At 63.8% G+C, this 112,063-nt stretch carries 100 protein-coding genes (1 of these 100 only partly in view); 66 read left to right on the forward strand and 34 right to left on the reverse strand.

The genetic code is table 11. The features are described 5' to 3' along the window. Window position 1: 1 nt before the first annotated feature. The 4 genes from ACGYLC_RS04500 to ACGYLC_RS04515 form a co-directional block, all read right to left on the reverse strand. On the reverse strand, window positions 2-5,743 hold the full coding sequence (locus tag ACGYLC_RS04500; RefSeq protein ID WP_394421889.1) for a hypothetical protein: 5,742 nt from the start codon (window positions 5,741-5,743) through the stop codon (window positions 2-4). Window positions 5,744-5,862: 119 nt separating this feature from the next. Further along, complete coding sequence (locus ACGYLC_RS04505) at window positions 5,863-8,496, reverse strand: beta strand repeat-containing protein (protein WP_394421891.1); 2,634 nt, start codon at window positions 8,494-8,496, stop codon at window positions 5,863-5,865. 58 nt (window positions 8,497-8,554) lie between these two features. Further along, window positions 8,555-9,067 carry a hypothetical protein gene (locus ACGYLC_RS04510; RefSeq protein WP_394403183.1) on the reverse strand — a complete coding sequence of 171 codons (513 nt, stop codon included), beginning with the start codon at window positions 9,065-9,067 and terminating at the stop codon, window positions 8,555-8,557. Between the two features lie 419 nt (window positions 9,068-9,486). Continuing rightward, entirely contained in the window at window positions 9,487-10,107 is a 621-nt protein-coding gene (locus ACGYLC_RS04515; RefSeq protein WP_394421892.1) for a response regulator transcription factor, read from the reverse strand. A 251-nt stretch (window positions 10,108-10,358) separates the two neighbouring features. On the opposite strand from ACGYLC_RS04515, the gene ACGYLC_RS04520 reads away from it, so the two are divergent. The 9 genes from ACGYLC_RS04520 (at window position 10,359) to ACGYLC_RS04560 (ending at window position 26,356) form a co-directional block, all read left to right on the forward strand. Beyond that, entirely contained in the window at window positions 10,359-10,841 is a 483-nt protein-coding gene (locus ACGYLC_RS04520; protein ID WP_394421893.1) for a molybdopterin-dependent oxidoreductase, read from the forward strand. Window positions 10,842-10,865: 24 nt separating this feature from the next. Next, window positions 10,866-13,454 (forward strand): ATP-binding protein, encoded by a 2,589-nt coding sequence (locus ACGYLC_RS04525; protein WP_394421894.1) that lies wholly within the window; start codon window positions 10,866-10,868, stop codon window positions 13,452-13,454. Window positions 13,455-13,984: 530 nt separating this feature from the next. Then, window positions 13,985-19,099: a GEVED domain-containing protein gene (locus ACGYLC_RS04530; protein ID WP_394421896.1), complete on the forward strand. Its 5,115-nt coding sequence runs from the start codon at window positions 13,985-13,987 to the stop codon at window positions 19,097-19,099. 189 nt (window positions 19,100-19,288) lie between these two features. Further along, entirely contained in the window at window positions 19,289-20,206 is a 918-nt protein-coding gene (locus ACGYLC_RS04535) for an iron-siderophore ABC transporter substrate-binding protein (RefSeq protein WP_394422244.1), read from the forward strand. Window positions 20,207-20,211: 5 nt separating this feature from the next. Next, the gene (locus ACGYLC_RS04540) at window positions 20,212-21,207 is read left to right on the forward strand and encodes a FecCD family ABC transporter permease (RefSeq protein ID WP_394421897.1); all 996 of its coding nucleotides are present in this window, start codon (window positions 20,212-20,214) and stop codon (window positions 21,205-21,207) included. Next, window positions 21,204-22,235 carry a FecCD family ABC transporter permease gene (locus tag ACGYLC_RS04545; RefSeq protein ID WP_394421899.1) on the forward strand — a complete coding sequence of 344 codons (1,032 nt, stop codon included), beginning with the start codon at window positions 21,204-21,206 and terminating at the stop codon, window positions 22,233-22,235. The genes ACGYLC_RS04540 and ACGYLC_RS04545 overlap by 4 nt, the downstream gene beginning before the upstream one ends. Next, complete coding sequence (locus ACGYLC_RS04550) at window positions 22,232-23,056, forward strand: ABC transporter ATP-binding protein (protein ID WP_394421901.1); 825 nt, start codon at window positions 22,232-22,234, stop codon at window positions 23,054-23,056. Before ACGYLC_RS04545 ends, ACGYLC_RS04550 begins: the two co-directional genes overlap by 4 nt. Before the next feature lie 98 nt (window positions 23,057-23,154). After that, the gene (locus ACGYLC_RS04555) at window positions 23,155-25,251 is read left to right on the forward strand and encodes a TonB-dependent siderophore receptor (RefSeq protein ID WP_394421902.1); all 2,097 of its coding nucleotides are present in this window, start codon (window positions 23,155-23,157) and stop codon (window positions 25,249-25,251) included. 61 nt (window positions 25,252-25,312) lie between these two features. Then, window positions 25,313-26,356: a siderophore-interacting protein gene (locus ACGYLC_RS04560; protein WP_394421903.1), complete on the forward strand. Its 1,044-nt coding sequence runs from the start codon at window positions 25,313-25,315 to the stop codon at window positions 26,354-26,356. 7 nt (window positions 26,357-26,363) lie between these two features. Here ACGYLC_RS04560 and htpX read toward each other — a convergent pair whose 3' ends face one another. Together htpX and ACGYLC_RS04570 are read right to left on the reverse strand one after the other, a co-directional pair. Then, the gene (htpX, locus tag ACGYLC_RS04565) at window positions 26,364-27,287 is read right to left on the reverse strand and encodes a zinc metalloprotease HtpX (protein ID WP_394421904.1); all 924 of its coding nucleotides are present in this window, start codon (window positions 27,285-27,287) and stop codon (window positions 26,364-26,366) included. Window positions 27,288-27,383: 96 nt separating this feature from the next. Beyond that, complete coding sequence (locus ACGYLC_RS04570; protein WP_394421905.1) at window positions 27,384-28,040, reverse strand: GntR family transcriptional regulator; 657 nt, start codon at window positions 28,038-28,040, stop codon at window positions 27,384-27,386. Window positions 28,041-28,213: 173 nt separating this feature from the next. Between ACGYLC_RS04570 and ACGYLC_RS04575 the strand changes: the two genes are divergently transcribed. From ACGYLC_RS04575 to ACGYLC_RS04585, 3 genes are all read left to right on the forward strand, one after another. Next, window positions 28,214-29,023 (forward strand): ABC transporter substrate-binding protein, encoded by an 810-nt coding sequence (locus ACGYLC_RS04575; RefSeq protein ID WP_394421907.1) that lies wholly within the window; start codon window positions 28,214-28,216, stop codon window positions 29,021-29,023. Window positions 29,024-29,102: 79 nt separating this feature from the next. Further along, the gene (locus ACGYLC_RS04580; RefSeq protein ID WP_394421909.1) at window positions 29,103-29,774 is read left to right on the forward strand and encodes an amino acid ABC transporter permease; all 672 of its coding nucleotides are present in this window, start codon (window positions 29,103-29,105) and stop codon (window positions 29,772-29,774) included. 73 nt (window positions 29,775-29,847) lie between these two features. Then, window positions 29,848-30,987: an aminotransferase class V-fold PLP-dependent enzyme gene (locus ACGYLC_RS04585; protein ID WP_394421911.1), complete on the forward strand. Its 1,140-nt coding sequence runs from the start codon at window positions 29,848-29,850 to the stop codon at window positions 30,985-30,987. A 25-nt stretch (window positions 30,988-31,012) separates the two neighbouring features. Here the strand turns inward: ACGYLC_RS04585 and ACGYLC_RS04590 are convergent, their stop codons facing one another. Beyond that, window positions 31,013-32,602 (reverse strand): ATP-binding protein, encoded by a 1,590-nt coding sequence (locus ACGYLC_RS04590; protein ID WP_394421913.1) that lies wholly within the window; start codon window positions 32,600-32,602, stop codon window positions 31,013-31,015. 249 nt (window positions 32,603-32,851) lie between these two features. Between ACGYLC_RS04590 and ACGYLC_RS04595 the strand changes: the two genes are divergently transcribed. After that, window positions 32,852-33,706 (forward strand): fumarylacetoacetate hydrolase family protein, encoded by an 855-nt coding sequence (locus ACGYLC_RS04595; RefSeq protein ID WP_394421914.1) that lies wholly within the window; start codon window positions 32,852-32,854, stop codon window positions 33,704-33,706. A 31-nt stretch (window positions 33,707-33,737) separates the two neighbouring features. Here the strand turns inward: ACGYLC_RS04595 and ACGYLC_RS04600 are convergent, their stop codons facing one another. Continuing rightward, on the reverse strand, window positions 33,738-35,810 hold the full coding sequence (locus tag ACGYLC_RS04600; protein ID WP_394421916.1) for an ATP-binding protein: 2,073 nt from the start codon (window positions 35,808-35,810) through the stop codon (window positions 33,738-33,740). 162 nt (window positions 35,811-35,972) lie between these two features. Next, complete coding sequence (locus ACGYLC_RS04605; RefSeq protein WP_394421918.1) at window positions 35,973-36,836, reverse strand: alpha/beta fold hydrolase; 864 nt, start codon at window positions 36,834-36,836, stop codon at window positions 35,973-35,975. Between the two features lie 218 nt (window positions 36,837-37,054). Here ACGYLC_RS04605 and ACGYLC_RS04610 point away from each other — a divergent pair, with 218 nt between their 5' ends. Further along, window positions 37,055-37,660 (forward strand): LuxR C-terminal-related transcriptional regulator, encoded by a 606-nt coding sequence (locus ACGYLC_RS04610; RefSeq protein WP_394403408.1) that lies wholly within the window; start codon window positions 37,055-37,057, stop codon window positions 37,658-37,660. A gap of 13 nt (window positions 37,661-37,673) precedes the next feature. Here the strand turns inward: ACGYLC_RS04610 and ACGYLC_RS04615 are convergent, their stop codons facing one another. Beyond that, window positions 37,674-37,928, reverse strand: coding sequence for a hypothetical protein (locus ACGYLC_RS04615; RefSeq protein WP_394421919.1), 255 nt, complete (start codon window positions 37,926-37,928; stop codon window positions 37,674-37,676). A 285-nt stretch (window positions 37,929-38,213) separates the two neighbouring features. Between ACGYLC_RS04615 and ACGYLC_RS04620 the strand changes: the two genes are divergently transcribed. Both ACGYLC_RS04620 and ACGYLC_RS04625 read left to right on the forward strand, forming a co-directional pair. Further along, window positions 38,214-40,730 (forward strand): PAS domain-containing protein, encoded by a 2,517-nt coding sequence (locus ACGYLC_RS04620; RefSeq protein WP_394421921.1) that lies wholly within the window; start codon window positions 38,214-38,216, stop codon window positions 40,728-40,730. 1 nt (window position 40,731) lies between these two features. Beyond that, a complete protein-coding gene (locus tag ACGYLC_RS04625) occupies window positions 40,732-41,373 on the forward strand; it encodes a response regulator transcription factor (protein WP_394421922.1) in 642 nt (213 codons plus the stop codon). 105 nt (window positions 41,374-41,478) lie between these two features. Here ACGYLC_RS04625 and ACGYLC_RS04630 read toward each other — a convergent pair whose 3' ends face one another. Further along, window positions 41,479-42,600, reverse strand: coding sequence for a Do family serine endopeptidase (locus ACGYLC_RS04630; RefSeq protein ID WP_394421924.1), 1,122 nt, complete (start codon window positions 42,598-42,600; stop codon window positions 41,479-41,481). A gap of 162 nt (window positions 42,601-42,762) precedes the next feature. Here ACGYLC_RS04630 and ACGYLC_RS04635 point away from each other — a divergent pair, with 162 nt between their 5' ends. The 6 genes from ACGYLC_RS04635 (at window position 42,763) to ACGYLC_RS04660 (ending at window position 48,486) form a co-directional block, all read left to right on the forward strand. After that, complete coding sequence (locus tag ACGYLC_RS04635; protein WP_394421926.1) at window positions 42,763-43,434, forward strand: response regulator; 672 nt, start codon at window positions 42,763-42,765, stop codon at window positions 43,432-43,434. Continuing rightward, a complete protein-coding gene (locus ACGYLC_RS04640) occupies window positions 43,431-44,780 on the forward strand; it encodes an ATP-binding protein (RefSeq protein ID WP_394421928.1) in 1,350 nt (449 codons plus the stop codon). Before ACGYLC_RS04635 ends, ACGYLC_RS04640 begins: the two co-directional genes overlap by 4 nt. A gap of 90 nt (window positions 44,781-44,870) precedes the next feature. Then, window positions 44,871-46,319, forward strand: coding sequence for a cytochrome ubiquinol oxidase subunit I (locus tag ACGYLC_RS04645; protein WP_394403401.1), 1,449 nt, complete (start codon window positions 44,871-44,873; stop codon window positions 46,317-46,319). 1 nt (window position 46,320) lies between these two features. Beyond that, a complete protein-coding gene (gene cydB / locus ACGYLC_RS04650; protein ID WP_394403400.1) occupies window positions 46,321-47,328 on the forward strand; it encodes a cytochrome d ubiquinol oxidase subunit II in 1,008 nt (335 codons plus the stop codon). Then, entirely contained in the window at window positions 47,328-47,438 is a 111-nt protein-coding gene (locus ACGYLC_RS04655) for a DUF2474 family protein (RefSeq protein WP_136720396.1), read from the forward strand. The genes cydB and ACGYLC_RS04655 overlap by 1 nt, the downstream gene beginning before the upstream one ends. Window positions 47,439-47,520: 82 nt before the next feature. Continuing rightward, complete coding sequence (locus ACGYLC_RS04660) at window positions 47,521-48,486, forward strand: NADPH:quinone oxidoreductase family protein (protein WP_394421930.1); 966 nt, start codon at window positions 47,521-47,523, stop codon at window positions 48,484-48,486. On the opposite strand, the gene ACGYLC_RS04665 is transcribed toward ACGYLC_RS04660, so the two are convergent. Continuing rightward, window positions 48,483-49,463 carry a DMT family transporter gene (locus ACGYLC_RS04665; RefSeq protein WP_394421932.1) on the reverse strand — a complete coding sequence of 327 codons (981 nt, stop codon included), beginning with the start codon at window positions 49,461-49,463 and terminating at the stop codon, window positions 48,483-48,485. The two genes, ACGYLC_RS04660 and ACGYLC_RS04665, sit on opposite strands and share 4 nt — an antisense overlap. A 103-nt stretch (window positions 49,464-49,566) precedes the next feature. On the opposite strand from ACGYLC_RS04665, the gene ACGYLC_RS04670 reads away from it, so the two are divergent. The 10 genes from ACGYLC_RS04670 to ACGYLC_RS04715 all read left to right on the forward strand — a co-directional run bounded on the left by ACGYLC_RS04670 (window position 49,567) and on the right by ACGYLC_RS04715 (window position 58,215). Next, a complete protein-coding gene (locus ACGYLC_RS04670) occupies window positions 49,567-50,091 on the forward strand; it encodes a CoxG family protein (RefSeq protein ID WP_394421933.1) in 525 nt (174 codons plus the stop codon). 63 nt (window positions 50,092-50,154) lie between these two features. Next, the gene (locus ACGYLC_RS04675) at window positions 50,155-51,084 is read left to right on the forward strand and encodes an ABC transporter ATP-binding protein (protein WP_394401934.1); all 930 of its coding nucleotides are present in this window, start codon (window positions 50,155-50,157) and stop codon (window positions 51,082-51,084) included. Continuing rightward, window positions 51,081-51,842: an ABC transporter permease gene (locus tag ACGYLC_RS04680; RefSeq protein ID WP_067265544.1), complete on the forward strand. Its 762-nt coding sequence runs from the start codon at window positions 51,081-51,083 to the stop codon at window positions 51,840-51,842. Before ACGYLC_RS04675 ends, ACGYLC_RS04680 begins: the two co-directional genes overlap by 4 nt. Window positions 51,843-51,901: 59 nt before the next feature. Continuing rightward, window positions 51,902-52,699, forward strand: coding sequence for a S49 family peptidase (locus ACGYLC_RS04685; protein WP_394422245.1), 798 nt, complete (start codon window positions 51,902-51,904; stop codon window positions 52,697-52,699). 167 nt (window positions 52,700-52,866) lie between these two features. After that, complete coding sequence (locus ACGYLC_RS04690; protein WP_394421934.1) at window positions 52,867-53,826, forward strand: calcium/sodium antiporter; 960 nt, start codon at window positions 52,867-52,869, stop codon at window positions 53,824-53,826. Window positions 53,827-53,838: 12 nt separating this feature from the next. After that, complete coding sequence (locus ACGYLC_RS04695; RefSeq protein WP_394421935.1) at window positions 53,839-54,618, forward strand: SDR family oxidoreductase; 780 nt, start codon at window positions 53,839-53,841, stop codon at window positions 54,616-54,618. A 285-nt stretch (window positions 54,619-54,903) separates the two neighbouring features. Next, entirely contained in the window at window positions 54,904-56,772 is a 1,869-nt protein-coding gene (uvrC, locus tag ACGYLC_RS04700; RefSeq protein WP_067265551.1) for an excinuclease ABC subunit UvrC, read from the forward strand. Between the two features lie 85 nt (window positions 56,773-56,857). After that, window positions 56,858-57,523: a CDP-diacylglycerol--glycerol-3-phosphate 3-phosphatidyltransferase gene (gene pgsA, locus ACGYLC_RS04705; protein WP_394401923.1), complete on the forward strand. Its 666-nt coding sequence runs from the start codon at window positions 56,858-56,860 to the stop codon at window positions 57,521-57,523. After that, window positions 57,523-57,768, forward strand: a complete 246-nt coding sequence (gene moaD, locus ACGYLC_RS04710) for a molybdopterin converting factor subunit 1 (protein WP_394401920.1) — start codon at window positions 57,523-57,525, stop codon at window positions 57,766-57,768. The genes pgsA and moaD overlap by 1 nt, the downstream gene beginning before the upstream one ends. 3 nt (window positions 57,769-57,771) lie before the next feature. Further along, window positions 57,772-58,215, forward strand: a complete 444-nt coding sequence (locus ACGYLC_RS04715; RefSeq protein ID WP_394421937.1) for a molybdenum cofactor biosynthesis protein MoaE — start codon at window positions 57,772-57,774, stop codon at window positions 58,213-58,215. A 9-nt stretch (window positions 58,216-58,224) separates the two neighbouring features. Here ACGYLC_RS04715 and ACGYLC_RS04720 read toward each other — a convergent pair whose 3' ends face one another. From ACGYLC_RS04720 to ubiA, 4 genes are read right to left on the reverse strand one after another with little or no spacing between them, the layout of a single operon-like run. Beyond that, a complete protein-coding gene (locus tag ACGYLC_RS04720; RefSeq protein ID WP_394421939.1) occupies window positions 58,225-58,620 on the reverse strand; it encodes a VOC family protein in 396 nt (131 codons plus the stop codon). Window positions 58,621-58,643: 23 nt separating this feature from the next. Continuing rightward, window positions 58,644-58,967, reverse strand: a complete 324-nt coding sequence (locus ACGYLC_RS04725) for a hypothetical protein (RefSeq protein WP_007118939.1) — start codon at window positions 58,965-58,967, stop codon at window positions 58,644-58,646. After that, window positions 58,954-60,879 (reverse strand): OmpA family protein, encoded by a 1,926-nt coding sequence (locus ACGYLC_RS04730; protein WP_394421941.1) that lies wholly within the window; start codon window positions 60,877-60,879, stop codon window positions 58,954-58,956. The genes ACGYLC_RS04725 and ACGYLC_RS04730 overlap by 14 nt, the downstream gene beginning before the upstream one ends. 59 nt (window positions 60,880-60,938) lie before the next feature. Further along, window positions 60,939-61,913 (reverse strand): 4-hydroxybenzoate octaprenyltransferase, encoded by a 975-nt coding sequence (gene ubiA / locus ACGYLC_RS04735; protein ID WP_394421942.1) that lies wholly within the window; start codon window positions 61,911-61,913, stop codon window positions 60,939-60,941. Window positions 61,914-61,925: 12 nt separating this feature from the next. Here ubiA and ACGYLC_RS04740 point away from each other — a divergent pair, with 12 nt between their 5' ends. The 3 genes from ACGYLC_RS04740 (at window position 61,926) to ACGYLC_RS04750 (ending at window position 64,659) form a co-directional block, all read left to right on the forward strand. Continuing rightward, window positions 61,926-62,645: a 16S rRNA (uracil(1498)-N(3))-methyltransferase gene (locus ACGYLC_RS04740; RefSeq protein ID WP_394421944.1), complete on the forward strand. Its 720-nt coding sequence runs from the start codon at window positions 61,926-61,928 to the stop codon at window positions 62,643-62,645. 16 nt (window positions 62,646-62,661) lie between these two features. Continuing rightward, on the forward strand, window positions 62,662-63,192 hold the full coding sequence (locus tag ACGYLC_RS04745; RefSeq protein ID WP_067265571.1) for a hypothetical protein: 531 nt from the start codon (window positions 62,662-62,664) through the stop codon (window positions 63,190-63,192). 96 nt (window positions 63,193-63,288) lie between these two features. After that, window positions 63,289-64,659, forward strand: a complete 1,371-nt coding sequence (locus ACGYLC_RS04750; protein WP_394421945.1) for a glutamate--cysteine ligase — start codon at window positions 63,289-63,291, stop codon at window positions 64,657-64,659. Window positions 64,660-64,693: 34 nt separating this feature from the next. Here ACGYLC_RS04750 and plsY read toward each other — a convergent pair whose 3' ends face one another. The 4 genes from plsY to ACGYLC_RS04770 all read right to left on the reverse strand — a co-directional run bounded on the left by plsY (window position 64,694) and on the right by ACGYLC_RS04770 (window position 68,371). Beyond that, window positions 64,694-65,302 carry a glycerol-3-phosphate 1-O-acyltransferase PlsY gene (gene plsY / locus ACGYLC_RS04755; protein WP_394421947.1) on the reverse strand — a complete coding sequence of 203 codons (609 nt, stop codon included), beginning with the start codon at window positions 65,300-65,302 and terminating at the stop codon, window positions 64,694-64,696. Next, on the reverse strand, window positions 65,302-66,582 hold the full coding sequence (gene pyrC / locus ACGYLC_RS04760) for a dihydroorotase (protein WP_394421948.1): 1,281 nt from the start codon (window positions 66,580-66,582) through the stop codon (window positions 65,302-65,304). The genes plsY and pyrC overlap by 1 nt, the downstream gene beginning before the upstream one ends. Before the next feature lie 251 nt (window positions 66,583-66,833). After that, window positions 66,834-67,367 (reverse strand): hypothetical protein, encoded by a 534-nt coding sequence (locus ACGYLC_RS04765; protein WP_394421950.1) that lies wholly within the window; start codon window positions 67,365-67,367, stop codon window positions 66,834-66,836. 56 nt (window positions 67,368-67,423) lie between these two features. Then, window positions 67,424-68,371 carry an aspartate carbamoyltransferase catalytic subunit gene (locus ACGYLC_RS04770; RefSeq protein WP_322328326.1) on the reverse strand — a complete coding sequence of 316 codons (948 nt, stop codon included), beginning with the start codon at window positions 68,369-68,371 and terminating at the stop codon, window positions 67,424-67,426. A gap of 109 nt (window positions 68,372-68,480) precedes the next feature. Between ACGYLC_RS04770 and ACGYLC_RS04775 the strand changes: the two genes are divergently transcribed. The 3 genes from ACGYLC_RS04775 to moaB are packed head-to-tail and all read left to right on the forward strand — an operon-like array spanning window position 68,481 to window position 70,391. Next, on the forward strand, window positions 68,481-69,245 hold the full coding sequence (locus tag ACGYLC_RS04775; protein ID WP_394421951.1) for a uracil-DNA glycosylase family protein: 765 nt from the start codon (window positions 68,481-68,483) through the stop codon (window positions 69,243-69,245). Then, the gene (locus ACGYLC_RS04780; protein ID WP_394401890.1) at window positions 69,238-69,852 is read left to right on the forward strand and encodes a LysE family translocator; all 615 of its coding nucleotides are present in this window, start codon (window positions 69,238-69,240) and stop codon (window positions 69,850-69,852) included. The genes ACGYLC_RS04775 and ACGYLC_RS04780 overlap by 8 nt, the downstream gene beginning before the upstream one ends. Beyond that, window positions 69,849-70,391, forward strand: coding sequence for a molybdenum cofactor biosynthesis protein B (gene moaB / locus ACGYLC_RS04785; RefSeq protein WP_394421953.1), 543 nt, complete (start codon window positions 69,849-69,851; stop codon window positions 70,389-70,391). Before ACGYLC_RS04780 ends, moaB begins: the two co-directional genes overlap by 4 nt. 9 nt (window positions 70,392-70,400) lie before the next feature. Here moaB and ACGYLC_RS04790 read toward each other — a convergent pair whose 3' ends face one another. Continuing rightward, entirely contained in the window at window positions 70,401-71,213 is an 813-nt protein-coding gene (locus tag ACGYLC_RS04790) for a protein-disulfide reductase DsbD domain-containing protein (protein ID WP_394421954.1), read from the reverse strand. Window positions 71,214-71,377: 164 nt separating this feature from the next. Here ACGYLC_RS04790 and ACGYLC_RS04795 point away from each other — a divergent pair, with 164 nt between their 5' ends. After that, window positions 71,378-71,932, forward strand: coding sequence for a YqgE/AlgH family protein (locus tag ACGYLC_RS04795; protein WP_394422246.1), 555 nt, complete (start codon window positions 71,378-71,380; stop codon window positions 71,930-71,932). Here ACGYLC_RS04795 and ACGYLC_RS04800 read toward each other — a convergent pair. Beyond that, window positions 71,929-72,870, reverse strand: a complete 942-nt coding sequence (locus tag ACGYLC_RS04800) for an L-threonylcarbamoyladenylate synthase (protein WP_394421956.1) — start codon at window positions 72,868-72,870, stop codon at window positions 71,929-71,931. The genes ACGYLC_RS04795 and ACGYLC_RS04800 overlap by 4 nt on opposite strands. 158 nt (window positions 72,871-73,028) lie before the next feature. On the opposite strand from ACGYLC_RS04800, the gene ACGYLC_RS04805 reads away from it, so the two are divergent. The 5 genes from ACGYLC_RS04805 (at window position 73,029) to ACGYLC_RS04825 (ending at window position 77,227) form a co-directional block, all read left to right on the forward strand. Then, window positions 73,029-74,756 carry an acyl-CoA dehydrogenase gene (locus tag ACGYLC_RS04805; RefSeq protein ID WP_394421957.1) on the forward strand — a complete coding sequence of 576 codons (1,728 nt, stop codon included), beginning with the start codon at window positions 73,029-73,031 and terminating at the stop codon, window positions 74,754-74,756. Continuing rightward, the gene (locus tag ACGYLC_RS04810; RefSeq protein ID WP_394421959.1) at window positions 74,756-75,832 is read left to right on the forward strand and encodes an MBL fold metallo-hydrolase; all 1,077 of its coding nucleotides are present in this window, start codon (window positions 74,756-74,758) and stop codon (window positions 75,830-75,832) included. Before ACGYLC_RS04805 ends, ACGYLC_RS04810 begins: the two co-directional genes overlap by 1 nt. A gap of 3 nt (window positions 75,833-75,835) precedes the next feature. Beyond that, window positions 75,836-76,300 (forward strand): DUF6173 family protein, encoded by a 465-nt coding sequence (locus ACGYLC_RS04815; protein ID WP_394401877.1) that lies wholly within the window; start codon window positions 75,836-75,838, stop codon window positions 76,298-76,300. Window positions 76,301-76,450: 150 nt separating this feature from the next. Continuing rightward, complete coding sequence (locus ACGYLC_RS04820) at window positions 76,451-76,585, forward strand: aa3-type cytochrome c oxidase subunit IV (RefSeq protein WP_394401875.1); 135 nt, start codon at window positions 76,451-76,453, stop codon at window positions 76,583-76,585. Between the two features lie 33 nt (window positions 76,586-76,618). Continuing rightward, window positions 76,619-77,227, forward strand: coding sequence for a hypothetical protein (locus ACGYLC_RS04825; RefSeq protein ID WP_394421961.1), 609 nt, complete (start codon window positions 76,619-76,621; stop codon window positions 77,225-77,227). Window positions 77,228-77,236: 9 nt separating this feature from the next. Here the strand turns inward: ACGYLC_RS04825 and ACGYLC_RS04830 are convergent, their stop codons facing one another. Next, on the reverse strand, window positions 77,237-77,563 hold the full coding sequence (locus ACGYLC_RS04830) for an AzlD domain-containing protein (protein WP_067265610.1): 327 nt from the start codon (window positions 77,561-77,563) through the stop codon (window positions 77,237-77,239). Further along, complete coding sequence (locus ACGYLC_RS04835; protein ID WP_394421963.1) at window positions 77,563-78,285, reverse strand: AzlC family ABC transporter permease; 723 nt, start codon at window positions 78,283-78,285, stop codon at window positions 77,563-77,565. The genes ACGYLC_RS04830 and ACGYLC_RS04835 overlap by 1 nt, the downstream gene beginning before the upstream one ends. Window positions 78,286-78,340: 55 nt before the next feature. Here ACGYLC_RS04835 and ACGYLC_RS04840 point away from each other — a divergent pair, with 55 nt between their 5' ends. Genes ACGYLC_RS04840 through ACGYLC_RS04850 form a run of 3 tightly spaced genes read left to right on the forward strand, consistent with a single transcriptional unit; the run spans window position 78,341 to window position 81,592 of the window. Next, window positions 78,341-79,225: a formate dehydrogenase accessory sulfurtransferase FdhD gene (locus tag ACGYLC_RS04840; RefSeq protein WP_394421965.1), complete on the forward strand. Its 885-nt coding sequence runs from the start codon at window positions 78,341-78,343 to the stop codon at window positions 79,223-79,225. A gap of 4 nt (window positions 79,226-79,229) precedes the next feature. Continuing rightward, window positions 79,230-79,832: a molybdenum cofactor guanylyltransferase MobA gene (mobA, locus tag ACGYLC_RS04845; protein WP_394401866.1), complete on the forward strand. Its 603-nt coding sequence runs from the start codon at window positions 79,230-79,232 to the stop codon at window positions 79,830-79,832. Continuing rightward, window positions 79,829-81,592 (forward strand): bifunctional molybdopterin-guanine dinucleotide biosynthesis adaptor protein MobB/molybdopterin molybdotransferase MoeA, encoded by a 1,764-nt coding sequence (locus tag ACGYLC_RS04850; RefSeq protein ID WP_394421967.1) that lies wholly within the window; start codon window positions 79,829-79,831, stop codon window positions 81,590-81,592. Before mobA ends, ACGYLC_RS04850 begins: the two co-directional genes overlap by 4 nt. Before the next feature lie 9 nt (window positions 81,593-81,601). Here ACGYLC_RS04850 and ACGYLC_RS04855 read toward each other — a convergent pair whose 3' ends face one another. Together ACGYLC_RS04855 and greA are read right to left on the reverse strand one after the other, a co-directional pair. Then, on the reverse strand, window positions 81,602-82,669 hold the full coding sequence (locus ACGYLC_RS04855; RefSeq protein WP_394421969.1) for a hypothetical protein: 1,068 nt from the start codon (window positions 82,667-82,669) through the stop codon (window positions 81,602-81,604). A gap of 14 nt (window positions 82,670-82,683) precedes the next feature. Beyond that, on the reverse strand, window positions 82,684-83,154 hold the full coding sequence (gene greA / locus ACGYLC_RS04860; protein WP_342852196.1) for a transcription elongation factor GreA: 471 nt from the start codon (window positions 83,152-83,154) through the stop codon (window positions 82,684-82,686). Between the two features lie 367 nt (window positions 83,155-83,521). Between greA and ACGYLC_RS04865 the strand changes: the two genes are divergently transcribed. The 3 genes from ACGYLC_RS04865 to ACGYLC_RS04875 all read left to right on the forward strand — a co-directional run bounded on the left by ACGYLC_RS04865 (window position 83,522) and on the right by ACGYLC_RS04875 (window position 87,917). Then, a complete protein-coding gene (locus tag ACGYLC_RS04865; RefSeq protein WP_394421971.1) occupies window positions 83,522-85,174 on the forward strand; it encodes a 4Fe-4S dicluster domain-containing protein in 1,653 nt (550 codons plus the stop codon). Window positions 85,175-85,338: 164 nt separating this feature from the next. Next, window positions 85,339-87,048, forward strand: coding sequence for a tetratricopeptide repeat protein (locus ACGYLC_RS04870; protein ID WP_394421973.1), 1,710 nt, complete (start codon window positions 85,339-85,341; stop codon window positions 87,046-87,048). 50 nt (window positions 87,049-87,098) lie between these two features. Then, window positions 87,099-87,917 (forward strand): 4-(cytidine 5'-diphospho)-2-C-methyl-D-erythritol kinase, encoded by an 819-nt coding sequence (locus tag ACGYLC_RS04875; RefSeq protein ID WP_394421974.1) that lies wholly within the window; start codon window positions 87,099-87,101, stop codon window positions 87,915-87,917. Here the strand turns inward: ACGYLC_RS04875 and ACGYLC_RS04880 are convergent. Then, a complete protein-coding gene (locus tag ACGYLC_RS04880) occupies window positions 87,914-88,912 on the reverse strand; it encodes a polyprenyl synthetase family protein (protein ID WP_394421975.1) in 999 nt (332 codons plus the stop codon). The genes ACGYLC_RS04875 and ACGYLC_RS04880 overlap by 4 nt on opposite strands. 55 nt (window positions 88,913-88,967) lie before the next feature. On the opposite strand from ACGYLC_RS04880, the gene ACGYLC_RS04885 reads away from it, so the two are divergent. From ACGYLC_RS04885 to ACGYLC_RS04895, 3 genes are all read left to right on the forward strand, one after another. Continuing rightward, complete coding sequence (locus ACGYLC_RS04885; RefSeq protein ID WP_040700850.1) at window positions 88,968-89,183, forward strand: DUF2007 domain-containing protein; 216 nt, start codon at window positions 88,968-88,970, stop codon at window positions 89,181-89,183. Beyond that, window positions 89,180-89,947 (forward strand): tRNA1(Val) (adenine(37)-N6)-methyltransferase, encoded by a 768-nt coding sequence (locus ACGYLC_RS04890; RefSeq protein ID WP_394421977.1) that lies wholly within the window; start codon window positions 89,180-89,182, stop codon window positions 89,945-89,947. The genes ACGYLC_RS04885 and ACGYLC_RS04890 overlap by 4 nt, the downstream gene beginning before the upstream one ends. Window positions 89,948-90,047: 100 nt before the next feature. After that, on the forward strand, window positions 90,048-90,212 hold the full coding sequence (locus tag ACGYLC_RS04895) for a YdcH family protein (RefSeq protein WP_082852182.1): 165 nt from the start codon (window positions 90,048-90,050) through the stop codon (window positions 90,210-90,212). Between the two features lie 162 nt (window positions 90,213-90,374). Here the strand turns inward: ACGYLC_RS04895 and phbB are convergent, their stop codons facing one another. From phbB to ACGYLC_RS04910, 3 genes are all read right to left on the reverse strand, one after another. After that, window positions 90,375-91,097, reverse strand: coding sequence for an acetoacetyl-CoA reductase (phbB, locus tag ACGYLC_RS04900; RefSeq protein WP_067942768.1), 723 nt, complete (start codon window positions 91,095-91,097; stop codon window positions 90,375-90,377). A gap of 75 nt (window positions 91,098-91,172) precedes the next feature. After that, complete coding sequence (locus ACGYLC_RS04905; RefSeq protein WP_394421979.1) at window positions 91,173-92,348, reverse strand: acetyl-CoA C-acetyltransferase; 1,176 nt, start codon at window positions 92,346-92,348, stop codon at window positions 91,173-91,175. A gap of 163 nt (window positions 92,349-92,511) precedes the next feature. Beyond that, on the reverse strand, window positions 92,512-93,354 hold the full coding sequence (locus ACGYLC_RS04910; protein WP_394421980.1) for an EAL domain-containing protein: 843 nt from the start codon (window positions 93,352-93,354) through the stop codon (window positions 92,512-92,514). A 106-nt stretch (window positions 93,355-93,460) separates the two neighbouring features. Between ACGYLC_RS04910 and ACGYLC_RS04915 the strand changes: the two genes are divergently transcribed. From ACGYLC_RS04915 to ACGYLC_RS04935, 5 genes are all read left to right on the forward strand, one after another. After that, window positions 93,461-94,030, forward strand: coding sequence for a DNA-3-methyladenine glycosylase I (locus ACGYLC_RS04915; protein ID WP_394421982.1), 570 nt, complete (start codon window positions 93,461-93,463; stop codon window positions 94,028-94,030). Between the two features lie 168 nt (window positions 94,031-94,198). Then, the gene (gene rpsD / locus ACGYLC_RS04920) at window positions 94,199-94,819 is read left to right on the forward strand and encodes a 30S ribosomal protein S4 (RefSeq protein WP_271693051.1); all 621 of its coding nucleotides are present in this window, start codon (window positions 94,199-94,201) and stop codon (window positions 94,817-94,819) included. Window positions 94,820-95,002: 183 nt separating this feature from the next. Beyond that, window positions 95,003-96,085 carry a histidinol-phosphate transaminase gene (gene hisC / locus ACGYLC_RS04925; protein WP_394421984.1) on the forward strand — a complete coding sequence of 361 codons (1,083 nt, stop codon included), beginning with the start codon at window positions 95,003-95,005 and terminating at the stop codon, window positions 96,083-96,085. Next, window positions 96,085-97,005 carry a prephenate/arogenate dehydrogenase family protein gene (locus ACGYLC_RS04930; RefSeq protein ID WP_394421986.1) on the forward strand — a complete coding sequence of 307 codons (921 nt, stop codon included), beginning with the start codon at window positions 96,085-96,087 and terminating at the stop codon, window positions 97,003-97,005. Before hisC ends, ACGYLC_RS04930 begins: the two co-directional genes overlap by 1 nt. Further along, on the forward strand, window positions 97,002-97,796 hold the full coding sequence (locus ACGYLC_RS04935) for an extensin family protein (protein ID WP_394421988.1): 795 nt from the start codon (window positions 97,002-97,004) through the stop codon (window positions 97,794-97,796). The genes ACGYLC_RS04930 and ACGYLC_RS04935 overlap by 4 nt, the downstream gene beginning before the upstream one ends. A 7-nt stretch (window positions 97,797-97,803) precedes the next feature. Here the strand turns inward: ACGYLC_RS04935 and ACGYLC_RS04940 are convergent, their stop codons facing one another. Further along, a complete protein-coding gene (locus ACGYLC_RS04940) occupies window positions 97,804-98,811 on the reverse strand; it encodes a DUF2125 domain-containing protein (protein WP_394421989.1) in 1,008 nt (335 codons plus the stop codon). Between the two features lie 66 nt (window positions 98,812-98,877). Between ACGYLC_RS04940 and ACGYLC_RS04945 the strand changes: the two genes are divergently transcribed. The 3 genes from ACGYLC_RS04945 (at window position 98,878) to ACGYLC_RS04955 (ending at window position 102,616) form a co-directional block, all read left to right on the forward strand. After that, entirely contained in the window at window positions 98,878-99,408 is a 531-nt protein-coding gene (locus ACGYLC_RS04945; protein WP_394421990.1) for a gamma-glutamylcyclotransferase, read from the forward strand. Between the two features lie 71 nt (window positions 99,409-99,479). Then, window positions 99,480-100,679, forward strand: a complete 1,200-nt coding sequence (locus ACGYLC_RS04950; RefSeq protein WP_394421992.1) for a biopolymer transporter ExbB — start codon at window positions 99,480-99,482, stop codon at window positions 100,677-100,679. Next, window positions 100,679-102,616, forward strand: a complete 1,938-nt coding sequence (locus tag ACGYLC_RS04955) for a peptidoglycan -binding protein (RefSeq protein ID WP_394421993.1) — start codon at window positions 100,679-100,681, stop codon at window positions 102,614-102,616. Before ACGYLC_RS04950 ends, ACGYLC_RS04955 begins: the two co-directional genes overlap by 1 nt. A gap of 15 nt (window positions 102,617-102,631) precedes the next feature. Here the strand turns inward: ACGYLC_RS04955 and ACGYLC_RS04960 are convergent, their stop codons facing one another. The 3 genes from ACGYLC_RS04960 to gloB all read right to left on the reverse strand — a co-directional run bounded on the left by ACGYLC_RS04960 (window position 102,632) and on the right by gloB (window position 106,846). After that, window positions 102,632-103,585, reverse strand: coding sequence for a M23 family metallopeptidase (locus tag ACGYLC_RS04960; protein WP_394421994.1), 954 nt, complete (start codon window positions 103,583-103,585; stop codon window positions 102,632-102,634). Then, the gene (gene clpA / locus ACGYLC_RS04965) at window positions 103,582-105,903 is read right to left on the reverse strand and encodes an ATP-dependent Clp protease ATP-binding subunit ClpA (RefSeq protein WP_394401813.1); all 2,322 of its coding nucleotides are present in this window, start codon (window positions 105,901-105,903) and stop codon (window positions 103,582-103,584) included. The genes ACGYLC_RS04960 and clpA overlap by 4 nt, the downstream gene beginning before the upstream one ends. 175 nt (window positions 105,904-106,078) lie before the next feature. Further along, on the reverse strand, window positions 106,079-106,846 hold the full coding sequence (gene gloB / locus ACGYLC_RS04970; protein WP_394421996.1) for a hydroxyacylglutathione hydrolase: 768 nt from the start codon (window positions 106,844-106,846) through the stop codon (window positions 106,079-106,081). 63 nt (window positions 106,847-106,909) lie between these two features. On the opposite strand from gloB, the gene ACGYLC_RS04975 reads away from it, so the two are divergent. The 5 genes from ACGYLC_RS04975 to atpD all read left to right on the forward strand — a co-directional run. Beyond that, window positions 106,910-107,656: a class I SAM-dependent methyltransferase gene (locus ACGYLC_RS04975; protein ID WP_067262215.1), complete on the forward strand. Its 747-nt coding sequence runs from the start codon at window positions 106,910-106,912 to the stop codon at window positions 107,654-107,656. Between the two features lie 295 nt (window positions 107,657-107,951). Then, entirely contained in the window at window positions 107,952-108,512 is a 561-nt protein-coding gene (locus ACGYLC_RS04980) for a F0F1 ATP synthase subunit delta (protein ID WP_394421998.1), read from the forward strand. Beyond that, on the forward strand, window positions 108,513-110,051 hold the full coding sequence (atpA, locus tag ACGYLC_RS04985; protein ID WP_394421999.1) for a F0F1 ATP synthase subunit alpha: 1,539 nt from the start codon (window positions 108,513-108,515) through the stop codon (window positions 110,049-110,051). A 15-nt stretch (window positions 110,052-110,066) separates the two neighbouring features. Next, window positions 110,067-110,948 carry a F0F1 ATP synthase subunit gamma gene (locus tag ACGYLC_RS04990; RefSeq protein WP_394401803.1) on the forward strand — a complete coding sequence of 294 codons (882 nt, stop codon included), beginning with the start codon at window positions 110,067-110,069 and terminating at the stop codon, window positions 110,946-110,948. Between the two features lie 18 nt (window positions 110,949-110,966). Beyond that, window positions 110,967-112,063: the 5' portion of a F0F1 ATP synthase subunit beta gene (gene atpD / locus ACGYLC_RS04995; RefSeq protein WP_394401800.1), read on the forward strand. The gene runs 328 nt beyond the window's last position; 1,097 of the gene's 1,425 nt are visible here — the first part of the coding sequence; it begins with the start codon at window positions 110,967-110,969; the stop codon falls past the right edge of the window.

Raw genomic sequence — 112,063 nt, forward strand, 5'->3', positions numbered from 1 at the left:
GTCAGCTTCCGAGGAACTGGTCGAACTGGGTCCAGAGTGAGTTGTCCAACAGCAGGTTGAACCGGAAATAGAACCCTTCGTCATAGAGGCTGCTTTGCCCTGCCACCCGGCCACGGGCCTTGTTGTAGCCGAGCGCCAGCAGGACACCTTCGCGCGGGGTGAAGCCAAACTCGGCGCCGATCCCGTTGGAAGAATTGCCCTCGCTGTCCCACAGATGCGTGGCGTTGAGGCCGAGTTGGAACCGGTCGTCGCCGAATTCGTAGTTCAGACCGCCTTGGATCAACTGCGTGGTGGTACTGGCCCGCGCGCCGGCAGTGGTGCCGATCTTCTGATGCTGGCCCGCATATTTGCCGTTGATCCGCAGGTCGGCGTCGATCTCGTAATTCGCGTCGATCGACCACAGATGCGTTTCCGTTCTGGCGTGTTTCTCTTCCAGACGGTGCTCGTACCACGCCAGCACATCCAAGCGGGCGTTGTCCTTGGGGCGATAGGCGGCGCCGATGCGGGTGCGCATGCGGCGGGAGTTTTCGCCCGCGCGGCGGTCGAGCGCGGCGCGGCTGCGGGCCAGAACGGTCAACTCAGGGGTGACATTGCCGGCGATGCCGAAGCTGGCGTAATGGGTCTTGCCGCTCTCCTCCCAAGTGGTTTCCAGCTCGGCATCGCCGACCCAGTCGCCATCCGCCGACTCCCAGCTTGTGCCGATGGCGAAGGAGGTGAGCTCCCCGTCATTGGTCTCAAGGTTGCGCGAATGCTCAAGATCGGCGCGCAGATTGGTGCTTTCGTTGATGTCCCAATCGACGGACAGGCCCTGCACCATGGTGGTGTCGCTGGTGCCGCTGGCCTTGGTCATTTCGGTCCGGCCAGTGACCCATTCGTTCATCGTATAGGTGAAGCCATAGGCCGCGCGGGTGACCAGAGTGTCGCTGCCGAATTGAAGCTCGATCTCGTTATAGACGCGCCAGCCGTTCTTGGGCTCGTCATAAAGGCCGAGGGTCAGTTCGGTGGGGGCGTCTCCGCTGAGCGGGGCGCGCAGCTTGGCCTCGATCACGGTGCCGGGGCGGGCTGCCGGGGTCCAATGCGCGCCGAGGATCAGGGCGGTGTCGGTCTCGCTGCCGCTGGCGGTGCGGTCACGGCTGTACTCAAGGCCGATCTCGCCGCGCAGAGTCTTGCTCAGATGCCGGGAATAGATCGCATCCACGGTTAGCCGCGTGCTGTCGTTGATCCGGTCGCGGGTGTATTCCGCGCCGAAGGCGATGTCGCTGCGCCGGTCGATTTCCTCGCCATAGCTCAGACGGACCTGGGTGGTGCCGGGGCGGGCCAACCCGCCTTGCGGGTAGAAGTCGCGGCCGGTGTGGATCGCCTCGAAAGCGAAGTGGCGGGTTTCGGTCTTGAGTTCATAGGACAGGCGCGCGGCGCTGTCCTTGTCGCCCATGGCGTTCTCCGACCGGGCCACCTCGGCTTCCCACAGTCCGCCTTGGCGGTCTTCGTGCTGCAGATAGGCCGAATGCATCCGCTGGCGGGCCGTGTTGCCCAGGGGGGCATCGGCATGGACCGCGCGGGCGCCGACGGAGGTCCGCTCGGACAGGGCATAGTTCACCTCACCGCCATAGAGCCAATAGGCTTCGGCGCCCTCGGCTTCGACCTCATAGGTCACGCGGATCGACACGGGGTTGCCGTCAAGGTCGAACTGGCGCACCGGGGTGTCGAAAGTGATGGTGTTGCGGAAGAAGTCGAGTAGGTAGTCGGTGCCGCGCAGCAGGGGCGTGGCCGACAGGATATCGCCGCCGTCTTCGTCCCGCACGAGGATCTCCACCCGCTCGGACCCCTGCACATAGCCGCTCAGGTCAAGGTCATAGGGGCCAGAGACACCGCGCCCGCGGATTTCCTGAATCTGCTGCTCTTGCGCTGTCCGGGCGGCGAAGACGGTGACCGAGACGCGGTCGTTCTCCCAATGGCCTTTGGCGCCGGTGGCGACACGTTGCAGGCCACCGAGTTTCAGCGCGCTGGCCTCGGGCGCGATGGCGATGTCGCCGTAGAGCACGTAGGAGCGGCCTTTCTCGACCTTCACAAAGAGGTTGGACGAAGATTGCGCATCGGCACCGCGTTCGGAATTGTCTCCGTAGACGGGGTAGTATTCCTCACCCCGGATGTCGCGGAACAGGCTGTCTTCGGTGTCCCGGTCCGAGCTGTAGCGCAGGGTCAGCAGGGCATCGCCACGGATCACCCCTTTGAGGTAGAGCTCACCCCGGATCCCGGTTGTGGTGTCTTCGAAGGCGCTGATGCGATCCTCTTCGATGACATTGCCCGCATCGCCGCTCAGCGAAACCGCGCCTTCGATCACACCGATCAGCACACGTTCGTTCAGGTCGGGAGTGAAGGTCACCCGCGCCTCGGCTTCGCCAAAGGAGGAGCGCACGGTGATCAGATCGGGGCCGGAAGCCTGCGGCGGGATCAGGTTGAAGGTCGCCTCGCCATTGTCGAGATAGGCCTGCACACCGGGCGCGCTGCTGCGGATGTCGGTCACGTCCCAAAGCGACCGGCGGGCGGCGAGGGTCACGGTGCCCGAGGCGGGCACCGGGCGGCCCCCGGCGTCAAGCACGCGGACCACGACCGGCACCACAGAGGCGGGATTGGCCGACGCGGTTTCCGGCATCAGGATCTCGATCCGGGCGGGTTTGCCGGGGGCGGTCAGGCGCAGCTCTTTGCGGACGCGTTCGATGCCGAAACCGTCACGACCCACCAGCGTCAGCACATTCTCGCCCGAGGCCAGTTTCACCGCCACATATTCCAGCGCCTGCACATTGTTCTTTTCCAGACTGGTGCGTTCGCCCACCCGGTCGCCGCCCAGCTCGCGCCCGTTCACCAAAAGCGACAGCGTGAGATCGGCCTTGCCCTTGATCCGGATGTTCTGCGTGGCGCGGGTGACGGACGTGTCTTCGGCAAAGTCGACAAAGCCCGGCGCGCTATCGAGGTTCTGGATCATGCTGTCGAGCGATTGACGCTGGGCCGAGGCACGGGCCGCTTGCGCGATCGAGGAGGGCGCGCGCCCGGCCTCTTCGCTTTGCGCCGCGATCATGCCGGGGGTCAGCTGAGTGGTGGTAGCGATGCCAGCCTCACTGCGCACCGAGCGGGTGCTGCTGCGCTGACCGTCGATCGGCAGATCGGCTGCATTCATGCCGGGGGTCTGGCGTTTCCCGGCGAAATGGTCGCGGCGTTTGCCGACTTCCTCAAGCGCATCGGGGGTGCATTGGGCCACAGCAAAGTTCTCGGTCCGCAACTCGCCCTTCTTCAGCGGCACGATGCGCGAGCCACCCCGGCGCAGATCGTTGGTGCGGGTCACCTGCACCGCGGTTCCGGCAGGCAGGGTTTCGGGCTGCACGAGGAAGGCATGGGTCACGGGGCGCATGCCGTTGAGCGAATAGGCGCCATTGATATCGGTCACCACGAAGAGCCCTTCCTGGGTCCCGATGCGGACGCCGGGAATGCCCGGCTCATCCTCGACGCGGTCGCGCAGACCGTTGCCGTTGCAATCCATAAAGACGGCGCCCAGCACGGTGCCTTGGCGCGCAAAGACACCGCCCGAATTGTCGAGCCGAACCATGGCGCGCGCGGTTTGCGATTGTTGCAACGCCCCGGTGCCCGCTTGGCGGCCCGACAGGATGGCGGTGTTCTCGTTGCGGCCTTCGCGGGCGGCGGCAGAGAATTGCATCACATAGGACAGCTCATGGCTCGACAGCGGTTCAAGCATGCCCACGTCAAAGCGCAGATCGCCATTGCCGATCTCTTGCGGGTCGTCCAGCGGCTCTCCGTTGAGGGTGACCGTGCCGGGCACGAAGTTCACCCCATAGGCAGGCCGGTCGAGGATTTCGCCGCCGATCAGCGCCTGGTGCATATTGTTGGTGAAGCTCAGCGTATAGGTGATGAATTCACCGTGACCCACGCGGTCGAGGTCGGCGGCTTTGTCCAGCGCCAGCGGCGTGCCGTAATGCGGGTCCACCGGGATGTCGGAGACGAACAATGCGCCGCCCGCGTGTTTGAACGCGCGGCCCCAACCGGCATCCATCACCCTGCGGCCCATGCCGGCATAATCCAGACGCGCGGAGGGGAAGATCCATGCGGGCGCATCCATCACCTGATAGCGGTAGTCGCCTGCGGGCATTTCGGAGAAGGTGAAAAAGCCGCGCTGGTCGGTCTGGGTGCGGGCCATTTCGTTGCCCGAACGGGCGTCGACAAGCGCCACGGCCACGCCGTCGATCGGGGCGTTGGTGACGGAGTTGAACAGGAAGTTGCCGGGGTTGATCATCAGATCGTCCTCAAGCACCGCGCTGTCGCAAGTCGCTGTCGCGATGAAGCTATCGCCAAAGTCGGTGGCCATGACCTGATCCCCGGCAACGGCGGGCGACATCTGCGCCATCGGCAGGGCGGGGGTGAGGAAGACACCGGTGTTGGCCCCGGTCTCGGTCGCGATGAGGGTTTCCACATCGCCGGTCAGCATGCTGCGGATGGTCACCGCCGTGCTGTCGACTTCGGTGCTGATGTTGCAGGCGCCTGAGGTGAGGCGCAGGCGGGTGTCGCTGCCCGGCGTGCCATAGGGCTGGTCCGCGCCGGTCTCGGGGTGTTCGAAGATCAAGCTGCCCGCTGTCTCATCGTCGCGGTCATAGACCACGGTGTTGGAGGCCAAGAGCAGGGTGCTTTCCTGGTTGTTGTAAAAGGCCGAGGCTGTGTTCTGCACCTCCACCTTGCCCAAGTCGGCAGGCACGCGCACCGAAAAGCTGGGATCGGTCGCATGGCCAATGGCGTAGTCGCCCTCGTGAAAGAAGGCCACCGCGTCCACGTCATGGGAAAGCCCGGCGGGGGCGACGCTGACGTAGTGATGGTCAGGCGCGCCGCGCATGTGAACCAGTGCGGTCATGGTGCCCGAATCCTGCACCGCGTGGAACACGGTGTTCAGCGGGATCGCATCGCGCAGCAAGACGCCGGTCCGGGGCGTACCTTCGATCACGATCGGCTGGCCCTCAATCTCAGGGTAGCCAAAGGCGTCCCGCTCGGAGTCGTTCCGCAGCCGCAGGGTGTAGGTGATGAGCGCGCCCGCGTCACTCTCTGCGACGACCTGCTCTTTCGAGACTTCGAGCCCGCCTTCCTCAACCCGCGAGACGCCCATGGCGTCGTCGGTCAGGCTTTGGCCATCCTCGGTCACGGCCGATGCGGTCAACATGCTGGCGAATTGGGTGCTGACGGGGGTCTCGGCGGAGATGCGGAATTCATAGATCAGCTGCAGCCGCTCGCCCACGGCAAGCATGAAGGGCGCGGACATATCGAAGGCGCGGTCTTCGGTGTCGATCAGGCCGTTGCCGTTCAGGTCAGGGAAAAGCGATTGGCGCGACATCATTCTGGCGCTGCCTTGCTCGCCGATGCTGACCGATGTGGAAAGCGGCACGTTGCCGCTGTTGATTACGTCGAAATGGTAGCGGCCAAAGGCACCGCGGGTCAGCAGAAGGTCGGAGTAGCCGGTCACTTCCAGCCCGGGAACCGCGGCGACTTCGGCCCGCACGGGGTTCGAGAAGACGCGTTCCATGATGCCAAGGGAGGTGTTGAAATAGCTGACTTCTGCCACGTTGCGGATGAAAGACCCACCGGGGGCCGGGGCGGCGGCGGCGGTCTGGGGCAGAAGGCTCAGGCCCAGTGCGGAGGCGCTGATCAGGGCCAGAGCCGGGCGGGCTTTAGACATAAGGAAACTGCGCATCAGCTTGCTCCTGTTGCGATCCCTGGGAAGGGCGTGAAAATCGGGGAGACGGAAACGGGGAGAGGAGGGGGCGCCCCCGGGGAGAGCATCGCTCAGCCCGGGGGCGCCCGAGAGGTCGCTTAGTCGTCGACCCGCACGGTGAACTCTACCCGGGCAAAGCCGCCGGGAAGGATCGTGCCATGCGTGCTCGATACGTTGGTCGAGGTGACGGTGGCCGTGCTGGTGCCCGGGAACAGGCTTTCAGGGCAGGCGCCGCCACAGTTCGTGATCGCGGTATAGGCCGGGGCCGCGTCCGTGATGATCACGTTGTCCGCCGCAGAGGCACCTGTGTTCTCGGCTTCGACCATGTAGCGGATGCACTGGCCCGGCTCGACATCAAGGCGCGTCTTGGTGAAGGTGCCCACGGTGCCATCGCAGCCCGCGTCGATGTACTGATACTTGCTCAGTGTGACATCGCCCGAGATGATGACCACGCGGTCTTCGACGGCGTTGTTGGTCTGGTCGATATCGGTCCCGACACCGTTCAACGTGTTGTTGATGGTGATGGTGCCGACTTCGGACACACCTTGGGTGGCTGTCGATGGCGTCTGCACACGGTAGATCAGCGAGATGCTGTCGCCCGGGGCAAGGCCGTTGACACCCGGCGAGACGCCGTCGGTCAGGTCATCGAAGTTGTCGATCACCGGTTCGGACGGATCGATCACGCCGTTGCCGTTCTGATCCCAGAAGATCGCACCGGAGAAGTTGGTCAGACCCGATTGCGTGATCGACGCCTCGGTGATGGCCACGTTCCCTTCGTTCGAGATGGTGTGGAGGATGTCCACGATACCACCCGGCGAAGCCTGCGCGCTTTGGTTCTCGATGATCTTCACGTCGTAGATTTCGTTGACCGTAACTTGGTTGACGATCCGGTCACCTTGACCCGAGACGGAAGAAACGACCGCGATGTCGACCAGCGTATCACCGGGCAGGGCGCCATCGGCTGGCGTGATCACGGCGCGGATGGCCTGCGATGCGCCTGCGGGGATGGTGCCGGTGTTCGACACGATCGAGCCGTCGGGCAGTTGGAACTCAACCGTCCAGCCTGCGGGCAGGGCTTGATCCAGCGACAGGTTGAAGCTGTCCGAGGTGGGGCCGTTGTTTTCGACCAGCATGTCGAAGACAACCGGCGCGCCCGGGTCTGTCGATTGGGTGACCCATGGGTTGCCACCGTTCGTCGGTGCCGCGCCATCACCTTCGGAGCCGGCCACGGCGTTTTCAAGATCGACCGAGGCCGCAAGCACCGCACCAGAGAATTCGGCGGTCGACACGTCGCTGACGCCCGAATTGTCCGAGGTCGTGGTGATGATCGCGGTGTAGTTGGTGGTCGCGGTCGGTGCGACATCGGTCGGCAGTGTCGCGATCAAGGTTACCTTCGCACTGTCACCGATCCCCAAGGGACCGACAGAGCCGACCACCGGCGTGACACCATCGGCGCCGACAAAGCGGAAGGTGGTGCCGGCGGGGAAGTCGTCATTGGCCACATCAACGGTCAGGCTGTCCGGGCTGTTGGAGAGGTTGGTCAGCACGAACTCCTGACGGATCGTGCCGCCTTGGTAGACATCGCCGGTTTCGGTGACGACATCGTTGTTGGCCGCGTCATCGTCGGTGGCCGAGGCGATGGCCGGGTTGGCGGTGCCGTTGGAGTTGATTGCCGTATCGGCAACCGCCACCGCATATTGGTTGTCCACGGTGACAGAGGCGGTGTTCGATGGCGGGAAGGCCACGCCGTCAACGTCCTGGGTCGCCACGTTGGTAATGATGCCCGCATTGGCGGTATCCGCGATCACGGCACGGAAGGTCACCTCACCCGAACGGCCGGAACCGACAGAGGAGATCAGGAAGTTGACGTTCTGCGCATCGTCATAGTCCCAAGCGATGGTCTCGCCAGAGCCGTTTGTCGCGTCGACGACGGTGGAGCCGTTGTCATCGTCCAGCGGTGTGGCAGAGTCAGACCAGCGGGCCGAGCCGGGCACATAGGTCAGGCGGCCATCGAGCACGTCCTGCACAGAGTAGCTGTTGGCCGCGGCCAGACCGGTGCTGGAGTAGGTCAGCGTGATCGTTACCGTATCGCCTGCGTCGATGATATTGGGGTTGCCGCCCGAAGCCGGGTCCGCAGTCATCGATTTGACCAACTCGACAATCGCGTCGTTGGAGATTGTCAGCGTGTCCGTGTTGGTGCTCAGCACGGTGCCGTCGAGGGTCGAGGCCGCCGTGACGGTGATCGTGTCGGAACCGGTCGCCGTGGAGGCGACGGAGGCTTCGATCACGATGCCGAACTGCTCACCGGGGGCGAGGGTCGGGGTTTCGGTCAGCGGGGTGGCGCTATCGGCCACGCCGTCCATGTTGGCGTCGGGGTAGAAGACCAGTTGCGAGGTGTCGAGCGTGCCGGTGTCGGTTTCCACTGCCGTCAGCGCAAAGGCATCCGGGCCGTTACCATCGTTGGTGATGATGTGCGGCAGGAACGCCTTACCGCCGGGGGCGATGGTTTCGGTGTTGTCGGAGGTCAGGGTGACGCCGGCAACTTGCTGAACGACTGTCTCAACGGTGTTGGAGGTTACCGTGATCGTGTCGCCCGCAGCATTGGTATAGGTCGCCACGGCTTGGTTGCCGATGACAGAGCCCGCTTCGGGCGCCGCGAAAGCGACAGTGCCGATCACGGCGGTCAGAGCAACGGCGCTGACAGAGCGCAGGAAGGTTGTTTGATGTTTCACGTTAATATTCCCTAGTTCTATAGTAGTTGGAGAGAGAGTGGAGAGAGAGGCGCCGGGATTAGTTCAGGCGCACGCGGTAGCTGTTGAAGGCGGAATCGCCTGCTTCGAGCGGTTCGGAAAAGGTCCAGCGCACGGCGGCGACGGCCTCTTCAGGGAGCGGCTCTTCGGTCATGTTGCCATCGGCATCGACGACCTTGCGGATGGCGGGAACGGTGGACCATTCCAGCCCTTCCTGTTCAGGGTCCATCTCGGCTTGAACCTCGAATACCGCGGCGACAGAGGTCACTTCGGCACCCAATGTGATAGAGACGCCCTCGGGGACCGGCGCGGCAATGACGAGCCCTTCCATGGCGCTGTCGGTCATGTTCTGGTGACGCAGCTCATAAGAGATGACCTCGCCCGGGCGGACCGTCTTACGCTCGACGAGCACTTCTTCGCCCTCGGCATTGGTTTCCACCACGCGGAAGGAGAATTCGCTTGTGAGCGCATCAGCCGCAGCCGCGAAACCCGCAAGCGACAAGGCCGTGCTTGCAATGAGGGTCTTGGACAGTTGGGAGATATGTTTACGCATCTAGTAGTTCCCTTGTTGGCCGGTGAAGAGCCGGCGATTGCAATGAACGGACACGCCCATTGCGCTGTCCTGTTCTCATCTTCGGGGAACCGGATACCGATATCATCTGAGCGAACGGTTAACTCGCTGAGCCTGTGGTCAGGCGCTTAGCCGAAAGGATAGGAGGCCCTATCGGGTCGCGCCGCGGCCTATCATTTGGCGCGGAAACGGCGCTGGGTGCGGGCCGCGCATATGGTTAATTTTGCTGGGAAAATTGCGGTTTCCGAATCTTTGGTTCGACGCGGGTCACCATAGCCAGAACGCAAAAACGCCCGCACGGGGCGGGCGATTATGGTTTACACTCGGAGGGGAAATTGGCGGCGCTCCAGGGCGCGCGCTGGGCCGATGCCGGGGGGTGGTTCAGGGGCGGAAAACGGGCCTCAAACGAAGCCCGCGTCGCGCGCGATGATCGCCGCATCGGTACGATTCTTTGCGTCGAGTTTTCGGCAAAGTGTTTTGACATGCAGTTTGATCGTCACTTCCTGCAGATCGAGGTCGCGGGCGATCTCTTTGTTGGACTGCGCGTTCATCAATCCGCGCAGCACCTGGCGCTCTCGCTCGGACAGGGATTTTTCGAAATCGGTCTCTTCGGGATTGTCCTTGCCCGACATGAAGGTGACCGGGGCATAGGTCTCTCCCGCTGCCATGAAACGCACCGCGTTGACCAGTGACTTGGCGGGCAGCGTCTTGGGCAGAAAGCCGATCGCCCCCATTTCGAGCGCCTGTTCGGCAATCAGCCGGGTGGCGGTGCCGGAGATCAGCCCGACCGGGCGACCCTCATTGATATCAAGGACGGTTTGCAGACCCTGCAAGCCCTTCATGCCGGGCATCGTATAATCCAGCAGCACCAGATCATAGGGCGCCTCTGATTTGATCTTGTCCAGCGCCCCGGCCAGATCGCTCGCCGCTTCGGTGACGGTGGCCCCATCCGCATCAAGAAACATGGCAATGGTCTCTCGGACCATGTCGTGATCATCGGCAATTAAAATACGCAAAGACATAATAGATCTCCTGAAGCCAAAATGGCCGGCGTTCTTTAATTGGTAGAGTGTGCCCGTTTCAAAAGAAAGATGAAAGCCCAAGGGGGAAGGGGGGCAAAGGCATGCGCCGCTATCCTTTGGGATGGCAAGGCGGGGCGCGCCGGGTCAGGGGCACCTATCCTTTGGTATAGAGAGGATGCGCTTCTGCACCTTCGCGCCTTCCCTTCGGGCAGGGTATGGTCAGGTTACCACGCCAGATAAGGAAATTTGTCATGACCTTTCAGTACCTCAGCAAGACCATCACCGCGGCCGCCCTCTCTTTGGGCCTTGCGTCGGCGGTTGCCGCCCAAGACGAAGAGGCCGTGCTTGAAGTAACGCTGGCCGATGAAACCCATAGCTTCACCCTTGCGGACCTCAAATCCATGCCGGTCTCAAGCTTTGAGACGGCGACGATCTGGACCGATGGCACGCAGGAGTTCGAAGGCGTATCGTTGAAAGACCTCTTCGAGACGCTGAACGTCGAAGAGGGCACGATCACCGCGACGGCGATCAATGATTATGCGGTGGAAATCCCCATGTCCGACGCGGTCGAAGACGGGCCGATCATCGCCTACCATACCAATGGCGAGGAGATGTCGCGCCGGGACAAGGGGCCACTTTGGGTGGTCTACCCCTATGACAGCGACATCGCCTATCAGACGGAACTGGTCTACAGCCGGTCGATCTGGCAGCTTGACCGAATTCGTGTCGAGTAACTTACAATGGCGCAGAGGGCTTGGATGAACGACGCAGGAGAATTCGGGCCCGCGCGCGCAAGAAGCCGACAGGTCTTGATGCTGATCCTCGTGCTGGGGATGAGCATCGCCGCCTATCTGGCCTATAACGTCTGGGACCGGATTCAAGCGCTCGACAGTGCGCAGCAAGACCATGCCGAATGGGTCTTTACGCAGATCGAGATCGAATTCCTCAAGACCGACCGCGCCTTGGCGCAGGCGAAATCCGCCACGCCCGAGGCGCTGGACGAGTTCCGCAAGCGGTTCGACATCTTCTATAGCCGTGTCCTGCTGGCCGAACGGGTGCGCAACAATGCAAAGGCCAAGCCGAAAATCCGCGAGTTGCGGGCTCTGCTGGATGGGTTCCTGCCTGCGATCGACGGGTCTGATGCCGACCTGATCGCGGCATTGGACGATATCGACGCCATGTTGCGCAGCATCGAAGACGTGCCCCGCGAGATTGCCCTCGCCTCCATCGCCATTGCCAGCGAGATGTCCCAGAACGAACGCCATGAGATCGTGCGGCTGATTGAGGTGATGGCGGCGATTGTCTTGATCGTCACCCTTGCCTTGGTCGGGGCGGTCTACCGCTTGTCGCGGCAGGCCAGCCGATTGAACCGCACTTCGCAACTGGTCGAGGAAAATCACCTGCGCCTTGCGACCACCCTTCAGGCATCGCTCGATGCCATCGTCGTCATCAACGAACAGGGGGAGATCGAAGATTTCAACGGCTCCGCCGAAGAGATCTTCGGCATCACCCATGAGGCGGCGGTGGGCAGGGACTATATCAGCCTGTTGATCCCCCCGGCCGACCGCATGGTGCACCGCGAAAGGCTTGAAAGGTTCCGTCGCACCGGCGAGACCGAGGTCGCCGACAAGGGCCGCCGCGAGTTTGAGATGATCGACCACGCCGGGCGCGTTTTCCCGGTCGAAATGTCCGTGTCACAATCGCGCATGGGGCAGGGGTCGCTCTTCATCGCCTATATTCGGGACATCACCGAAAAGCGCCTTCGCGAGGCCGAGATCATCGCCGCGCGGGACGAAGCACTTGACGCCTACCAGGAAAAGTCGCGTTTCTTCGCCATGATGAGCCACGAGATGCGCACGCCGCTCAATGGTGTGATATCGGCCCTGCAACTGCTGCAAGATGACCGTCTCGACGATGAGCAAAAGCGCTATCTCGATGCGGCGATGACCTCGGGCGAGATTTTGTTGGGCCATATTAATGACGTGCTCGCCATTGAGCGCAGCGAGGCGGGAACCTATGAACAGGTGCGTCAGACCTGTGACATGACCGTGTTGATGGCGGGAATCATCAACACGATGGACCCTCTGGCCGAGGCCGGTGGCACCCGGCTGCATCTTGATCTGACCCAGTTGGATGACAAAGCCATCGTGACGGACCCGCGGGCGATCCAGCAGATTTTGGTCAACCTGCTGAGCAATGCGATCAAGTTCAGCCCCGGCGGCGATGTGACCCTGCGCGGCTGGTTCGCCAAATCGGCGGGCGAGGGGGAAGTCTTCCACCTGCAGGTCGAGGATGACGGCCCCGGAATTCCTGCGGGGGATATCGACCGTATTTTCGAAGATTTCGTCTCGCTCGACAGCCGCTATGAACGCCGCACCGGGGGCACCGGTCTGGGGCTTGGGATCGTGCGCCGACTGGTCAAGCGGCTGGGGGGCGAGATCACCTGCGAATCGACCGTGGGCGAGGGGACATGTTTCACCCTGCGCCTGCCGGTAGAGCTTGCCGATCTGGCCGAGATCGACTGCGACGCGGCCCCCGACCCGCAAAAGCGCGCCGAACCCACCGCGGCCAAGCGGCTCAACCTTCTGCTGGTGGACGACAATGAGATCAACCGCGAGCTGATCAAGGCAATGCTTGAGAAGATCGACCATGATGTCACCCTCGCCACCGGCGGGCGCGAGGCGATTGACCTGGCCGAAGACGCGCCCTTCGATGCGATCCTCATGGATATCTCCATGCCCGAGGTGAACGGCATTCAGGCGACAAAGGCGATCCTCTCCGGCGACGGCCCCAACCGCGACACGCCGATCATCGCCGTGACCGCCCATGCCATGCCGAAAGAACGGGCGGAGTTCAGCGCGGTCGGAATGTCGGGGTTCTTGCAAAAGCCGCTGGATATGAAGGTGCTGCGCGCCAAGCTGCGCGAGCTTTCGGGGCGCGCGGTGATGCCGGAACAGGCTCTGCCCGAACGTTTGGCCAGCGCCCCGACATCGGTGCAGGCGAAATCCGCGAAACGGCCCCTGTTGAACGAACAACAAATCGCAGACCTGCTTGACCTGCTGGGGGCGGAGAAACTGCGCGAGCGGGTGGAAAAGCTCGATCAACAGGTCGCGACCGATCTGCCCGACTTGATGGCCGCTGATGCGCTGCCTGACCTACAGGCACGCGCCCATGCCATGGCCGGGATGTGCGGTATGCTGGGTGCCGACCGGCTGCACGGCCTACTCAAAGAGATCGAGACCGCCTGCAAGACCGGCAAGGACGAAGAGGCGCGCGCGCTGGCCGAGGCGCTGCCCGCCACCTGCGACGCGACGCTGGCGGCGATGAAGGCGCAGCTCGATCTCTGACAAGCCTGCTTGCGCAGGGCGGCGGAAACCTATCCTTAAGTCTAGCGCGTTTATACCCCCGCTCAGATGCAACACGACAAAACGCGATCTATATTTAAGTATGCCCGCCGAAAGACGGGTCTGCACGAAGGCGTCATTGACCAGAACAATGACCGCGTCCCAAGCTGGCAACCGGTTCATTTCAACCGCTTCGCCTGAAAATATGCTTCACGACGCGGGCCTTCTCGGGAGCTGCTGCCCGTTCCCCTACCCCAGGGAGCGGCTCCCTGATAGCCTTGCAGCGATGCGCCCCACCGGTTTTCCCCGTCCCTCCCCTCGGGGGGAAAACCGGGGGCGCATTTGGCGATCTGGCCAGCGCTGTTTCACCTATCCGTAAGTATATCGCGCTATCCGCAGTGGCATCCGCATTGACCGGACGCATCTTCGCATTGGCTCCAACAATTCGCGATAAATGTCCGGTAGATTTTTGTTCGTATGCTCACGGGGGGCCTCGTTGCGCGGGTTTTCCGGTTCGGACCGAAAGGTGAATTGTGAAACGTCTCCCTTGCCGAAAAGCGCTGCGCGGTGTCTCCCTCGCCGTTTGCGCCGCGCTTGCCGTCTCCTCCTCTCCCGCGGATGCCGGGGATTTCTCTATCGATTGGTCCACTTTCGATTGGCCCGCTGGCTTTGCCGGACCTTTGCTGCGCACCCTGTCGGACCAATATGGTTTCGAGATCGACACAACGGTCGAGATCACTGGCAATCTGCGACCCTATAGCGCTGACGCGCAGGGCAATCCGATTTTCACCCCCGACGATGTGAATATTCTGGGCGGTGGTGTCGATTCGCTTGTCATCGTGGGCGATGCCGCGCCGAATGCGGGGCGGCGCGGCGATGACCGGCTCACCGCCAGCGTATCGGCCAGTTCCGGCGGCGTCGCGTTTCAGGTCGACAATCTCACCGTCGACATCCTCGATGTGGATCCCACCGACACCCACAGCACCGGGGACCGGTGCGATTTCGTGACGGCCTTTGGCGATAACGGCAACCCAAGCATCACGACACTGGGTCCGGCGCCCACCGTCGTGGTCGGCCCGGGGCCGGGGTCTGGTGATACCGGCCTGCTGAACGGGAACGAGGCGCAATGTCTGTTCATCGACGGCAGCGCCTTCCTCTCTCCCGGGTCGGGCGATGATACCAACGGCTCGATCCGGCTGAGCTATCCCAATGCGACCTCAAGGATTGAGATTTGGTACGACGAAAGTATTGGCGAGGTCCGCAGCTACTACAATCCGGTAACGCTGCCCTATGACGCGGGGGCGCGGGGGATTGGCATCTTTGCCGCTGTGAACTTTACCACCGAACAGACCATCAGCCTTGCACGTTTCACCAGCCCGCTCTCCGCGCTTCAGGGCACGACGGTCACCTTTATCTATGAGGTGACCAACACAGGGGAGTTGCCCTTCAACCCGAACCAGGATGTGGTGATCGAGGACAGTCTTGTCGGCACGGTTACGTGCCCGGCCATCACCGCACCCGTGGCACCGGGGGGCAAGGTGACCTGTACGGCGGAATATACCGTGACGGCGGCGGATGCCCTGTCGGGGGCGGTCGACAGTACGGCCACGGCGGGGATCGGCGCGATCGGCACGCCTTTCGTGTCGCGCCTGCAGTCCAACCCGCAGAATGCCAATATCGTCGCCAATGTCTTGTCCACCGACACCGGCCCGCAAACCTGTACGACGCGCTCGGTTTTCTCTCGGCCGCGCACACAACTGGCCGGGACGGGCAGCGCAGCAGCGCTGACGACCTCGGACATCTTCGTCTTCGATAATGTCACCACCGACATCAATGGCAACGATCTGGATGTCGTCTTTCAAGCGACCCAGATCAGCAATGCCACCGCGGTCAATATCAACAGCTCTCTCGAAGCGCGGATGACGCCCGCTGACAACGGCTTTGTCACCTACCGGCTCCGCCTTGTCGAAGACGGCAGCGCCACCCCCTCGAACCCCGAAGGGCGGGCGGTCGAGCAGAGCCGGATCAATGGCGTGATCGTTCAGCAGACCGATGTGGACAGCCGCGGGACATCGGATGACAGTTCGGATGTGGTCGGCCCGCTGCTTGCGCCCGATGGCATCTCGTATTTCAACACCGCCCCCCTTGCCAGTTTTCCTGCCGGGGGGCAGGCGATCACGATGGACCCCGCCAAGGTCGGTGACCCGACCAATTGGACGGAAGAGCCGAACGAGACCGGCTTTGACAACTATGCCACCTATGAATACGGCACTTTCACCGAGGGGGAGTTCATCCACGGTTATGCCGGCTCTTCGCTGAATGACGCGAACCGCGGCTCGTCGATCCGACTTTGCGCCGTGGCGAATACCTCGGCCAGCGTGGTGGCGGGCGACGATGACTATACCGCGACGCCGCTCAACAGCCTGCTTGGCGGCACGGCGGGAGAGGTCATGTCCAACGACACGATCAACGGCTTGCCCGCCGCGTTCCCCACCGCGACGCTGGAGGTTCTGACCGAAACCCTGCCGCAGAACAGTGGCGATCCGGTGCCCGTGCTTGAGACCGAAGGCGCGGATGCGGGCCAGGTGATCGTCCCGCCGGGGGTGCCCTCGGGCACCTATCTGATCGACTATGAGCTTTGCGACAGCATTGACCCCACGCAATGCGACAGGGCTCAGGTCACGGTCGCTGTTTTCGATGGTCTCGGGGTCGACTTCGGCGATGCGCCGATCTCTTACCTGACCGCCTCGCATGGGGTCAGCGACACGCCGCAGGTCTATCTTGGCGATGTGCCACCCGATATCGAACTGGTGGCGCAATCCGATGCCTCGGCCACGGCGGACGACCTGTTGGACAGCGATGACGAAGACGCGGTGATCTTTCCGGTGATGACCCAAGGGATGATCAGCACGCTCAACATTCCGGTCAAAGGGGCGGGCTACCTGCAGGCGTGGATCGACTTTAACGGCGACGGTGTCTTCGAGGGGTCTTTCGGTGAGAACATCGCCCGTGACCTGCGCGACGATGGCACCGGCTTTGACGATGTGGCGGGCGACGGCGTGATCCAGATCGAGGTGACCGTGCCCAGCGATGCCACCACCTCCACCACCTTCGCGCGGTTCCGCTACTCCTCCGAGGCCGGGCTGCCGGTGGCGAGCTTTGCCGTCGATGGCGAGATCGAGGATTACTCCCTCATCATCGCCGCCGCCGATCTGGTGGACCGGGGCGATGCCCCCGCCAGCTATGGTGAGCCGCGCCATATCATCGTGCCGGATATCTACCTTGGCGGTGGCCTCCCCGATTCCGAGACCGAGAGCATGTTCAGCGCCAATGCCGATGGCGACGACCTCGACGGGATCGACGATGAGGATTCCGTGGCCGAGTTCCCGGTGCTTGAGGCGGGCACCATCGTGCCGCTGACCATTCAGACCCATGAAACCCTCAGCGCGCAACTGGCCCTTGGCCTGCCGGTGACCGAAGGCATCACCAATCTTCAGCTCTGGATCGACTTCAACCAGAACAATGTCTTCGATCCGGTCGAACAGGTGGCCATCAACTTTCGCGATGGGGGCTTGGGCGATACGGATGGCGCATTCAACAATCAGATCAGCCTGAACATTCCCGTGCCTGTCGATGTGGGCAATGGCACCACCTATGCCCGCATCCGCTGGTCGACCTCCAGCGCCCTGACCCAAGACCCCTTCAGCGGTCTGAACTTCGATGGGGAGGTTGAGGACTACCTCGTGACCCTCGTCAACCTGTTGCCACAGGGCCGGATCGGCGGAACGCTGTATGAGGATGCCGACAGGTCCGGCAGCCGCGATGGGGCAGAGGCCACGCTGCCCGCGGGCATCACCGTGACGCTTTTCGACGATGCAGGCACGCCCGGCGACCGGGCCGACGATACGCAGGTGGCGGTGACCGAAACCGATGCAGCGGGGGACTATTCCTTCAGCAACCTCGACCCGGCGCGCGCCTATCTGGTCGAGGTGGATGAGGCCGACCCCGAAATACCGGCGGGCCTCACCCTGACCACCGGAAACCCGATCGCCAGCCTTGCCGTCGATGCGGGCAGCGGCAGCCCGGTCAGTTCTGACTTCGGTTTCGAGAATCTGCCGACCGAGGCCGATTTGGCCCTGACCCAAACCATCCTGCGCGCGGCGGACGCCAGCCCCGCGACAGAGGCCACGGTGGGAGAGGCGCTTGACCTCGTGTTGACCCTGACCAACAGCGGCCCCGGCAGCGCTTCGGATGTGCGGGTGCTCGATCTCATCCCCGATGGCTTCGCCTATGTCTCTGACGACGCGGCGGCGCAGGGCGACAGCTATAAGGCTTCGACCGGTCTGTGGCTGCTCGGCGACGTGCCTTCTGGCAGCAGCCACAGCCTGACCATCCGCGTCACGATGCAGGGCGAAGGCGCCACGGAAAATCAGGCCGAGATCATCGGCGCGTCGCTGGCCGACCCCGACAGCGACCCCGGCACTGGTGCGCTGGTGGATGACCTCGGCGATGGGCTGGCCGATGATGACGAGGCGGTAGCCCGCGTGGCCCGGCGCTCCAACGGGCCGGTGCTCTCTGGTGTGGTCTTCTTTGACATCGGGGCGGGGACCGACGCCTATGATGGGGCCCAGCAGACGGGCGAGGCGGGCACGGACCGCGCCGTGGTCGAGATCTTGGACGCGGATGGCGTTTTGCTGGCAACGGCCGATCTGGCGGCGGACGGCACATGGCGCGCGGCCTTGCCGGACGGGTATAGCGGCGCCGTCACCGTGGTGGCCCAGCCCGGCGCGGGTCTGCTCAATGTCTCCGAGGGCGGCGGCGCGGCCTTGCCCGGCCTGGTGAACGGCGATCCCCATGACGGGCGCCTTACCTTTACCCCCGCGGCGGGCACCACCTACGCCAAGCTCGACTTCGGCCTCATCGAGGCGGCGCGGCTGAACCAATCGCAGGACAAGACGATCCGGGCCGGGCAGGTCTTGGCGCTGCGGCATGAGTATATCGCCTCGGCCCCGGGACGCGTGACCTTCAGCGTCACCGCCGAAGCCGCGGCCCCCGCAGGGGCGTTTTCGACCGCGCTTTACGAGGATACGGATTGCGACGGCGCGCCGGACCAAGCGATCACGGGGCCATTGCCCACCGAGGCGGGCAGGCTGATCTGTGTCCTTGCACGGGTCACCGCCTCGGGCGCGGCGACGCAGGGATCGACCTATCGTTTTGATCTGGTCGCCGACACCAGCTATGGGTCCAGCGGGCTTGCCCAGCAAAACGTCAACACCGACCGGCTGGTGGTGGAGGCGGCGCAGGGCACGTTGAAACTGACCAAAACCGTCCGCAACGTGACGCGCGGCACGCCCGAGGGGATCAGCAACGGCGCCGCTGCCGGGGATGTGTTGGAATACCGCATCTATGTCGAGACCATTGGCACCGTGCCTGCGCGCGACATCGTGGTTTACGACAAGACACCGCCCTACACGGCCTTGGCGGCGGCGGTGCCCAGCCCGGTCGCCTTGGCCGATGGGGTGAGCTGCACCTTGGACGCGCCCATGACGAATGCGCCGGGCTATGAGGGGGCGCTGCGCTGGTCCTGCACCGGGGCGCTGCAACCCGGCGCGCAGGGCTTCGTCTCCTTCGCGGTCAGCATCCAATAACCCCAGTCCGGGGCCGTTTTGCACGCCGCCCCGGCACCGCCCGAAGCCGTGCTCCGATGAACTGCCCTGTTGCATCCCCGCCCGCAGCGGCATAACAGGCAATAGTTTACTAAAAGAATCGGATTAAAGGGGGCCGCGGTGCTCAGAACGTTGTCATTCATTTGCTTGGCCTTTGGCGCGACCGCCGCCATGGCGCAGGACTTTCCCGTCACCGTTGAACACGCCTTTGGCGAAACCACCATCGAAGAGCGGCCCGAGCGGGTGGCCTCGGTCGGTTGGGCCAATCACGAAGTGCCCTTGGCGCTTGGCATCGTACCGGTCGGTTTCGCCCGCGCCTCATGGGGGGATGACGATGGCGACGGGTTGCTGCCTTGGGTGATCGACCGGCTGGACGAGCTCGACGCCGAGGTGCCCACGCTCTTTGACGAGGGCGATGGTATCGATTTCGAGGCCGTGGCGAGCACCCAGCCCGATGTGATCCTGGCCGCCTATTCCGGCCTGTCGCAGTCGGACTATGAAACCCTCAGCCGCATCGCCCCGGTCGTCGCCTATCCCGAAGCGGCATGGACAACGACATGGCGCGAGATGATCCGCCAGAACGCGGCGGGCCTTGGCATGGCCGAGGAGGGCGAGGCGATGGTCGCCGAGGTCGAAGAGCGGATCGCGACCGCCCGCGCGGCGCATCCCGAATTGGCGGGCAAGACGGGCATGTTCGTCACCCACCTTGATCCGCGTGACCTTAGCACCATCGGTTTCTACGCCGCTGCCGACCAACGGGTGAAGTTTCTGACCGACCTTGGCATGGCGACACCACAAGCGGTGCGCGAGGCCAGCGAAGCCGGGAAATACTCGGGCCGGGTGAGTGCCGAACGGATCGACCTGTTCGAGGACGTGGACGCTGTGGTGACCTATGGCGATCAGGCGCGGTTGGACGAACTGGCCAAGAACCCGCTGATTGCGCGTTTCCCGGCGGTCGCCCGCGGCTCGGTCGTGCTTCTGGCGAATGACCCGATGGGCACCGCCGCGAACCCGACGCCGCTGTCGATCGACTATGTGCTCGACGATTACCTCGCGCGGCTGAGCGCCGCTGCCACACGCGGCGAATGATGCAAATGCAGCGCCCCCAACGGCTGGCGGGTCTTGCGGCATTGCTGGGCCTGTTGCTGCTGATGACTGGCCTGTCGCTGACCGTGGGCGCGCGCGCCGTGCCGTGGAGCGAGATCTGGGCGGGGATGACCGGCCGGATCGAAACCATCGGCGCGGCGGCGGTCGCGGTGCGGATGCCGCGCACGGCGCTGGCCGTTCTGGCGGGCGCGGCGCTTGGCCTTGCAGGGGCGGTGATGCAGGGCATCAGCCGCAACCCCTTGGCCGATCCGGGCATTCTGGGCGTCAACGCGGGGGCGGCGCTTTTCGTCGTGGTGGGCATCGCTTGGTTCGATATCAGCGGCGCGCAGAGCTTTCTGTGGCTTGGCATCGCCGGGGCGGGGGTGACGGCGGTTTTCGTCTATCTGATCGGCTCTGCAGGGCAGGGCGGGGCGACGCCGCTCAAGCTGACCCTCGCGGGCACCGCGACCTCCGTCGCGGTTTCGGCCTTCATCATCGCGGTGGTTTTGCCGCGCAACGACATCGCGGGCTCCGTACAATCTTGGCAGGTCGGCGGCATCGGCGGCGCGAGTTTCGAGACCCTCTTGCCCGCCTTGCCCTTCGCGCTGGTGGGGCTGGCGCTGAGCCTCGCCTCGGCCCGGGTGCTCAACGCTTTGGCCTTGGGCGAAGAACTTGCCACCGGCCTTGGTCAGAGCGTTGCCTTGGGCCGGGTGATGGCGGCGGCGGGGGCGGTGATCCTCTGCGGCACGGCAACAGCACTTTGCGGGCCGATCGGCTTTGTCGGGCTGGTTGTGCCGCATCTGTGCCGGATGATCGCGGGCGTCGATTACAAGCTGGTGCTGCCGCTTTCGGCTTTGGCGGGAGCTTCCATGCTGGGGCTGTCAGACGTGATGGGCCGCATCATCGCCCGCCCGAATGAGTTGGACGTGGGCATCGTCACGGCCTTTGTCGGCGCGCCCTTCTTTATCTGGACGGTGCGCAATCACGGGATGCGCGGGCTATGAGCGATGTGACCGCCAGCGCACCCCGCCGTTTCCGCCCTGCCGCGACGCGCCGTATACAGGTGCTGGGCGCACTGTCTGCGCTCGTTCTCGCGCTTATGCTCCTCACGCTCAGCTGCGGGCGTGGGTGCCTGCCGCCGGGCGATGTCTGGGCCGCGCTGACGGGGGCGCCGGGGACCAATGCCTCATTCGTGGTGGCCGATCTGCGCCTGCCGCGCGCGGTCATGGGGCTGCTGGCCGGGGCGAGTTTTGGCTTGGGCGGGGTGGCGTTTCAGATCATGCTGCGCAACCCGTTGGCCAGCCCCGACATCATTGGCATCAGCGCCAGCGCAGGGGCGGCGGCGGTCTTTGCCATCGTCATTCTGGCCCTCGACGGGTGGCTGGTGTCGCTCGTCGCGGTCGTGGCGGGGCTTGGGGTCGCGGCGATGATCTGGGCGCTGTCCTCGCGCCGCGGGGCCGCCGGGGCGCGGCTGATCCTGATCGGCATCGGCGTCTCGGCCATGCTCGACAGTGTGACGGCCTATGTCTTGCTGGAAGCGCCCGCATGGGACCGGGCCGAGGCGATGCGCTGGCTGACCGGCAGCCTCAACGGCATGCAACTCGTCCAAGCGCTGCCCGTGGCAGGGGCGCTGTTGGTCTTCGGCGGGCTCTTGGCTCTTACCGCCCGCGATCTGGAGGTGCTGCGTCTTGGCGATGACACCGCCGAAGCCTTGGGCGTGCGCGCCGATGCCACGCGGCTGCGGGTGACACTGGCCGCCGTCGGCCTTGTCGCCATCGCCACGGCTGCGACCGGGCCGATTGCCTTTGTCGCCTTCCTCTCTGGTCCCATCGCGGCCCGGCTGTTGCCGGGGTCGACCGGGTTGCTGTTGGGGGCCGGGTTGGTGGGGGCTTTGCTGGTCATCGCGGGCGATTTCGCAGGCCAGTTCCTGCTGCCCGCCCGCTTGCCCGTGGGGGTCGTCACCGGGGCGGTCGGCGCGCCCTTCCTTTTGTATCTCATCGTCCGCGCTAATAGAAATGGGGGCACGCTATGACCCACGACCACCGTCTTGAAACGCGCGATCTGGGCGCGGGCTATGAAAAGCGCGTGATTTTGGAGGGGGTGACCCTCACCGTGCCGGCGGGGCAGATCACGGCCATCGTGGGCGGGAACGCCTCGGGCAAGTCGACGCTGCTGCGGACGCTGGCGCGGATTTTGCAGCCCAAGTCCGGCGCGGTTCTGCTGGATGGTGCATCGGTGCACCAAATGAAATCGCGCAAGCTGGCGCAGGTCATGGGGCTACTGCCGCAATCGCCCATCGCGCCTGAGGGGATCGCCGTGGCCGATCTTGTGGGGCGCGGGCGGCACCCGCATCAGGGGCTGTTCTCGCGCTGGTCGGCAGAGGATGACCGCGCCGTGGCCCGCGCGCTGGCCGCGACGGGGACCGAGGAACTGGCCGAGCGTGATCTCGACACCCTGTCGGGCGGTCAACGCCAGCGGGTCTGGATCGCCATGGCCTTGGCGCAGGAGACCGACCTTCTGCTGCTGGACGAGCCAACGACCTTTCTGGACGTGGCGCATCAAGTCGAGGTGCTGGACCTGCTGGTCGATCTCAACATGGCGAAGGGCACGACGATCGTCATGGTGCTGCATGATCTAAATCTTGCGGCGCGCTATGCCGATCACCTGATCGCCGTGGGCGACGGCGGCATCCGCGCCGAGGGGCCGCCTGCCGAGGTCTTGACCGAGGAATTGGTGAAAACCGTCTTTGGCCTGTCGTGCCGTATCGTCAGCGACCCGGTCTCGCAGACCCCCTGCATGGTGCCGATCGGGCGTCACAAGGTGGGGCCGCCGCGCAAGAATGCCGCGGCCTAAAAATAACTGACTAAATTAGTCAGATTGACTCTGGTCTCCTCCGTGTCTTAGGGGTAAGGGAATCCCGACTGGTTCACTAGGTTATTACGGAGACAGCCATGTCCTCTTCCAAATTCATTCCTCTGCAACTGGGGCGCGGCTCTCTCAAAACGGCGCTTTTGTGCTGTACGGCGCTGGTGCCGGGCACGCTTTACGCGCAAGAGGCCTACCAATTGGATGATGTGATCCTTGAAGCCGAGGCGCAGACCTCCGGCGCGGCGGATGCCGAAACGGTTGTCGCCAGCGAGATCAGCAGCGGTGGCAAACTGTCGGGTGAGATCATCGACATCCCGGCCAGCGTCTCGGTCATCACCAGCCGCGAGATCGAAGCCCGCGGCGCGGATAGCGTGGAGCAGGTGTTGAACTACACCGCTGGTGCCAGCACCGACAGCTATGGCGCGGACGACCGGTTCGACTATTTCATCCTGCGCGGTTTCGAGGCCTATACCTACCGCGATGGGCTGACGTTGGGCGCGAACTTTGGCGCCGTCCGTGAAGAGCCTTTCGCCTATGAGCGGGTCGAGGTGATCCGGGGCGCGTCGTCTTCGACCTTTGGCCTGTCCGATCCCGGCGGCTCGGTCAACTATGTCTCCAAACGCCCCCGCGACGAGCGCTTTGGCGGCGTCTATACCTCGGTAGACTCCTACGGCAGCTTGGAAACTGGCGTCGATTTCGGCGACAAGCTGGATGAGGAAGGCACGCTCAGCTACCGTTTCACCGGTCTGCTGCGCAATGGCGAGCTTGAGTATCCCTATTCCGAGAACGATGAGATTTTCGCGATGGGCGGCCTGACATGGCGCCCCTCCGATGCCTCTGAACTGACCGTGATCGTCGATCACCTTAACCGCGATTCCGTGCCCGGCAGCGGCGGTTTCCCGGCGGGCGGTGATTTCGACCGCAGCGATGTGTTCTACGGTGAGCCTGACTACAACTACCGCGGGACGGAGCGGACGACCGTCTCTGTTCTGGGCGCGCATGACTTTGGCAACGGGCTGAGCTTTGGCGGCACCCTGCGCTATAGCGACAGCGCCGATGACTTCGGCTATGCCTATGTCAGCGATGGAACCCCGAATGACAGCACGGTGGACCGGGCCTACTTTGCCAGCGATGGCACGAGCGAGAGCATGATCTCCGATCTGCATCTGACCTATGAGGGGTTCCTCGGCGGGGCCGCCAGCACCACTACGGCGGGGGTCGAATTCTCTTGGTCCGACGAGTCTGACCAACGCTTCTATGGCCCGGCACCGTCGGTTGACCGCGACAATCCCACCTACACGGGCCGCCCCACCAGCGTGCCGATCTATGCCGATCTCGACACCCAGACGGAAGGCAAGGCGCTCTACCTTCAGCAAGAGCTGAACTGGAACAAGCGGTTCATCGCCTCCGTCGGGCTGCGCCACGACTGGATCGACGTGACCGAGACCAACAACCTTGCCGGCACGGTGCAGACCAACGACATCAGCGAAACGACAGGCCGCGTGGGTCTGACCTATAAGATCAAGCCCAACCTGTCGGTCTTTGGGAACTACGCGCAGTCGGTCGTGCCAGCGGGCCTTGGCGTCGAACCGGAAGAGGGGGAGCAGTTCGAACTGGGCACCAAATGGCAGCCCATGGGCACCAACGCGCTGTTGACGGCCTCGGTCTATGACCTGTCGAAAAGCAACATCACCCGCACCAACCCTGCGACCAACCTGCCCGAAACCATCGGTGAGATCGGCGTGCGCGGCCTTGATCTGGAAGCCAAGGCCGAGATGGGGGCCTATACCCTCACCGCCGCCTACAGCTATCTGGATGCCGAGATCAAAGAGAACGGCACCGCTGGCAACGTCGGCAACCGCCCCGCTCTCGTGCCGGAAAACGTCGCCTCGATCTGGGCCAGCCGGACATGGGAAAACCTTGGCCGCGGTGATCTGACCGTCGGTTTGGGCGCGCGGTTCAACAGCGGTTACTACTATAGCGACAGCAACACCGCGGGCGAGACAGGCAGCTTTGTCGTGGTGGATGCGGCCGTAAGCTACGACCTGTCGGATCAGACCACCCTGTCGGCCAATGTCACCAACCTGTTCGACGAAAAGCACACCTCCTACGGCGGTTTCTACGCTGACTTCTACAGCCCCGGCCGTGAAGTCACCGTGAAGCTGGCCCATAGCTGGTGAGCCTAGAGCGCGGCACCACCCTCGTGTGCCGCGCTTTTCTTTACCTCGAGAGGAGCCGCAGATGACCATCGCAAAAGCCAAGACAACCATCCCCATGGACGCTCCGCAGGATTTGCTGTCGCAAATCCTGTCCCATCTTGTCGATGATCACGGCATGGCCTTCCGCGCCAAGGGGCCGACGGGCCATGTGTTCGAGCAAGACGGCTACCGGGTGGCGTTTGATCTCTGCCCGCGTGGGCTGGAGGTCAGCCTCCAGGCGCCCAGCGAAAACGCCATGCAATTTTCGAAAGAGGGCATGGTCCATCATGTGGCGGAATTCGACCCCGCGCTGGCCGATCGCATCCGCTGGCAGGGCGTGGCGCAGGAGGTCGGAGAGATGCCGCAGAACTTCCGTTTGCTGGAAGTGCTGAACAGCGAAATCCTGTTCGAAGGGATGCAGCGCGTTACCCTACACTATCCGGATATTGCCGAACTTGCCCCGCAGGGCATTCATCTGCGCCTGATCCTGCCGCGCGATGCCAGCCGCACGCCGGTCTGGCCGGTGATGGGCGCCAATGGGGCGCCGGTCTGGCCCAAGGGTGCGGATGAGTTGCACGCCCGCTACGTCACGCTCAAGAACATCCGCCCCGAGCGCGAAGAGGTCGATATCGACGTGGTCCGCCACGGATCCGGCCTGATCTCGCAATGGGCGCAGAACGCCCACGCCGGGCAGCGGATCGGTGCGATGGGGCCGGTGGGCATCAGCGCCTTGCCCGAAGCCTCATCCTATTTCCTTGCCGCCGACGGCACGGGGCTGCCCGCCGTGGCGCAGCTTTTGGCGCGGCTGCCCGAGGATGCGGTGGGCGATGTGGTGGCAGCTTTGCCGCGCGGCGTGTCCTATCGCGACTACCTGCCCAAGACCAAGCTGCGCGTCCATGCCCTGCCGCCCGCCACCTTCGAGGCCGAAGTGCTTGGCCATGCGCAGGCGCTGACGGATGACGGTTTGGGCTATGCCTTTTTCGCCGGAGAGTTCCAGAACGCGCAGCAATTGCGCGGGCATTTCAAAACCCAGCTTGGCATGGATAAAACCCGCCAGATTTGCACCGCCTACTGGCGGCGGGGCTAAGCGCGGCCTAGCGCCATGGCCCCGCGTCGCGGCGTCTGCCGGTTTTCGGGATGCGGCTACTGGCGGTGGGGCGGGGGCTCTGCGCCTTTGCGGGCGCAGGGTTTGAGGTCATCGCACGCAGGGCCGCGATCCGGTTCTCCGTGGCCGGGTGCGTGGCGAAAAGATTGTCATGTTTATGCGCGTGGAGCGGGTTGATGATGAACATATGCGCCGTGGCCGGGTTGCGCTCTGCCGCGTGATTGTCGATCCGCGCAGCCCCCATGGCGATCTTCTCAAGCGCCGAGGCGAGCCAGAGCGGCTGGCCGCAGATCTCGGCCCCCGCCTTGTCGGCGGCATATTCCCGGGTCCGGCTGATCGCCATCTGCACCAGCGCGGCGGCCATGGGGGCGAGGAGCATCATCATCAGCGTGCCGATCATCCCCATCCGTTCTCGCGCGCCGCCAAAGAACAGCGCGAAGTTTGCCAGCATCGAAATTGCACCGGCGAAAGTGGCTGTGACGGTCATGATCGCCGTGTCATGGTTGCGGATATGGGCCAGTTCATGCGCAATGACGCCCGCCAGTTCCTCGCGGCTGAGGCTTTGCATCAGCCCCTTGGTCACCGCCACGGCAGCATTGGCCGGATTGCGCCCGGTGGCGAAGGCGTTGGGCTGGGGCGTGTCGATCAGATAGACCTTGGGCTCGGGCAGGCCCGCATTACGCGCAAGCTCTGCCGTCATGGCGTAGAGCCCCGCGCGGTCCCCCGGCGAGACGGGCTGCGCATTGTGCATCTTCAGCACCATGCGGTCGGAGTTCCACCAGGTGAAGGCATTCATCCCCGCCGCCACCACCAGCGCGATCAGCGCGCCGCCCGATCCGCCGATCAGATAGCCGACCCCCATGAAAAGCGCGGTCATTGCCGCCATCAGCATCGCTGTCTTTACATAGCCCATCTTGGTCTCTCGCGGTTGTCCTTTGCAAAGAGATATGGGGCAGGTTCGGCGCGGTGCAAGGCAAGTTGAGCGGGCAGGGTCGGTCGCTTCGTCGGTTTACGCCTGCTCTCTGGCTTTCAGCCGCAGGAAGCTGTCCTCTCCGGCCAGAACGTAGCGCAGCAGCAAAAGCTCGACCTTGGCCGCATCGCGGGCGGTAAAGGCGCGCAACATGTCGCGCTGCAATTCCACAAGGGTTTCATGCGCGACCGCGTCGCGCAGCGTGGCCATGCGAACGGCCTGAATCTGGGCCATGTAGCGCAGGATCGTGTCGCGTAACTCGATGTTGGGCACGGCCATGATCCATGTGCGGCGGATGTCTTCGGACGCGGCATAAAGGCTTTCGATATCGCCGGTCTTTAACGTGCGCTCGGATTGCTCCACCGCGCGGGTCAGGGTGGCGATGTCCTCGCCGGTCAGTTGGTTGGTGGCGAGGGCCGCGGCGCGCGGCTCCAACAAGCGGCGCAGCTCGAAAATCTCGCAAATCTGGCGCATCGACAGGTTGGGCAGGGTGAAGCCCCGCGTCGTGCTGTCGAGGTAGCCCTCATGCGACAGGCGCATCAACGCATCGCGCACCGGCATCCGAGAGACGTTGAACTCTTCGGCGACAGCGGTGTCGACAAAGCGGTCGCCATGGTTGATCTCGCCCCGCTGAATGCGCCCGAGGAAGATGTCGTAGATCTGATCTTTCATATGGCGCTTAGCTGAGCGGGGCATTCCGACCTCATTAAAAAGTATGCGATTGCACGCCAAACATGCGCAACAAATGCCCGTATGGCTAGGTATAAGTTTGCGTACTTGTAAAATTTAATTGAATTCGTATACGAAAACTGGCAGCCAATAGGGGAAAGCTTGCCGCGCTGCGCGGGGGCGTTCACAGGGAGCAAAACATGAATCTGAAAAATAATCTGATCGCTGGCCTCACCGTCGCGGCGCTGACGACACTGTCGGGCGTCTCTGCCATGGCGCAGGATGTGCTGAAAATCGGCTCTTACCCGGCGAACCCGCCGTGGGAGTTCAAGAACGAAGCGGGCACCTTTGAGGGGTTCGAGGTTGACATCATCAATGAGGTCGCGGCCCGGCTTGGCAAGACGACCGAGATCAGCGGCTACGACTTCCGCGCGCTTTTCGTGGCCACCGCCTCGGGCCGGGTGGATGCGGTGATTTCCTCGCTCACCATCACCGAGGAGCGGCTTGAGGCGCAGTCTTTCACGCAGCCCTATTTCTCGGGCGCATTGGGTGTCGGCACCAAGACCGACGCCGGGATTGCCGACCTCGACGGGCTGGAGGGCAAGCGTATCGGTTCCATCGCCACCTCTTTCCCGGAGAATTGGTTGAAGGAGCGGGAGGATGAGCTCGGCTATAAATCCTATGCCAGCTATGACACCACCGCCAATATGCTGACCGATCTGCGCAGTGGCCGGATCGACGCGGCGGTGAACGATATCGTCAGCCTGCGTTACGCTTTTGCCCAGCCGACGATGCAGGGCTTGCAGGTCTCGGTCGAGATTCCGACGGGCGATAAATTCGCGATCATGATGCCCAAGGGCTCTGAGCATCTGGAGCCGGTCAACGATGCGATCTCTGCGATGAAAGAGGATGGCACCATGGCGGCGCTCTATGAAAAATGGCTTGGCGTGGCCCCTGCCGAAGGCAGCCTTGCGGTGACCCCTCTGCCGGTGCCCACCTCGGCTGACTGATGCCTTGGGGCCGTGGGTGGGGCGCTGCCTTGCCTGCGGCCTTTGGCTCGCCCCCGCGATCAAACTGACGGACTGCGCCATGGAAATCATCGACATCTTCTTCAATCTCGACGTGATGCGCCGCGCTTTCCCGATCTTGATGCGCGGGCTGCTCAACACCATTCTGCTGGGCGCTTCGGCGATTTTCTTTGGCGGTATCCTTGGCGTGCTGGTCTGTCTGGTGCGGCTCTATGCGGCCAAGCCGTTCCGGCTGCTGGCGGTTTTGTATACGGATATCTTCCGCGCCATTCCGGTGCTGGTGGTGCTGATCCTCGTCTACTACGCGCTGCCCTTCGCTGGCATCGTGTTTTCCTCGTTCGTGGGGGCGACCATTGCGCTGGCGCTGGTGCTCGCGGCCTATACGGCAGAGGTCGTGCGCGCCGGGGTCGAAGCCGTGCCGCGCGGCCAGTTCGAGGCCTGCGATGCGCTTGGCCTGTCCTTCTTTACCACCATGCGCAAGGTGATCCTGCCGCAGGCGTTTCGCATGATGATCCCGCCGCTGGCCTCCTATGCGGTGGCGATCATGAAAGACACCTCATTGGCCTCGGTCGTGGCGATGGATGATCTTCTGAAACAGGCCACTGACGCGCAGGCGCTTTTCGCCAACCCCACACCGCTGCTGCTAGCCGCGCTGATCTATATCGCGATCCTTTGGCCGATGGTCCGTTTCACCGGCTGGCTAGAGCAGCATTACAAGCGCGGCTACCGCTGAGCCGAAGCTGTCCGAACTCCCACAAGACTACCGCCCCGCGCGCTTGCGCGGCCAACACCCTACGGAGATTACAATGTCCACAGAAACAGGAACGGGCGACGCCTATCTCCTTTATCACTCCATCGGCCAATACCCCGGCAAACATGCGGATATGTTGGCCGGGCTCACCGATTTCACCGATGCATGGGCCGCGCCCAACGGCGATCAATGGGCCGATGTCCTGCCCAAACGCCAGCAGTTCATCGACCTCTGGGCCGCGTTGATCGGCGCGCCGAAGGGCACCGTCACCACGACAGAGAGCGTCACCACCGGGCTGATGGCCGTCATCGGTGCGCTGCCCGAAGGCACACTGCGCGGCAAGAAAGTCTTGGTGGCCGAGGATGGTTTCCCCTCTCTGCATTTCCTCCTTACCGGCCTGTCGAAGCGTTTTGGTTTCACGTTGAACACTGTGCCGATCCGGCAAGGGGGGCATTGGGTCGAGGCCGAAGACATCATCACCCATTGGGATGAGGAGGTGGCGCTGGCCCTGCTCACATGGGTCAGCTCGACGACCTCGCACCGCTTGGACATCCCGCAACTGGTGGCGCATGGCCGCAAGATGGGGTCGCTCATTGGGGTGGATATGACGCAGGCCGTGGGGCTGCTGCCCTATGACGTGACCGCGCCGCGTGTCGATTTCGCCCTGTCGACCAGCCTCAAATGGATGTGCGGCACGCCCGGGGCGGGGATCGTCTATATGGATGCCGATCTGATCCCGCAGTGCCAGCCCGAGATGCGCGGCTGGTTCTCGCAAGGCAACCCGTTCTCTTGGGATCTGGACGCTTTCGAATTCGCGCCCGACATTCGGCGGCTCGACAGTGGCACACCCTCGACCGTTCCTGCGGTGGCCAGCCTGCCGGCGATGAGGTGGCGCATGGGGCAGAACACCGAAGTCTTGGCGGCGCATAACCGCAAGCTGACCGCGCAGCTACAGGCGGGGCTTGAGGGGATGGGCCTGACCCTTGCCAGCCCGGCGGACCCGGACCAGCGCGGCGGCAGCCTTATGGTGGTTCTGCCCGATCACATAGATGCGGCGGATGTGGTGGCGCAATTGGCGGCGCTGGAGATCTACGTCGACAACCGCAGCCAGACCCTGCGCATGTCGCCGGGGGTGCTGACCACCGCCGCCGGGATCGACCGCACGCTGCACGCGCTCGAGGCTTTTCTGACCTGACGCTCGCCGGGGCCGCGGTGCGCCGTCAGGAGGCGGCCACCGCATCCGGCCGCCCTTCGAGCGGCGGGAAATCCACGAAAAAGGTCGTGCCTTCGCCCTCGGCGGTCTCAAAGCGGATTTCCCCGAGATGCTGGTCGACAATGGCTTTGACAATGCTCATGCCCAGCCCGTGCCCCTCTTCGACCCGGTAGCTGGAACCGCGGGAAAACCGCTCAAACAGAACCGGTTGCAGTTCCAAAGGCAGGCCGCTGCCGTGGTCTTTGACCCAGAACCCGGTGCCATCCTCCGACAGGCCAAGCTGAACCGTGCCGCCTTCGTCCGAGGCTTTGATCGCGTTCGACAGCAGGTTCGACAACAACCGCGTAAGCCGCCCTTCGTGCAGCCGCAACAGGGGGGCAGGGGCTTCGGAGGGGGTCATTTCCAAGCCCACGCCGCGCTCTTTCGCGTAGGAGACCAAGGTCTCCGAGGCTTGCGCCAAGAGCGGCGCCAAGGGGCGTTCGGAGAACCCCGATTGATCCGGCCTGCGCAGGGTTTCGACATCCAGAATATCCCCCACCATCTGATCGATCGCCCGCGCGTTGCGCATCGCAAGCTGCAACAGTTTGCGCTTTTGCGGCGGCAGATCGTCCGGGTTCAACTCAAGCAAGCGCAGCGCCCCGGTCAGCGCGGTCAGCGGGGTTTTCATCTCATGGCTGACGGTGGCGATAAGCTGGTCCTTGGCGCGCTCAAACTCGCGCTGCTCACTGACATCGCGCACCACGCCGAGATAGCCCAGATGCTCGCCGCGGTCAGTCTCGACCTTGGCGGTGGCGACTTGCCCCTCGAAGGTAGAACCATCGGACCGGCGGCAGGCGACGGTAAAGCCGCTCTCCTTGCTCGACGTGCCAGCGTTTGAAAGCTCTTCGCCCATACGTTCGTAGCTGCCGAGGGTTTCGTAAAGAACCGCCGTCTGCCGGCCCAAAAGCGCGTCAGGGGTGTAGCCGAACAGCGTTTCCACCGCCGGGTTGACCATGGCCACGCGGCGGTTGGGATCGGCCATGATGATGGCCTCGGGCACCGCATCGACCATCGCCTTGAGCAGCCCGCGCTGTTCGCGCAGCGCGCGGCGCTCGGATTGCAAAGACAGCTCACTGCTCAGCCATCGGGCGAGGAAACGAACGAATTGTATCTGCGCCTTGCTGAACGGGGCGGGGCGCGGGGCAGTGCCGGAAAAATTCAATGTCCCGAAAAGCGCATCCCCAACTTTCAGCGGTGCCCCGATGTAGCTTTCCAGACCAAAGTTCTGATAGCAGGGATGGGCCGAAATCTCTTGCTGGCCCGCATGATGAAAAGAGGTCACATCATCGTTGCCAAGCGTATGCAGGCAATAGGTGCCATTGATGTCGAAGGTGCTGCCGGGGGCGGGCGCCCAATCGGGCCCATGGACATAGACGCATTCATAGACCGGGTGATCCACGCGGGAGACGATGCCAAGTTCGAGGTCTAGCGCCTCTGTACCCAGTTGCAAAAGCTTGGTGATCTTGTCTTCGACAGAGAGGTCAGGTTCGACAGCAAGCATATAGAGTTGCCGCAGCGGATCGTCGAAATCCGCCAGAGCGTTGTAAAAGTCGTTCATATTTGCCTCTGTCGTGGTCTTTGCATCTGTCTTGGCGAACAGGCAGATGTTTACCCAAGGTATCCCCCTCGGGCTCCGCTGCCAATGCCGCAACGGCCAAATTGGGGCAAGAACAAGACTTTTCACCCCGATAGGCAGACCGATGCCGATTGGCAGAGGCGGCGTGCACGCCATTGCAAAGCGGTGGTCATCGCCAACCCAGTAGCTATGGTACGGCCAACGAGGGTCGCGAAGAGGGGAGATTTGACCATGCGATTGATGCGATACGGGGCGCGGGACGGCGCGAAGACGCCGGTGGTGCTGGATGCGGCAGGGCAGGCGCGGGATGTCAGCGCCCTTGTGCCGGACTTCACGCCCGAGACAATCCCGACCTTGCGCAACGTGTTGGAGGGTGTCGATCTGGAAGGGCTGCCACTGGCCCAAACCCAAGGCCAGCGCATCGCCGCACCGGTCAGCCAGCCGCGCAACATTTGGGGCGTCGGGTTGAACTATTCCGACCATGCCGCGGAGTCGGGGATGGAGGTGCCGCGCGAGCCGATCCTGTTCAACAAGGCCAGCCGTACCTATTGCGGGCCGAACGATCCGCTTCTCTATTCCCAGCAGATGAGCAAACTTGATTGGGAGGTCGAATTGGGCGTGGTGATCGGGCGCACCGCATTGAACGTCAGCCGCGATCACGCGCTGAATCATGTGCTGGGCTATTGCGTCGTCAACGACGTGTCCGAGCGCGCGTGGCAGGCCGAGCGGGGCGGGCAGTGGGTCAAGGGCAAGAGCTTTCCCAACTTTTGCCCGACAGGGCCGGTGCTCGTGACGGGGGATGAGTTGGGCGATCCGGGCAAGCTGTCGCTTTGGACCGAAGTCAACGGCGAGCGGCTGCAAGACGGCTCTACGGAAAAGATGATCTTCGATGTGGCGACGATAATCTCCTATATGTCGGAATTCATCCAGTTGGAGCCGGGCGACCTGATCTGCACGGGCACCCCGCCGGGCGTGGGCATGGGGCTGAAACCGCAGCGCTATCTCAGCCCCGGCGACCGGGTTCGGCTGGGTGTGCAGGGGCTGGGCGCACAGGAGCAAGTGGTGGAGCACCTGCCCGCGCGGTGAGCCGCGATCTCGAAGTGCCGACGCGCGGCCTTCAGGCCAATTCGGCCTCCCGCGCTTCGGCGACGGCGGCGGCAATGGCAGGGCGCAGGGGCAGGGTCAGCAAAAAGCTGCTGCCCTTGCCCATGATGCTGGTCGCAACAAGGCTGCCGCCATGGGCGGTGGCGATGTCGCGCGAAATCGCAAGGCCCAGCCCGGTGCCGCCAAAGCGCCGGGTGGCGGTGGAATCGACCTGATGGAAAGGCTCGAAAACGCGCTCCAACTCATCCTCGGGGATGCCGATGCCCGAATCCGTCACGCGGAATTCCACCACCTCGCCGCGAATGCGGCAGGTCAGCGAAATGGTCCCCTCGTCGGAAAACTTCGTCGCATTGCTCAATAGGTTGATCAGCACCTGCTGGATGCGTTTGCCATCCGCCAGCATCACGCCGCTGGCCGATTTCACCTTTAATTCCAGTCCTTTGTCTTCGATCATCGGGCGCAGCTGATCGGCGGTTGGGCTGACGATATCGTCGATCTGCACCGGCTCCATCGCGATGGACAGGCTGCCCGCGTCGATCTTGGCAAAGTCGAGCACCTCGTTGATCAGGGTCAGCAGGTGATTGCCCGACCGCTCGACCGTCTGCATGATGTCGCCCAGCTTGGCCATCGTCGCCGAAAGCTTGGGAGAGAGCGTTTCGCGGGTCTGGGGGTCGGCCTCGATTGCGGTGCATAGGTCGCGCGCCGCCGGGGTCCGGTCGAAATGCCGCGCAAGGCGGACATGGCCCAGAATGACGGTCAGCGGCGTGCGCAGCTCATGGCTCAGCACGCCCATGAAATCGGTCTTGGCCTTGTTCGCATCCTCGGCGGTCAAAAGCGCCTTCTTCAGGTCGGTCACGTCGATCCGTAGGCCCACGACGCTGCCATCTTTCATCCGCCGGTCCGAGGTGCGGATGATGCGGCCATCGGGCATGCGCTGCTCGGTCTCGAAGGCGCCGTTCTCTCGTTTTTCGAGCCAGATGCGGATCCATTCCTCTTCCTTGCCGACGGCATCGGGAACCAGCCCGCGCCGGATGCTGTCCCGCACGATCCTTTCATAGGTCGATCCCGGCTTCACCACGTCGCTATAGCCATGAATCTCGCGGTATTTTTCGTTGCAAAGCACCAATGTGCCCTTGGCGTCATACATGACGAAACCGTGGTCCAGGGCTTCGACACCGGTGCGCAGCCGTTCTTCGGCAAGTTTGCGGTTGTCGGCCAGCCGCATGATGTACCACGCAAAAATCGTAACGCCGAGCGCGCCTTGCAGACGCAAGAGCCAGTTCAGCCAGAAGTCCGGGCGGTGCTCTGGCCAGCCGCCCTTGACCGTGGCGGCCAGTTGCCACGTGCCAAAGGCAAAGCTGAAGTTGAGTTTGATCGGGTCGTCCAAGGTCATTTCGGGGTCGCCGATGATGGTCTGTTCGACCTCTCCCTCTGGCGTCAACTCGCGGATGGCCAGATCGTATTTCTCGGTCAGTTCGGGGATTTGCAACCGGCTGACGAGGGCATCGTAATCCACCACCATCGACAGAATGCCCCAAGGCGTATCCGGCGCGGCAGTGGTGCCGGTTGAATCAAAGATCGGATGCCGCAGGATCAGCCCGCGCCCGCCCTGCACCAGATCGACCGGGCCGGTCACCAGCCCCTCGCCGCTTTGCATGGCCTGTTCGACTTTTGGCAATTGCGCCGCGTTCTGGCGGTAGTCCAGCCCCAGCACGCCGCGATTGGCCTCATAGGGGTGGACGATGGTGACAACGAGGTCGGGTGCCACGGCGAGGTTGATCACATCCGGGTTCTCGGCCATGAACTCTGCCGCGCGGGCGCTGAATTCGGATTGGGTGATCGTCGGATTCTCGCTGATGACGGTGGCCAATTCGCGCAGTTTCAGAATCTGCTCGAAGATATCCGCCCGGATCCGTTCACGCACTTCGATCAGCTCTAGGGTGGTGTCGAGCTCCAGATCCTGCATGTAGGTTTGATAGGACAGCGTTTCGATCCGATGACCAAAGCCAAGGACGATAGCGCATAGCATGACCAGCACGATAATCCGTTTCGCGCGCTGAGACAGCGCATTTCTGATCTTATCCATGCCGGCTTTGCCCAAAGTGGTCCCTGTCCTCCCCGCTCCGACCTTCTGAGGGCCGGATGCGTCCCGGGGACATTAGACCGCACAGTACTTTGTTGACGCAAGGAAAATACCGGGATGCGCTCAAATGGCGGGGCGGTAGCGTCAAATTTGCAAATGGGGCCCCTAATCGGGGCCGGATTGGCCCGTCAATTCAATCAGAACGCGACGCAACAGAGCGATATCTTGGGGGTTGGACATGCTGGGGGCATGGCCGCAGTCGGGGAATTCGGTCATGCCGGGGCGGGGTCCGCTTTGGGTCATGTGCTTTGCGGCTTCGGGGGGCAGCAGGTCCGACTGGGCGCCGCGCAACAGATGTGTGGGTGTGCGGGTCTCTGCCCAACGGTCCCATGTCGACAACTCATGCGCCGATGCGGTGAATTGCATGGTGATGCGCGGATCATAATGCAGGGTCAGCCGCCCATCCCCACGGCGCCGCAGCGACGTGCGCGCCATACGCTGCCAATAGGCGTCCGCCGCCGGGCCGAAGGGGGCGTAGGTCTGGCGCAGCCATGCTTCTCCTTCGGCGAAACTGTCGAAGGCGGGCAGGTTGCCCACATAGGAAAGGATGCGCTGCACCGCCGCCTCGGGCAGTTCGGGGCTGATGTCGTTCACCACCAAAGCGCTCACGCGCTGCGCCGCGGAGCTTGAGGCCACATGCATTCCGATCATCCCGCCCAGAGAGGTGCCGAACCACGCGGCGCGGTCGATCTGAAAGTGATCCAAGAGCCCTGTCGCGATGCGCGCGTAGTGGTCGACGGAATAGTCCACCTCGGGGTCTCGCGCCCAACCTGACTTTCCGCGCCCGATCATATCGGGGCAGAGCACATGGAAATCCCGCGACAGGGCGGCGGCGGCCTCATCGAAATCGCGCCCGGTGCGGGCCAGACCGTGCAGCATGAGCAATGCAGGCTTCTTACGATCACCCCATTCGGCGACATGCACCTCATGGCCCATTACGGGGACAAAGCGGGAATGAGGGGCGGTCATTGGCGCGCACCTTTCCGGATTGCCATGGACATAGCGCGGGTGATGCCACCCGCGCCCTTGCCTCTTGCCAGCCGTACCCGCGCGATCATGGCGCCGCCGCCATGCGCTTGCGTTTTAGCATCGCGTCCTCCCTGCGCGGGCCAGCGCCGTGTTGCGCCGTCTCCTCCCGTCGACTAGCTTGCGGTTTCAGCATCCGAAATAGAGTTGAACGGAGCAAGATGGTGGAAATACGTACCGACGATTGCTTTGCGCAGGGGCGCTTTGAAGAGCTTGCCTTTGTTCATGCGCCCGTCGGGCTTGTGGTGACCGAGAACCGCTGTATCCGCGACTGCAACAACGCCTTCGCGGCGATGTTCGGCTATGCGCGCGCCGACCTGCGCGACCAGCTTTTCGCCATTCTCTACCCCTCGGACGAGGAGTTCGTGAACATCCGCGACCGCGGCGTGGACCAGCTGCGCAAGACCAATACCTATTGGGATGAGCGCATCATGGCGCGGCGTGACGGCAGACTGTTCTGGTGCCGCGTGCGCGGCCATTCCTTCACCCCCGAACGCCCGCTCGACCGCGCGGTCTGGAGCTTTGCGGATCTCTCTGCCGAGCGGCCCTATTTGCCGCTGACCCGACGCGAGCGCGAGATCCTGAGCCATCTGGCAGAGGGGCTGACCAGCAAGCAGATCGCGCTCAACCTCGATATTTCGCACCGGACTGTCGAGGTCTATCGCGCGAAACTGCTCAAGAAATTCGGGGTCAGCAATACGTCGGGCCTGTTTCATTCGCTGGGCGGGATCGACAGCGACCATGTGGTGTCCAACAGCACGAAGTGAGCCGTCTCGGCGCTTAGCCCGCGTCATTTTGGTCGTTGCCCTGTTCGTCGCCCTGTTCGGCGTTTGGTGGGGGCGGGATCGTGCCGGGCGGGGCAGCGGCAGGCTGCGCCTCACCGTCGGACTTGCCCGCTTTCTCCGCCGCCTCGGCCATCGCGTCGGCCTGAGCGTAGAGGCTGCGAATCTCCATCAGATCGGCCCGGGTGGGCGTCTTTGTCTGCTGTGGCTGTTCGGCAGGAGCCTTCGAGGATGGGGTTTCACTATCTGTCACTGTAAAATCCGCGTTTTGACCATAAAACACACGGTTAATTCCGTAGGTGGCCAGAGGCTAACGGCCCGAAAATTTGTCGCCAATTGGGCAAAGCCCCAGCGGGGTCAGGGTTATCCCCTATAGGCAGGAACAAGCTGCTGAAATTAGGGCAGATATTTTCACGAATTTTCGGCGCGCCATCGTATACCCGTATTGCGAGGCAGATTAATCGCTCTTTGTCAGGGTTTCCCCCAATAGACAGGGGGGCCGAAAAAACAGACCTTTCGAGGGAAAGTAGAGGTGCGCATGAGCTTGGTCGCGGCGTTTACATTGATTGCGCTGTGCGGGATCGTCTTGTCTGGCTTGATGATTGCCAGACAGATCGGCGATGCGGTCAACCGTTTCGCCGTGGTGGGCGCGGTTGCGGTCTTGGCGCTCTATGTCGTCGTGGTGTTGGCGTCGGCCCCGCGCGGCGGCGCTTATGGCGATCCGATCGAACTGGTCTTCGCGGTGGCGGCGCTTGCGGTGCTGGTGGCACAGGTCTGGCGCGTGATGCGCAACCGGCGCAAGTTGCAAAACACCGCCAACACCGATGAGACACGGCGCAGATTGCCCGACTTCCTCGACCATTTGCCGGTGCAGGCGGCCTTTCTCACGCCCGATATGACCTATGCTTTCGTCAATGACGCCTATAGCGCGTCCTTAGGCAGGCCAACGGATGAGATCGTGGGCAAACACCTGTCGCAGATCGTCCCGCCGGACCTGCTGGAGGAGATTTCGGACAACCTTGAAAAGGCCTTGGCCGGGCGGCAGGTCACCTGGCATTTCGATTTTTCGCGCCCCGTGCTGGATCGCACCCAAGGGGCGGCGGTCTATCAGCCGCTGTCCGACCGGGGGCAGGTGGTGGGGGTGCTGGTGATGATCATGGACCGGTCCGCCGTGCAGGACGCGGTGCATGAGGCAGAGGTCAGCGCGGCGAAACATGCGCTGGCGGCAGAGGTGGCGGGGATCGGCTATCTGGAATGGGATCGGCAGGGCGCGCTGGTCGATGCCTCGCCCGAAGTGGAGGCTCTATTGGGCCGCGACGCGCAGAACCTGCGCGAGATGTGGCAGCAGGGGCAAAGTTTCGTCGAGCCGCGCAGCCGCGCCACGATCCGCAACAATCTGCATATGGCCGGCAGCCGTCCACGTGATGTGGTGGAGAACGTCAAGTTCCTTGCCGCCAGCGGACGCCAGATCGAAGCGCGTGCCTGTATTCGCCGTCTGGACCGGGGCCGGCACGCACATCTTCTGGCCGCGATCCAAGATGTCACGGATCAGCAGAACGTGCTGACCGAACTGGTGAAAAGCGAAACCCGCTTCCGCGACTTCACCGAAAGCGCGACCGATTGGGTCTGGGAGATGGACGCCGAGGGGCGTTTTACCTTTTTGTCAGGCGGGGGCCGTCAGACCGACAGCGAAACCCCGATTTTCGATCTGGGCAAAACCCTTTCCGACGCCAATGTGGCAAAGGACCAAGGCGATTACGACCTGCTGAAACAACGCTTCGCCGCGCGAGAAGCTTTCCGCGATCTGCGATTGGTCCTGCCCTTGGGCAAGGGGCGGGCGCGGCAGATCGACATGTCGGGCAAACCTTTCTTCGATGCCCAAGCGGAACTGGCAGGCTATCGCGGCACTTGTTTCGACATGACCGAAATCGCCACCGCCGAGACCGAGCGCAAAAGCGCGCTGGAGGCTTTGGCGCTGGCTTTCGAGAACATCTCGACCATGGTGGCGCTTTTCGACAGCAGCGACCGTCTGGTCTATTGCAACGAGGAATATCGCGCGACCTATGCCGGGATGGAGGGCGAAATCATCGGAAAACACTTCGATGAATTGCTCGCCCATTTCACACAGACCGGCAAATTGGCGACGACCACCGAAGGCAAGACCCGTTGGAGCGCGCAGCGGCGCGACCGGCGCAACACCCCGGCCAAGTTCTTTCGTGCGCGGACCTCCACGGGCCGTTGGCTGGAGGTGACGGATTACCCCGTGGCCGCAGGCGGGCTTTTGACCATCGCCTCTGACATCACCGAAAAGGTCGAGCGCGAAGAGCGGCTGCACCGGCATGAAACGGCGCTGCAACTGCTCAACCGGCGCGAAACTCTGGGCCAGATGACCGCCGCCATCGCCCATGAGTTGAACCAACCTTTAGCCGCTATTCACAATTTTGCCGCAGGCTGCGTGCTGCGTGCCAAGAACGACCAGCTTGAGAGAGAGGATATGATCGCCGTGCTCAACAATATGCAAAGCCAATCTGAACGGGCCAGCGCCATCCTGCGCTCCATGTCGAACTATCTGCATAACGACGATGCCGACCGCGATGCGGTCCGCTTTGACGATATCCTCCGCTCGGTGCAGCTGCTGATCCAACCCGAAAGCTCGGCCACCGGGGTCGCCGTGACCATCGACGATCAATGTGGGGAGGTCACCCTGCATTGCGCCCGGATCGAAATCGAGCAGCTGTTGATCAACCTGATCAAGAACGGCATCGACGCCTGTCGCGAGGCGGAGCGTGAGGACGCCGAAGTTTCGGTCACCGCGCGCTGCGAAGCCGGTGAGATCGTGATCGACGTGGCCGACGCGGGGCGCGGCTTTGCCCCGGACATGCCCGCGCAGACCGCGTTCAGCGCCTTCCGCTCGACCAAGGACAAGGGGCTTGGCGTGGGGCTGGCGATTTGCGAAACGATCGTTCTGTCCCATGGCGGAACGATCGCCGTGACGAAATCCGATGCCGAGGGCGCCTGCCTGACCGTGCGGTTGCCATTGGAGGTGCAAAAGTAGAATGTCGGAAGAGGGGATCGTTTACGTCGTCGATGATGACGCCGCGGTGCGGGAATCTCTGGTGTGGTTGCTGGGTTCCGTCGGGCTGCGCGCCATTCCTTTCGCGTCGGCGTCGGCGTTCCTTGATCGCTACGAAGACAACGGGTGTTGCTGTCTGGTCAGCGATGTGCGGATGCCGGGGATGAGCGGGTTGGAGTTGCAAAAGGCGCTGAACGCGCGGGGGATCGAACTGCCGCTGATCCTGATGACGGCCTTCGGCGATGTCTCTACCGCCGTGACGGCGATGAAGGCGGGGGCGGTGGATTTCATCGAAAAACCCTTCAACAACCAAAACATGCTCGACCTGATCAATGCCGCCCTTCAAGCCGATGCGGCCCGGCGCAAGAGCAAGGCGGCAGAAGTCGAAAACGCACAGCTCCTGGCCCGGCTCACTCCGCAGGAGCATCGGGTGTTCGAGCGGGTGGCGGCCGGGCTGTCGAACCGTGAGATCGGCAGCGAGATGGACATCTCCATCAAGACGGTCGAGGTGCACCGCGCGCGGGTGATGCGCAAGCTTGAGGCGAATTCGGTGGCGGAACTGGTGCGGTTCCATTTGCACAACGCGCCCTCCGGCGAAGGCGATGGCGGCGGTACGGGCCCGTAAAAAACCCCGGTAGTGCAGGACCACCGGGGCAGGCTGCCCAGCCCCGGCGAGGGGTGAGGGCTGGGGGGCGTCCCGGCGGCATGAGGGGCGCCGGGAAGGCATGGGTCACGCCGGCTTGGGTTCCAGCACGCCCACGGTCACGTCGAGGGTCTGCTCAGACCCTTTGCGCAGCACGACGACCTCTGCCGCGCTTTCGGGCGTGGTGGTGGCCACCGCACGGGTCAGGTCACGCAGATCGTCCACCTCCGTGCCGCCGAAGGACAGGATGATGTCGCCCTTCCTGAGGCCCGCTTTGGCGGCGGGGCTGTCCTCGGTGATCGCCTCGATCACCGCGCCGCGCGGCTCGTCATAGCCGAGCACATTGGCGACCTCGGGGGTCATGGGCCGGATTTGCACGCCCAGCCAGCCCCGTTCGACCGATCCGTCATCGGCCAGATCGGAGACGATGGTCTGCACCAGATCCGAGGGCACCGAGAAGCCGATGCCGACCGAGCCGCCACCGGGGCTCAGGATCGCGGTGTTCACGCCCACGACCTCGCCCTCGTTGTTGAACAGCGGGCCGCCTGAGTTGCCGCGGTTGATCGCCGCGTCGGTCTGGATGAAGTCATCGAAGGGGCCTGCCTGAATGTCCCGCGACAGGGCCGAGACGATGCCCGAAGTGACGGTGCCGCCAAGGCCGAAGGGGTTGCCCACGGCCACGACCTCATCCCCCACGCGCAGGGTTTTCGATGTGCCGAAGTCGACCTTGGGCAGGTCCACATCCGCAGAGACTTTCAGCAGCGCAATGTCGGTCATTGCGTCGCTGCCCACCACTTCGGCGTCGAACGTGCGGCCATCGGCGAGCTTTACGGTCACGGTCTCGGCCCCTGCGACGACGTGGTGGTTGGTCACGATCTGACCATCCTCAGAGATGATGAAGCCCGAGCCCAAACCTTGGCGCGGCGTTGCTTCGCCTCCGTGCTGGTCAGGCAGCATATGCTCGAACCGGCGGCGCAGTTCCTCGGGCATGCCGGGGGGCAATTGTTGCTGGATCTGCGCAGTTTGCTGCTTCGCGGTCACCTCGATAAAGACGACGGCCGGAGAGACGGCCTCGACAAGGTCGGCGTAGCCGCCCGGCGGGACCGCAAGCGCAGCCGAGGGGGCCAGCGCCAGCATCGGCGTGGCGGCCATCGCGGCGCTGAGCGCAAGGGCGGCGGCGCGGGGGGCTTTGGAAAGGGGTTTGGTCATTTCATGCTCCTTGCTGTGCATTCGGTCGTTCCGGGAGCCTATCTGGACCTGCGGATTTACAGTGCCTTGCCGCGCCCTATACAAATTTGTGAGATTGCCGCCTCTGGGCTGTACGGGCGGCGAATTTGGCATAATCCAAGGGCGATCCTACATGAGACCGCGATGAAACTTCTTGTTGTCGAAGACGATGCCACCACCAGCACCTATATCGCGCGCGGCCTGCGCGAAGAGGGGCATGCGGTGGATGTGGTGGCTGATGGCCGCGACGGTTTGGTGCAGGCCACCACCGGGCAATATGACGTGCTGATCCTTGACCGGATGCTGCCCGAGTTGGACGGGCTGACCCTGTTGAAAACCCTGCGCGGGGCGGGCAATGCGACGCCGGTGCTGCTGCTCACGGCCATGGGCGCGGTGGAGGACCGGATCGACGGGCTGAATGCCGGGGCGGATGATTACCTCATGAAACCCTTCGCCTTCGGAGAGCTCTCGGCGCGGGTCAACGCGCTGGCGCGCCGCCCGCAGGCGCTGGAGCAGGAGACCACCCTGCGCGCGGGCGACCTGACCATGGACCTGATCAGCCGCCGGGTGACGCGGGCGGGCCAAGAGATCGACCTCTTGCCGCGCGAATTTGCCCTGCTGGAGCATCTTCTGCGGCGCAAGGGCAGGGTGCAGACCCGCACCATGCTGCTGGAGGCGGTCTGGGACATTTCCTTCGACCCGATGACCAATGTGGTGGAGACCCATATCAGCCGGTTGCGGGCCAAGGTCGACCGGCCCTTTGACAGCGAACTCATCCAGACCGTGCGCGGCGCGGGCTATAGGATCGACGCATGAGGGCGCGGCTGGCGGGGCTCTGGCGGTCGATGCCACTACGTCTGGCGCTTTTGTTGGTGCTTTTGTTCACCATCGTCAGCCTGCTCAGCCTTGCCGCGAGTTATGCGGTCACCCAACGGTCTTTCGAACAGGCGATCCGCGCCGATCTGGCACAGGACATGGCGGGCTTCCGCGCCGCCCCCGGTGCCGCCGCCCTCGCGCGGCTGGTCGAGGCGGAATCGCGTGAGACCGATCCCAACCGGCTGATCCTCAGCTACATCGGCCCCAACGGGCGCATCTATGGCAACGGGGCCATCGCACGGGATAACGAGGGCTATCACATCGTCTCGATCGGCGCGGCGCGGGCGCAGTATACCGGGGTTTATCTGACCCTGACGGACACGCTTTATGGCGGGCTTTTGACCATCGCGCGCAGCCGGGCCGAGATCACGGCCCTGCGCGAGGTTTTCGTTAATATTCTGTTGGTCAGCCTGCTGCCCACGGTGCTGATCGCGCTGTCGGGCGGGCTGATCCTTGCCCGCCGTTCCAAACGCCATGTGGAGGTGATCCGCGCCACGCTGGACCGGCTGACAACGGGGGATCTGGCCGCAAGGGTCGCGCCGGGGCCGCGCTGGTCGGACGACCTGCTGCGCATCGGCGAGGCGGTGAACCAGATGGCCCGGGCGCAGGAAACTTCCGTGGCGGCGCTGCGGCAGGTGTCACTGGATATCGCGCATGACTTGAAGACGCCGATCCAGCGCGTCTCGGTTCATCTTGACGATCTGGACCGGGCCGAGGCTGCGGGCGCGGACCGCGCCGAACCGCTGGCCCGCGCCCGGGCCGAGTTGGAGGGGATCGCCGCGATCTTTCAATCGCTCCTGCAATTGGCGCAGGTGGAGCAGGGCGAGGCCCGGGCCCATTTCGCCCCCGTCGACCTCACCGCGCTTTGCCGCACCATGGTCGAGCTTTACGAGCCCGCAGCAGGGGAGCAGGGCAAACACCTGCGCTGCGACCTGCCCGAAACGCCTGTTCATGTCACCGGTGACCGCGCGCTTTTGGGGCAATTGCTGGCCAATCTGATCGAAAACGCCCTGCGCCATTCCGGCGACGCTGCGGCGGTAGAGGTCGCGCTGAAACAGGCGGCGGGGCAGGTCACGCTTACGGTGGCGGACGGCGGCCCCGGCATTCCGGCTGCGGACCGCGACAAAGTGTTGCAGCGCCTTTACCGGCTGGATCGCAGCCGGGGCACGCCGGGGCATGGGCTGGGTCTGGCGCTGGTCGATGGGGTGGCGAAACTCCATGGGGCAACGCTGGATCTTACCGACAACGCGCCGGGGCTGCGCGTCGTGGTCACATTCGACAGCTAGAGCGCGGCCCAAGCACTGCGGCAATTTAGCCTGTGCCTCTCCGGCCCCCCGGCCCTATATAGGTCAGGAAACAATACGCGGGGGCTTCATATGCTCGACGGTTACACCGCCGAAATCCTAGCGCGGGTGCAGTTTGCATTCACGGTTTCGTTCCACATCATCTTCCCGGCATTCTCGATCGGGTTGGCGAGCTTTCTGGCCGTGCTCAACGCGCTCTGGCTGTGGAAACGCGAAGAGACCTATCTGAAGCTCTTTGACTATTGGAAGAAAATCTTTGCGGTGGCTTTCGGCATGGGGGTCGTCTCGGGCATCGTCATGTCCTACCAGATCGGCACCAATTGGTCGGTCTTTTCTGACAAGGCGGGGCCGGTGGTCGGGCCGCTGATGGCCTATGAGGTGCTCTCGGCCTTTTTCCTTGAGGCGGGTTTTCTGGGCATCATGCTCTTTGGCCGCAAGCGGGTGGGCGACGGGCTGCATATGTTCGCGACAGCGCTGGTGGCGCTTGGCACGCTGGCCTCGGCCACATGGATCCTTTCGGTGAACTCTTGGATGCAGACGCCCGCGGGCTTTGCCATCAATGACGTGGGCCAATTCGTGCCCGAGGATTGGTGGGCCATCGTCTTCAACCCCTCCTTCCCCTACCGTTTGGTGCATATGGTGCTGGCGGCCTATCTCACCACCGCGCTGGTCGTGGGCGGGGTCGGGGGGCTGCATCTGCTGCGTGATCACGCCGACCGGGCCGCGCGGCGGATGTTCTCCATGGCGATGTGGATGCTTCTGTTGGTCACCCCGCTGCAAATTTTCGCGGGCGACATGCATGGCCTCAATACGCTGGAGCATCAGCCCGCCAAGGTCATGGCGATGGAGGGGCATTACGACAGCCACCCCGAGGGCGCGCCGCTGATCCTCTTTGGCATCCCGAACCCCGAGGAAAAGCGCATCGACTACGCGGTGGAGATCCCCAAACTGTCGTCGCTGATCCTCAAGCACGATCTGAACGCGCCGCTCGACGGGCTCGACACGATCCCGGACGAAGACGAACCGCCGGTGGCCATCGTCTTTTGGTCCTTCCGCATCATGATCGGGCTTGGCTTTGCCATGTTGGGGCTGGGACTTTGGGCGGCCTTCGCGCGGCTGCGCGGGCGGCTTTACGATGCGCCGATGCTGCACCGTCTGGCGCTGGTGATGGGGCCGACCGGCTTTGTCGCGGTGCTGGCGGGCTGGATCACGACCGAGGTCGGGCGGCAGCCCTTTACGGTCTACGGTCTATTGCGGACCTCCGACAGCCTCGCTCCGATCGAGGCCCCGGCGGTCGCGACCTCCCTGATCGCTTTCATCGTGGTGTATTTCTTCGTCTTCGGTGCGGGCACTTGGTATATTCTGGCGATGATGCGCAAACCCGTTGTCGGCCATGTGCTGGAAGACGAACGTGACGCGGCGCAGGATGACCTCGCGCAGGATGACGGGCCGATCCTTGCTGTCGGCGAAGAGGCCGCGGTCAGAGACAGGACCGCGCATAACAAGGGCGAGGAGAGCTGAGATGTTTGGACTTGAACTTTCGTTCATCTGGGCCGGGATCATCGCCGGGGCGGTGCTGATCTACGTCATCCTCGACGGCTTCGATCTGGGTGTTGGGCTGCTCTTTCCGATGACCAAGGACGAGGGCGAGCGCAACGTGATGATGAACTCGGTCGCCCCCATCTGGGACGGCAACGAGACATGGCTGGTGCTGGGCGGCGGCGGGCTCTTCGCCGTCTTCCCGCTGGCCTATGCGGTGGTAATGCCCGCGCTTTACATGCCGATCATCCTGATGCTGCTGGGGCTGATCTTTCGCGGCGTCGCCTTCGAGTACCGCTGGCGCACGAAACGCTGGAAACCGCTCTGGGATATGGCATTCTTCGGCGGCTCGCTGGTGGCCTCCTTCTGTCAGGGCATCGCCTTGGGCGCGCTGGTGCAGGGGATCGAGATCGAAGGCCGCGCCTATGCGGGCGGTTGGTGGGACTGGCTCACCCCCTTCTCGATCCTGACCGGGGTGGCGGTGACCACGGGCTATGCTTTGCTGGGTGCGACATGGCTCAACATGAAGCTTGAGGGCCGCATTCAGGCGCATATGCGCCGTCTTGCATGGCCGCTGGCGGTGGCGACCCTGGTCTTCATGGGGCTGGTCAGCCTTTGGACGCCCTTCACCGATGCGGTCTATTTCGAACGCTGGTTCGCGTGGCCCACCGCGCTCTTCAGCGGCATTGTGCCTCTCTTGGTGGCGCTGGCGGCTTTTGGGATGCTGCGCGGGTTGCAACGCCGCGGCGACAAACAGCCGTTCTTCTGCGCGCTGGCGCTTTTCGTGCTGGGCTTCATCGGCATCGGGATCAGTTTCTACCCGCATATGGTCCCGCCCAGCTTGACCATCGCCGAGGCGGCCGCCCCGGATGACAGCTTGATGTTCGCGCTGGTCGGCACGCTGGTGCTGCTGCCGCTGATCCTGAGCTACACCGCCTACGCCTATTGGGTGTTCCGTGGCAAGATCGACCCTGAGGAGGGCTATCACTGATGCGCCATTGGCTGAAACGCGCGGGCTGGTTCGTGGCGCTTTGGCTGGCCAGCGTCGCCCTGCTGGCGGTGGTGGCCTATGGCATCCGGCTGGTGATCATGCCCGGCTGACGCAGCGGCGCGGGCCACGGGTCTTGCCAAGCGCGCTGGCTTCTGGCCTCTTCTGGCCAAAGCAGCACGAAAGGACAGACCGATGCGCGCCATGCAAGTCACCGCCTATAACGAACCGCTTACCCTGCAAGAGCTTGAGATGCCCATGCCGGGGCAGGGCGAGGTTTTGGTGCAGGTCGAGACCTGCGGGCTGAACTTCGGCGACCTGCTGATCATCAAAGGCACCTATCAGGAAAAGCCGCCGCTGCCCTTCACGCTGGGGATGGAGATGGCGGGCAGGATCACCGCTCTGGGCGCGGGGGTGGAGCACCTGAAGGTCGGCCAGCGCGTGGCGGCCTATACCGGGTTTGACGGTCTGGCCGAATATGCCGCCATTCCGGCCGCGGTCTGCGTGCCGATCCCCGAAGAGATGACGGCGGTCGACGCGGCGGCCTTTCTCATTGCCTATGGCACCAGCCATGTGGCGTTGGACTATAAGGCGCGGTTGCAGCCGGGCGAGCGGCTGCTGGTTTTGGGCGCATCGGGCGGCATCGGGCTGACGGCGGTGGAACTGGGCAAGCTGATGGGGGCCGAGGTGATCGCCGTGGCGCGCGGCGCCGACAAACTGGCCGTCTGCAAAGAGGCGGGCGCCGATCACCTGATCAATTCCGAAACCGACGACATCCGCGCCATCGTCAAGGAATTGGGCGGGGCGGATGTGGTCTATGACCCGGTAGGCGGCGATCAGTTCAAAGCCGCCATGCGCGCCTGCAACCCCGAAGCGCGGCTGATCCCCTTGGGCTTTGCCAGTGGCGAGGTGCCGCAGATTCCGGCCAATATCCTGCTGGTCAAGAACCTCACCGTGCTGGGCTTTTACTGGGGCGGCTATGCCAAGATCAAACCTTCGGTGCTGACCGACAGTTTCGCCGAACTGATCAAATGGTATGCGGCGGGCAAGCTGAAACCCCATGTCAGCAACGTCATGCCGTTGGAACAGGCCAACGAGGCGCTGGCCCTGCTGCGCGACCGCAAGGCGACGGGCAAGGTGGTGGTGGAGGTGGCGGCTTAAGCCCGCCGCCCGCCCTGCAAACGGGTCACGCGCAGCGCCTTCTGGCGCTCGCGCAGGTAGACGAACAGGCCAGAGGCGAGGATCAGCGCGATCCCGACCCAGACCTCCCAGACCGGGAGGTCGCCGAAGATCACGAAACCCCAGAACACCGCCAGCGGCAGGCCGATATATTCGAACGGGGCCACGGTCGCGGCATCCCCCAGCCGGTAGGCTTGGCTCAGGCAATAGCCGATCAGCGCCACATTTAAGCCGATGCCGAGGAAGGTCAGGTAATCATCCTGTGCAGGCCAAACCCATGCCCTCAGCAAGAACGCCAGCGATGCACTGCTGTCGCCCGCCACAAAACGGCCATCGCCAGCAACCACGAAAAAACCAAGCGAAACCACGATAAACACCGCTTGAATATAGACCGACAGAACCGAAGCCTTGGTGCTTACCCCCAATTTGCGCGTCATCAACTGGTTCAACGCATAGGTCAGCGCTGCCAAAACCGGTAGGAACAGCACCAGTCGTGACGCCTGCAAGGCGTCCCCGCCGGCCCAAGGCCGCTGCATAATGACCACGCCAACAAAGCCGACAACCACCGCACTCATTCGCAAAGGGCCGACCTTTTCGCCCAGAATAGGGATCGACAAGAGGGTGATAAACAGGGGTGCGGCAAAAAAGAGCGCCGTCGCTTCGGCCAAGGGCAGGGCCGCGATGGCCAAAAAGAACGACATATTTGAAATCACAATGAGCAGCCCACGCAGCAGATGCAGCCCTGGCTGCCGCGTCTTGAGTAGATGAAGCCCGCCTTCGAGTTTGACCAGAACCAGCCCCAGCAGAATCCCGATGGCCGAGCGGGTAAAGACGATCTGATGCAGCGGATAGCCGCCCGACAGACGTTTGATCAGCATGTCATTGGCCGAAATCGCGGCGACGCCGAGAAGGATCAGCCCGATCGCCAGTCCGGCGCGGTTATGGGAATTACTTGTCATGGCAAAGACCTATCAGCCCGGCGCGTAAGGTCCAGCGCTTTGACATTGGTTTGCACAGAATTACTCGCTAGACTGCTGCGATACGTCAAAGGGAGAGCCAGCCATGCAGATGTCCGACACCCGCCAGATCGCCGCCACCCCCGCCGAGGTTTACGCGGCATTGCTGGACCCGGAGATGCTGCAAACCTGCGTACCCGGCGCGCAAGAGGTCTCAGGCTCGGTCGAAGAGGGGTATGACGCGACGGTGGTGCAAAAGGTCGGCCCGGTGAAGGCGACGTTCAAGGGCCATGTCACGCTCTCCGATCTGGTGCCGAACGAAGCGCTGACCATCACCGGCGAGGGCAAGGGCGGTGCTGCTGGTTTCGCCAAGGGCGGGGCGGAGGTGCGGCTGGCCGAAAAGGACGGCGGGACCGAGCTGAGTTACGATGTCGAGGCCAAGGTCGGCGGCAAGCTGGCGCAGCTTGGCAGCCGGATCATCGACGGTTTCGCCAAGAAAATGGCGGATCAGTTTTTCGACAACCTGCAATCCTCTCTCGAAGGCCCGGCTGTGGAACAGGAGGCGGAGGCGCAAGCCGCCGATGAAGACGCGCCCGCTAAAAAGGGCTGGTTCGGTCGCGCCAAGACCTGAAGGCATCTGTTCAGCCGGTGCAAAGCCGGTTAGGTTGCGCGCCTTACCAAAGCGGAGACGACCATGCCGACAATCGTGGATATTCAGAACCTGCGTAAATCCTACGCGGGCGGTTTCGAGGCGCTAAAAGGGGTCAATCTACAGATCGAAAAGGGCGAGATTCTCGCGCTTCTGGGCTCGAACGGGGCGGGGAAGACGACGCTCATTTCGACCATCTGCGGCATCACCACCGCGACCAGCGGCAAGGTAACCGTGGGCGGCCATGACATTCGGGATGATTTCCGCGCGGCCCGTTCGATGATCGGGCTGGTCCCGCAGGAGATCAATCTCGAACCCTTTGAGAAAGTCATCAACACGGTGCGCTTCTCGCGCGGGCTGTTTGGCCGTCCGGCGGATGAGGCGGTGTTAGAGAAAATCCTGCGGCAACTTTCGCTCTGGGACAAGAAAAACAGCCAGATCCGCGAGCTTTCGGGCGGGATGAAACGCCGCGTGCTGATCGCCAAGGCGCTGGCGCATGACCCCAAGGTGCTGTTCCTCGACGAGCCGACGGCGGGCGTCGATGTGGAACTGCGCAAAGACATGTGGGAGATCGTGGCGGGGCTGAAAGCCTCGGGCGTGACGATCATCTTAACCACCCATTATATCGAAGAGGCCGAGGCCATCGCCGACCGGATCGGCGTCATCGCCAAGGGCGAATTGCTGCTGGTCGAAGAGAAGCACGCGCTGATGGCGCGGATGGGCAAGAAGCAACTCGAAGTCCAGCTGACCGAGCCGATCACCGAAGTGCCGCTGGCGCTGCAATCGCCGGACGTGGAATTGTCCGCCGACGGGCAATCACTGATCTACACCTATGACACCAATGCCGAGCGGACCGGCATCACCAAGCTGCTCTCCAAGGTCGCGGAAAGCGGTCTGGTGCTGCAAGACGTGGCGACACGGCAAAGCAGCTTGGAAGATATCTTTGTCGACCTGCTCAAGGAGGATGCGGCATGAACTGGACCGCGATCAAAGCCATCTACGCTTTTGAAATGGCGCGTTTCTTTCGCACCATCACGCAGAGCATCATCTCACCAGTGCTGTCGACCTCCCTTTATTTCGTGGTCTTCGGCGCCGCTATTGGCAGCCGCATTGATGAGGTCGAGGGCGTCAGCTACGGCGCCTTCATCGTGCCGGGTCTGATCATGCTCAGCGTCATCACGCAGTCGATCTCCAACGCCTCTTTCGGGATCTATTTCCCAAAGTTCATCGGCACGGTTTACGAATTGCTCTCGGCCCCGATCAATTTCTTCGAGATCGTCATCGGCTATGTCGGTGCGGCGGCGACCAAGGCGCTCTTTATCGGCACGATCATCCTGATCACGGCCTTCTTCTTTGTCGACATCACGATCCAGCATCCCATCGCCATGGTGGCCTTTCTGATCCTGACCTGCATCAGCTTCGCGCTAATGGGCTTTATCATCGGCATCTGGGCGGGCAATTTCGAGCAGTTGCAACTGGTGCCGCTGTTGATCGTCACGCCGCTGGTCTTCCTTGGCGGGTCTTTCTACTCGATCTCGATGCTGCCGCCGGTCTGGCAGGTGATCTCGCATTTCAACCCGGTGGTCTATCTGATCTCGGGCTTTCGCTGGGCATTTTTCGGCGCGGCGGATGTGCCGATCATCACCAGCCTTGCCGCCATCGCGCTGTTTACGGCGCTTTGCCTCGGCGTGATCTGGTGGATTTTCCGCACCGGCTGGCGTCTGCGGGCCTGAGCCTAGGAAACTTGGGCCTCCGCCTTGTTTGCGCGGGGTGGGCGTTCTACATGAAGGGCATGAGAATTCGGCTGCCCTTCCTGAAATCCCCGCCCAGCGTTTCCGTAATCCGGCTTTCCGGCATGATCGGCGCGCAGGGCCGCGCGGTGTTGAACGATGCCACCATGGGTCCGGTCATCGAAAAGGCTTTTGCCAAGGGTAAGCCTGCCGCTGTCGCCTTGGAGATCAACTCTCCCGGTGGCAGCCCGGTACAATCGTCGTTGATCGGCGCGCGCATCCGGCGGCTGTCCGAGGAAAAGAACATTCCCGTCATCGCCTTTGTCGAGGATGTAGCCGCCTCTGGCGGCTATTGGCTGGCGGCGGCGGCGGATGAGATTTACGCGGACCCAAGCTCGGTTGTGGGCTCCATCGGGGTGATTTCGGCCTCCTTCGGGGTGCATGAGTTCATCCGCGAACACGGGGTCGAACGGCGCGTCTATACGGCAGGGCAGAGCAAATCCATGCTCGACCCGTTCCGCCCGGAAAACCCCGAAGATGTCGCCCGGCTGAAACTGCTGCTCGAAGACATCCATGAGAATTTCATCGACCATGTGAAGACCCGCCGCGCAGGCAAGCTGCCCGAGGGGCAAGACCTGTTTACCGGGGAAATCTGGCTGGCGAAACGCGCCGCCGAACTGGGGTTGATTGACGGGATCGGTCATCTGAAACCACTGCTGAAAGAGCGCTTTGGCGACAAGGTCAGGCTGCGGCGCTATGGTGTGAAGCGCGGGCTGTTGTCGCGTTTTGGCGTGCAGATGATGCAGGACGCGGTGCAGGGCATAGAGGAACGCGCGGCCTTCGCGCGGTTTGGACTCTAGCCCATGGTTTTCAAGATCGTCCTGCTGTTTCTGGTGGCCATGGGCCTGCTCGCTTGGTTCGGAAAGATGCATTGGCTGGGGGGCAAGCGCCTGACCCGGTCCAAATGCCGTGACTGCGGACGTTACCGTATTGGCAAAGGCGATTGTGCCTGTAAGGGAGGGCGTTGATGCTGATGCCATGGCTACTTTCGGGGCTTGGCCTCGTGATCCTGCTGTTTGCGGGGGATGCGCTGGTGAAAGGGGCGGTGAACCTGTCACTGCGCCTTGGCGTGCCCGCGTTGATCGTCAGCCTGACCATCGTGGCCTTTGGCACCTCGGCGCCGGAGTTGCTGATCTCGGTCAAGGCAGTCGTGGATGGGGTGCCGGGGCTGGCGCTTGGCAATGTGGTGGGGTCGAATACGGCCAATATCCTGATGGTGCTGGGCATTCCGGCGCTTTTGGCGACGATGCACACATCGGAATGCAGCACCCGCAAGACCTATAACCAGATGATCGCGGCCTCGCTCTTGTTCATCGTGTTGGCCTTCCGCGGCGTCTTTGACTGGATCGCGGGGCTGATCCTGCTCGCCGGTCTGGCCTATATGCTTTACGACGCCTTCGGCGATGCCAAGGATCACCGCCACGCCTGCCGCAGCGGTGCGGCAGAGGAAGAGGAGGAGCCCGAAGGCGCGGACCCCGATATGGCGGGCTGGCAGATCGCGATGTTCCTGATCCTCGGGCTGATCGGCCTGCCCTTGGGGGCGAGCCTGTTGGTGGATAACGCCACGATCATCGCCCAGACCTATGGGGTCAGTGACACGGTGATCGGCCTGACGTTGGTGGCCGTGGGCACGTCGCTGCCAGAGCTTGCGACCACGGTGATGGCGGCGCTGCGGCGTCAGGCGGACGTGGCGCTTGGCAATGTGATCGGCTCCAACATGTTCAACCTGCTGGCGATCATCGGCATTGCGAGCCTTGTCGGTCCGATCTCGGTCGACGAAGCCTTCCTGCGGATCGACCTGTGGGTGATGCTGGGCGCGTCGCTTTTGCTGATCCCCTTCGTCTATTTGGGGCGCGATATCACGCGGCTTTGGGGCGTGGTGCTGAGCGCGCTTTACGGGCTATATTTGTTTATCATCCTGATCTAAGGAGGGCGGCAGATGCGGCGGGCATTGGTGACCGGAGCCGGGCAACGTCTGGGCCGCGCCATGGCGCTCTACCTCGGGCAGCGCGGCTTTGACGTGGCGGTGCATTATGCCACCTCGCTTGACGGGGCCGAGGCGACCGCCGCCGAGATTGCGGCCATGGGTCGCCGTGCCGTGGCCCTGCAAGCCGACCTTCTGGACGATGCCGCAGCCGCGGCGCTTTTGCCCCGCGCGGCCGAAACGCTCGGCGGGCCGATCACCTGCCTTGTCAACAACGCCTCTATTTTCGAGCAGGACGATATCGGCAGCGCCACGCGCGAAAGCTGGGACCGCCATATGGGCAGCAACCTGCGTGCGCCCTTCGTCTTGACACAGGCGATGGCGGGGCAGGGGCTGTTGCCTGAAACCGACGCCGGGGGAGAGCCGCGTGCCAGTGGTTTGATCGTCAATATGCTCGACCAGCGGGTGCGCAACCTGACGCCAGAATTCACCACCTACACGATCGCCAAGATGGGCCTTTGGGCAATGACGCGCACCAGCGCGCAGGCGCTGGCCCCCGCGATCCGCGTGAATGGCATCGGGCCCGGCCCGACCCTGCAAGGCCCGCATCAAGACCCCGAAGACTTTGCCGCGCAGCGCCGCGGCACGGTTCTGGGCCGCGGCGCGAATCCCGAGGATATCACGGCGGCACTGGGATATTTTATCGATTCGCCGGGGGTCACCGGGCAGCTTATCTGCACGGATGGGGGAGAGCATTTGCAATGGGAAACAAGCCCTAAAAGCCCCCGAAACTGACGCACATGCGGGAAGTTTTGCACGTCCTTAACCTATGTAACCAAAGTGTTACCGAAACCCTTTTGTTTTCAGGGGCTTGTTTCATGGTAAACAAAAGAATGAGCAAAATCAGGATATTATGGCTGCGCCTAAAAATTAGGCAAATCAGCGAACCATGTTAAAAACAAAGAGAAATCCAAGATGCCCAGAAGTTATCGTCAGAGTTATCCACATGTTTGGTGGACATGTTAAAGCTTGCCCCCATTGCCGTCCTATTGCAGCGAAGCACGAGAATCAGCGCCTGAGATGACCACGCCCAATGACAGCCCTCCGCCGCAAGGCCGAAAGGTGATTCAAGCCTATCTGAAGTCGCTCGATTCCTCGCCGGGCGTCTACCGGATGCTCGATTCGGAAAGCCGCGTGCTTTATGTCGGTAAGGCGCGGAACCTGCGGGCGCGGGTGTCGTCCTACGCGCGGCCCACGGGCCATTCGGCGCGGATCTCGCGGATGATCGCCAATACCGCCTCGATGATGTTTCTGACCACCAAGACAGAGACCGAGGCGCTGCTGCTCGAACAGAACCTGATCAAGCAGCTCAAGCCCAAGTTCAACGTGTTGCTGCGCGACGACAAGAGCTTTCCCAATATCCTTGTCACCGCCGATCACGACTACCCGCAGATCAAGAAACACCGCGGCGCGAAAAAGGAGAAGGGCAGCTACTACGGCCCCTTCGCCAGCGCGGGCGCGGTGAACCGGACGCTGAACCAGTTGCAACGGGTCTTTTTGCTGCGGGACTGTTCCAACGCGATGTTCGACAGCCGCACGCGGCCCTGTTTGCAGCATCAGATCAAACGCTGCTCTGCCCCCTGCGTCGGCAAGATCTCGGCAGAGGATTACCGCGAGACCGTGCGCGATGCCGAACGGTTCCTCAGTGGCAAGTCGACGGATATTCAGGGCCGATTGGCGCGGGACATGGAAGAGGCGTCAGAGGCGATGGAGTTCGAACGCGCCGCCGCCCTGCGCGACCGGATCAAGGCCCTGACGCAGGTTCAGACCGCCCAAGGCATCAACCCGCAGGGGGTGAATGAGGCCGATATCATCGCACTGCATATGGAAAGCGGGCAGGCCTGCGTTCAGGTCTTTTTCATCCGCGCCAACCAGAACTGGGGCAACCATGACTACTATCCTCGGATCGGGAGCGAGATCGACGCCGCCGAGGTGCTGGAGGCTTTCATCGGCCAGTTCTACGACACCCGCGAACCGCCCCGGCAGTTGATCCTCAGCAACGAGATCGAGAACCCCGATCTGATGGCCGAGGCGCTGAGCGGCAAGTTGGGCCGTAAGGTCGAACTGCTGGTGCCGAAACGGGGTGAGAAGGCCGAACTGGTCGATGGGGCGCTACGCAACGCGCGCGAAAGCCTTGCCCGCAAGATGGCCGAGACGGCGACCCAGACCAAACTTTTGCAAGGGCTGGCCGATGCTTTTGACCTGCCCAAGCCGCCCGAGCGGATCGAGGTTTACGACAACTCGCATATCCAAGGCACCAATGCGGTCGGCGCGATGATCGTGGCGGGGCCGGAAGGCATGATGAAAAACCAGTACCGCAAGTTCAACATCCGTGGTGACGATCTGACCCCGGGCGATGACTTCGGCATGATGAAAGAGGTGCTGCACCGCCGCTTCAAACGGCTGATCAAAGAAGACCCGGACCGCAGCCGCGGCCTTTGGCCCGACTTGCTGCTGATCGACGGCGGCGCGGGGCAGGTGAGTGCCGTGGCCTCTATCATGGCGCAGCATGGGGTCGAAGATATTCCCATGGTCGGCGTGGCCAAGGGCATCGACCGCGATGCGGGCAAGGAAGAGTTCCACCGCGTCGGCAAGCGCCCCATGGCCCTGCGCCACAACGACCCGGTGCTTTATTTCGTGCAGCGTCTGCGCGATGAGGCGCACCGTTTCGCCATCGGCACCCACCGTGCCAAACGGGCCAAGGGGGTCAGCGCCACGCCGCTTGACGACGTGCCGGGCGTTGGCGCTGCGCGCAAGCGTGCGCTGCTCGCGCATTTCGGTTCAGCCAAGGCAGTGAGCCGCGCGAACCTTAGCGATCTCAAGGCGGTCGAGGGCGTGTCGGATGCGCTGGCAGAAACCATCTACGGCTATTTCCATGAAAAAGGCTAGGGCGGGCCGCCCCGTGGTGGCGACGGCCCGCAGGCGGAGCGGTTTCGTCCTTTCAGCCACGAACGGCGCAAGATAGGATAACGTCATGAAATGGAATTTGCCCAATATCCTGACCCTGCTCAGGCTGGTCGCGGCCCCCGGTGTGGCGGTCATGTTTCTCTATTTTACGCGCCCCTATGCTGATTGGTTCGCCCTGCTGCTTTTTGTCGGGGCGGCGGTGACGGATTGGTTCGATGGCTACCTTGCCCGCGCTTGGGCGCAGGAAACCAAACTCGGCGCCATGCTCGACCCGATTGCCGACAAGGCGATGGTGGTGATCGCGCTGATGGTGATCGTCGCCTTCTCAAGCTGGTCGCCGTGGTTGGTCTTGCCCGCCACGCTGATCTTGTTTCGCGAGGTCTTTGTTTCGGGCCTGCGTGAGTATCTGGGCGATGTGGCCGGCACGTTGAAGGTGACGCAACTGGCCAAATGGAAGACGACATTGCAAATGATCGCCATCGCGGTGCTGTTTTCGCAAGGCGTGTTCGAACATTACCTCGGGATGAGCGTTTTCGGGATGGACCAGCAAATGATCGAAGCGATCCTTGATGGTGAGGTCGAGGATCATCTGGGGCTGGGCTGGAAACTCGCCGGAATGGAATGGGCCGGGCTGCTGGGGCTGGCGCTACTCTGGGTCGCCGCCGTGCTGACCGCCATCACCGGCTATGACTATCTGCGCAAGGCGCTGCCGCATCTGAAGGAGCCACGCTAATGGATGTTCTGTATTTCGCATGGGTCCGCGAACGCATCGGCCTGCCCCGCGAACAGGTCGAAAGCCAAGCCGCCACAGTGGCCGAATTGGTCGAAGAATTACGGGGCCGAGAGGAGCGCTACGAAATGGCTTTCTCCGACCTTTCCGCGCTGCGGGTCGCCGTGGATCAGGAGTTGACCGATTTCGATGCCCCGTTGCAAGGCGCGCGCGAGGTGGCGTTCTTCCCCCCGATGACCGGGGGCTGAGCGATGCGTGTTTCGGTGCAGGAGGCGCCCTTTGATCTGGGCGAGGAAGCCGCGCGCTTTGCCAAGGGCGAGGGAAGCAGCGGCGCGATCGTGACCTTCACGGGCGTGGTGCGCGACAATGATGCGGGCACGCTCAGCGCAATGGAAATCGAGCATTACCCCGGAATGACCGAAAAGGCGCTGCGTGAGATTGCGCAGCAAGCGATGGCGCGGTTCGATCTGCAGGATGCGCTGGTGATCCACCGCTACGGGCGTCTGGTGCCGGGGGAGCAGATCATGATGGTCGCCACAGCCGCGCGGCACCGTCGCCATGCTTTTGAGGCGGCGGAGTTCTTGATGGATTACCTCAAGTCCCGCGCGCCCTTTTGGAAGCGCGAGATCACGGCAGAGGGCGACACTTGGGTCGCCGCAAAGGACGAAGACGAGGCGGCGCTGGAGCGTTGGTGAGCCTTCGGCTCAGGCGAAGCGGCCACCTTTTTCGATGACTTCGATCTGGTAGCCATCGGGGTCTGCCACGAAAAAGAACTTCGCCACAGTCTCTCCGGCGGGGCGGAAATCCACGATCTCGCGCGGGGTGGCACCGGCCTTGATCGCGGTCTCGCGCGCCGCTTCAAGGTCGTCGACCACGAAGGCCAGATGACCATAGCCATCGCCCAGATCGTAAGGGGTCTCGCGGTCCTTGTTGACGGTCAATTCCAGTTCGAATGCGCCCGCGGCATCGCGCAGGTAGATCAGGGTGAAGCCGTCGAAATCCAGACGGTCCGCAATCTGCAGCCCGAACACGTCTTCGTAGAATTTCACCGATGCCGCCTCATCAAAGACGCGGATCATGGAGTGGGCGAGTTTGGCCATGGCAGGGCTCCCAAGGTCTGGGGTCAGGCTTTCTGACGTTCGATATAGGCGCGCATCTCCTCGGCCTCATGGCGGGCGTCGCGCAGCCCGTCCATCGCCGCGCGCAACTCGGCCTCGGTCTGGGCAAGTTGATTGGTCAACTCGGCCTCGCGTTGTTGCAGATAGGTGATCGCCTGATCGCGGGTTTCCTCGGCCTCATGCAGCTCTTGGCTCATCCGGTCCAGCTGGGCCACATCGTCGGCGGCCACGCGGGTAAAGCGGTTCAGTAGCCAATTGGCGAACCATCCCATGCAGAAGGCCACGAAAAGAATGATGGCTGTTGCCAGGACAAACTCAGTTCTGCTCATCACCGCTGCCTTCTTCGGTTTCGTCGGATTCCCCGATCTCTTCTGCCGTGGTATCGCCCGTTTCTTCGGCAGATTCCAGCGCTGTTTCGTCCTCGGGCGTCTCGGCCTCGGGCTGGATCAGGCGGAATTCGATGCGGCGGTTGGCTTCGCGGCCCTCTTCGGTCTTGTTGTCTGCGATGGGGTTTTCCTCGCCATAGCCTTTGGCCACGAAGGAGGAGGTCAACACCCGGCGCGCGCGCAATTCGTTCAAAACCGATTCCGCGCGGCTTTGCGAGAGCGACAGGTTCATCGATTCGCGGCCCTGACTGTCGGTGTAGCCTTGAATCTCCAGCCGGATGTCGCCGCAGTTTTTCAGCACCTCGGCGATATCGTCCATCGTCCCGAGCGCGGAGGCGTCGATCGTGGCGCTGCCCGGCTCAAAGGTGATCTTGCCGATCTTCAGGATCTCCCGGATCTCGGCTTCGCATTCTTCGGGTGTCGGCAGGCCCGCGATGGGGTCGAGCTTTTCTTGATAGGTGATGTCGATGCTGTAATCGGCGCTTTCGCCCAGTTTGTCGGCCAAAAGTGAGGCGACGGCGGTATTGGCGTCCTTTTTGCCGGTATTGCCCATCACCTCAAGCCGGTCGGGCGTGACTTTGACAGAGCCGTTGGCAAGGGAGGCCATGGCCTCAAGCCCAGTCAGGACGCGGGTGGCCCAATCGCCCGGCAGGGTCTCGTCCAGCCGCGCGGCGGTATAGACATTGGCCGAGCCGAAATGCGATTTCGCGTAGCTGTCGGCCAGATCGCGCAGCCCCTCGGTCGAGAGCCGCCCGCGCAGTTGCACCTGCCCCTCGGGCGAGAGGGTCGCGGTGAATTCGGGCGGGCCTGCGTCGGGGTCTTCGACCTTGGGCAGTTTCGCAGTGAGGGCAAAGACATCGGGCAGGGCATTTTCCAACTCCCCCACAACGCGGTCGAATGTGTTGGACGCGGTGCCCGGCGCGGCCAGCAGGGTGATGTCCGCATCCGCAAAAGAGATGCTGCCTTGGCCCAGGCGGCGCAGCGCGTCGATGGTCAGCGCCACGGCGCGGCCCCAGTTCGGGCTGGGCACGCCCAGACCGATGGTGCAGTCGGCGCTCTCGGGCGCACCGGCGGTGATCCCCGCTTTCAGAATACGGTCGGCGGCGGCTTCGGTATCGGCAGAGCAGGCATCGAAACGCGCGCCTTCTTCGTCGATCTCAAACCGCAGGGTAAAGGGGGTGATCACCGGGCGCGGGGCCGCGATGTCCAGCCGCAGCCGCAGGCTGGGCGGGGCCGCACGTTGCAGTTTACGTTCCATCTGCGCCTTGGCGGCTGCGCTGTCGGCGATGGCGGTGATGGTCACACGCCCCGCATCGACCGAGGCTTTGGCCCGGGGCAGGTCGGCCATCGCCTGTACGGCAAAGCTCAGCGCGTCTTCCCAGCCTTCGGGCGCGGGATAATCCGCGGATTCCAGAAGGTCGGTGACCGAGGCGTCGCCCGCCATGTCGCCAAAGGCGTCGATCACCGCCTCGCGGTCGGTGCTGGTGGGGATCAGGCCGATGATCGAGATGCCCGCGTCATTGCGCAGCACCTCGGCAGAGAAACGCGGCGGGGCGATGCCGGATTGGGCCTCGACCTCCATCTCGTCGATGACGCGGGCGGCGTCGACCACGGTGCCTGCGGTCGACAGGGCGCGAAAGCGCACGGCCTCGGTCGGCGCAATCCCGGCGAGGGTGACCTGCAAGCCATCGGCCTGCACTTCGGCCCATGTCATGCCCTGCGCGTCCAGCGCGTCACGCACGCCGATTTCCGAGGTGTCTTCGATCAGCTGCACCGAAAAGCTCGCCGCCACCAGAGAGACCACCGCTGCGGCTGCAAAGGTCAGGGCGATCGTGAAAATGGCGGAGAGGCGCATGGGCGGTCTTCTGGTTGTTAAGCTCAAGACTTGATACGCGCGTCCTGCCGGGGGTGCAATCAGGCCAGCAGGCTTGCCGCGAAAAACAACAGCGGGATCATGCCGGTATCGCGGTTGGCCCGGAAGAGCTGCAATAGCTTGGCATTGTCCTTGGTATCCAGCCCGCGCAGCTGCCATGCCATATGCCATCCCATCGCCCAAGGCCCGCCAAGGGCCAGCGCCAGCGCCAGCACCGAGGCTTGGGGCAGCCCGGCATAGATCACGGCAATTCCCATCAGCCCCACCGTGGCCATCAGAAAGCGCCGCAGCCATTTGCCGGAATTCTCACCAAAGAGCCGCGCGGTGGATTTCACGCCGATCAGCGCGTCGTCCTCGGCATCCTGATGGGCATAGATCGTGTCATAAAACAGCGTCCAAGCGATGCCCGCGAGGTAGAGCACCACGGCAGGCGCATGCAATGTGCCCGCGTGGGCCGTCCAAGCCAGCATCGCGCCCCAGTTAAAGGCGAGGCCAAGAAAGACCTGCGGCCACCAGGTGAAGCGTTTGGCGAAGGGATAGACAGCCACCGGCAACAGCGCCAACACGCCCATGGCGATGGCCGCTTGGTTGAAGGACAGCAGGATCAGCAGCGCCAGCAGCATCTGCCCCACCATCCACGCCAGCGCCTGTTTCACCGAGACCGCACCCGAGGGGATGGGCCGCAGCCGGGTGCGGGCGACCTTGCCGTCGATATGCCGGTCGGTGATGTCGTTCCACGTGCAACCCGCACCGCGCATCAGGAAAGCGCCGATGGCGCAGCCCGCGAAAATCCACAGATCCTCCCACCGCGGCGACTGGTCGAAGAGGATCGCAAGGCTCAGTCCCCACCAGCAGGGTAGCAGCAACAGCCATGTGCCGATGGGCCGATCCGCGCGGCTTAGCCGCAGGTAGGGGCGTAGCCCCGCCGGGGCGTGACGGTCGACCCAATTGTCGGCCACCGCATCGGCAACAGGCGCATCGGGCGTAGCATCTAGCGAAGGCGGCTGGTTGTGCATATATCTGGCCCTATGAACGCGAAAATCAGATTGTATGTAGATCAGCCCTTGGGGCAGGGGCAAACGGTTCCTTTGGCGCGCGAGCAGGCGCATTACCTCTTTGGGGTGATGCGGCTCACGGTCGGGGCCGGGGTGCTTTTGTTCAACGGGCGCGATGGCGAATGGCTGGCCGAGGTCGCCGAGGCGGGCAAGCGCGGCGGGGTGCTGACCTGTGTCGAGCAGACCCGGCCTCTGCAAATGCCGCCAGATCTGTGGCTGCTCTTCGCTCCGATCAAAAAGACCCGCACCGATTTCATCGTCGAAAAGGCGGCAGAGATGGGGGCCGCGCGGATCGTGCCGGTGATGACCGAATTTACCAACGCAGGCCGCGTGCAGCAGCCGCGCCTTCAGGCCCATGCGGTCGAGGCCGCAGAGCAATGCGGCGGTACCTATGTGCCGGAAGTGGCCGAGGCCGAGAAGCTGGGCCGGCTGCTGGATCGGTGGGACAGCAGCCGTCAGATCATGTTCTGCGATGAGGCTTTGGCCGGGGAGAGCGGCGCGCTGCCGTCGGGCGCGCAGGGGCCGTGGGCCATCCTGATCGGCCCCGAAGGCGGCTTTTCCGAGGGCGAGCGCAAACGGCTGCACGGTCTTGATCACGCCCATGCGGTGACATTGGGCCCGCGCATCCTACGGGCCGATACGGCGGCGGTGGCGGCGATGACCATGTGGCAGCAGGCCTTGGGAGATTGGTGATGCAAAGGGTGGCCCGATGAGTTTCCTGCGCCAAGGCGCCCGCGACCAGCTTTGGCGCTGGCGCGAAGCGATTGTCGGCGGCGGGCTGATGGGCCTTGGCCTTTGGCTCGTGGCGGGGCCGGGGTTCCTGCTGGCGGTGCCAGGCTATGCGGCACTGGCGGGCGGTGCCGCGCTGATCTGGCTCGGCGTGCAACGCGCGCGTTTTCGCGGGCAGGGCGATGGTGCGGGCGCGGTGCAGGTCGTCGAGGGGCAGATCACCTACTTTGGCCCGCTGACCGGCGGCACGGTCGCCCTGCGCGAGTTGCAGCGGTTGAGCCTCGACCGGCAGATGTTTCCAGCCCATTGGCGGCTTGAGCCGCGCGATGATGAGACGCCTTTGTTGATCCCGGTGAACGCCGCAGGATCCGAGGCGCTGTTTGACGCTTTCGCCGCCCTGCCGGGCCTGCGCACCGAGCGGATGCTCTTTGAGTTGCGCAAGACCCGCCATGACGCCGTTGTGATCTGGGAGCGCGCGCCGCTGCGCCCGGCGCATGTCTTGCTGCATTGACAGCCCCGGAAAATCCGCCCATCCCTGCTAGACGCGACGCCATGTCGACATCTTAGAAGACACCCAAGACGACCCTTCAAAACGGAGCCCTCGCATATGTCCATTCCTCAATCCGGCGGCGGCCCGATCGAACATCACGACCAGATGGCGCAGTATCTGGCGGACGGCTCCAAGCCGCGCGAGCAGTGGCGCATCGGCACCGAGCATGAGAAGTTCGGCTATTGCAAGGACACGCTCAAACCGCTCCCCTATGAGGGGGAACGCTCGATCCGGGTGATGCTGGAAGGGCTGCGCGACCGTCACAATTGGTCCCCTGTCGAAGAGGGTGGCAAGCTGATCGGGCTTGAGAAAGACGGGGCCAACATCAGTCTTGAACCGGGCGGCCAGTTGGAACTCTCGGGCGCCCCGGTCGAGACCATTCACGAGACCTGCGACGAGGTGAACACCCACCTGCGCGAGGTGAAGGACGTGGCCGATGAGATCGGCGTGGGCTTCATCGGTCTGGGCGCCGCGCCCGAGTGGTCGCATGAGCAGATGGATCTGATGCCCAAGGGCCGTTACAAGCTGATGGACGGCTATATGCAAAAGGTCGGCACCATGGGAACCACCATGATGCGCCGGACCTGTACCGTGCAAGTGAATCTCGATTTCGCGAGTGAAGCCGACATGGTGCAGAAGATGCGCGTCGCCGTGGCCATGCAGCCCATCGCCAATGCGCTTTTTGCCAATTCACCCTTCCTCGACGGCAAGCCCAACGGCGTGAAATCCACGCGCGGGCTGGTCTGGCGCAATCTGGATGACGCGCGCACGGGCATGATCCCCTTCGTTTTTGACGAAGGCTTCGGGTTCGAGGCTTGGGTGCAATATGCGCTCGATGTGCCGATGTATTTCGTCTACCGCGACGGCAAATATATCGACGCGCTCGGTCAATCCTTCCGCGACTTCCTGAAGGGCGAGCTGCCCGCGCTGCCCGGCGAGAAGCCGACGCTGAGCGATTGGGCCGATCACCTCACCACGCTCTTCCCCGAAGCACGGGTCAAGAAGTTCATCGAGATGCGTGGCGCCGATGGCGGCCCGTGGCGGCGGCTCTGCGCCTTGCCGGCCTTCTGGGTTGGGCTGATGTATGACCAAAGCGCGCTGGATGGCGCGTGGGATTTGGTCAAAGGCTGGGATGCCGAGACACGGGAAGAATTGCGCATCGCCGCCTCTACCCACGGCCTTCAGGCCGAGGTCGGCGGGCTCAAGATGCATGATCTGGCACGCGAGGCCGTGGCCCTGTCAGAGGCGGGGCTGAAGGCCCGCGCCCGTCCCGGCGCCGGTGGGCTGGTGCCGGATGAGACGCATTTCCTCAACGCCCTGCGCGACAGTATCGAGACGGGCCGGGTGCCTGCCGACGATCTGCTGGCGGATTACCACGGCCCATGGAACGGCGATCTGAGCCGTATCTACGCTGAATATTCCTACTGAAGGGTAAAGAGGCTGATGCCGCCCTCGGGCGGTGTCAGCCTTTCTGGCCGATGCGCGATTCCGTACCTGCGCGGATCCGGCGAATATTGTCGCGGTGCCGCCAAAAGATCAGCAAGGTCAGGGCGATGCCCAGAAGCAGCATTTCCCCGTAGCCGAGGAAAATTAGCAAAAAGGTCGAGCTTGCCGCCGCCGCCAGTGCGGATAGGGATGAGATGCGCGAGAGCGCTGCCGTGGCCAGCCAGACCGCGCAGCAGGCCAGCCCGACCGGCCAAGCCAGCGCCAGCATGAGGCCCAGAAAGGTCGCCACACCCTTGCCGCCGCGAAAGCCCAGCCAGACCGGGTAGCAATGGCCGATCATCGCACCAAGCGCCGCCGCTTGCGCCGCATCTTCGCCCGCAAAGGCACGGGCCAGCAGCACCGCCACGGCCCCCTTGGCCCCGTCCAACAACAGCGTCAGCGCCGCCGCCTTCTTGTTGCCGGTGCGCAGCACGTTGGTCGCGCCGATGTTGCCCGATCCGATATCGCGCAGGTTGCCCAGCCCCATTAACCACGCCAGCAACATGCCAAAGGCGATAGAGCCGATGACATAGCCTGCCAGCGCCCAGAAAAGGATCAATTCGACGGAAGTCTCGAGTGGGGGCATCAATTCGCCTCGTAAACGCAGGAACCTGCTACATAAGTTGCCACGACCTTACCCTGCATCCGCATCCCGTCAAAGGGCGTGTTGCGGGATTTCGACCGCAGCGTCGCGCGGTCCAGCACGAAGGGCGCGTCGGGGTTGAACAGGACCATATCCGCAGGCGCCCCCACGGCAATCCGCCCGCCCGGCAGGCCGAGGCGTTTGGCTGGGTTCAGCGACAGCGCGCGCCAGAGCGTGGGCAGGTCCATCATCTCGGCATGGACCAGACGCATCGCGGCGGGCAGCAGCGTCTCCAGCCCCACCGCGCCGCTGGCGGCTTCCTCGAAGGGCAGGCGTTTGCTTTCTTCGTCCTGCGGGGTGTGCATGGAACAGATGATGTCGATCAGGCCGCTGGCCACGGCTTCGACCACGGCAAGGCGGTCTTCCTCATCGCGCAGCGGCGGCTTTACCTTGAAGAAGGTGCGATAGTCGGCCACGTCGAGGGCGTTCAGCGTTAGGTGGTGGATGCCCACGCCCGCGGTGATGTCGAGCCCGTTGCGCTTGGCGCGTTCCAGCGCGGGCAGGGCGCGGGCGGTGGTGATCTGGTCGGCGTGGTAGCGCGCGCCGGTCATCTCGATCAGTGCGATGTCGCGGTCCAGCCCCATCCGCTCAGCCATGGGCGAGACAGCAGGCAAGCCGCGCAATGAGGCGAATTTGCCCGAGGTGACGGTCGCCCCCTTGCTCAGCCCCGGATCCTGCGGGTGGGCGATGACCAGCGCGCCGAGGCTGCGGGCATATGTCAGCGCGCGGGAAAAGACCTTGGTATCCGTCACCACGCGGTCGCAATCGGTGAAGGCAGCGGCGCCAGCGTCCATCAGAAAGCCGATCTCGGTCATCTCGCGCCCTTCGCGGCCCTTGGTCAGCGCGGCCATGGGCACGACATTCACGGGGGCGGCTTCATTGGCGCGGCGGGTGACGAATTCGAGGGTCTCGGGGCTGTCGATGGCCGGATCGGTGTCGGGGCGCGTGACCATGGTGGTGACCCCGCCCGCCGCTGCCGCCAGCCCGGCAGAGCGGTAGCTTTCCTTGTGGCGCTCGCCCGGTTCGCAGACTTTCACGCCAATATCGACGATACCGGGGGCGATGATATGACCGCCGCAATCGACCAGTTCCGCACCCTCGGGCGCTGTGGCTCCATCGGTCAGCATCTCGGCAATCACCCCGTTGCGGACCAGAACCGCAGCAGGCTCAAGCGTGCCTGCCTGAGGGTCGAGAAGGCGCAGATTGGTGAAGAACTGGGTCATGGGCGGGCCTTTGATGCGATAGCGGATGCGCCGCTGTCATGCCCCAAATCGCCCCCCAAACCAAGCGGTCTTTTGGGCGGGTGCCCCCCGTTCTGACCGCTAGCCGCCAATCCAAATCATCAGCCCGACCACGCCGAAGGCCACCAGAAGGGCGACCATGGCGATACGGCCAGACATCTTGGGATCGTGTTCAGGTTCTTGCATGGGCCAGATGTAGCCCGCCAGCCCCGAGGGTGCCAGCGGTTTTCGCCTTAGGCCAGCAGCCACCAGATGATCAGCAGGATCAGCGCGACAACGGCCACGATCACCATCGTCTTGCCGCCACCGCCCTTGGCGGGCTCAGTTGGAGAGACCCGGGGGATGCCGGTGTAGGGCTGCGCGGCTTCGGCCTCCATCGCCTGCACGGGCGTGTCGGGGCCGCCTTCGGTATAGGTGCCTATATGGGTCAGCGCCGGGATTGGGGCCAGCTGCAACGATTGCCCGGCGAAAGCGCGGGAGTAGACGATCATCACCCAGCCATCGAGCGCGGCGAGCTTGCTGCGGTCCGTCTCGATCTGCTCGGGGTTCACGCCATTGCCGTCGCGCAGATAGCCCGCAAGCCCCAGTTGATCGAGGTCGGCCACCCGAAAGACCTCTGTATAGGCCGCGTCGATCAGCTCGACCCCGAGGGCTGCGGCCTGCGCGGTCTCATCATCCCGCATCGCCCGTGCCTCGGCATCCGAGAGCGAAAGGGCATAGACGCGAACCTTGCCAGCTTCTTGCGGGGCGACTTCTGTATGGGGCATGACGGCTTCCTTTGACTGTTCTCAGGAAAACGCCGCGCGGCCCTTCGGGGTTCCGGTCAGGCCGCGCCGGGTTGGGCAGCGATGTGGTTGCGCGCCAGCAGGTCCATCGCGGCCATGCGCACGGCGACGCCCATCTCGACCTGATCTTGAATGACGGAACGGTTGATGTCATCGGCCAAGGTGCCGTCAATCTCCACCCCGCGGTTCATCGGGCCGGGGTGCATGACGATGGCCTCGGGGCTGGCATGGGCAAGCTTTTCGGCGTCGAGCCCGTAGCGGTGGTAATACTCGCGCTCCGACGGGATAAAGCCGCCGTCCATCCGCTCTTTTTGAAGCCGCAGCATCATCACCACGTCGACACCTTCGAGCCCCTTTTTCATGTCGTCGAATACCTCGACGCCGAACTGGTCGATCTGGCTGGGCATCAAGGTCGGCGGGCCGACAAGGCGGATGCGGTTCTCCATCTTGCCCAAGAGCAGGATGTTCGACCGTGCCACGCGGCTGTGGGCGATGTCACCGCAGATCGCGATGCTGAGCCGGTGCAGCCGCCCCTTGGCGCGGCGGATCGTCAGCGCATCGAGCAGCGCCTGCGTGGGGTGTTCGTGCCGCCCGTCGCCCGCGTTGAGCACGGCGCAGTTCACCTTTTGGGCTAGCAGGTCCACCGCGCCGGATTGCGGGTGGCGCACCACCAGTAGATCGGGGTGCATGGCATTCAGCGTCATCGCCGTGTCGATCAGCGTCTCGCCCTTTTTGATCGAGCTTGCCTGCATCGCCATATTCATCACATCCGCGCCAAGGCGTTTGCCCGCGATCTCGAAACTCGCCTGCGTGCGGGTGGAGTTCTCAAAGAACATGTTGATCTGCGTCAGCCCGCGCAGCGCGTCGGAATGTTTGTTCGGCTGGCGGTTCCGGTCGGCATAGGTGTCGGCCAAATCTAGAAGGGTGGTAATGTCGGATTGCGAAAGCTGCTCGATGCCAAGCAGGTGGCGATGGGCGAATGACATGGTGGCGATCCCTTCTGCTGTTGCCGCCTTATAGGCGCGGGGGGCTTGGCGCGTAAAGCGCAGCGATAGGGCATTTCGCCTCTCGCCCACAGGGCGTAAGCTACGGGTCATGGAATCATTCGATTATCATCAGGCGGCAGAGATGCTGGCGTGGCAGGTCGAGCTTGGCGCGACCGAGGCGATCTGCGACGCGCCGGTCAACCGCTATGAGGTGCCCGCAAGCCCGCCCAAGGCCAGCGCCAAACTCGCCAAAGGGCCGCAGCCCCTGCAAGCCTCTGAGCAGCCCGATCCGGTGGCGCTGGCCCGGCGCGCCGCGCAGGGCGCGCAGAGCTTGGAAGAGCTTCGCGCCGCGATCCAAGGGTTCGATCATTGCGAGCTGCACAAGGGCGCGCGCAATCTGGTTTTCGCCGATGGGGTGCCCGGCGCGCCGCTGATGATCTTGGGCGAATCCCCCGACCGCGACGAAGACCGCGCGGGCAAGCCTTTCGTGGGGCGCGTGGGCCAGATGCTCGACCGGATGCTGGCGGCGATCGACATGGGGCGGGACCGCAATGTCTATCTGTCGAACATCCTGCCGTGGCGCACGCCGCAGGGGCGCGACCCGAAGCCTGATGAGATCGCGATGATGCGGCCCTTTGTGCAGCGTCACATCGAATTGGCCAAGCCCAGGGTGCTGGTGCTCTTTGGCAATTGGTCCTGCCAGTCGCTTTTGGAGAAACGCAGCATCATGCGTCTGCGCGGCAATTGGACCAAGGCCGCCGATCTTTCTTGCATGCCGATGGTGCATCCCGGCTATCTGCTGCGCAACCCCGAGGCCAAGCGCGAGGCTTGGGCCGATCTGCTCAGCGTTCAGGCCAAGCTGCGCGATGGTTGATGCGCTGACCCTTCTGGCCTTCGTGCCTGCCGCCCTGGCGCTGAACCTCACGCCGGGGGCGGATATGATGTTCTGCCTCGGGCAGGGGCTGCGCTCGGGCCCGCGGGCTGCATTGGCGGCGAGCGCGGGGATCTCGGCGGGCGTGCTGGTGCATGTGGCCTTGGCCGGGTTGGGGCTGGGCGCGGTCGTCGCGGCGCTGCCCTGGGCGCTGGACCTGATCCGCTGGCTCGGCGTAGCCTATCTGCTCTGGCTTGCGGTGCAAACCCTGCGACAGGCCGGCAAGCCGCGCGATACGGCGCCCGGAATGGGCGGTTGGCGCGCGTTCAACACCGGTTTCGCCGTCAATCTGACAAACCCCAAGGTGATCCTTTTCGTGCTGGCCTTCTTGCCGCAATTCGTGGTGCCCGAGGCTGGGCCGGTCCTGGCGCAGTTCCTGACCTTTGGGGCGGTGCTGGCTCTGGGCGGCTTCGTCATCAACGGCGCGGTGGGTGTCTTTGCCGCCGGGATCGGGCGGCGGTTGGCGGGCGGCGGGCGGCTGCTGGGCTGGATCAGCAGCGGTATTTTCGTGGCACTGGCCGCGCGTTTGGCAATGATGGAGCGGACATGAGCAGGATCGACGACAGCCGGGCGTTCATCCCCGTGAGAATCGCCGTGCTGACCGTCTCGGACAGCCGCAGCTTGGCCGAGGACCGCTCGGGCGACGTGTTGGTCGCGCGGATCGAAGCGGCGGGCCATCTGCTGGCCGCGCGCGAGATCGTGACCGACGACCGCCCCGCCATCGCAGCGCTTCTGCGCGACTGGTGTGCGGACCCTGAGATTGACGTGGTGATCAGCACTGGAGGCACCGGCCTCACCGGGCGCGATGTGACAGTCGAAGCGCACCGCGATGTCTATGAGAAAGAGATCGACGCCTTCGGCACGGTCTTTACCATGATCTCGATGGAGAAGATCGGCACCAGTGCGGTGCAAAGCCGCGCCACGGGCGGCGTGGCGCAGGGGACGTATCTGTTCGCGCTGCCGGGCAGCCCGGGCGCCTGTAAAGATGCGTGGGACGGGATCCTTCTGAAACAATTGGACTACCGCCACATGCCCTGCAACTTCGTTGAGATCATGCCCCGGCTGGACGAGCATCAGCGCCGCAAGTAGCGCGGGGGTTTAGCCCGAGGTACAGCCCGTCACCTCGACCGCGTGGTTCTTGCCAATCACCGTGATCCGAATGGCGGAACGGTCGAGCGCCAGCGCGGTGCCATTCTCGGCGATCATCTCACCGCTGGCGACAAGCGTATGGCCCGACCGCTGGCTCACGGTCTCGCTCATCCACATGTTGGGATTGCCGGGTTCGATCACCACGGTTTCCTTACCCCCGGCAGAGGGCAGGGAAAGCCGGGTTTTGATCTCCAGCCCCCGGGCGGTGGGGCGCAGGCTGCAATGAGCACTGTTCAGTCCGGCCTCGGCCCCGGAATAGGGGCGTGCGGCAAAGGCGGCGGCGATGGCCGGGGTGGGCTTGCTCTCGCGGGTGTCGAGCAGGGCGCGCAGGTGGATGGTCTGGGGCAGGCAGATGTCGCTGCAGACGCCAAGGTCGATGCTGGTGTCCAACGTCACCGGGGCACCGGGGCGGCGCGGGGTGATGGTCAGCGGCAGGATCACCTCGCGGGCATAGCCGATGGAGTTCACCCCGCCTTGGTCAAAGACCTTGGGCGCGGGCCATGTGATCTGCACATCGCGCAGGTTGTCCGAGCCGGACCAGTCGAACTCCGGCGGGATCCCCGCATCCCCGGGGCTGCGCCAATAGGTCTTCCAGCCCGGCGCCATACGCAGCCGGATCGCTGCCACCCGCCGCCCGTCGCTTTGTTGCCAACCGGTGAGCAGTTCGCCCTGCAAGGGCGTGCCGACAGCATTCTGCGCCGCGACGGGCAGGGCGAGGGCGAGACAGGAGAGAACGGCGGAGAAGAGGCGCGATATATTCATGCGGACTTGATGCGGTATCCATCCGCGCCTGCCAAGTCACATTTGTATCATCCATGTTTCGCCGATGCGGCGGAGGCTGGGGCGCCTCTCTTGTTTTGTGGGGCGCAAGCGGCCATGTTCAAAGAAAGGTTACCTTCAGGAGGTGGGCGTTGACGGGGCAGACGATGGAACTGACGGGCCAGCTGCTGGTCGCGATGCCGGGCATGGGCGATCCGCGTTTCGCCCATTCGGTGATCTATCTTTCGGCGCATTCCGAACAGGGGGCGATGGGATTGATCGTGAACAAACCCGCCCCGGAACTGCGCCTGTCGGATGTGCTGGATCAGCTGGTTGAAGACCCGCCGCCGCAGGCCAAATCGCTGGCCGTGCACTTCGGCGGGCCGGTCGAGACCGGGCGCGGCTTTGTGTTGCATTCGGACGAATACCGATCGGCCATTGAGACGCTGCGCGTGGGCGATGGCATCGCCCTGACCACCACCCGCGACATCCTCGAAGACATCGCCACCGGCAAAGGCCCGGCGCAGGCGCAGTTGATGCTGGGCTATGCGGGCTGGGGGCCGGGGCAGTTGGAGGGCGAGATCGCCCAGAACGGATGGCTGACCTGCGAAGCCTCGCCCGAGGTGATTTTCGACCTGCCGGATGCCGAGAAATGGGGCGCGGCGCTCAAGTCACTGGGGATCGACCCTTTGGGGCTGTCGGCCTCAGCCGGGCACGCCTAACGCGGTGCTGCGGCGCGGGCCAATCGGTCATTGATCGCGCGGCCCAGCCCGTGATCGGGGATCGGGGCCACGGCAATGGTCTGGCCGGTCGCGTCCAACTGGTGCAGGTGGTCGAACAGTTTCGCCGCAGCCTCGGTCAGATCGCCGGAGGGGGAGAGGTTGAGGTCGCAGATCATCTCGCCAAACCCGAGCAGCACTTCACCCGGCCCCGCCGTTCGCGCATTCAGCCGCACCGCCGCGCCGGGCGCGTAATGCGAGGCGAGCTGCCCCGGCGCGATGATCTCGGCCCCATCGACAACCTCTAGCCTCTGGCCAAGCGCGGCCTCGATCGCCTCGCTCGGCAGACCGCCTGCGCGCAGCAGGGCAGGGCGGGGGCCGGTCAGGCCGATGATCGTGCTTTCCAACCCAACGGGGCAGGCACCGTCGTCCAGCACCGCTGCGATCTTACCGTCGAGGCCCGCCCGCACATGATCCGCCGTGGTCGCGCTGATCTTGCCCGAGGGGTTGGCCGAGGGCGCGGCGACCGGCCCACCGAGCGCTTGCAAGACCTGCCGCATGGCGGGGTGGGCGGGCACCCGCACCGCAAGGCTCGGCAGCCCCGCCGCCACCAGCGACGACAGCCCGCTGTCCGGTTTCACCGGCAGGACCAGCGTCAGCGCGCCGGGCCAAAAAGCCTGCGCCAGCCGGTCGGCGTCCTCGGTCCATTTCACGTAGCGTTTGGCGGTGTCGATATCCGGCAGATGCACGATCAGCGGGTTGAAACTGGGCCGCCCCTTGGCGGCGTAGATGCCCGCGACAGCCTCGCCATTGCGGGCATCCGCGCCAAGGCCATAGACCGTCTCGGTCGGCAGGGCGACGAGCGCGCCGTCTTGCAGCAGGCGCGCCGCGCGACTGATGCCTTGCGGCGTGGCGGTCAGGGTCTCGATCGGCTGGGTCATCGGGTGTTTCGGCCTGTCGGATCATGCAGCATCCCGTGACGCCGCGTTTGGGTTGCGGGGGGCGGCCGGGCATTTCATGCTGGCGGCAACATAAACCAGCCTTTATCAGGGCCATGTCAGGCTTGCCAGAACAAGCGCGCCTTTCAGGAGGATATGATATGCCGTACCGCGCCGCCGTGGATGACTACCGTTTTCTGATTGAGGACGTGTTGGATTTCGCAACGCTTCGCAACACCGAGCGTTTCGCTGAGGCCAGTGAAGACGTCACCGGCGCGATCCTGTCAGAGGCCGGACGGCTTTGCGATGACGTGTTGGCGCCGCTGCAACGGGGCGGGGATCTGCACCCTGCAAAGCTGGAGAACGGCGTCCTGCGCACCTCTCCCGGCTTTGCCGAAGGTTTCGCCGCGATTGCCGAGGGCGGCTGGATCGGCATGTCGGCGGACCCGGAATACGGCGGCATGGGCCTGCCGATGACCCTGACCAGCGCGGTCAACGAGATGATGAGCGGCGCTTGCCTGTCGCTGCAACTCGCCCCCCTGATGAGCCAAGGCCAGATCGAAGCGTTGGAGCACCACGCGAGCGACGCGATCAAGGAATTGTACCTGCCCAAGCTGATCTCGGGCGAATGGACCGGCACGATGAACCTGACCGAGCCGCAGGCAGGGTCGGACGTAGGCGCGCTCAGCAGCCGGGCAGAGGACAATGGCGACGGGACTTATGCGGTCTCTGGTCAGAAGATCTACATCTCTTGGGGCGACAATGATTTCGCGGGCAATGTCTGCCACCTTGTCCTAGCGCGCCTGCCGGGGGCGCCCGCGGGGACCAAGGGGATCAGCCTTTTCCTCGTGCCGAAGTTCATCCCTGATGAGAATGGCGCGCCGGGCCAGCGCAATGGCGTGAATGTGGTCAGCCTTGAGCATAAGATGGGCCTGCACGGATCGCCCACCGCGGTCATGCAATATGACAAGGCCACCGGCTGGCTGGTGGGCCGCGAAGGTGGCGGCATGGCGGCGATGTTCACCATGATGAACAACGCCCGCCTTGGTGTCGGCGAACAGGGCATCGGCGCGGCTGAAGGCGCCTATCAACTGGCGCTGGACTATGCGCTGGAGCGCAAGCAGGGCCGCTCTCCCGTTGAAGGCGGCACCGGCACCATCGTGGATCACGCCGACGTGCGCCGGATGCTTCTGAGCATGAAGGCCGATATCTTTGCCTCCCGCGCGATCGCGCTGAGCTGTGCCTATGCCAGCGACATGGCGCGCGCCGGGCAGGGCGACGAATGGGCGGCCCGGGCGGCGTTCCTCACGCCAATCACCAAGGCATTCGGCACCGACGTGGGCATCGGCGTCGCCGAGATGGGCGTGCAGGTGCATGGCGGCATGGGCTTTATCGAAGAAACCGGCGCGGCGCAGTTCAGCCGCGACGTGCGTGTCACGGCGATCTACGAGGGCACCAACGGCATTCAGGCGATGGACCTTGTGGGCCGCAAGATGATGGACGGCGGAGAGGCGGCGAACCGGCTCTTGGATGAGATCGAAGCCCATGCGGAATCCGCCCGCGGCCCTTTCCCGCGCATGGCCGATGCGGTCTGGCAGGCCAGTGAGACCCTGCGCGAGGCGACCGAGTGGATGACCGCGCAGAAAGACATGAACGCGCGTTTCGCCGGTGCCGTGCCCTATCTGCGCGCCTTCGCCCGTGTGCTGGGCGGGCATCTGCATCTGCAAGCTGCCATGGCCGAGAAGGCCGCCGGCGCGGGCGATGCGCGGGCCAAGCTGGCGCGGTTCTATATCCAACGTCTCTTGCCCGAGCATCAGGGTCTGCTGGCCCATGCGCAGGCCGGGGCAGAAGACCTCTATGCGCTCGATGTCGAAGACCTGAGAAGCTGATGACAGAACAGGCCACCCTCTCCGCCGCTTCGCCAAAAACGCTCAAGGGGCTGCGCTATCCTTGGGAGGTGCCGCCCGCCGAGGGGGAGGCGATAGAGGTGGCGCCGGGGGTGCTTTGGTTCCGCCTGCCGCTGCCGATGAAGCTGGATCACGTCAATGTCTATGCCTTGGACGAGGGCGATAGCTGGACGGTGATCGACACGGGCTTCGCCTCGCGCCGGGCCAAGGAGATTTGGCGCGGGCTGATTGCAGGGCCGCTTGGCGGCAAGCCGATTGCGCGCGTGGTCGTCACCCATCACCACCCCGATCACATCGGCCTTGCCGGATGGTTGCAGAGCGAGTTCGGGGCGGAACTGGTCACCACGCGCACCGCGTGGTTGACCGCGCGGATGCTGACGCTCGATGTCCAAGAGGTGCCGGTCGCCGAAGCCCTTGCGTTCTACCGCAAGGCGGGGATGGCCTCGGCGCTCTATGACAAACGCGCCAGCGAGCGGCCGTTCAATTTCGCCGATGTGGTGGCCCCGCTGCCGCTGGGGTTCACCCGCCTCCGGCAGGGCGATGTGATCCGCATGGGCGGGCGCGATTGGGAGGTGCATGTCGGCAATGGCCACGCCCCCGAACATGCGACCTTTTGGAGCCGCGACGACAATCTGGTGATCGCGGGGGATCAGATCCTCCCCTCAATCAGCCCCAATATCGGCGTCTACCCGACCGAGCCGATGGCCGACCCCATCGGCGAGTGGCTGGAGGCTTGCGAGCGTTTTCTGCCCTTGGCGCGAGAGGATCATCTGGTGCTGGGCGGCCACAAACTGCCATTCACCGGGCTGCCGACGCGGCTGAAACAGTTGATCGAAAACCACCACAGCGCCCTGCGCAGGCTTCTGGCCCATATCGACACGCCGAAATCGGCCTCGGAATGTTTCGCGCCGCTGTTCAAACGCAATATCGGTGAGGCGGAATATGGCCTCGCGCTGGTTGAAGCCGTCGCTCATCTGAGCCACCTTTACCAAGCCGGAGAGGCCACGCGCACCTTGCGCGCGGCGGATGGCGCATGGGTGTATCAGCGCAAGGGGTGAGCGATGGGCGATGAGGTGAAGACGGCAGCCGAGGCCTATGAGGCTGCGGCATTACCGCGCATGCATGAGGTGCACACGGGCGCGGATCAGCCCAAGTCGGGCGATCAACCCCTGCCCAAATCGGTGACCGGCAAGCCGGTTAAACAGAAATCCCCCGCCCAATGGGCCTATGAGCGGGTCGTGCTCTACCTCAAGAATTTCGAGGAAAAGCTCGACAACGATCATGAGGCGGCGATCGGCTTTGCCGGGGGCGACGCCGGGGTGCTGCGGATCGAAGGCATGGGGTATTTCGACCCCGATATCATCACCTTCTACGGCGTCGATCCGGCAGGGGCGCGGGCGCAATTGGTGCAGCATGTGGGGCAGTTGAACGTGATGCTGCGGGCCTTGCCGAAAAAGGTGCCGGATGCCGCGCCGCAACGGATCGGCTTTCGCTTGGTCGCCGATCTGGAAGACGGCGAAAGCTGAGAGACTCTATAACGTGCGGGGGAGTGTAAGATTCCCCTTTAGCGCGTAGTTCCGCGCAAAGCTAGTATGGTTTTCTGCGCATGATCCCCCCGTGACAGGGTGATGCGAATAGGGTAATCAGCGCCAACAAATTGTCTTAGGGAGACGAAAATGGCTGAACATGAACACGGCAGCATGAATTACGAAGCGCAGAAAAAGACCTTTGACGGGTTCATGACCTTCGTGACACGCAGCACCGTCGTCATCCTCGTGATTCTTGTTCTGTTGGCAATCTTTGCCGGTTGATCATGTCCTATCCCTGGGCGAGAGGGTAATGGTTTGAAGACTCTCTTGGCGTCGATTGCGCTAGTTGGCGTTCTGGCTGGCTGTTCGGTGGATCAAAGCCCCGATAGCCCGCCCGAGGTTGTGGCGCGTGCAGCCTACCGCGCGCCCGAGCCGCCGTCCCTCACATTGATGACCATGGTGAACAACCGCACCGGCAGCGGCGGCCATAGCGCGCTGATGGTGAATGGCTCGCAACGGGTGATCTTTGACCCCGCCGGATCGTTTCGGGATGCGCGGATGGCCGAGCGGGGCGATGTGCTCTACGGGGTGACGCCCGCGTGGTTGCAGGCCTATAAATCGGCTCATGCGCGCAGCACCTTTCATGTGGTCAGTCAGGAAATCCCCGTGAGCCCCGAGGTGGCCGAACGCGCGCTTGAACTGGTGACCGCCAATGGCGCGGTGCCCGGTGCCTTTTGCGCCAATGCCACCAGCGGCATTCTCAGCCAGTTGCCGGGGTTTCAAAGCGTCGGGTCGACCTTCTATCCCGTCAAGCTGCAAGAGCGGTTCGAGGCCCTGCCGGGCGTCACCACGACGAAATATTACGAAGACGATGAGGGCGATGTGATCGACGCCCTGCGCGCGGCGCAACTGGCCCGACAGTAGCGCCCGCGCTTACCCCACCAGATAGAGCATTCCATAAAGCGCCGCGGCCCCTGACAGGATCGCGGCGAGGACGTTCTTGGTCACCAGCCCCACGCCCAATGTCACCGCCGCCGCGGTGACGCGCGGCAGGTCGAATTGCCCCCCGGTGGCCGAAGGCCAGATCACCTGCGGTGCCACCAACGCGGGCAGAATCGCCACGGCAGTATAGCGCAGATGCCGCAAGAGCCATGCGGGCATCTGTTTGTTGCCAACCAAGCCGGTAAAGACAAAGCGCAGGAAAAAGCTGCCCAGCCCGAGGCCGATGATCACGACCCAAAGTGCGGTTCTATCGATCATCATGCCGTGCTCCCCGGTTTGCGTCGTTCCATCCACGCCTCGACCTGCGCGCCGGTAATCATGCCCGCGAGCCCCGCGATGATCAGCCCAAGCGCATAGGGCACCTCGACGGCGAAAAGGCTCACAACGACCGCGACCATCGCCGCCGCCACATGGGCCAGCGTGCGGAACATCGGCGCGATCATGGCCAGAAAGGTGATCGGAATGGCGAAGTCCAGCGCCCAGCTATCCGGCACGCTGGCTCCCACCATCGCGCCGATCAGCGTGAAGATATACCAAAGCGGCACCACCGGCGTCACGGTCCCAAAGAAATAGGCCATCCGCTGCGGCACCGTCATCTCAGGGTCGCGCTCATATTGCGTCATCGCGGCGACATAGGATTGGTCGACCGTCATATAGGCCGCCAGCGCCCGCTGCCACAGCGGCGCGCCGCCAATCCACGGGGTGAGAGAGGCCGAATACATCGCCATGCGCAGGTTCACCGCCAGCGCCGAGGCCAGCACGATGGCCGTGGGCACGTCTTCTCGCAGCAGTTGCAGCGCCGTGAACTGCGCGGCCCCGGCAATCACCACGATCGAAAAGGTCAGCGTTTCGAACACGTTCAACCCGGCCTCGGTGGCCAAAAGGCCAAACAGCGAGGCGAAGGGGATGATCACCAGCACAAAGGGCAGCGCATCGACGATCCCTTTGCGATAGGCGGATTTGGTGGTGGTGATGGCCATGGCGAACTCTTAAATATAATGTCAAAGGCTTAGACCTAACCGCAGGGGGATACAATTGGCCCAAGACAATGAACTTAGCAATTATCTGATCGCCCCGGATCCGACTGCTGTTCGGCTGACGCGCAGCGTCTCTGGCGTGGACCACACCGGGGCCGAGGTTGCGATCAACGTGGTCGAAGAGCGCCCCCTGACGATATTCCTCAACCGGCAAGAGATCGTGACCGCCATGACCATCGGCGATTACCCGGCCTATCTGGCGCTTGGCTTTCTGCGCAACCAGGGAATGCTGCGCCCGGACGAAGAGATCACCGGCGTCGATTACGACGAAGAGCTCGAAACTGTCGTCGTCCGGACCAAACGGGCCACCGATTACGAAGACAAGATGCAGCGCAAGACCCGCACCAGCGGCTGCGCCGTGGGCACGGTCTTTGGCGATATGATGGAGGGGCTGGCGGAGGTGAGCCTGCCCGAGACGCCGGTGCGCACATCGGACCTCTACGCGCTGGCGGCCAAGATCAACCGCACGCCGAGCCTCTATCTGGAGGCGGGCGCGATCCACGGCACGGTGCTTTGTCAAGGCGACCGGCCCTTGGTCTATATGGAGGATGTGGGCCGTCACAACGCGGTTGACAAAATCGCGGGCTGGATGCTTTCCGAAGGGGTCGGGGCCGAGGATAAGGTGCTCTATACCACGGGGCGGCTGACCTCTGAGATGGTGATCAAGACGGCGATGATGGGCATTCCGGTGCTGGCGTCCCGCTCGGGCTTTACCGCTTGGGGGGTGGAGATCGCCCAGCAGGTGAACCTGACCCTGATCGGGCGGATGCGCGGGCAGCGCTTTACCTGTCTGGCCGGGGAGGGGCGGCTGATCCGCGATGCGGATCCGGCCAGCGTGGCCGAGGAGCCGCGCAAAAGCGGGCGCAAGGGCGCGAAGGATTGACCACATGAAACAACCACTTGGCGTCATTCTGGCGGGCGGGCAGGCGACCCGTATGGGCGGCGGCGACAAGGGGCTGCTGCCGCTGGGGCAGGGCACGCTTCTGTCCTCGGTAATCGACCGGCTGGAGCCGCAGGTCGCGGGGCTGGCGCTTAATGCCAATGGCGATGCAGCGCGGTTTGCCGACCTCGGCCTGCCGGTGCTGGCCGATAGTATCGAAGGCTTCGCCGGACCGCTGGCGGGGGTGCTCGCCGGGCTGGACTGGGCCGCCGAACAGGGGGCCGAGAGCATCGTGACCGCTGCCGCTGATACGCCTTTCTTCCCCTGCGATCTGGTGCCGCGTCTGTTGCTGGCCGCCGATGATATGGCCCATCCGCTGGCCTTGGCCGCCACGCCGGATGCCAAACGCGGCACGGCGCGGCATCCGACCTTTGGCCTCTGGCCCGTGGCGCTGCGCGACGATCTGCGCAGCGCTTTGGCGGGCGGGCTGCGCAAGGTGGTGCTCTGGACGGAACGCCACGACGGGCGCGAGGCGCTCTTCCCCGATGAGGCGGCCTTCTTCAACGTGAACACGCCCGGGGATCTGGCGAAAGCAGAGGCGATGGTATGAGGGTTTACGGCATTGTCGGTTGGAAGAACGCGGGCAAGACCGGGCTGATGGAGCGGCTGGTCTCCGAGATCACGGGCCGTGGGTTCACCGTCTCCACCGTCAAACACGCGCATCACACATTCGACGTGGACCACCCCGGCAAGGACAGCCACCGCCACCGCATCGCGGGCGCGCGGGAGGTGCTCTTGGCCTCGGGCGCGCGTTTTGCCCTGATGCATGAGTTGCGCGGGTCCGATGAGCCGCCGCTGGAGGCGCATCTGGCGCGGCTCTCGCCCGTCGATCTGGTGCTGATCGAAGGCTACAAACGCGACGGCCATCCGAAGGTCGAAGCCCATCGGGCCGAGACCGGAAACCCGCTGATCGCGCCGGATGATCCGACCGTGCGGGCGCTGGCCAGCGATGTGCCGCTTGAGGTGGATCGGCCCGTTTTCGATCTGAACGACACCGCCGCCATTGCCGATTTCATCCTGCGCGACGTGGGGCTGATCGCCACTCCGGCGGCCCCCGCCACACCCGCGCCGCCGCCCCTGCGCAACGATTGTTTCGCCCTGCCGCCCGGCGTGCATTGGACCCCGGTGCATGAAGCGCTGGACCTGCTGCATGCGCGGCTTCACGCGGTGACAGAGGCCGAGCCTTGCCCCGCCGCCGATGCCGGGGGCCGCATCTTGGCCGAAGATGTGGCCGCCATCCGCGCCAACCCGCCGCTGCCCAACACGGCGGTCGATGGCTATGGCTTTGCCGGGGGCCGGGGCGATGGCCTGCACGAAATGCCGCTGGTGCCGGGCCGCGCGGCGGCGGGCGACCGCCCCGGTGCGGTGCCTGCGGGCCAAGCGATCCGCGTGCTGACCGGCGCGGCGCTGCCCGAAGGTGTCGATACCGTCATCTTGCAAGAGGATGTGACCGCCGAGGGGGGCGTGCTGCGCTTTCACGGGCCGGTCAAACAGGGGGCCAACACCCGCAAGGCCGGGGAGGATGTGCAGGCGGGCGACGTGATCCTCGCCGCGGGCACGCGCATCGGTCCGGCGGAACTGGCGCTTCTGGCCGCCGCCGGTGTGGCGGAGGTGTCTTTGCGCAAAAGGCTCAAGGTCGGTGTGATTTCGACCGGCGATGAATTGGTCGAAATGGGCGATACGGCCCGCGACGGGCAGATTTACGACGTCAACCGCCCGATGCTGCTGCAACTCGCCACCGACTTTGGCCATGAGGCGGTGGATCTGGGCCGCGTGGCCGACGACCGCGCCGCGCTGCGCGCGCGGCTTGATGCGGCGGCGGGGCAGGTCGATGTAGTCCTCACCAGTGGCGGCGCATCGGCGGGGGACGAAGACCACGTCTCGGCCCTGTTGACCGAAGCGGGGGCGATGCAGCTTTGGCGGATCGCGGTGAAGCCGGGCCGGCCCTTGGCGCTTGGGATGTGGCAGGGCGTGCCGGTCTTCGGCCTGCCGGGCAATCCGGTGGCGGCGATGGTCTGTTCGCTGATCTTCGCGCGGCCCGCCATGGCGCTTTTGGCCGGAGGAGGCTGGCAAGAGCCGCAGGGGTTCGACGTGCCTGCCGCCTTCGAGAAACGCAAAAAGGCCGGGCGGCGGGAATACCTGCGCGCGCGGATGCGCGATGGCCGGGCCGAGGTCTTTGCCTCCGAAGGATCGGGGCGCATCAGCGGGCTCAGCTGGGCCGAAGGGCTGGTCGAATTGGACGAGGCCGCCCGCGACATCACGCCGGGCGATCCCGTTCGGTTCATTCCTTACGGCAGTTTTACCGGCTAGGCCCGCGCGTCAATCGAAGGTGCCCGCGCAGCGGCCCAGCAGCATAAAGGCGCGGGCGGTGCGGGTGTCGGCCAGCATCGAGATTTCCTCATCCGTGGCCTGTTTCTCGAACTCCGCAAAGGTCCGATCGAAGCGGCGCAGGAAGTGATGCGCGGCATCGCGGAAGATCGGGTCTTGCCGCATCCGCGCATTGGCCAGCGCCAGCGACGAGCGATCCCGAATGCCCCCCAAAGGCGCGATGGTCCGGCCCCGCGCACCGCTGGCGAACTGCCGCCAGACCTCGGGGCGGGCGCGGTCGGGGCGCAGGTCGTCCATATAGATGCCGTCTTGGCTGAGCAGGGTCAGCACATCCTGCGCGGCCTGCACAAGCTGCGCGGCGGAGCGGTCTTTCAGCGCACGGCGCAGGGCGTCGAAACCCGCCTGATCCTCCGCCGTTTCGGGGAAGTTGAGCGCACGGGTGAAATCCTCGGCAGAGAGCGGCTGCGCGCTGTCGCCCGCCTGCGTGCCAAGGGCCAGCGCCGGCTGGTCTTCGGCGGCGGGCGGTGTGGGCGCGGGGGCCGGATCGACGGCACGCGACGGCGCATCGCGGCCCTGAAGCCCGGCCAGCGCGATCTCGGTCTTGCGGGCGCTGGCGGCGAGTTCATCGAGCTTGCGCGCAATGCTGCCTTCGCCCGCCGGTTTGTTGCCCTGCTGTTGCGAGATATAGGAGTGCCGGATCGTGTCGATCGCGGCTTGCAGACGTTGGCTTTCCTCACGCATGACCCGCCCGGCGCGGGCGGCCGTGGCCCCGACCCAGATCATCGCGACGGGCATGATCACCACCAGCAGGATCAACAGCCCGCGCAGCCCGCTGTCGGGCGTGCTTTCGGGCACTTCTGCGGCGATGAAGGTGAAATAGATCGCCGTTCCAAGCAGCCACAGCGCCGAAAGCGCGCCTGCGATGATCCCGACCTCGGTGATGCTATTGGCCCTGGGCCGGTCGTAGATGCCCATCGGCGTGGGCCGTGCCGCGCCGGTCCCGCCGCGCGGGGCGCGGGGGGCTTGTTCTGGGGATGCGGAAACGTCGGGCTCTGCCATGTCAGCCTTCCCGGTCAAGCGTAGACGATCTTGAGAACCTCATAGGATTTCTGCCCGCCGGGGGTGCGCACCTCGACGGAATCACCCTCGTCCTTACCGATCAGCGCGCGCGCGATGGGGGATTTGATGTTCAAAAGACCCTTTTCGATATTGGCCTCATATTCGCCAACGATCTGATAGGTTTTCTCTTCGTCCGTGTCCTCATCGACGAGCGTCACCGTGGCTCCGAATTTGATCGAGCCCGACAGTTTCTTGGGGTCGATCACATCGGCGAGCGAGATCACGCCCTCAAGCTCCTTGATGCGGCCTTCGATGAAAGACTGTTTTTCCTTGGCGGAATGATACTCGGCGTTTTCCGACAGGTCACCATGTTCGCGCGCCTCGGCGATGGCCTTGATGATGGCGGGGCGTTCAACCGACTTGAGGTGCTTAAGTTCGACTTCGAGCGCGGTGTGACCATCGCGGGTCATCGGAATTTTTTCCATGGCGGTGTGCCTACATAATGAGGGCCGCACCCGGGTTTTCGCCGGGGGGCGGCCAATTGCGTGTTAACTTGGCAGATACCTGACCCAAACTGCCGGCCAATTGCAAGGGGCTAACGGCTCCGAGATCGGCGGTTGACTGCCGTCAATAAGGTCTCGTTTTCGCCGTGCGGGCCGCGGCGGCTGGGTGGTGAAACCGGGCCTCGCCGCGCTATCTCGAAGGGGGGACGAACCGGCGACCTGATAGGTCGCGCGTCATGTTATGTCGTGGAGCCCACGTTTTGCGCAATAAACGCAGGGTCGCGATTGCATTGCGCGCGGCGGTGGTTTAGCCAAATCCAAACCGAATTTGCCGTGAGGGAGCACCAAAATGGCCGAGATTGAACGCGAAGCGATGGAATATGACGTTGTGATCGTCGGCGCCGGGCCTGCTGGCCTGTCGGCTGCGATCCGGCTCAAGCAGTTGGACGCCGATTGCAATGTTGTGGTGCTGGAAAAGGGCTCCGAAGTGGGCGCGCATATCCTGTCGGGCGCGGTGCTCGACCCCTGCGGGCTGGACGCGCTGATCCCCGATTGGAAGGAAAAAGGCGCGCCGCTGAACGTGCCGGTGAAGGAAGACAACTTTTATCTGTTGGGCGAGGCGGGCAAGCTGCGCATCCCCGAGTTTCCGATGCCCCCGCTGATGAAGAACCACGGCAACTACATCGTGTCGATGGGCAATGTCTGCCGTTGGATGGCCGAACAGGCCGAAGAACTGGGCGTCGAGATTTTCCCCGGCATGGCCTGCTCCGAACTCGTCTTTGGCGAGAATGGCGAAGTCAAAGGCGTTGTCGCCGGTGAGATGGGCAAAAATGCCGACGGCACCCCCGGGCCGAGCTATGAGCCGGGGATGGAGCTGCACGGCAAATATGTCTTCCTCTCCGAAGGCGTGCGCGGCAGCCTGAGCAAGCAGGTCATCGCGAAATACGGGCTGGATGAGGGCAAAGAGCCGCAGAAATACGGCCTTGGCATGAAAGAGATCTGGGAGATCGACCCCGCCAAGCACCGCGAGGGCACCGTCACTCACACGATGGGCTGGCCGCTCAACAGCAACGCAGGCGGCGGGTCGTTCATCTATCACCTTGAGAACAATCAGGTTTACGTCGGCTTCGTCGTCCACCTCGGCTACAAGAACCCGCATGTTTTCCCTTACATGGAATTCCAGCGCTTCAAGCATCACCCGATGGTGGCCGAACTGCTTAAAGGCGGCAAACGCGTGGCCTATGGCGCACGGGCAATCACCGAGGGCGGCTATCAGTCGATGCCCAAGATGGTGGCCCCCGGTGTCGCGCTGCTGGGCTGTTCGGTGGGCATGGTCAACGTCCCTCGCATCAAGGGCAACCACAACGCCATGCTCTCGGGCAAGGCGGCGGCAGAGGCGGCCTATGCCGCGATCCAAGCGGGTCGGGGCGGTGATGAGCTGACCGAGTATGAAGCCGATGTGCGCGAAGGGCCGATCGCGACGGACCTCAAGAAAGTGCGCAACGTCAAGCCGCTGTGGTCGAAATACGGGCTCACCGCGTCGCTGGCACTTGGTGGGTTCGACATGTGGACCAACACGCTCGGCTTCTCGCTCTTGGGCACGCTGAGCCATGGCAAATCGGACGCCGAGGCGACCGAGCCTGCGGATAAGCACAAAAAGATCGACTACCCCAAGCCCGACGGCAAGCTCAGCTTTGACCGTCTGACCAATGTGGCCTTCTCCTTTACCAACCACGAGGAAAGCCAGCCTGCGCACCTCAAGCTGAAAGACCCGAGCATTCCGGTCGAGGTGAACCTGCCGAAATACGCCGGCCCCTCGGCCCGCTATTGCCCGGCGGGGGTTTACGAGTTCGTCGAGGATGACAAAACCGGCGAGACGCGGTTCCAGATCAACTTCCAGAACTGCGTACATTGCAAGACCTGCGACATCAAAGACCCGACGCAGAACATCGTCTGGACCACCCCGCAGGGCGGCGACGGGCCGAACTACCCGAATATGTGAGCCGTCGCCAAAGGGCACAGTCACAGGACCGGCACGCGCAGGCGTGTCGGTCTTTTTCGTTTTTTCGGCGAAATCCTGTCGGCCAGGGGCGACATCTCCGCCCCGCCATTGCGCCCCGGCACGAAGATGATAGCCTGCAAGCAAAGCGATATGAGGCGGTTTGCATGTTTCGGAATGTCCTAGGTTTCACCAGCGTTGCGGCGCTTTGCATCGGCCTGTCGGCGCCGCTGATGGCGCAATCGGTCGCGGGCCCCTATTTGGCGGGGCGTCATGCTGCCGTGAACAGCGACTACCCCGAGGCCGCGCGCTATTACACCGAAGCGCTGGCGCGGGACCCCAAGAACATCGAACTGATGGAAAGCGCGGTGCTGTCCTATCTCTCGCTCGGGCGGGTGGAAAAGGCGCTGCCGCTGGCGCGCAATATGATCACCCTTGGCACCAAGAGCCAGGTGGCCGAGATGACCCTCGTGGCCGCCTTGGCGAAGGAGGAGGATTACGCCGCCCTGCTTGAACGCGATACCTCGGCCATCGGCCCTTGGGTCGGCGGGCTGGTGCAGGCTTGGGCGCATATGGGGGCGGGCGATGTCACCGCCGCGATGGAGGCATTCGACAGCCTGAGCGAAGAGGCCGGGATGCAGGGCTTCGTGATGTATCACAAGGCGCTTGCACTGGCGAGCGTGGGCGATTTCGAAGGGGCGGAGGCGATCTTTGCCAGTGGTGAGGCAGGGGCCGCAGGTCAGACCCGGCGCGGCGTGATGGCCCATGCCGAGATCCTTGGCCAATTGGGGCGCAGCGAGGATGCGCTGGCCGTGCTCTCTGACGGCTTTGGCACGGATAGCGATCCTGAAATCGCGCGGCTGATCGAAGGGTTGCAGCAAGAGACACCCGCGCCCTTCAGCCATATGCCAGATGCCCAAGCGGGCATGGCCGAGGTGTTTTTCACCTTCGCCGCCGTGCTGCGCAATGAGGCGGCGGGGGACTACTACGTTCTGCTCTATTCGCGCATCGCGCGTTATCTGCGCCCCGATCATGTGGATGCGCTTTTGCTGACGGCAAGCCTTTTGGAGAACCTCGGCGAGCATGATCTGGCGATTGCCGAATATAAATCCCTGCCTGCCGACAGCCCGGCCTATCACGCCGCCGAACTGGGCCGCGCCGATGCGCTGCGCCGCTCTGGCAAGACCGCGCAGGCCATCGAAGTGCTGGAACAACTCGCGCGGAGCCATGGTGATCTGGCCGTGGTGCATTCCACGCTCGGCGACATGCTGCGGGCCGAAGAGGACTATGAGGCGGCCATCGCCTCCTACGATCAGGCGCTCGCGCTGACGCCCGAAACCGCCCGCGCCCGCTGGGTGCTGTTCTACGCCCGCGCCATCGCCAAGGAGCGTAGCGGCGATTGGGAAGGCTCCGAAGCCGATTTCCGCGCCGCGCTTGAGTTGAACCCCGAACAGCCACAGGTGCTGAACTACCTCGGCTACTCGTTGGTCGAACAGCAGCGCAACTTAGACGAGGCGCTGGAGATGATCGAACGCGCCGTCGCGGCCAGCCCCGACAGCGGCTATATCGTCGATTCGCTGGGCTGGGTGTTTTACCGGCTGGACCGCTACGAAGAAGCGGTAGAGCAGATGGAACGCGCGGTCGAGCTGGAGCCGGTCGATCCGGTGGTGAACGATCACCTCGGGGATGTTTACTGGGCCGTGGGCCGCAAACGCGAGGCCGAGTTCCAGTGGCGTCGGGCGCTCTCTTTCGTTGACCTGACGGATGCGGATTCAGAGGCCGACCCCGAGCGGATGCGCCGCAAGCTGGAAGTCGGGCTCGATGCCGTGCTGGCCGAAGAGGGCGCAGCCCCGCTCAAGGTTGCTGCGGACGAATGAGTCTTTCAAAGGATGGGGCGCCCGCGGCTCCCGGCGCTGCGGCGTCGCGGATGGCTTGGGCCAAGGTGAACCTAACCCTGCATTGCACCGGCCAGCGGACCGATGGTTATCACTTGTTGGATTCGCTGGTGGTACGGGCGGGTGTCGGCGATCGGTTGGATGTGGCTGCCGCGAATGATCTGACCCTGACGGTAAGCGGCCCGCGGGCCGAAGGGGTGCCGACCGATGCGCGCAACCTCGTCCTGCGGGCGGCAGAGATGTTGGACGCGGGCGCGGGCCGGGGCGCCGCGCTGCACCTTGAGAAACACCTGCCCGCAGCCGCAGGGATTGGGGGCGGTTCCGCCGATGCGGCGGCGGCCTTGAAGTTGCTTGCGGCGCATTGGGGCGTCCCGCTGCTCGCAGACCCCGCGCGGCTCGGGGCCGATGTGCCGGTCTGCCTGACACGCGGCCCGCAGCGGATGCAGGGGGTGGGGGAGATCCTCACGCCGCTCTGCGCGCTGCCGCCCTGCCATATGGTGCTGGTGAACCCCGGCGTCGATGTGCCGACGCCCGCTGTCTTCTCGGCGCTCAGCGACAAGGACCAGCCGCCGATGCCGGAGGTGATCCCGAGCTTCGCGGGCTTTTCCGACTTCATTGATTTTCTGAGCGCACAGCGCAACGACCTTGCCGCGCCCGCCATCGCGCGGGAGCCGGTCATCGGGGTCTGTCTGGAGGCGCTGAGCGATGCGGCGCTGGCGCGAATGTCGGGCTCGGGCGCGACCTGTTTCGGCCTCTACGCCACGGCGGCGCAGGCCGAGGCCGCGGCCCGTCGCATCGCCAGCGCGGCGCCGCGATGGTGGGTCGCCGCCGCGCCGATCTTGGCCGCTTAGCTGATCCGGGCGACGACGTAGTCGGCCAGATCAATCAACATGTCTTTCAACTCATGGTCGGGCAGGGGGGCAAGCGCCGCTTTGGCTTTTTCGGCCCAGTCACAGGCATCGCGCTGCGTCGCGGTGAGCGTGTCGTGTTTGGCCAAAAGCATCAGCGCATGGTCGAGGTCGCCCTCTTCCTGCTTGCCCTTCTCGATGGTGCGGGTCCAAAAGGCGCGCTCCTCGTCATCCGCCTTTGCCACGGCCTTGATCACCGGCAGGGTCAGCTTGCGCTCGCGGAAGTCGTCGCCGACGTTCTTGCCCGTGGCCCCTGTATCGCCCTGATAATCCAACAGATCGTCGACGATCTGAAAGGCGATGCCAAGCGCGTCACCATAGTCGTAGAGCGCCTTGACCTGATCCTCCGGCGCATCCGCAATCACGCCGCCCACCTCTGTCGCGGCCGAGAAGAGCGCCGCCGTCTTGCCGCGCACGACTTGCAGATAGACCGCCTCGTCCGTGGTCAAATTCTGCGCGGCCGTCAGTTGCAACACCTCGCCCTCTGCGATGGTCGCCGCAGCATTGGACAGGATGCGCATCACCGGCATCGAGCCCGGTTCGGTCATCAACTGAAAGCTGCGCGCAAAGAGGTAATCGCCGACCAGCACCGACGACTGGTTGTCCCACAAAAGGTTTGCCGTGGGCCGCCCGCGACGCTGGGCGCTTTCGTCCACCACATCGTCATGCAGCAGGGTCGCGGTGTGAATGAACTCAACCGTGGCGGCCAGATGGACGTGATAGGGGCCACCGTAGCCGCACATCCGGGCCGCGGCCAGCGTCAGCATCGGGCGCAGGCGTTTGCCGCCCGCCTCGACCAGATGGGCGGTGACCTCGGGGATGCGGGGCGCATGTTTCGACGCCATCCGCTCGCGGATCAGGGCGCTGACCGCCGCCATATCATCGCTCAGATAGGCCGCCATGCGGTCGTGCGGTTTGCCCGTTGCATCACTTTTCATCATCATTTTCCGCGTCCCGCTCGACATGCCGGTAATCCGGCTCTACATCTTTGATATGAAGGAACTTTTGCGCAGCACCGACATGACCATCATCGCCTTTGCCACCGCCCTTCTCAGGGGGGAGGATATAGACTGCTTTGAAATGGACGTAAACATGAGCGTGCTCGAAGGGGGTATTGGGATTTTCCCGCGCCGCCTGATGGTGCATCCTGATGACCATGACGCCGCCCTGCGGGTGATGCGCGACAATGAGATTCCGCTGGGGCTGTGACCCGTTTCGCCGAAGACGACCTGACCTGCGACGCTTTTCTGGGCGGCAAGCTGCACCTCTGGCAGCCGCGCCGGGGGCGGGGCTATCGTGCCGGGGTGGACCCGGTTTTGCTGGCCGCGAGCATCGAGGCCGAGGCGGGGCAGAGCGTGCTGGAGCTTGGCTGCGGAGCCGGTGCGGCGGTGCTTTGTCTGGGGGCGCGGGTGCCGGGGCTGACGCTGACGGGCTGTGAGCTGCAACCCGCCTATGCCGAACTGGCGCGGCGCAATGGCGGCGCGGCGCTGGAGGTGGTGGAGGCCGATCTGACCGAGATGCCCCTGCACCTGCGGCAGCGACAATTTGACCACGTTCTTGCCAATCCGCCCTATTTTGATCGCGCCGCTTCGGTCCAGTCCCGCGATCCGGGGCGTGAAACGGCCTTGGGTGAGGCGACGCCCCTGCGACAATGGGTCCGCACCGCCGCGCGGCGGCTAAGGCCTAAGGGGCAGGCGCATTTTATCCATCGCGCAGAGCGACTGCCCGAGATTCTGGCGGCGCTCCCGCATGAGATGGGATCGGTCGAAGTGCTGCCGCTCGCCTCGCGCGCGGGGCGGATGCCGGAGTTGATTCTCTTGCGTGCGCGCAAGAACGGGCGCGGTGCTTTTCGGCTCTATCACAGCTTCGTCATGCACCGCGGCGCGCGGCACGAGGGGGATGGCGATAGCTATGTGCCGGAAATCGAAGCGGTCCTGCGCCGGGGCGCGCCGCTGGTCTATCCTACTTCTTAAGCGTTTCTTTACCAACTTCACGCTTATGCTGCGGTGCCGCGTGACTTGTGGATCGCGCTGTGGTCCACTGAAATTCCACACACCAATCATGGAGGATTGTATGGCTTTGAACGCACATCTGGACACCCTGAAGCGCAAGCATCAGGCGATGAGTGAGGCGGTGGAAACCGCGCAACGCGCCCCCGGTATGGACGATTTGAAAGTGGCTTCCATGAAGAAGGAGAAACTCCGTTTGAAAGAGGAGATTAGCCGCCTGTCGAGCTGACCCTCGCCGTGCAATGCGGCCTTTCCGACCGCTGCCGTTCCGCTTTGGCGGGGCGGTAGGCAGGGTGGCCAGTAAGTGCCGCATTCGGGCTTCGTTTTCCCATAGAAAAAAGGCCAGTCTTGGGAAAAGACTGGCCCCTTAAATTTCCAGAACATCCGCCCGTCAGACGACGAATTGCGCCCCATTGGCCGAGATGGTCGAGCCGTTGATGAAACCTGCGTCGTCGGAGACGAGGAAGGCCACCGCGCGGGCGATTTCTTCGGGCTCCCCAAGTCGTCCGGCGGGGATCTGCGCGATGATGCTTTCACGGACTTTTTCGGGCACCGCCATAACCATATCCGTCGCGATATAGCCGGGGCAGATGGCATTGGCGGTGATGCCTGCGCGCGCGCCTTCCTGCGCCAGCGATTTCACGATGCCCAGATCGCCTGCCTTGGTCGCGGCATAGTTCACCTGCGCGAACTGCCCCTTTTGCCCGTTGATCGAAGAGATCACGACAACGCGCCCGAATTTGCGTTCGCGCATGCCGGGCCAGACCGGGTGGATCGTGTTGAAGACACCGGTCAGATTGGTGGCAATGACCTCATTCCACTGGTCGGGGGTCATCTTGTGAAAGGGCGCGTCGCGGGTGATGCCCGCATTGGCGACCACCACCTCGATGGGGCCAAGATCGGCTTCGACCTGTTCGATCCCCGCTTTGGAGGCGTCGTAATCTGCCACGTTCCATTTATAGGTCTTGATGCCGGTTTCTTCGGTGAATTTCGCGGCGGCTTCGTCATTGCCGGCATAGGTGGCGGCGACGGTATAGCCCTTGTCCTTCAGCGTGGTCGAAATGGCCGCGCCAATCCCGCGACTTCCCCCGGTGACCAAAGCGATGCGTGACATGTAATCCCTCCCTCAAGGTAATGTTCTTGCAAATGCATGTTTCGGCGCGCAAGAAAGTTGCGCGCCGACCCAGTTTTAGGGGCGCTCAAGGCACATGGCAACACCCATACCGCCGCCGATACACAGCGTCGCCAAACCTTTCTTGGCGTCACGGCGCTGCATTTCGAACAGCAGGGTGTTGAGCACCCGCGCGCCCGAGGCACCAATGGGGTGGCCGATGGCGATGGCGCCGCCGTTGACGTTGACGATTTCCGGATCCCAGCCCATTTCCTTGTTCACGGCGCAGGCCTGCGCGGCGAAGGCTTCATTGGCTTCCACCAGATCGAGGTCTTCAGGCTTCCAGCCGGCTTTCTCCAGCGCTTTGCGCGAGGCATAGACGGGGCCGACGCCCATGATCGACGGGTCGAGTCCGGCGGTGGCATAGGAGGCGATCCGCGCCAGCGGCTGAATGCCCCGCTTTTCGGCTTCATCCGCGCTCATCAGCAGCGCGCCCGCCGCCCCGTCGTTGATGCCCGAGGCATTGGCTGCGGTGACAGAGCCGTCCTTGGTGAAGGCCGGGCGCAGTTTCTGCATCGCTTCGATATTGGCGCCATGGCGGATGTATTCGTCTTGATCGACGACCGTCTCGCCCTTGCGGGTCTTGATGGTGTAGGGAACGATCTCATCGGCGAATTTGCCAGCCTTCTGGGCGGCTTCGGCCTTGTTTTGCGATGCCACGGCGAATTCGTCCTGCTGGTCGCGGCTGATCTGCCATTTTTCGGCCACGTTCTCGGCGGTTTGGCCCATGTGGTAGCCGTTGAACGCATCCCACAGGCCGTCGCGGATCATCGTGTCGATGAACTGCAGATCGCCCATTTTCTGGCCCGCGCGGAGGTTCTGCGCATGGGGGCTGAGGGTCATGTTCTCTTGCCCGCCAGCGGCCACGATATGCGCGTCACCGAGCTGGATATGCTGAGCCGCCAGCGCCACGGCGCGCAGGCCCGAGCCGCAGACCTGATTGATGCCCCAAGCCGCGCTCTCCTTCGGCAGCCCTGCGTTGATATGCGCCTGACGTGCCGGGTTCTGACCCTGGGCGGCGGTCAGCACCTGCCCCAGAATGGTCTCAGAGACTTCGGACGGGTCCACCCCGGCGCGGGCCACCAGTTCTTTCAGAACGGCGGCACCAAGGTCATGGGCGGGCGTATTGGCGAACGCTCCGCCGAAACTGCCCACGGCGGTCCGGGCGGCGGATGCGATGACGACATTGGTCATGATGTGACTTTCCTCTACCTTGTTGGGCGGGGGCACACCGACACGCGCCGTCGTCGGGCGTGGGCGCTCCCGTCCCTCTGAGGTAGTGATAGCGGATGCGCTGCAATGCGGCAACTGAGCAGACTGCCCGCCGCCGCAGCCCCGGCGGCCTGTCCGCGCGGGCCTAGCCGGTGGCCCGCACACGGTCGAAATTCAGCCATGGGGGCCGCGTGGTTGGCGCGGCGAAGTGGTAGCCTTGCAGGCAGTCCACCCCCATCTCGGTCAGCACCGCCGCATCGGCGGCGTTCTCCACGCATTCGGCCACAGTCAGCATGTCGAAATGCGTGGCGATGGACATCAGCGCGGCGGTCAGGGCACGGTTGTCGGGGTTGGTGGCGATGCCGCGAATGAACTGCCCGTCAAGCTTCAGGACATCAAAGTAGAAATCCTTGAAATAGCGGATCGCCGTCTGCCCCGCTCCGAAATCATCCATGGCAAAGCAGATGCCATGGGGCTGCAATTGGTTCATGAAGCTTGTCACCAGTTCCGGCACCATCATGGCCGAGCTTTCCGTGATCTCAAGGATCAGCCGCTCGCCCAAGGTGGCGTCGCGGGCCAGCCAGTGGCGCAAGACGCGGGTCCATTCCTGATACCCGATGGAGCGGGCGGACATATTGATCGACAGGCGCAGCCCGGGGTGGTGGTGCAGCGCGTTCAACCCAAGCCGCAGGGCCAGAACATCCACCTGCCGCCCGGTATCCGTATCCTCGATCGCGGGCATGAAATCCTTGGCCGGAATCACGCGGCCCGTCGGATCCAGCAGGCGGATCAGCCCCTCGTGAAAGGCGACATTCCTCGGGTCGCTGGCCCGCATGACGGGCTGAAACGCCAGTAGCGTTTGGCGGTGTGCCACGGCCTCGCGCACCATTTCAAGCGTCGCGGCGTCGCGCTGCATCACCGCATGGTTCAGCGGGCTGTCCCCACCGGGGGGAACGTCGGCGAAAGGGCGTTGGAATCGACGGGGCACGGCGGTACTCTCTTGCTGTCCTGCGATGGGTATGGGCGCAAATGTGATAATACGGTCTTAATCGGCGGCGATTTCCGCGGTGGATCGCGCAGGGGGAGATCCGAAGATGCAGCGCTGTGACTGGGCCGGGGATGATCCGATTTACCAAGCCTACCATGACACCGAATGGGGCGTGCCCGAATACGACAGCCGCGCGCTTTGGGAGAAGCTGATCCTTGACGGGTTTCAAGCGGGGCTGAGCTGGATCACGATCCTCAAAAAACGCGATAATTTCCGCGCGGCTTTTGCCGGGTTCGATCCGCATCAGATCGCCGAATGGGGCGAGGCGGATGTGCTGCGCCTTTTGGCCGATCCAGGCATCATCCGCCACCGGGGCAAGATCGAGGCCGCCATCACCAACGCGCGCGCGTGGCAAGAGCTGGAGGCCCGCGAGGGGTTCGACGCCTTCATGTGGCGCTATGTTGAGGGCACGCCGCTGCAAAACCGCTTTGCCACACAGGCCGAGGTGCCGCCGAAGACCGCCTTGTCCGAGCAGGTGAGCAAAGACCTGAAGAAAGCCGGTTTCAAGTTCTGCGGGCCGACGATCACCTATGCCTGGATGGAGGCCTGCGGGCTGGTGAACGATCATATCCTGACCTGTCACCGCCACGCGCCCTGCGCTGCGATGGCGCGGTAGGGGCGGGGCAGGGCAAATAGGCTAAATCCCCCGTTGACTCCCTGCCATGGCCCCGTATAAGCGCCCCTTCATTGGTGTTGGTGGACCCCGCAAGGGGAAGCCTGTCGGGCTTCGGCCAAAGGACAACGCCCTTTACCGCCCCTCGGGGCCTTATAAAGGAGATCAGCCGTGACAAAACGCACAGCTGCCAAGCACAAACTAGACCGCCGTATGGGCGAAAACATCTGGGGCCGTCCGAAGTCCCCGGTGAACCGTCGTGAATACGGCCCCGGCCAGCACGGCCAGCGCCGGAAGGGCAAAATGTCGGACTTCGGCATTCAGCTGCGCGCCAAGCAGAAGCTCAAAGGCTACTACGGCGACCTGACCGAGAAGCAGTTCCGCCGCATCTACGGCGAAGCCGAGCGCGTCAAAGGCGACACCGGTGAGAACCTGATCGGCCTGCTCGAGCGCCGTCTGGACGCCGTTGTGTACCGCGCCAAATTCGTGCCGACCGTTTTCGCCGCACGCCAGTTCGTGAACCACGGCCACGTCAAAGTGAACGGCCGCAAGGTCAACATCCCCTCCTACCGCGTGAAAGAGGGTGACGTGATCGAAGTGCGTGACCGTTCTAAGCAGCTGACTTCGGTTCTCGAAGCCGTGCAACTGCCCGAGCGTGACGTGCCGGATTACCTCGAGTGCGACCACTCCAAAATGACCGCGACTTTCGTGCGCACACCGAGCCTTGGCGACGTGCCGTACCCGGTTGTCATGGAGCCGAACCTCGTCGTGGAATTCTACGCGAAGAACTAAGCTTCTTCGCCTGTCGAATGCCAAAGGCCGCGTGGTGCAGACCGCGCGGCCTTTTTCTTTGTGCGGCGCGCGGCGGGCAGCAGGGCAACAGCCTGTCCGCTGACGCCGCGGATGCAGAATGATTCTGGCATCACCGCGGCACCCCCGATAGAAGGGCGGCAGTAGCGTGAGGAATAGAGCGAGATGACACAGATCGCACCGCAGCCGGGCATTATGGAGATTGACCTGTACCAAGGGGGGGCGGCGCATGTCGCGGGCCTTGAGAATGTGGTCAAACTCAGCTCGAACGAGAACCCGCTGGGGCCAAGCCCCGCCGCCGTGGAGGCCTATCGCCGCGCGGCCTATGACCTGCATCGCTACCCATCCTCCGACCATAGCGCCCTGCGCGCCGCCATTGCCGAGGTGCTGGACCTCGATGGAGAGCGGATCATCTGCGGCGCGGGTTCGGACGAGATTATCGCTTTTCTCTGCCAAGCCTATGCCGGCCCGGGCACCGAGGTGGTGCATACCGAACACGGCTTTGCCATGTACCGTATCTCGGCGCTGGCCGCCGGGGCCACGCCGGTCGAGGTGCCCGAGCGTGAGCGGGTGACCGATGTCGACGCGATCCTCGCCGCCTGTACCGAGGCGACGCGGCTCGTGTTCATCGCCAATCCCAACAACCCCACCGGCACGATGATCGGTCTGGCCGAGATCGAGCGTCTGGCCGAAGCGCTGCCGCCGCAGGCGCTTTTGGTGCTCGACGGAGCCTATGCCGAATATGTCGAGGGCTATGACGGCGGGGCCGCGCTGGTCGACCGGCGCGACAACGTGGTGATGACGCGCACCTTCTCCAAGCTCTACGGCCTTGGCGGGTTGCGGATCGGCTGGGGCTATGGGCCGAGCCATGTGATCGACGTGCTGAACCGGGTGCGGGGGCCGTTCAACCTGTCGCAGGCGGCACTCAATGCCGCTGAGGCTGCGATGCGCGACCGCGCCTATACCGACCATTGCCGCGCCGAAAACGCCCGCTGGCGCAGCTGGCTGGCCGATGCGCTGGCCGAGATCGGCGTGCCTTCGGACGTCTCGCTCGCCAATTTCGTGCTGGCCCGTTTCGCCAATCAGGCCGAGGCCGAGGCCTGCGACGATTACCTCAAGACACAAGGGCTGATCGTGCGCCGGGTGGCGGGCTACAACCTGCCCAACTGCCTGCGCATCACCGTGGGCGATGAAAGCGCCTGCCGCCGCGTCGTCCATGCTGTGCGGCAGTTCAAGGGGGGCAATTGATGGCGCAGGTCTATGATAGGGTCGCCCTCATTGGGCTGGGGCTGATCGCCTCCTCGCTGTTCTGGGCGATGAAGCGCGGCGGGCTGGCGGGTGAGGTCACCGGCTATGCCCGCAGCGACGAGACCCGCGCCACGGCGCGCGAGATCGGCCTCTGCGACCGGGTCTGCGACAGTGCCGCCGAGGCGGTCGCGGGCGCCGATCTGGTGGTGCTCTGCGTGCCGGTGGGCGTGATGGGCGCCGTCGCGGCCGAGATCGCGCCACATCTGGCACCGGGGGCCACCGTGACGGATGTAGGCTCGGTCAAGGCCGACGTGATCGCGCAGGTCGGCCCGCATTTGCCCGACGGCGTGCATTTCATTCCCGCGCACCCGCTTGCGGGGACCGAACATTCCGGCCCGCGCAGCGGTTTTGCCGAACTCTTCGACAACCGCTGGTGCCTGTTGGTCCCGGTGGAGGGGACCGACCCCGAGGCCATCGCGCGGCTGCGCGCGCTCTGGGAAGGGGCGGGCGCCAATGTCGAGGAGATGGACGCCGAGCATCACGATCTGGTGCTGGCCGTGACCTCGCATGCGCCGCACCTCATCGCCTATACGATGGTGGGTGTGGCCGACGACCTGCGTCGGGTGACCGACAGCGAGGTCATCAAATATTCCGCCGCCGGTTTCCGCGACTTCACCCGGATTGCGGCGAGCGATCCGACGATGTGGCGCGATGTCTTCCTGACCAACAAGGACGCCACGCTGGAAATCCTTGGCCGTTTCACCGAAGAGTTGTTTGCCCTGCAACGCGCCATCCGCACCGGGGACGGCGATCATCTGCACGCCTATTTCACCCGCACCCGGGCGATCCGGCGCGGCATCATCGAGGCGGGGCAGGATACCGACGCGCCCGACTTTGGCCGGGGCGCGCCCAAGCCATGAGGGGCTGGGCTGTCCTGCCGCTGATCATGCTGGGGCAAATCGCCTTGGCTGCGGGGCCGGACAGTTCTGAGCGCCCGGTGGCGCGAAGCAAGGCGGAGCGCTTGCCGGTGAGCGTCGCCCCCGGCGGCGCGATCGCCCCGCCCGAACGTGACCCCGCAGCACGCGCCGCCGCCGGGGGCGGGCAGGGGATGAAAGCATCGCTCCGTCCCACCCTGCGCAGCGCAAAGATCGAACAGGCCGCCCGTGCACGCCAGCAAATGTTGGTCAGGGGCGCTGTCTGCGGTGATCTGGCAATTCAGGGCAAGCGGGTAGGCCGGGTGCCGGGCCGGATCAGCGGTTGCGGGATCGAGGATGCGGTCAAAGTCCGCTCGGTCTCGGGCATCCGGCTCAGCACCGCGGCTGTGATGGATTGCACCACGGCCAAGGCGCTGACCACATGGGTGCGCCAATCGGCGGTGCCCGCTTTGGCGGGGCAGGGCGGGGGGCTGAAAGAGCTCAAAGTCGCCGCGCATTATGCCTGCCGGACGCGGAACAACCGCAAGGGGGGCAAGATTTCCGAACATGGCAAAGGCCGCGCGATCGACATTTCCGGGTTTGAATTGGCGGACGGCAGCACGATCAGCCTGCTGAAGGGCTGGCGTGCCCGGCGCAGCAGCGCGGCCTTGCGGCGGATGCACCGGGGCGCCTGCGGACCCTTCGGCACGGTGCTGGGACCAGAGGCAGACCGCTTTCATCAAGACCATTTTCACTTTGACACGGCGCGCTATCGCAGCGGCAGCTACTGCCGCTAAGCGGCCGTTAGGGTTGGATCAACCGCGGTGCGGGGCCAAGCGGGATCCCCGCCAGCATCATCTGACCGTCCGTAAAGATCAGGTCGAAGTCCAATCCGCCCGGCGTGCCGCCCCGCGCTTCCAACAGCCGCAGCATGGTGTCGACCTGCCCGCGCATCGACGGCGGCAGAAAGCCCGCGCGTTCGCCCGCGTCGAGCAGTCTGGACCAATTGGTGACGCGCAGGCTCAGCACCCCATCGGGAATGCCCGCAGCGTCAAAGGTCAGCGCTCCCTCGGCGCCCAAAGCCACCTCGCCCCAAGCGGCATCCACATTCTCAACCGTCAGCGCGTCGATCTGTGGCAGGGTGCCTGCCATCGCGCTGTGCCGGTCCAACGGGCGGTCAAAGGTCACGGCCATCCGTGCCGACAGCATCGGCTGACCGCCGGGCTGGCCTGTGCCATCGCCCAAGACCTTGCGCAGCAGGGGGCCGGGGGTGATGCCGCCGGGCAGCAGCGCGATGTCATAGTCCCGCGCCGCATTGCCCGATTGCGCGATCCGCATTCGCGGCTCTTCGGCCTTCAGCAGCAGCCCGTCGGGGCCGTCGACCTCAAGATGCGTGCTGCGAAGCTCCATCGCCTCCAGCTGAAGCGAGGTTCCGGGGTGGAGTTCCAGATCGGCGCGCAGATCGCGCATCTTCAGCGTCAGGGGCAGCGCCCCTGCGGGCAGGTCGGCAGCCGCAACGGGCGCGCGGGCGGAGAGATCACCGGGCCACCAGACCGGGGCGGAGAGATCAAGCTGCGGGGCTTCGAATGCCAGACCACGGGTCGGGTCCGCCACGGCCAACCCGCTCACCCGGTTTTGCAAGGTTAGGGGGAAGCCCGCTTTGTCGATCTCTTTGAGCGTCACCTCCCAGCCCGCCGCGCGGCGGGTGTCGAGCAAGCGGGTGAGCGTGCTTTGCATCTGCGCCGTGGCGGCGGCCCACCACGCGCCCCAAAGTGCGGCGAGCACAATCAGCAGCCAAACCAATTTCCGCATTTCGATAGCCCTTCAAATCGTGCTTCAGATGCGGTTTACCGAAGGCCAGCAGAAAGGACCAGCAGGATGACAATGTGGGTATTTGGCTATGGCAGCCTTTTGTGGAACCCCGGTTTCGAGGTGGCGGAAAGCGTGATCGCCACGCTGCCGGGCTATGCGCGATCGTTCTGCATGCGCTCGATCCATCACCGGGGCACGGTCGACCAGCCGGGGCTGGTACTGGCGCTCGACGAATCCGTCCGCTCGGCCTGCGAAGGCATGGCGATGCGGGTGGCTGCGGGGCAGGAGGCGCAGACGCTGGAGTACCTGCGCGAACGTGAGCTGATCTCCTCGGCCTATGTCGAGAAAAACCTCACCGTGCAACTGACCGATGGCCGCGACGTGGAGGCGGTGACCTATGTGATCGACGCGGCGCATGATCAATATTGCGGCGGGCTGCCCTTGGAAGAACAAGCGCAGATCATTGCCCGCGCCGTAGGCGGACGCGGACCAAATACCGAGTATTTGATCAACACCGCCGTGCATCTGTCCGAAGTGGGCTTGCATGACCCCGCGTTGGAGTGGTTGCATGATCGGGTGAAGGCTTTGACCTCATAAAAACTTGGCAACTCTTTGCCGTTTCAGTGTAGGCTGCGGCAAGAGCAGAACAAAGGGTCAGGAAAGGCCGCATGGCACAGCCAGACCGCAAGGCAAAACCGCAGTTTTCACAACCGGTGCGTCAGATTTCTCTGATGCTGATCGCGCTCGGCCTTACGGGAGCAGGGGTGTTTTTGGCGCTGCCGCGGGTGCTGCCGATCTTTGCCGCGAACCCATGGCTGAATGGGGTCATCATCTTTGTCTTCATCGTCGGTGTGCTGGCCTGTTTCTATCAGGTGATGCAGCTTATCGGCTCGGTCCGCTGGATCGAGGATTTTGCCGCCGGCAATGCCGAACCCGATGCCAAGCCGCCGCAGTTGCTGGCACCCTTGGCGTCGCTTCTACGCCAGCGCGGTGCGCGGATGCAGGTCAGCACGACCTCCACCCGGTCGATCCTCGATTCCGTCGCCTCGCGTATCGACGAAGTGCGCGAGATCACGCGCTATATCGTCAATATGTTGATTTTCCTCGGCCTTCTGGGAACGTTTTACGGGCTGGCCACGACCGTTCCGGCAGTGGTCGACACGATCCGCTCCCTCGCCCCGGGTGAGGGAGAGGCGGGTGTCGATGTCTTTGGCCGTCTGATGACCGGGCTTGAGGCGCAACTGGGCGGCATGGGCGTGGCCTTTGGCTCTTCGCTTCTGGGGCTTGCGGGCTCTCTCGTCGTGGGGCTGTTGGAGCTTTTTGCGGGGCATGGGCAGAACCGGTTTTACCAAGAGTTGGAAGATTGGCTGAGTTCCATCACGCGGGTCGGGCTGACCTCGGGCGATGATGTGAGCGATCAGAACATCATGGCCAGCGTGATGGACCAGATGGTCGAACAGATGGCCGAGATGCAGCAGATGTTCACCCAATCTGACGTCAGCCGCGCCATGGTCGACGACAAGCTGGGCAAGCTGGCCGATGCCGTGGACCGGATGACCACTCGGATGGAGCATGACACGTCCACCAACAGCGCGCTGGAGCGGGTGGCCGACGGGCAGGACCGGTTGATCGCCACGCTCGAAGGTCAGGTCGCGGGCGAAGGGATCGACGCGGAAAGCCGGATGCGCCTGCGCTCCATCGACGTGCAGATGCTGCGTATCTTGGAAGAAATCTCAGCCGGGCGTCAGGAAACCATGGCCGAATTGCGCAAGGATATCTCTTTGCTGGCCAAGGCGCTTTCCGGGCAACGCGCCCCTGAGACCCGCCGCCTGCGGGCGGGCGATACCTCCGGTGGCGGGGACCAGTAATGGCACTTTCCCGGCGGACAGGCGCACGGTTTCAGGGCTCCATCTGGCCGGGGTTCGTCGATGCGATGACCGGGCTTTTGCTGGTTCTGATGTTTGTACTGACCATCTTCATGGTGGTGCAATTCGTCCTGACTGAGCGGATCAGCGGGCAGGAAAGCGAGCTTAACGAACTGGCCGGAGAGGTCGCGGCCCTTGCCCACGCGCTTGGCGTCGAGGAACGGACCACCGCGCGGTTGGAGGCGCGGCTCGGCGCGCTGAATGCCTCACTGAACGACGCGCGTGATGAGGTGTCGCGGCAAGAGGCGGTGATCGCCGGGCTGACCTCGGAACGCGACGCGCAGGCGGCTGCCTTGCAAGCGGCCGAGGCCGAGATCACGGGGTTTGAGGCGCGGGTGGCCGCGCTCTTGGCCTCGCAGGCCGAAGATCAGGCGCGTATCGGTGACTTGGAAACCCGCGAAGCCGCGCTCTTGGATGAGCAAGAGGCACTGAACCTCGCGCTCAGCACCGCGCGGGAAGAGATCGACGCGCAGGCGGAAACGGCCCGGCTTGCCGCCGCGAAACGCGAGGCGCTGGACGCGCTGGTGGCCGATTTGCGGGCGCAAAACGCCGAAGCCGAGGCCGAAGTCGCCGCCCTCAATGCCGAGGTGGCGGAGACCGAAGAGGCGCTGAGCGCCGAGGAAGCCGCGCGTTTGGCCGAAGCCGCAGCGGCGCAGGCGCTGCGCGACCGGCTAGAGGATGCGGATGCGGAATTGACGGCCATGACCCTTTCGCTTGAGGCGCAGCGCAAGAAGGCCGAAGAGACGCTGACCCTTTTGGCGGCCGCCCGCGCGGCGCGCAGCGATCTTGACAGTGAGCTTGCCGCAGCACTGCTGCGGATGGAGCGGCTGGAGGAGAGCGGCGCGGGTCTGGAGGCCGAACGCGCCGCCCTGGCCGAGGAGTTGGAAGCCGCGGAAGGCACCGAAGAGGAGCTGCGCACGCGGCTGGCGCAGGCCGAGGCGACCGAGCAGGCCTTGAACGCCCGTCTGGCCGAGGCGCTGGCCCGTGTGCAGTCCCTTGAGGAGGAGGGCGCGGCGCTGAGCGGCACGCAGTCGGACCTGCGCGAACGTCTGGCGCAGGCGCTGGCGGCAAAACTCGCCGCCGAGACCTTGGCCGAGGATAAGACCACCGCCGCCGAACGCCGCGCGGCCCTTTTGGCCCAAGCCGAAGAGACGCTGGCCGAGGAAAAAGCCGTGAGCGCCGCCGCGCAACGGCAGACCGAATTGCTGAACCAGCAAGTCGCGGAACTGCGCGCGCAACTGGGCAACCTACAGGCGTTGCTTGATGACGCCATCGCGCGGGATGCGGCGAAATCGGTGGAATTGCAGTCTCTTGGCTCCGAGTTGAACACCGCGCTGGCGCGGGTCGCGGCAGAGGAACGCCGCCGCGCCGAGTTGGAAGCGGCCGAGCGCAAGCGGCTTGAGGAAGAGAGCAAGAACCTCGCCCAGTACCGCTCGGAATTCTTTGGCCGGTTGCGTGATCTGCTGGGCAATCAGGAGGGGGTGCGGATCGAAGGCGACCGTTTCGTCTTCTCCTCCGAGGTGCTGTTCGCGCCGGGCAGTGCGGTGCTGAGCCAAGACGGGCAGGGTGAGATTGCCAAGGTGGCGGGCATCCTGCGCAGCGTGGTGGACGAGATCCCGCCCGAGATCGATTGGGTGATCCGCGTCGATGGTCATACCGACAATGTGCCGCTGTCCGGCTTTGGGGAGTTTGCGGACAACTGGGAGCTCAGCCAAGCGCGGGCGCTGTCGGTGGTCAAATATATGGTCAATTTCCTCGGCATCGCGCCGGATCGTTTGGCTGCCAACGGCTTTGGCCAGTATCAGCCCGTGGCCGAGGGCAATACCGAAGCCGCGCGGGCGCAGAACAGGCGGATCGAGCTGAAGTTTACCGAGAAGTAAGCGGGCACCCCGGACCTATCGCAGGGTCAGAACGCCGGTCTTTTCGTCGATCACACGGCCTTCGCGCAGCAGGGTAACCTTGCCTGTATAGCGCCCGGCGGCCCATGGCGCAGAAGCCGCGCGTTTGCCGATCGCACGGAAGGATTGCGCCTGCGGCTTTTCCATCACCACATCCCTTTCGATCACGCTGCCCTTCGGACCGGCGAGGCTGAGGCGCAGCACGTCATCCTTCCGCGTGCCGTAGCTGTAGCCGTAGATGACCAAGGCAGGCGCATCTTTGGGCAGGCTGTCGCGATGAGCCTCTCCCGCTTTGATCTCATCATAGCTGGGCACGCGGTCGGCGAAGCCAAGCGCAATCAGCCCGCCGGGGCGGTAGGGCGGGGGGTCTTGCCAGAGGGTGTTGCGCGGTTCGGTGTCACAACTGGGGCCTTCGGGGGCGAATGGATCGACGGGCGTGCCGTGATGGCGCAGCGACAGGTGCAGGTGCGGAAAGGCCGCTTTGCCGGACTGACCGACCAACCCGAGCGCATCGCCGACCGCCACCTCTTGCCCTTCCTGCACGCGGAGCGAGCCGCGTTTCAGGTGGCAGTACTGCGTCTCCCACCCCTCGCCGAGGTCGATCACCACGCCATTGCCACATTCGCGCCCTTCAACCTCTGAAAGCGGCGCGCCATCTGGCATCCCATCCCGCAATCCTTTGACCACCCCCGCCGCTGCCGCGCGCACGGTGACGCCCGTGGCCATCGCCGCCCGGTCGGGCAGGGCGAAATCCGTGCCCTTGTGGCCGTCATAGGTCAGGCCGGAACAGCGGTAGTCCTCTGCGCCGTCGCTCGGGTCGCGGTCCATATATTGTTGGATGTGGCAGTCCCGCCCAAGGGTGCAATCCAGCGGAAAGGCCAGTTGCAAATCCTCCGCCAGCGCAGGGCTGGCGGAGGAGAGGATCAGGGCCAGTGCGGCCCGATAGATCATTCCGCGGTGAGCAGCGGGGGCCGGTCACCGGAAAGACGCTTGCTTTCGCTGCCCAAGACCTTGAGCGTCAACTCATCATCCTTGACACCGACCTTAACGACACCGCCCTTGGCCAGCTTGCCAAAGAGCAATTCCTCGGCCAGCGGCTTCTTAATGTGCTCTTGGATCACACGGCCCAGGGGGCGCGCGCCCATCTTGTCGTCATAGCCCTTGTCGGCAAGCCATTCGGCGGCTTTCTTCGACAGTTCGATGGTCACGTTCCGGTCCATCAGCTGCGCTTCGAGTTGCAGCACGAACTTCTCGACCACCCGCAGGATCACCGACTTCGGCAGCGGCGCGAAGGAGATCACCGCGTCCAGACGGTTGCGGAACTCCGGTGTGAAGGTCCGCTCGATCGCGGCGGTATCCTCACCCTCGCGGCGGTCGCGGCCAAAGCCTACAGCCGCTTTGGCCTGTTCGGAGGCACCCGCGTTGGAGGTCATGATCAGCACCACATTGCGGAAATCCACCGTGCGGCCATTGTGATCGGTCAGCTTGCCGTGGTCCATCACCTGCAACAGGATGTTGTAGACGTCCGGATGCGCCTTCTCCATCTCGTCCAAGAGCAGCACACAGTGCGGATGCTGGTCCACGCCATCGGTCAGCATGCCGCCCTGATCGAAGCCGACATAGCCCGGAGGCGCGCCGATCAGACGGCTGACCGCGTGTTTCTCCATATATTCCGACATGTCGAAACGCAGCAGTTCCACGCCAAGCGTATCGGCCAGCTGCTTGGCGACCTCGGTTTTACCCACGCCAGTGGGACCAGCGAAGAGGTAATTGCCGATGGGCTTGTCCGGCTCGCGCAGGCCCGCGCGGGAGAGTTTGATGGCCGAAGACAGCGCCTCGATCGCGGCATCCTGACCGAAGACCACCCGCTTGAGCGAGCTTTCCAGATCCTTCAGCACCACCACGTCGTCCTTGGAGACGTTCTTCGGCGGAATGCGGGCGATCTTGGCCACCACGGCCTCGACCTCTTTGGTGCCGATGGTCTTGCGGCGCTTGGAGGCGGCGACGAGGTGCTGCGCGGCACCGGCTTCGTCGATCACGTCGATCGCGCTGTCCGGCAGCTTGCGGTCGTTGATGTAGCGATGCGCCAGTTCCACCGAGGTCTTGATCGCGTCGGAGGTGTATTTGACGCTGTGATGCTCCTCGAAATAGGGCTTGAGACCCTTCAGGATCTTTGTGGCGTCTTCGACCGAAGGCTCGCTCACGTCGATCTTCTGGAACCGGCGGCTCAGCGCGCGGTCCTTCTCGAAATGCTGGCGGAACTCCTTATAGGTGGTGGAGCCCATGGTGCGCAGTTTGCCGCCCTGAAGCGCGGGCTTGAGCAGGTTGGAGGCATCCATCGCCCCGCCGGAAGTGGCACCGGCGCCGATCACGGTGTGGATCTCGTCGATGAAGAGCACGGCGTCCTTGTGATCCTCAAGCTCGGTCACCACGGCCTTGAGCCGCTCCTCGAAATCACCGCGGTAGCGGGTGCCTGCGAGCAGGGCGCCCATGTCGAGCGAGTAGATCGTGGTATTGGCCAGCACCTCAGGCGTTTCGCCGGCGACGATCTTGCGCGCCAGACCTTCGGCGATGGCGGTCTTGCCAACACCCGGATCCCCCACCAGAAGCGGGTTATTCTTGCGGCGGCGGCAGAGCACTTGAATGCAGCGCTCAACCTCGCCCTCGCGGCCGATCAGCGGGTCAATGTCGCCCTCACGGGACTTGGCGTTGAGGTCCACGCAGTATTTGGCCAGCGCGGATTCCTTCTTGTCGCCATCGGTGACGCCTTGGGCCTCTTCCTCGGCCTCGGGCGCGCCTGTGACGGGGCGGGATTCCCCATATGCCGGGTCTTTGGCGACACCATGGGCGATGAAGTTTACCGCGTCATAGCGGGTCATATCCTGCTCTTGCAGGAAATAGGCGGCGTTGCTCTCACGCTCGGCAAAGATGGCGACCAGCACGTTGGCGCCCGTCACCTCGGTCCGACCCGAGGATTGCACGTGGATCGCGGCGCGTTGGATCACGCGCTGGAAGGCCGCCGTCGGCACCGCTTCGGAACCGTCGATGTCAGTGATCAAGTTGCTAAGGTCATCGTCGACGAATTCGACCAGCGTATCGCGCAGGTCGGAGACATCGACGGAACAGGCTTTCATGACCTGCACGGCGTCGGGTTCATCGAGCAAGGCCAGCAACAGATGTTCAAGCGTTGCGAATTCGTGGCGGCGGGCATTGGCCAACGCGAGGGCCGCGTGGATTGCCTGCTCAAGTGTAGTCGAGAATGAAGGCACGGGCGTGCTCCTTTTCGATCGGGGTCGGTGAGGTGCTGAGATGTCTCAGGCCCCGGTCCGACCATGGCCTCATAGTATTAGAGTTTGGTTGATCATCGCCCATCTTCAAGAAGATTCTGGTCCGAATCGGTCACATTTGCCGTGAGCGAGGACTTTGAGCCATGATTGCAGGCGCTCAGAACTGGTCTTTTCGCCTGCGGATTTCGGTGAACACTTCCGTGTCGGTGGCGTCTGGCATCCCCAAGGTCGCGCGGATGGCCGGGTCGCCGGGGCGCAGGAAGGGATTGGTTTCTAGTTCCAGTGAAAGCGACGAGGGGACGGTCGGCTGCCCTTTGGCGCGGGCGCTGTCGATGTCCTTGGCCCTTGATATAAGGGCGGCATTGTCCGGATCAACGGTCAGGGCGAATTTTGCGTTGGCAGCGGTATATTCATGGCCTGAGCAGATCGTCGTGTCACGGGGCAGGGCGGCCAGCTTTTGCAGGCTTTCCCACATCTGCGCGGGGCTGCCTTCAAAGAGGCGACCGCAGCCAAGCGCCATAAGGCTGTCGGCGGTGAAGGCCGCCTTGGCCTTGGGCAGATGAAAGGCGATATGGCCCACGGTATGGCCCGATACGTCGAGCACCTGGGCCGCAAGCGCGCCCAACTCGATGCTGTCACCCTCGGCCACCGCCCGGTCGAGCGGGGGCAGGCGGTGGGCATCGGCCTTGGCACCGATCACCTCGGCGGGGAAGCGGGTGAGCAGTTCGGCCAGACCTTGAACGTGGTCGGGGTGGTGGTGGGTCAACCAGATTTGGCTCAGCGTCCAGCCGCGGCGGTCAAGCTCTGCCATGATCGGCGCGGCCTCGGGCACGTCGATCAGCGCCACCGCGCCGCTGTCATGGTCACGCAGCAGAAAGGCGTAGTTGTCCGACAGACAGGGAATCGTGACCAGATCAAAGGCCATGGCGTCTTACCTCGCTGTGTTGTTATGGTCCGGCAAGAGTGACACTCACCAAGGCGGGCTGCAATGCATCTTGATGTACAGGATCTGCGCAATTTCTATTATCGCAGCGCGTTGGGACGTGCGGCGCAGAAATCCCTGCGCGGGCGGTTGTTGGAGTTGTGGCCCGAGGCGAAGGGGCAGACCGTTGTCGGCTTTGGCTTTGCCGCGCCCCTGCTGCGCCCCTATCTGGCGGATGCGCGGCGGGTGATGGTCTTGATGCCCGGCCCGCAGGGGGTGATGCCTTGGCCTGCGGGGATGCCCAACACCTCGGTCCTGACGGAAGAGACGCTTTGGCCGGTCGAGACGGGGGCGGTGGATAAGCTGGTGCTAATGCATGGGCTCGAAACTTCTGAGCGGCCCAGTGAGCTGCTCGACGAATGCTGGCGCGTGCTGGGGCCGGGGGGCAAGGCGCTGTTCATCGTGCCAAGCCGTGCGGGCATGTGGGCGCGGCGCGACCGCACCCCGTTCGGCTATGGGCGGCCCTATTCGCCGGGCCAGCTGGAGACGCAGTTGCGCAAGCATCAGTTCCTGCCCGAACGGCACCTTGGCGCGCTGTATCAATTCCCGTCGCAGCAGCGAATCTGGATGAAATCGGCGCCTTTGTTCGAGAAAATCGGACGTCAGATGCCGACGATGATGGGCGGCGGCGCGATCTTGGTGGAGGCCACGAAACTGGTTTACCCGCCACGGGGCCGTCCGCAACGCAGCACCGCAAGGCGCGCCATCGGGGTGTTGGAGGGCATGGCAGAGCCGCAGGCGAAACCGGTCTAAACACCTCAGCGCCTTGTAGACTTTGCCCATGCGGTGGGCGAGGGAGCTGGATTCGTGGATCCGCCCCGGGTGATAAATGGGCTGGCATTTTTCTGCGGCAAAGAGCCGCGATTAGCCGCAGCCCTTGCAATATTGCAGCACGCCGCGACATTACCTGCCTATACTGTGTTGCCGGGCGCGAACCTGTCTGCTACATCGCCCCTGATTTAGACGTCTTGGGTAACTTCAAGCCGCGCCAACTGCTGGTGACGCGACATATTCGCATATCCGGCGCTTATTGAACGAGAGGATGGACGTGTCCGAACCTGCTTCCATTTCCACCGGTATCGCGGAACGTTATGCGACAGCCGTGTATGATCTGGCCCGCGAGGCCAATCAGGTTGATGCCATCGAGGGCGATCTTACCGCGCTTGAAGCGGCATTGAACGACAGCGACGATTTTCGCCGCCTGACCACTTCGCCGCTCTATACCCGCGAAGAGCAGGAACAGGCGATCAAGGTGCTGGCCGAAAAGATGGGCCTGACCAAGACCATGGCGAACACGCTGCAACTGATGGCGCAAAAGCGCCGCCTGTTCGCGCTGCCCGCGCTGGTCAAAGCGCTGCGCGAGATCATTGCCGAAGCCAAAGGCGAAATCACTGCCGAGGTCACAACGGCCAAGGCACTGACGAAGACACAGTCGGACAAGCTGGCGAAATCGCTGACCGCTTCCACCGGCAAAAAAGTATCACTTCATGCGACCGTTGATGAAAGCCTCATCGGCGGTCTTGTCGTCAAAGTGGGCTCGAAGATGATCGACACCTCGATCCGCTCCAAGCTCAATTCCCTCCAGAATGTAATGAAAGAGGTCGGATAAATGGGTATCCAAGCAGCAGAGATTTCTGCGATCCTGAAGGACCAGATCAAGGATTTCGGTCAGGAAACCGAAGTGGCCGAAGTGGGTCGCGTTCTCTCCGTCGGTGACGGTATCGCCCGCGTCTATGGTCTGGACAATGTTCAGGCCGGTGAAATGGTCGAATTCCCCGGCGGCATTCAGGGCATGGCCCTGAACCTCGAAGCCGACAACGTGGGTGTCGTTATCTTCGGCTCCGACCGCGACATTACCGAAGGTGACACCGTCAAGCGCACCAACTCCATCGTGGACGTGCCAATCGGTGACGAACTGCTGGGCCGCGTTGTTGACGGTCTGGGCAACCCCATCGACGGCAAGGGCCCCTTGGGCGCCACCAAGCGCGGTATCGCCGACGTGAAGGCGCCGGGCATCATCCCGCGTAAATCCGTGCACGAGCCGATGGCAACCGGCCTCAAATCCGTGGACGCGATGATCCCGATCGGCCGTGGCCAGCGTGAGCTGATCATCGGCGACCGTCAGACCGGCAAGACCGCCGTCGCGCTCGACGCGATGCTGAACCAAGCTCAGGTCAACGAAGCCGCCGGCGACGACGAGAGCAAAAAGATGTACTGCGTCTACGTCGCGATCGGCCAGAAGCGCTCGACCGTGGCGCAGCTGGTGAAGAAGCTCGAAGAGACCGGCGCAATCGACTACTCCATCGTCGTGGCCGCGACCGCTTCCGAGCCCGCGCCGATGCAGTTCCTCGCGCCCTATGCCGCCACCGCGATGGCCGAGCATTTCCGCGACAACGGCCGCCACGCGCTGATCATCTACGATGACCTTTCCAAGCAGGCCGTGTCCTACCGTCAGATGTCCCTGCTGCTGCGCCGCCCGCCGGGCCGCGAAGCCTACCCGGGCGACGTTTTCTACCTCCACTCCCGCCTGCTCGAGCGTTCGGCGAAGCTGGGTGACGAGGCCGGCAACGGCTCTCTGACCGCGCTGCCGATCATCGAAACCCAAGGTGGCGACGTGTCGGCCTTCATTCCGACCAACGTGATCTCGATCACCGACGGTCAGATCTTCCTTGAGACCGAACTGTTCTATCAGGGCATCCGCCCCGCCGTGAACACCGGTCTGTCGGTGTCCCGCGTGGGCTCCTCGGCTCAGACCAAGGCGATGTCCTCGGTCGCCGGTCCGGTGAAACTGTCGCTGGCCCAGTACCGCGAGATGGCGGCCTTCGCCCAGTTCGGCTCCGACCTCGATGCCGCGACCCAGCAGCTGCTGAACCGTGGTGCGCGTCTGACCGAACTGATGAAGCAGCCGCAGTACGCGCCGCTGACCAACTCGGAAATCGTCTGCGTGATCTACGCCGGTACCCACGGCTACCTCGACAAGGTCGACGTGTCGGAAGTCGGTCGCTTCGAGGCGGGCCTGCTCGCGCATCTGCGCAGCAAGCACGACGACCTTCTCAAGGACATCACCAACAACGACCGCAAGGTCAAAGGCGAGTTGGAAGAGAAGATCAAAGCCGCCATCGACGGTTTCGCCGCCGACTTCGCTTAAACGGGAGATAAGGCAATGCCAAATCTCAAGGACCTGAAGAACAGGATCTCGTCGGTCAAATCGACCCGCAAGATCACCAAGGCCATGCAAATGGTTGCCGCGGCGAAACTTCGCCGCGCGCAGGAGGCTGCCGAGGCTTCGCGTCCCTATTCTGAGCGGTTCAATGCCGTGATGGCAGGGCTCGCGGCCAGTGTCGGCGGCTCCGACAGCGCGCCCAAGCTGCTCAGCGGCACGGGTGAAGACAAGGTGCATCTGCTGGTGGTCATGACCGCCGAACGCGGACTGTGCGGCGGCTTCAACAGCAACATCGCGAAGAAGGCCAAGGCCCATGCGCGCGATCTGCTGGCCCAGGGCAAAGAGGTGAAGATCCTCACCGTTGGTAAGAAGGGCCGCGACGCGCTGCGCCGCGATCTGGGCGCTCATCTGGTGGGCCATGTTGACCTCAGCGAAGTCAAAAAGATCGGCTATGGCGACGCGCAGAACATCGCGCAAGACGTGCTGAACCGCTTTGACGCGGGCGAATTCGACGTGGCGACGATCTTCTACGCGAAGTTCGTTAACGTGGTCATGCAGACGCCGACGGCGCAGCAGATCATCCCCGCCAAATTCGACGGCGAAGCAGGCGACGACAGCGCAGCGTCCACATTGTTCGACTATGAACCCAGCGAAGAGGCGGTCTTGGCCGACCTTCTGCCGCGCGGGGTCGCCACTGCGATCTTCTCGGCCCTGCTGGAGAACGGAGCATCCGAACAGGGTGCCCGGATGTCGGCGATGGACAACGCCACACGCAACGCGGGCGAGATGATCGAGAAACTGACCATCGAGTACAACCGCACGCGTCAGGCCGTCATCACCAACGAGCTGATCGAAATCATTTCCGGCGCGGAAGCGCTGTAAGCAAATCGGAGACACGACATGGCACAAGCTGTCGGTAAAATCACACAGGTCATCGGCGCTGTCGTTGACGTTCAATTCGAGGGCGAACTGCCCGAGATTCTCAACGCGCTCCACACCGAGAACCAAGGCAAGACGCTGGTTCTCGAAGTGGCGCAGCACCTTGGCGAAAACACCGTACGCGCCATCGCGATGGACGCCACCGAGGGCCTCGTGCGCGGCCAGTCGGTGACCAACACCGGTGACCAGATCCGCGTGCCCGTCGGCAACGCGACCCTGGGCCGCATCATGAACGTCACCGGCGAAGCCGTGGACGAGCAAGGCCCGGTCAACGCGGACAACTCCCGCGCCATTCACGGCGAAGCGCCCGAGTTCGCGGCCCAGTCGACCGAGACCGAGATCCTCGTCACCGGCATCAAGGTCATCGACCTGCTGGCCCCCTACACCAAGGGTGGTAAGATCGGCCTCTTCGGCGGTGCCGGCGTGGGCAAGACCGTTCTCATCATGGAACTGATCAACAACATCGCCAAAGTGCACTCGGGTCTCTCGGTGTTCGCGGGCGTGGGTGAGCGGACCCGTGAGGGCAACGACCTCTACCACGAGATGATCGAATCCGGCGTTATCGTTCCCGACAACCTCGTGGATTCGAAAATTGCGCTGGTCTACGGCCAGATGAACGAGCCTCCGGGCGCGCGTATGCGGATCGCCCTGACCGGCCTGACACTGGCCGAGCAGTTCCGCGACGAATCCGGTTCCGACGTTCTGTTCTTCGTCGACAACATCTTCCGCTTCACGCAGGCCGGTTCCGAAGTGTCTGCCCTTCTGGGCCGTATTCCTTCCGCTGTGGGCTACCAGCCGACACTGGCGACCGACATGGGCGTCATGCAGGAGCGTATTGCTTCGACCAAGAACGGCTCGATCACCTCGGTTCAGGCCGTCTACGTTCCCGCGGACGACCTTACCGACCCCGCGCCGGCAACCTCCTTTGCGCACCTCGACGCGACAACGGTTCTCGACCGTTCGATCTCGGAAAAGGGCATCTACCCGGCGGTTGACCCTCTCGGCTCCACCTCGCGTCTGCTCGACCCGCTGATCATCGGCGACGAGCACTACAAGGT

The sequence above is a fragment of the Sulfitobacter sp. 1A12157 genome, from assembly GCF_043557345.1.
In the GTDB taxonomy this organism is placed as follows: Bacteria; Pseudomonadota; Alphaproteobacteria; order Rhodobacterales; family Rhodobacteraceae; genus Sulfitobacter.

What these genes read in the sequence shown, in the direction of transcription:
- ACGYLC_RS04945 (WP_394421990.1), top strand. Translation starts at nt 98,878, where the DNA reads ATGACAATGTGGGTATTTGGCTATGGCAGCCTTTTGTGGAACCCCGGT.
- ACGYLC_RS04960 (WP_394421994.1), bottom strand. Translation starts at nt 103,585, where the DNA reads ATGATCTATCGGGCCGCACTGGCCCTGATCCTCTCCTCCGCCAGCCCT.
- ACGYLC_RS04675 (WP_394401934.1), top strand. Translation starts at nt 50,155, where the DNA reads ATGCCGACAATCGTGGATATTCAGAACCTGCGTAAATCCTACGCGGGC.
- ACGYLC_RS04500 (WP_394421889.1), bottom strand. Translation starts at nt 5,743, where the DNA reads ATGCGCAGTTTCCTTATGTCTAAAGCCCGCCCGGCTCTGGCCCTGATC.
- ACGYLC_RS04660 (WP_394421930.1), top strand. Translation starts at nt 47,521, where the DNA reads ATGCGCGCCATGCAAGTCACCGCCTATAACGAACCGCTTACCCTGCAA.
- ACGYLC_RS04915 (WP_394421982.1), top strand. Translation starts at nt 93,461, where the DNA reads ATGCAGCGCTGTGACTGGGCCGGGGATGATCCGATTTACCAAGCCTAC.
- atpA (WP_394421999.1), top strand. Translation starts at nt 108,513, where the DNA reads ATGGGTATCCAAGCAGCAGAGATTTCTGCGATCCTGAAGGACCAGATC.
- cydB (WP_394403400.1), top strand. Translation starts at nt 46,321, where the DNA reads ATGTTTGGACTTGAACTTTCGTTCATCTGGGCCGGGATCATCGCCGGG.
- ACGYLC_RS04895 (WP_082852182.1), top strand. Translation starts at nt 90,048, where the DNA reads ATGGCTTTGAACGCACATCTGGACACCCTGAAGCGCAAGCATCAGGCG.
- ACGYLC_RS04950 (WP_394421992.1), top strand. Translation starts at nt 99,480, where the DNA reads ATGGCACAGCCAGACCGCAAGGCAAAACCGCAGTTTTCACAACCGGTG.
- ACGYLC_RS04510 (WP_394403183.1), bottom strand. Translation starts at nt 9,067, where the DNA reads ATGCGTAAACATATCTCCCAACTGTCCAAGACCCTCATTGCAAGCACG.
- ACGYLC_RS04905 (WP_394421979.1), bottom strand. Translation starts at nt 92,348, where the DNA reads ATGACCAATGTCGTCATCGCATCCGCCGCCCGGACCGCCGTGGGCAGT.
- ACGYLC_RS04720 (WP_394421939.1), bottom strand. Translation starts at nt 58,620, where the DNA reads ATGGCCAAACTCGCCCACTCCATGATCCGCGTCTTTGATGAGGCGGCA.
- ACGYLC_RS04525 (WP_394421894.1), top strand. Translation starts at nt 10,866, where the DNA reads ATGAACGACGCAGGAGAATTCGGGCCCGCGCGCGCAAGAAGCCGACAG.
- phbB (WP_067942768.1), bottom strand. Translation starts at nt 91,097, where the DNA reads ATGTCACGCATCGCTTTGGTCACCGGGGGAAGTCGCGGGATTGGCGCG.
- gloB (WP_394421996.1), bottom strand. Translation starts at nt 106,846, where the DNA reads ATGGCCTTTGATCTGGTCACGATTCCCTGTCTGTCGGACAACTACGCC.
- ACGYLC_RS04555 (WP_394421902.1), top strand. Translation starts at nt 23,155, where the DNA reads ATGTCCTCTTCCAAATTCATTCCTCTGCAACTGGGGCGCGGCTCTCTC.
- ACGYLC_RS04535 (WP_394422244.1), top strand. Translation starts at nt 19,289, where the DNA reads ATGGCGCAGGACTTTCCCGTCACCGTTGAACACGCCTTTGGCGAAACC.
- ACGYLC_RS04770 (WP_322328326.1), bottom strand. Translation starts at nt 68,371, where the DNA reads ATGTCATTCGCCCATCGCCACCTGCTTGGCATCGAGCAGCTTTCGCAA.
- ACGYLC_RS04805 (WP_394421957.1), top strand. Translation starts at nt 73,029, where the DNA reads ATGCCGTACCGCGCCGCCGTGGATGACTACCGTTTTCTGATTGAGGAC.
- ACGYLC_RS04540 (WP_394421897.1), top strand. Translation starts at nt 20,212, where the DNA reads ATGCAGCGCCCCCAACGGCTGGCGGGTCTTGCGGCATTGCTGGGCCTG.
- ACGYLC_RS04590 (WP_394421913.1), bottom strand. Translation starts at nt 32,602, where the DNA reads ATGAACGACTTTTACAACGCTCTGGCGGATTTCGACGATCCGCTGCGG.
- ACGYLC_RS04820 (WP_394401875.1), top strand. Translation starts at nt 76,451, where the DNA reads ATGGCTGAACATGAACACGGCAGCATGAATTACGAAGCGCAGAAAAAG.
- ACGYLC_RS04640 (WP_394421928.1), top strand. Translation starts at nt 43,431, where the DNA reads ATGAGGGCGCGGCTGGCGGGGCTCTGGCGGTCGATGCCACTACGTCTG.
- ACGYLC_RS04975 (WP_067262215.1), top strand. Translation starts at nt 106,910, where the DNA reads ATGCATCTTGATGTACAGGATCTGCGCAATTTCTATTATCGCAGCGCG.
- ACGYLC_RS04610 (WP_394403408.1), top strand. Translation starts at nt 37,055, where the DNA reads ATGGTGGAAATACGTACCGACGATTGCTTTGCGCAGGGGCGCTTTGAA.
- plsY (WP_394421947.1), bottom strand. Translation starts at nt 65,302, where the DNA reads ATGCCCCCACTCGAGACTTCCGTCGAATTGATCCTTTTCTGGGCGCTG.
- ACGYLC_RS04885 (WP_040700850.1), top strand. Translation starts at nt 88,968, where the DNA reads ATGAAGGAACTTTTGCGCAGCACCGACATGACCATCATCGCCTTTGCC.
- ACGYLC_RS04795 (WP_394422246.1), top strand. Translation starts at nt 71,378, where the DNA reads ATGGAACTGACGGGCCAGCTGCTGGTCGCGATGCCGGGCATGGGCGAT.
- ACGYLC_RS04575 (WP_394421907.1), top strand. Translation starts at nt 28,214, where the DNA reads ATGAATCTGAAAAATAATCTGATCGCTGGCCTCACCGTCGCGGCGCTG.
- ACGYLC_RS04870 (WP_394421973.1), top strand. Translation starts at nt 85,339, where the DNA reads ATGTTTCGGAATGTCCTAGGTTTCACCAGCGTTGCGGCGCTTTGCATC.
- uvrC (WP_067265551.1), top strand. Translation starts at nt 54,904, where the DNA reads ATGACCACGCCCAATGACAGCCCTCCGCCGCAAGGCCGAAAGGTGATT.
- ACGYLC_RS04595 (WP_394421914.1), top strand. Translation starts at nt 32,852, where the DNA reads ATGCGATTGATGCGATACGGGGCGCGGGACGGCGCGAAGACGCCGGTG.
- ACGYLC_RS04545 (WP_394421899.1), top strand. Translation starts at nt 21,204, where the DNA reads ATGAGCGATGTGACCGCCAGCGCACCCCGCCGTTTCCGCCCTGCCGCG.
- ACGYLC_RS04990 (WP_394401803.1), top strand. Translation starts at nt 110,067, where the DNA reads ATGCCAAATCTCAAGGACCTGAAGAACAGGATCTCGTCGGTCAAATCG.
- ACGYLC_RS04630 (WP_394421924.1), bottom strand. Translation starts at nt 42,600, where the DNA reads ATGACCAAACCCCTTTCCAAAGCCCCCCGCGCCGCCGCCCTTGCGCTC.
- ACGYLC_RS04875 (WP_394421974.1), top strand. Translation starts at nt 87,099, where the DNA reads ATGGCTTGGGCCAAGGTGAACCTAACCCTGCATTGCACCGGCCAGCGG.
- ACGYLC_RS04655 (WP_136720396.1), top strand. Translation starts at nt 47,328, where the DNA reads ATGCGCCATTGGCTGAAACGCGCGGGCTGGTTCGTGGCGCTTTGGCTG.
- ACGYLC_RS04855 (WP_394421969.1), bottom strand. Translation starts at nt 82,669, where the DNA reads ATGGCAGAGCCCGACGTTTCCGCATCCCCAGAACAAGCCCCCCGCGCC.
- pyrC (WP_394421948.1), bottom strand. Translation starts at nt 66,582, where the DNA reads ATGACCCAGTTCTTCACCAATCTGCGCCTTCTCGACCCTCAGGCAGGC.
- ACGYLC_RS04750 (WP_394421945.1), top strand. Translation starts at nt 63,289, where the DNA reads ATGTCCATTCCTCAATCCGGCGGCGGCCCGATCGAACATCACGACCAG.
- ACGYLC_RS04790 (WP_394421954.1), bottom strand. Translation starts at nt 71,213, where the DNA reads ATGAATATATCGCGCCTCTTCTCCGCCGTTCTCTCCTGTCTCGCCCTC.
- ACGYLC_RS04585 (WP_394421911.1), top strand. Translation starts at nt 29,848, where the DNA reads ATGTCCACAGAAACAGGAACGGGCGACGCCTATCTCCTTTATCACTCC.
- ACGYLC_RS04935 (WP_394421988.1), top strand. Translation starts at nt 97,002, where the DNA reads ATGAGGGGCTGGGCTGTCCTGCCGCTGATCATGCTGGGGCAAATCGCC.
- ACGYLC_RS04550 (WP_394421901.1), top strand. Translation starts at nt 22,232, where the DNA reads ATGACCCACGACCACCGTCTTGAAACGCGCGATCTGGGCGCGGGCTAT.
- ACGYLC_RS04725 (WP_007118939.1), bottom strand. Translation starts at nt 58,967, where the DNA reads ATGAGCAGAACTGAGTTTGTCCTGGCAACAGCCATCATTCTTTTCGTG.
- ACGYLC_RS04690 (WP_394421934.1), top strand. Translation starts at nt 52,867, where the DNA reads ATGCTGATGCCATGGCTACTTTCGGGGCTTGGCCTCGTGATCCTGCTG.
- ACGYLC_RS04685 (WP_394422245.1), top strand. Translation starts at nt 51,902, where the DNA reads ATGAGAATTCGGCTGCCCTTCCTGAAATCCCCGCCCAGCGTTTCCGTA.
- ACGYLC_RS04635 (WP_394421926.1), top strand. Translation starts at nt 42,763, where the DNA reads ATGAAACTTCTTGTTGTCGAAGACGATGCCACCACCAGCACCTATATC.
- mobA (WP_394401866.1), top strand. Translation starts at nt 79,230, where the DNA reads ATGAAACAACCACTTGGCGTCATTCTGGCGGGCGGGCAGGCGACCCGT.
- moaB (WP_394421953.1), top strand. Translation starts at nt 69,849, where the DNA reads ATGAGCAGGATCGACGACAGCCGGGCGTTCATCCCCGTGAGAATCGCC.
- greA (WP_342852196.1), bottom strand. Translation starts at nt 83,154, where the DNA reads ATGGAAAAAATTCCGATGACCCGCGATGGTCACACCGCGCTCGAAGTC.
- ubiA (WP_394421942.1), bottom strand. Translation starts at nt 61,913, where the DNA reads ATGCACAACCAGCCGCCTTCGCTAGATGCTACGCCCGATGCGCCTGTT.
- ACGYLC_RS04580 (WP_394421909.1), top strand. Translation starts at nt 29,103, where the DNA reads ATGGAAATCATCGACATCTTCTTCAATCTCGACGTGATGCGCCGCGCT.
- ACGYLC_RS04680 (WP_067265544.1), top strand. Translation starts at nt 51,081, where the DNA reads ATGAACTGGACCGCGATCAAAGCCATCTACGCTTTTGAAATGGCGCGT.
- ACGYLC_RS04715 (WP_394421937.1), top strand. Translation starts at nt 57,772, where the DNA reads ATGCGTGTTTCGGTGCAGGAGGCGCCCTTTGATCTGGGCGAGGAAGCC.
- ACGYLC_RS04695 (WP_394421935.1), top strand. Translation starts at nt 53,839, where the DNA reads ATGCGGCGGGCATTGGTGACCGGAGCCGGGCAACGTCTGGGCCGCGCC.
- ACGYLC_RS04560 (WP_394421903.1), top strand. Translation starts at nt 25,313, where the DNA reads ATGACCATCGCAAAAGCCAAGACAACCATCCCCATGGACGCTCCGCAG.
- ACGYLC_RS04835 (WP_394421963.1), bottom strand. Translation starts at nt 78,285, where the DNA reads ATGGCCATCACCACCACCAAATCCGCCTATCGCAAAGGGATCGTCGAT.
- ACGYLC_RS04880 (WP_394421975.1), bottom strand. Translation starts at nt 88,912, where the DNA reads ATGAAAAGTGATGCAACGGGCAAACCGCACGACCGCATGGCGGCCTAT.
- ACGYLC_RS04810 (WP_394421959.1), top strand. Translation starts at nt 74,756, where the DNA reads ATGACAGAACAGGCCACCCTCTCCGCCGCTTCGCCAAAAACGCTCAAG.
- ACGYLC_RS04605 (WP_394421918.1), bottom strand. Translation starts at nt 36,836, where the DNA reads ATGACCGCCCCTCATTCCCGCTTTGTCCCCGTAATGGGCCATGAGGTG.
- moaD (WP_394401920.1), top strand. Translation starts at nt 57,523, where the DNA reads ATGGATGTTCTGTATTTCGCATGGGTCCGCGAACGCATCGGCCTGCCC.
- htpX (WP_394421904.1), bottom strand. Translation starts at nt 27,287, where the DNA reads ATGGGCTATGTAAAGACAGCGATGCTGATGGCGGCAATGACCGCGCTT.
- ACGYLC_RS04670 (WP_394421933.1), top strand. Translation starts at nt 49,567, where the DNA reads ATGCAGATGTCCGACACCCGCCAGATCGCCGCCACCCCCGCCGAGGTT.
- ACGYLC_RS04850 (WP_394421967.1), top strand. Translation starts at nt 79,829, where the DNA reads ATGAGGGTTTACGGCATTGTCGGTTGGAAGAACGCGGGCAAGACCGGG.
- ACGYLC_RS04955 (WP_394421993.1), top strand. Translation starts at nt 100,679, where the DNA reads ATGGCACTTTCCCGGCGGACAGGCGCACGGTTTCAGGGCTCCATCTGG.
- ACGYLC_RS04930 (WP_394421986.1), top strand. Translation starts at nt 96,085, where the DNA reads ATGGCGCAGGTCTATGATAGGGTCGCCCTCATTGGGCTGGGGCTGATC.
- ACGYLC_RS04865 (WP_394421971.1), top strand. Translation starts at nt 83,522, where the DNA reads ATGGCCGAGATTGAACGCGAAGCGATGGAATATGACGTTGTGATCGTC.
- ACGYLC_RS04830 (WP_067265610.1), bottom strand. Translation starts at nt 77,563, where the DNA reads ATGATCGATAGAACCGCACTTTGGGTCGTGATCATCGGCCTCGGGCTG.
- ACGYLC_RS04645 (WP_394403401.1), top strand. Translation starts at nt 44,871, where the DNA reads ATGCTCGACGGTTACACCGCCGAAATCCTAGCGCGGGTGCAGTTTGCA.
- ACGYLC_RS04765 (WP_394421950.1), bottom strand. Translation starts at nt 67,367, where the DNA reads ATGCCCCATACAGAAGTCGCCCCGCAAGAAGCTGGCAAGGTTCGCGTC.
- ACGYLC_RS04800 (WP_394421956.1), bottom strand. Translation starts at nt 72,870, where the DNA reads ATGACCCAGCCGATCGAGACCCTGACCGCCACGCCGCAAGGCATCAGT.
- ACGYLC_RS04780 (WP_394401890.1), top strand. Translation starts at nt 69,238, where the DNA reads ATGGTTGATGCGCTGACCCTTCTGGCCTTCGTGCCTGCCGCCCTGGCG.
- ACGYLC_RS04665 (WP_394421932.1), bottom strand. Translation starts at nt 49,463, where the DNA reads ATGACAAGTAATTCCCATAACCGCGCCGGACTGGCGATCGGGCTGATC.
- ACGYLC_RS04515 (WP_394421892.1), bottom strand. Translation starts at nt 10,107, where the DNA reads ATGTCTTTGCGTATTTTAATTGCCGATGATCACGACATGGTCCGAGAG.
- ACGYLC_RS04775 (WP_394421951.1), top strand. Translation starts at nt 68,481, where the DNA reads ATGGAATCATTCGATTATCATCAGGCGGCAGAGATGCTGGCGTGGCAG.
- ACGYLC_RS04730 (WP_394421941.1), bottom strand. Translation starts at nt 60,879, where the DNA reads ATGCGCCTCTCCGCCATTTTCACGATCGCCCTGACCTTTGCAGCCGCA.
- ACGYLC_RS04625 (WP_394421922.1), top strand. Translation starts at nt 40,732, where the DNA reads ATGTCGGAAGAGGGGATCGTTTACGTCGTCGATGATGACGCCGCGGTG.
- hisC (WP_394421984.1), top strand. Translation starts at nt 95,003, where the DNA reads ATGACACAGATCGCACCGCAGCCGGGCATTATGGAGATTGACCTGTAC.
- ACGYLC_RS04745 (WP_067265571.1), top strand. Translation starts at nt 62,662, where the DNA reads ATGAGTTTCCTGCGCCAAGGCGCCCGCGACCAGCTTTGGCGCTGGCGC.
- ACGYLC_RS04620 (WP_394421921.1), top strand. Translation starts at nt 38,214, where the DNA reads ATGAGCTTGGTCGCGGCGTTTACATTGATTGCGCTGTGCGGGATCGTC.
- ACGYLC_RS04520 (WP_394421893.1), top strand. Translation starts at nt 10,359, where the DNA reads ATGACCTTTCAGTACCTCAGCAAGACCATCACCGCGGCCGCCCTCTCT.
- ACGYLC_RS04570 (WP_394421905.1), bottom strand. Translation starts at nt 28,040, where the DNA reads ATGCCCCGCTCAGCTAAGCGCCATATGAAAGATCAGATCTACGACATC.
- pgsA (WP_394401923.1), top strand. Translation starts at nt 56,858, where the DNA reads ATGAAATGGAATTTGCCCAATATCCTGACCCTGCTCAGGCTGGTCGCG.
- ACGYLC_RS04600 (WP_394421916.1), bottom strand. Translation starts at nt 35,810, where the DNA reads ATGGATAAGATCAGAAATGCGCTGTCTCAGCGCGCGAAACGGATTATC.
- ACGYLC_RS04740 (WP_394421944.1), top strand. Translation starts at nt 61,926, where the DNA reads ATGAACGCGAAAATCAGATTGTATGTAGATCAGCCCTTGGGGCAGGGG.
- ACGYLC_RS04940 (WP_394421989.1), bottom strand. Translation starts at nt 98,811, where the DNA reads ATGCGGAAATTGGTTTGGCTGCTGATTGTGCTCGCCGCACTTTGGGGC.
- ACGYLC_RS04815 (WP_394401877.1), top strand. Translation starts at nt 75,836, where the DNA reads ATGGGCGATGAGGTGAAGACGGCAGCCGAGGCCTATGAGGCTGCGGCA.